The sequence below is a fragment of the Gemmiger formicilis genome (assembly GCF_018784445.1).
GTDB lineage: Bacteria > Bacillota > Clostridia > Oscillospirales > Ruminococcaceae > Gemmiger.
In genome coordinates this window covers 1-113,699 of the sequence record NZ_WQOH01000011.1, presented here as the reverse complement: position 1 = coordinate 113,699, position 113,699 = coordinate 1, and the positions used below count along the sequence as shown (strand labels likewise).

The 113,699-nt window shown below is 58.4% G+C and carries 118 protein-coding genes and 1 tRNA gene; 91 read left to right on the top strand and 28 right to left on the bottom strand.

The genetic code is table 11. The features are described from left to right. Positions 1-400: 400 nt before the first annotated feature. Positions 401-631, top strand: a complete 231-nt coding sequence (locus tag GPK89_RS04760; RefSeq protein WP_215691794.1) for a hypothetical protein — start codon at positions 401-403, stop codon at positions 629-631. A gap of 266 nt (positions 632-897) precedes the next feature. On the opposite strand, the gene GPK89_RS04755 is transcribed toward GPK89_RS04760, so the two are convergent. The 3 genes from GPK89_RS04755 to GPK89_RS04745 form a co-directional block, all read right to left on the bottom strand. Further along, positions 898-1,704: a hypothetical protein gene (locus tag GPK89_RS04755; protein WP_215691793.1), complete on the bottom strand. Its 807-nt coding sequence runs from the start codon at positions 1,702-1,704 to the stop codon at positions 898-900. A gap of 18 nt (positions 1,705-1,722) precedes the next feature. Further along, a complete protein-coding gene (locus GPK89_RS04750; protein WP_215691792.1) occupies positions 1,723-2,769 on the bottom strand; it encodes a DUF6077 domain-containing protein in 1,047 nt (348 codons plus the stop codon). A 272-nt stretch (positions 2,770-3,041) separates the two neighbouring features. After that, a complete protein-coding gene (locus GPK89_RS04745; protein WP_346344831.1) occupies positions 3,042-3,992 on the bottom strand; it encodes an acyltransferase family protein in 951 nt (316 codons plus the stop codon). 661 nt (positions 3,993-4,653) lie between these two features. On the opposite strand from GPK89_RS04745, the gene GPK89_RS04740 reads away from it, so the two are divergent. The 4 genes from GPK89_RS04740 to GPK89_RS04725 all read left to right on the top strand — a co-directional run bounded on the left by GPK89_RS04740 (position 4,654) and on the right by GPK89_RS04725 (position 8,870). After that, on the top strand, positions 4,654-6,384 hold the full coding sequence (locus GPK89_RS04740) for a plasmid pRiA4b ORF-3 family protein (protein ID WP_215691791.1): 1,731 nt from the start codon (positions 4,654-4,656) through the stop codon (positions 6,382-6,384). Positions 6,385-6,666: 282 nt separating this feature from the next. Continuing rightward, positions 6,667-6,969: a Dabb family protein gene (locus GPK89_RS04735; protein ID WP_215691790.1), complete on the top strand. Its 303-nt coding sequence runs from the start codon at positions 6,667-6,669 to the stop codon at positions 6,967-6,969. A gap of 2 nt (positions 6,970-6,971) precedes the next feature. Next, positions 6,972-7,742, top strand: a complete 771-nt coding sequence (locus GPK89_RS04730; RefSeq protein ID WP_215691789.1) for an EFR1 family ferrodoxin — start codon at positions 6,972-6,974, stop codon at positions 7,740-7,742. Between the two features lie 381 nt (positions 7,743-8,123). After that, complete coding sequence (locus GPK89_RS04725) at positions 8,124-8,870, top strand: alpha/beta fold hydrolase (RefSeq protein ID WP_252261471.1); 747 nt, start codon at positions 8,124-8,126, stop codon at positions 8,868-8,870. A gap of 64 nt (positions 8,871-8,934) precedes the next feature. Here the strand turns inward: GPK89_RS04725 and GPK89_RS04720 are convergent, their stop codons facing one another. After that, a complete protein-coding gene (locus GPK89_RS04720) occupies positions 8,935-13,407 on the bottom strand; it encodes an InlB B-repeat-containing protein (RefSeq protein WP_215691788.1) in 4,473 nt (1,490 codons plus the stop codon). Further along, the gene (locus GPK89_RS04715; protein ID WP_252261470.1) at positions 13,404-14,105 is read right to left on the bottom strand and encodes a TetR/AcrR family transcriptional regulator; all 702 of its coding nucleotides are present in this window, start codon (positions 14,103-14,105) and stop codon (positions 13,404-13,406) included. The genes GPK89_RS04720 and GPK89_RS04715 overlap by 4 nt, the downstream gene beginning before the upstream one ends. Before the next feature lie 159 nt (positions 14,106-14,264). On the opposite strand from GPK89_RS04715, the gene GPK89_RS04710 reads away from it, so the two are divergent. Together GPK89_RS04710 and GPK89_RS04705 are read left to right on the top strand one after the other, a co-directional pair. Continuing rightward, a complete protein-coding gene (locus GPK89_RS04710) occupies positions 14,265-14,603 on the top strand; it encodes a hypothetical protein (RefSeq protein WP_215691786.1) in 339 nt (112 codons plus the stop codon). Between the two features lie 280 nt (positions 14,604-14,883). Further along, entirely contained in the window at positions 14,884-15,159 is a 276-nt protein-coding gene (locus GPK89_RS04705) for a hypothetical protein (RefSeq protein ID WP_106612753.1), read from the top strand. A gap of 7 nt (positions 15,160-15,166) precedes the next feature. Here the strand turns inward: GPK89_RS04705 and GPK89_RS04700 are convergent, their stop codons facing one another. Both GPK89_RS04700 and GPK89_RS04695 read right to left on the bottom strand, forming a co-directional pair. Then, positions 15,167-16,318, bottom strand: coding sequence for a sensor histidine kinase (locus tag GPK89_RS04700; protein ID WP_215691785.1), 1,152 nt, complete (start codon positions 16,316-16,318; stop codon positions 15,167-15,169). Next, positions 16,315-16,992, bottom strand: coding sequence for a response regulator transcription factor (locus tag GPK89_RS04695; RefSeq protein WP_215691784.1), 678 nt, complete (start codon positions 16,990-16,992; stop codon positions 16,315-16,317). The genes GPK89_RS04700 and GPK89_RS04695 overlap by 4 nt, the downstream gene beginning before the upstream one ends. A 143-nt stretch (positions 16,993-17,135) precedes the next feature. On the opposite strand from GPK89_RS04695, the gene GPK89_RS04690 reads away from it, so the two are divergent. Genes GPK89_RS04690 through GPK89_RS04680 form a run of 3 tightly spaced genes read left to right on the top strand, consistent with a single transcriptional unit; the run spans position 17,136 to position 19,162 of the window. Continuing rightward, positions 17,136-17,282, top strand: a complete 147-nt coding sequence (locus tag GPK89_RS04690; protein ID WP_215691807.1) for a CD1871A family CXXC motif-containing protein — start codon at positions 17,136-17,138, stop codon at positions 17,280-17,282. A 25-nt stretch (positions 17,283-17,307) separates the two neighbouring features. After that, complete coding sequence (locus GPK89_RS04685; protein ID WP_430750596.1) at positions 17,308-18,201, top strand: 4Fe-4S binding protein; 894 nt, start codon at positions 17,308-17,310, stop codon at positions 18,199-18,201. Between the two features lie 10 nt (positions 18,202-18,211). Further along, positions 18,212-19,162 carry a TlpA disulfide reductase family protein gene (locus tag GPK89_RS04680; RefSeq protein ID WP_215691802.1) on the top strand — a complete coding sequence of 317 codons (951 nt, stop codon included), beginning with the start codon at positions 18,212-18,214 and terminating at the stop codon, positions 19,160-19,162. Positions 19,163-19,716: 554 nt separating this feature from the next. Here GPK89_RS04680 and GPK89_RS04675 read toward each other — a convergent pair. Together GPK89_RS04675 and GPK89_RS04670 are read right to left on the bottom strand one after the other, a co-directional pair. Further along, a complete protein-coding gene (locus GPK89_RS04675; RefSeq protein ID WP_215691782.1) occupies positions 19,717-21,051 on the bottom strand; it encodes an MFS transporter in 1,335 nt (444 codons plus the stop codon). Between the two features lie 356 nt (positions 21,052-21,407). Beyond that, complete coding sequence (locus GPK89_RS04670; RefSeq protein ID WP_215691781.1) at positions 21,408-21,638, bottom strand: DUF6514 family protein; 231 nt, start codon at positions 21,636-21,638, stop codon at positions 21,408-21,410. A gap of 232 nt (positions 21,639-21,870) precedes the next feature. Between GPK89_RS04670 and GPK89_RS04665 the strand changes: the two genes are divergently transcribed. From GPK89_RS04665 to GPK89_RS04635, 7 genes are all read left to right on the top strand, one after another. Then, positions 21,871-22,476, top strand: coding sequence for a helix-turn-helix domain-containing protein (locus GPK89_RS04665; protein WP_215691780.1), 606 nt, complete (start codon positions 21,871-21,873; stop codon positions 22,474-22,476). A gap of 50 nt (positions 22,477-22,526) precedes the next feature. Further along, positions 22,527-23,669 (top strand): FtsW/RodA/SpoVE family cell cycle protein, encoded by a 1,143-nt coding sequence (locus GPK89_RS04660; protein ID WP_215691779.1) that lies wholly within the window; start codon positions 22,527-22,529, stop codon positions 23,667-23,669. Positions 23,670-23,749: 80 nt separating this feature from the next. Next, positions 23,750-25,072, top strand: a complete 1,323-nt coding sequence (locus GPK89_RS04655) for a hypothetical protein (RefSeq protein WP_215691778.1) — start codon at positions 23,750-23,752, stop codon at positions 25,070-25,072. Positions 25,073-25,078: 6 nt separating this feature from the next. After that, positions 25,079-27,394 (top strand): LCP family protein, encoded by a 2,316-nt coding sequence (locus tag GPK89_RS04650; protein WP_215691777.1) that lies wholly within the window; start codon positions 25,079-25,081, stop codon positions 27,392-27,394. Between the two features lie 510 nt (positions 27,395-27,904). Continuing rightward, the gene (locus GPK89_RS04645; RefSeq protein WP_215691776.1) at positions 27,905-28,945 is read left to right on the top strand and encodes an ABC transporter substrate-binding protein; all 1,041 of its coding nucleotides are present in this window, start codon (positions 27,905-27,907) and stop codon (positions 28,943-28,945) included. Between the two features lie 148 nt (positions 28,946-29,093). Next, complete coding sequence (locus GPK89_RS04640; RefSeq protein WP_215691775.1) at positions 29,094-30,011, top strand: ABC transporter permease; 918 nt, start codon at positions 29,094-29,096, stop codon at positions 30,009-30,011. Then, positions 30,004-30,810: an ABC transporter ATP-binding protein gene (locus GPK89_RS04635; RefSeq protein WP_215691774.1), complete on the top strand. Its 807-nt coding sequence runs from the start codon at positions 30,004-30,006 to the stop codon at positions 30,808-30,810. The genes GPK89_RS04640 and GPK89_RS04635 overlap by 8 nt, the downstream gene beginning before the upstream one ends. 83 nt (positions 30,811-30,893) lie before the next feature. On the opposite strand, the gene GPK89_RS04630 is transcribed toward GPK89_RS04635, so the two are convergent. Both GPK89_RS04630 and GPK89_RS04625 read right to left on the bottom strand, forming a co-directional pair. Continuing rightward, positions 30,894-31,943, bottom strand: coding sequence for an aldose epimerase family protein (locus GPK89_RS04630; protein WP_215691773.1), 1,050 nt, complete (start codon positions 31,941-31,943; stop codon positions 30,894-30,896). A gap of 12 nt (positions 31,944-31,955) precedes the next feature. After that, positions 31,956-32,258 (bottom strand): YerC/YecD family TrpR-related protein, encoded by a 303-nt coding sequence (locus GPK89_RS04625; RefSeq protein ID WP_215691772.1) that lies wholly within the window; start codon positions 32,256-32,258, stop codon positions 31,956-31,958. Between the two features lie 204 nt (positions 32,259-32,462). Here GPK89_RS04625 and GPK89_RS04620 point away from each other — a divergent pair, with 204 nt between their 5' ends. The 3 genes from GPK89_RS04620 to GPK89_RS04610 all read left to right on the top strand — a co-directional run bounded on the left by GPK89_RS04620 (position 32,463) and on the right by GPK89_RS04610 (position 35,378). Beyond that, positions 32,463-32,849: a DUF3592 domain-containing protein gene (locus tag GPK89_RS04620; RefSeq protein WP_215691771.1), complete on the top strand. Its 387-nt coding sequence runs from the start codon at positions 32,463-32,465 to the stop codon at positions 32,847-32,849. Positions 32,850-32,858: 9 nt separating this feature from the next. After that, the gene (locus GPK89_RS04615; protein ID WP_215691770.1) at positions 32,859-34,220 is read left to right on the top strand and encodes a DNA recombination protein RmuC; all 1,362 of its coding nucleotides are present in this window, start codon (positions 32,859-32,861) and stop codon (positions 34,218-34,220) included. 312 nt (positions 34,221-34,532) lie between these two features. After that, positions 34,533-35,378, top strand: a complete 846-nt coding sequence (locus tag GPK89_RS04610) for a DegV family protein (RefSeq protein ID WP_215691769.1) — start codon at positions 34,533-34,535, stop codon at positions 35,376-35,378. Between the two features lie 69 nt (positions 35,379-35,447). On the opposite strand, the gene GPK89_RS04605 is transcribed toward GPK89_RS04610, so the two are convergent. The 4 genes from GPK89_RS04605 to GPK89_RS04590 form a co-directional block, all read right to left on the bottom strand. Further along, on the bottom strand, positions 35,448-35,573 hold the full coding sequence (locus GPK89_RS04605; protein WP_215691768.1) for an OadG-related small transporter subunit: 126 nt from the start codon (positions 35,571-35,573) through the stop codon (positions 35,448-35,450). A 13-nt stretch (positions 35,574-35,586) separates the two neighbouring features. Next, positions 35,587-36,726, bottom strand: a complete 1,140-nt coding sequence (locus GPK89_RS04600) for a sodium ion-translocating decarboxylase subunit beta (protein ID WP_215691767.1) — start codon at positions 36,724-36,726, stop codon at positions 35,587-35,589. A 212-nt stretch (positions 36,727-36,938) separates the two neighbouring features. Further along, positions 36,939-38,789: a glycoside hydrolase family 13 protein gene (locus GPK89_RS04595; RefSeq protein WP_215691766.1), complete on the bottom strand. Its 1,851-nt coding sequence runs from the start codon at positions 38,787-38,789 to the stop codon at positions 36,939-36,941. 222 nt (positions 38,790-39,011) lie between these two features. Beyond that, positions 39,012-41,414 carry a glycogen/starch/alpha-glucan phosphorylase gene (locus GPK89_RS04590; RefSeq protein ID WP_275951422.1) on the bottom strand — a complete coding sequence of 801 codons (2,403 nt, stop codon included), beginning with the start codon at positions 41,412-41,414 and terminating at the stop codon, positions 39,012-39,014. A gap of 270 nt (positions 41,415-41,684) precedes the next feature. Between GPK89_RS04590 and GPK89_RS04585 the strand changes: the two genes are divergently transcribed. From GPK89_RS04585 to rplQ, 46 genes are all read left to right on the top strand, one after another. Continuing rightward, positions 41,685-42,056 (top strand): cell division protein ZapA, encoded by a 372-nt coding sequence (locus GPK89_RS04585; RefSeq protein WP_252261468.1) that lies wholly within the window; start codon positions 41,685-41,687, stop codon positions 42,054-42,056. Then, entirely contained in the window at positions 42,053-44,128 is a 2,076-nt protein-coding gene (locus GPK89_RS04580; RefSeq protein ID WP_215691764.1) for a U32 family peptidase, read from the top strand. The genes GPK89_RS04585 and GPK89_RS04580 overlap by 4 nt, the downstream gene beginning before the upstream one ends. 149 nt (positions 44,129-44,277) lie before the next feature. Then, complete coding sequence (dut, locus tag GPK89_RS04575; RefSeq protein ID WP_215691763.1) at positions 44,278-44,721, top strand: dUTP diphosphatase; 444 nt, start codon at positions 44,278-44,280, stop codon at positions 44,719-44,721. Positions 44,722-44,794: 73 nt separating this feature from the next. After that, entirely contained in the window at positions 44,795-45,349 is a 555-nt protein-coding gene (locus GPK89_RS04570; protein WP_215691762.1) for a Maf family protein, read from the top strand. An 82-nt stretch (positions 45,350-45,431) separates the two neighbouring features. Continuing rightward, positions 45,432-46,451: a rod shape-determining protein gene (locus GPK89_RS04565; protein ID WP_215691761.1), complete on the top strand. Its 1,020-nt coding sequence runs from the start codon at positions 45,432-45,434 to the stop codon at positions 46,449-46,451. 127 nt (positions 46,452-46,578) lie between these two features. Then, on the top strand, positions 46,579-47,145 hold the full coding sequence (locus tag GPK89_RS04560; RefSeq protein ID WP_215691760.1) for a sigma-70 family RNA polymerase sigma factor: 567 nt from the start codon (positions 46,579-46,581) through the stop codon (positions 47,143-47,145). A 138-nt stretch (positions 47,146-47,283) separates the two neighbouring features. Beyond that, positions 47,284-47,562 carry a zinc-ribbon domain containing protein gene (locus GPK89_RS04555; protein ID WP_215691759.1) on the top strand — a complete coding sequence of 93 codons (279 nt, stop codon included), beginning with the start codon at positions 47,284-47,286 and terminating at the stop codon, positions 47,560-47,562. A gap of 87 nt (positions 47,563-47,649) precedes the next feature. Then, positions 47,650-49,068, top strand: coding sequence for a hypothetical protein (locus tag GPK89_RS04550; RefSeq protein ID WP_215691758.1), 1,419 nt, complete (start codon positions 47,650-47,652; stop codon positions 49,066-49,068). Between the two features lie 72 nt (positions 49,069-49,140). Then, positions 49,141-51,390 (top strand): DUF2142 domain-containing protein, encoded by a 2,250-nt coding sequence (locus tag GPK89_RS04545; RefSeq protein WP_215691757.1) that lies wholly within the window; start codon positions 49,141-49,143, stop codon positions 51,388-51,390. A 30-nt stretch (positions 51,391-51,420) separates the two neighbouring features. Further along, a complete protein-coding gene (locus GPK89_RS04540; RefSeq protein WP_215691756.1) occupies positions 51,421-51,627 on the top strand; it encodes a DUF1858 domain-containing protein in 207 nt (68 codons plus the stop codon). Next, the gene (locus GPK89_RS04535; RefSeq protein ID WP_215691755.1) at positions 51,614-52,288 is read left to right on the top strand and encodes a class I SAM-dependent methyltransferase; all 675 of its coding nucleotides are present in this window, start codon (positions 51,614-51,616) and stop codon (positions 52,286-52,288) included. The genes GPK89_RS04540 and GPK89_RS04535 overlap by 14 nt, the downstream gene beginning before the upstream one ends. A 111-nt stretch (positions 52,289-52,399) precedes the next feature. Beyond that, positions 52,400-53,155 carry a Nif3-like dinuclear metal center hexameric protein gene (locus tag GPK89_RS04530; RefSeq protein WP_215691754.1) on the top strand — a complete coding sequence of 252 codons (756 nt, stop codon included), beginning with the start codon at positions 52,400-52,402 and terminating at the stop codon, positions 53,153-53,155. 136 nt (positions 53,156-53,291) lie between these two features. Next, positions 53,292-55,046 (top strand): Rqc2 family fibronectin-binding protein, encoded by a 1,755-nt coding sequence (locus GPK89_RS04525; RefSeq protein WP_215691753.1) that lies wholly within the window; start codon positions 53,292-53,294, stop codon positions 55,044-55,046. A 129-nt stretch (positions 55,047-55,175) separates the two neighbouring features. Continuing rightward, positions 55,176-56,222 carry a hypothetical protein gene (locus tag GPK89_RS04520; RefSeq protein ID WP_215691752.1) on the top strand — a complete coding sequence of 349 codons (1,047 nt, stop codon included), beginning with the start codon at positions 55,176-55,178 and terminating at the stop codon, positions 56,220-56,222. Between the two features lie 749 nt (positions 56,223-56,971). Further along, positions 56,972-57,283, top strand: a complete 312-nt coding sequence (gene rpsJ / locus GPK89_RS04515; RefSeq protein ID WP_078783555.1) for a 30S ribosomal protein S10 — start codon at positions 56,972-56,974, stop codon at positions 57,281-57,283. A gap of 166 nt (positions 57,284-57,449) precedes the next feature. Continuing rightward, entirely contained in the window at positions 57,450-58,082 is a 633-nt protein-coding gene (gene rplC, locus GPK89_RS04510; RefSeq protein ID WP_215691751.1) for a 50S ribosomal protein L3, read from the top strand. 14 nt (positions 58,083-58,096) lie between these two features. Next, complete coding sequence (gene rplD / locus GPK89_RS04505) at positions 58,097-58,717, top strand: 50S ribosomal protein L4 (RefSeq protein ID WP_078783557.1); 621 nt, start codon at positions 58,097-58,099, stop codon at positions 58,715-58,717. Beyond that, positions 58,717-59,010, top strand: coding sequence for a 50S ribosomal protein L23 (gene rplW, locus GPK89_RS04500; RefSeq protein WP_078783558.1), 294 nt, complete (start codon positions 58,717-58,719; stop codon positions 59,008-59,010). Before rplD ends, rplW begins: the two co-directional genes overlap by 1 nt. A gap of 103 nt (positions 59,011-59,113) precedes the next feature. Further along, positions 59,114-59,944: a 50S ribosomal protein L2 gene (gene rplB / locus GPK89_RS04495; protein WP_078783559.1), complete on the top strand. Its 831-nt coding sequence runs from the start codon at positions 59,114-59,116 to the stop codon at positions 59,942-59,944. Between the two features lie 16 nt (positions 59,945-59,960). Continuing rightward, a complete protein-coding gene (gene rpsS, locus GPK89_RS04490; protein WP_078783560.1) occupies positions 59,961-60,236 on the top strand; it encodes a 30S ribosomal protein S19 in 276 nt (91 codons plus the stop codon). 17 nt (positions 60,237-60,253) lie between these two features. Then, entirely contained in the window at positions 60,254-60,589 is a 336-nt protein-coding gene (gene rplV, locus GPK89_RS04485) for a 50S ribosomal protein L22 (RefSeq protein WP_078783561.1), read from the top strand. 12 nt (positions 60,590-60,601) lie between these two features. Continuing rightward, entirely contained in the window at positions 60,602-61,306 is a 705-nt protein-coding gene (gene rpsC, locus GPK89_RS04480; RefSeq protein WP_078783562.1) for a 30S ribosomal protein S3, read from the top strand. Then, on the top strand, positions 61,306-61,746 hold the full coding sequence (gene rplP / locus GPK89_RS04475; protein ID WP_078783563.1) for a 50S ribosomal protein L16: 441 nt from the start codon (positions 61,306-61,308) through the stop codon (positions 61,744-61,746). The genes rpsC and rplP overlap by 1 nt, the downstream gene beginning before the upstream one ends. After that, on the top strand, positions 61,743-61,940 hold the full coding sequence (gene rpmC / locus GPK89_RS04470; RefSeq protein ID WP_078783564.1) for a 50S ribosomal protein L29: 198 nt from the start codon (positions 61,743-61,745) through the stop codon (positions 61,938-61,940). The genes rplP and rpmC overlap by 4 nt, the downstream gene beginning before the upstream one ends. A 15-nt stretch (positions 61,941-61,955) precedes the next feature. Next, complete coding sequence (gene rpsQ, locus GPK89_RS04465) at positions 61,956-62,210, top strand: 30S ribosomal protein S17 (protein WP_078783565.1); 255 nt, start codon at positions 61,956-61,958, stop codon at positions 62,208-62,210. Positions 62,211-62,243: 33 nt separating this feature from the next. After that, entirely contained in the window at positions 62,244-62,612 is a 369-nt protein-coding gene (gene rplN, locus GPK89_RS04460; protein WP_007047286.1) for a 50S ribosomal protein L14, read from the top strand. Positions 62,613-62,627: 15 nt separating this feature from the next. Continuing rightward, a complete protein-coding gene (gene rplX, locus GPK89_RS04455; RefSeq protein WP_215691750.1) occupies positions 62,628-62,942 on the top strand; it encodes a 50S ribosomal protein L24 in 315 nt (104 codons plus the stop codon). 14 nt (positions 62,943-62,956) lie between these two features. After that, entirely contained in the window at positions 62,957-63,496 is a 540-nt protein-coding gene (gene rplE / locus GPK89_RS04450) for a 50S ribosomal protein L5 (protein WP_078783567.1), read from the top strand. A gap of 15 nt (positions 63,497-63,511) precedes the next feature. Beyond that, the gene (locus tag GPK89_RS04445; protein ID WP_215691749.1) at positions 63,512-63,697 is read left to right on the top strand and encodes a type Z 30S ribosomal protein S14; all 186 of its coding nucleotides are present in this window, start codon (positions 63,512-63,514) and stop codon (positions 63,695-63,697) included. Positions 63,698-63,763: 66 nt separating this feature from the next. Then, positions 63,764-64,162, top strand: a complete 399-nt coding sequence (gene rpsH, locus GPK89_RS04440) for a 30S ribosomal protein S8 (protein WP_215691748.1) — start codon at positions 63,764-63,766, stop codon at positions 64,160-64,162. 16 nt (positions 64,163-64,178) lie between these two features. After that, positions 64,179-64,727, top strand: a complete 549-nt coding sequence (rplF, locus tag GPK89_RS04435; RefSeq protein ID WP_215691747.1) for a 50S ribosomal protein L6 — start codon at positions 64,179-64,181, stop codon at positions 64,725-64,727. Between the two features lie 18 nt (positions 64,728-64,745). Beyond that, complete coding sequence (gene rplR / locus GPK89_RS04430) at positions 64,746-65,105, top strand: 50S ribosomal protein L18 (protein ID WP_215691746.1); 360 nt, start codon at positions 64,746-64,748, stop codon at positions 65,103-65,105. A gap of 16 nt (positions 65,106-65,121) precedes the next feature. Then, positions 65,122-65,625: a 30S ribosomal protein S5 gene (gene rpsE, locus GPK89_RS04425; RefSeq protein ID WP_215691745.1), complete on the top strand. Its 504-nt coding sequence runs from the start codon at positions 65,122-65,124 to the stop codon at positions 65,623-65,625. 13 nt (positions 65,626-65,638) lie between these two features. Further along, the gene (gene rpmD, locus GPK89_RS04420) at positions 65,639-65,818 is read left to right on the top strand and encodes a 50S ribosomal protein L30 (RefSeq protein ID WP_078783571.1); all 180 of its coding nucleotides are present in this window, start codon (positions 65,639-65,641) and stop codon (positions 65,816-65,818) included. Positions 65,819-65,835: 17 nt separating this feature from the next. Further along, positions 65,836-66,273: a 50S ribosomal protein L15 gene (rplO, locus tag GPK89_RS04415; RefSeq protein ID WP_215691744.1), complete on the top strand. Its 438-nt coding sequence runs from the start codon at positions 65,836-65,838 to the stop codon at positions 66,271-66,273. Between the two features lies 1 nt (position 66,274). After that, the gene (secY, locus tag GPK89_RS04410) at positions 66,275-67,579 is read left to right on the top strand and encodes a preprotein translocase subunit SecY (protein ID WP_215691743.1); all 1,305 of its coding nucleotides are present in this window, start codon (positions 66,275-66,277) and stop codon (positions 67,577-67,579) included. A gap of 17 nt (positions 67,580-67,596) precedes the next feature. Further along, positions 67,597-68,229, top strand: coding sequence for an adenylate kinase (locus GPK89_RS04405; RefSeq protein ID WP_215691742.1), 633 nt, complete (start codon positions 67,597-67,599; stop codon positions 68,227-68,229). 6 nt (positions 68,230-68,235) lie between these two features. Beyond that, a complete protein-coding gene (map, locus tag GPK89_RS04400; protein WP_215691741.1) occupies positions 68,236-69,009 on the top strand; it encodes a type I methionyl aminopeptidase in 774 nt (257 codons plus the stop codon). Further along, positions 68,997-69,245: a KOW domain-containing RNA-binding protein gene (locus GPK89_RS04395; protein WP_215691740.1), complete on the top strand. Its 249-nt coding sequence runs from the start codon at positions 68,997-68,999 to the stop codon at positions 69,243-69,245. Before map ends, GPK89_RS04395 begins: the two co-directional genes overlap by 13 nt. A 26-nt stretch (positions 69,246-69,271) precedes the next feature. Beyond that, positions 69,272-69,508: a translation initiation factor IF-1 gene (gene infA / locus GPK89_RS04390; RefSeq protein ID WP_078783577.1), complete on the top strand. Its 237-nt coding sequence runs from the start codon at positions 69,272-69,274 to the stop codon at positions 69,506-69,508. A 33-nt stretch (positions 69,509-69,541) separates the two neighbouring features. Further along, positions 69,542-69,655, top strand: coding sequence for a 50S ribosomal protein L36 (gene rpmJ / locus GPK89_RS04385; RefSeq protein ID WP_078783578.1), 114 nt, complete (start codon positions 69,542-69,544; stop codon positions 69,653-69,655). Between the two features lie 113 nt (positions 69,656-69,768). After that, complete coding sequence (rpsM, locus tag GPK89_RS04380; protein WP_078783579.1) at positions 69,769-70,140, top strand: 30S ribosomal protein S13; 372 nt, start codon at positions 69,769-69,771, stop codon at positions 70,138-70,140. A gap of 14 nt (positions 70,141-70,154) precedes the next feature. After that, positions 70,155-70,559: a 30S ribosomal protein S11 gene (gene rpsK / locus GPK89_RS04375; protein ID WP_078783580.1), complete on the top strand. Its 405-nt coding sequence runs from the start codon at positions 70,155-70,157 to the stop codon at positions 70,557-70,559. Between the two features lie 20 nt (positions 70,560-70,579). After that, a complete protein-coding gene (gene rpsD / locus GPK89_RS04370; protein WP_147609817.1) occupies positions 70,580-71,182 on the top strand; it encodes a 30S ribosomal protein S4 in 603 nt (200 codons plus the stop codon). A gap of 75 nt (positions 71,183-71,257) precedes the next feature. Beyond that, entirely contained in the window at positions 71,258-72,217 is a 960-nt protein-coding gene (locus GPK89_RS04365) for a DNA-directed RNA polymerase subunit alpha (RefSeq protein ID WP_078783582.1), read from the top strand. 43 nt (positions 72,218-72,260) lie between these two features. After that, positions 72,261-72,602 carry a 50S ribosomal protein L17 gene (rplQ, locus tag GPK89_RS04360; protein WP_147609819.1) on the top strand — a complete coding sequence of 114 codons (342 nt, stop codon included), beginning with the start codon at positions 72,261-72,263 and terminating at the stop codon, positions 72,600-72,602. Positions 72,603-72,682: 80 nt separating this feature from the next. On the opposite strand, the gene GPK89_RS04355 is transcribed toward rplQ, so the two are convergent. Further along, the gene (locus tag GPK89_RS04355; RefSeq protein ID WP_215691739.1) at positions 72,683-73,675 is read right to left on the bottom strand and encodes a hypothetical protein; all 993 of its coding nucleotides are present in this window, start codon (positions 73,673-73,675) and stop codon (positions 72,683-72,685) included. A 21-nt stretch (positions 73,676-73,696) separates the two neighbouring features. Next, positions 73,697-74,020, bottom strand: coding sequence for a hypothetical protein (locus GPK89_RS04350; protein WP_215691738.1), 324 nt, complete (start codon positions 74,018-74,020; stop codon positions 73,697-73,699). A 153-nt stretch (positions 74,021-74,173) separates the two neighbouring features. On the opposite strand from GPK89_RS04350, the gene GPK89_RS04345 reads away from it, so the two are divergent. The 6 genes from GPK89_RS04345 (at position 74,174) to GPK89_RS04320 (ending at position 81,251) form a co-directional block, all read left to right on the top strand. Next, positions 74,174-74,497: a helix-turn-helix domain-containing protein gene (locus GPK89_RS04345; RefSeq protein WP_252261476.1), complete on the top strand. Its 324-nt coding sequence runs from the start codon at positions 74,174-74,176 to the stop codon at positions 74,495-74,497. Positions 74,498-74,753: 256 nt separating this feature from the next. After that, the gene (locus tag GPK89_RS04340) at positions 74,754-76,025 is read left to right on the top strand and encodes an HlyC/CorC family transporter (protein WP_215691736.1); all 1,272 of its coding nucleotides are present in this window, start codon (positions 74,754-74,756) and stop codon (positions 76,023-76,025) included. Positions 76,026-76,355: 330 nt separating this feature from the next. Beyond that, on the top strand, positions 76,356-77,528 hold the full coding sequence (locus tag GPK89_RS04335; RefSeq protein ID WP_215691735.1) for a ribose-phosphate pyrophosphokinase: 1,173 nt from the start codon (positions 76,356-76,358) through the stop codon (positions 77,526-77,528). A gap of 284 nt (positions 77,529-77,812) precedes the next feature. Continuing rightward, complete coding sequence (gene murD / locus GPK89_RS04330; protein WP_215691734.1) at positions 77,813-79,210, top strand: UDP-N-acetylmuramoyl-L-alanine--D-glutamate ligase; 1,398 nt, start codon at positions 77,813-77,815, stop codon at positions 79,208-79,210. Beyond that, positions 79,207-79,992 (top strand): GNAT family N-acetyltransferase, encoded by a 786-nt coding sequence (locus tag GPK89_RS04325; protein WP_215691733.1) that lies wholly within the window; start codon positions 79,207-79,209, stop codon positions 79,990-79,992. The genes murD and GPK89_RS04325 overlap by 4 nt, the downstream gene beginning before the upstream one ends. Beyond that, on the top strand, positions 79,989-81,251 hold the full coding sequence (locus GPK89_RS04320; protein WP_215691732.1) for a methionine gamma-lyase family protein: 1,263 nt from the start codon (positions 79,989-79,991) through the stop codon (positions 81,249-81,251). Before GPK89_RS04325 ends, GPK89_RS04320 begins: the two co-directional genes overlap by 4 nt. Positions 81,252-81,427: 176 nt before the next feature. On the opposite strand, the gene GPK89_RS04315 is transcribed toward GPK89_RS04320, so the two are convergent. After that, positions 81,428-81,679 (bottom strand): IreB family regulatory phosphoprotein, encoded by a 252-nt coding sequence (locus GPK89_RS04315; RefSeq protein ID WP_143402656.1) that lies wholly within the window; start codon positions 81,677-81,679, stop codon positions 81,428-81,430. 162 nt (positions 81,680-81,841) lie between these two features. After that, a tRNA-Lys gene (locus GPK89_RS04310) sits at positions 81,842-81,917 on the bottom strand. Positions 81,918-82,103: 186 nt separating this feature from the next. Here GPK89_RS04310 and aspS point away from each other — a divergent pair. Next, positions 82,104-83,885, top strand: a complete 1,782-nt coding sequence (aspS, locus tag GPK89_RS04305) for an aspartate--tRNA ligase (protein WP_215691731.1) — start codon at positions 82,104-82,106, stop codon at positions 83,883-83,885. 165 nt (positions 83,886-84,050) lie between these two features. Here aspS and GPK89_RS04300 read toward each other — a convergent pair whose 3' ends face one another. Both GPK89_RS04300 and hisS read right to left on the bottom strand, forming a co-directional pair. Beyond that, positions 84,051-85,007 (bottom strand): DUF4349 domain-containing protein, encoded by a 957-nt coding sequence (locus tag GPK89_RS04300; protein WP_215691730.1) that lies wholly within the window; start codon positions 85,005-85,007, stop codon positions 84,051-84,053. Positions 85,008-85,250: 243 nt separating this feature from the next. After that, positions 85,251-86,498, bottom strand: coding sequence for a histidine--tRNA ligase (hisS, locus tag GPK89_RS04295; RefSeq protein WP_215691729.1), 1,248 nt, complete (start codon positions 86,496-86,498; stop codon positions 85,251-85,253). Positions 86,499-86,742: 244 nt separating this feature from the next. Between hisS and GPK89_RS04290 the strand changes: the two genes are divergently transcribed. The 9 genes from GPK89_RS04290 (at position 86,743) to GPK89_RS04250 (ending at position 97,943) form a co-directional block, all read left to right on the top strand. After that, positions 86,743-87,906 carry an MFS transporter gene (locus tag GPK89_RS04290; RefSeq protein WP_430750595.1) on the top strand — a complete coding sequence of 388 codons (1,164 nt, stop codon included), beginning with the start codon at positions 86,743-86,745 and terminating at the stop codon, positions 87,904-87,906. Between the two features lie 175 nt (positions 87,907-88,081). Next, positions 88,082-89,761, top strand: coding sequence for an O-antigen ligase family protein (locus GPK89_RS04285; protein WP_215691727.1), 1,680 nt, complete (start codon positions 88,082-88,084; stop codon positions 89,759-89,761). Between the two features lie 320 nt (positions 89,762-90,081). After that, positions 90,082-90,783 (top strand): iron-sulfur cluster assembly scaffold protein, encoded by a 702-nt coding sequence (locus GPK89_RS04280; protein WP_078783638.1) that lies wholly within the window; start codon positions 90,082-90,084, stop codon positions 90,781-90,783. A gap of 20 nt (positions 90,784-90,803) precedes the next feature. Then, the gene (locus GPK89_RS04275; protein WP_078783606.1) at positions 90,804-91,802 is read left to right on the top strand and encodes a GGGtGRT protein; all 999 of its coding nucleotides are present in this window, start codon (positions 90,804-90,806) and stop codon (positions 91,800-91,802) included. Positions 91,803-91,942: 140 nt separating this feature from the next. Beyond that, positions 91,943-93,283, top strand: a complete 1,341-nt coding sequence (locus GPK89_RS04270) for a DivIVA domain-containing protein (RefSeq protein ID WP_215691726.1) — start codon at positions 91,943-91,945, stop codon at positions 93,281-93,283. Between the two features lie 29 nt (positions 93,284-93,312). After that, positions 93,313-95,034, top strand: coding sequence for an FHA domain-containing protein (locus GPK89_RS04265; protein WP_215691725.1), 1,722 nt, complete (start codon positions 93,313-93,315; stop codon positions 95,032-95,034). A 72-nt stretch (positions 95,035-95,106) separates the two neighbouring features. Further along, the gene (locus tag GPK89_RS04260; protein WP_215691724.1) at positions 95,107-95,592 is read left to right on the top strand and encodes a hypothetical protein; all 486 of its coding nucleotides are present in this window, start codon (positions 95,107-95,109) and stop codon (positions 95,590-95,592) included. Between the two features lie 12 nt (positions 95,593-95,604). Beyond that, positions 95,605-97,122, top strand: a complete 1,518-nt coding sequence (locus tag GPK89_RS04255; RefSeq protein WP_215691723.1) for an FHA domain-containing protein — start codon at positions 95,605-95,607, stop codon at positions 97,120-97,122. Next, positions 97,110-97,943 (top strand): ABC transporter permease, encoded by an 834-nt coding sequence (locus GPK89_RS04250; RefSeq protein ID WP_215691722.1) that lies wholly within the window; start codon positions 97,110-97,112, stop codon positions 97,941-97,943. Before GPK89_RS04255 ends, GPK89_RS04250 begins: the two co-directional genes overlap by 13 nt. Before the next feature lie 171 nt (positions 97,944-98,114). On the opposite strand, the gene GPK89_RS04245 is transcribed toward GPK89_RS04250, so the two are convergent. Genes GPK89_RS04245 through GPK89_RS04235 form a run of 3 tightly spaced genes read right to left on the bottom strand, consistent with a single transcriptional unit; the run spans position 98,115 to position 100,946 of the window. Then, the gene (locus GPK89_RS04245; RefSeq protein ID WP_215691721.1) at positions 98,115-99,059 is read right to left on the bottom strand and encodes a putative ABC transporter permease; all 945 of its coding nucleotides are present in this window, start codon (positions 99,057-99,059) and stop codon (positions 98,115-98,117) included. After that, on the bottom strand, positions 99,046-99,780 hold the full coding sequence (gene trmB / locus GPK89_RS04240) for a tRNA (guanosine(46)-N7)-methyltransferase TrmB (RefSeq protein ID WP_215691720.1): 735 nt from the start codon (positions 99,778-99,780) through the stop codon (positions 99,046-99,048). Before trmB ends, GPK89_RS04245 begins: the two co-directional genes overlap by 14 nt. 14 nt (positions 99,781-99,794) lie before the next feature. Next, positions 99,795-100,946, bottom strand: coding sequence for an alanyl-tRNA editing protein (locus GPK89_RS04235; protein ID WP_215691719.1), 1,152 nt, complete (start codon positions 100,944-100,946; stop codon positions 99,795-99,797). Positions 100,947-101,080: 134 nt separating this feature from the next. On the opposite strand from GPK89_RS04235, the gene GPK89_RS04230 reads away from it, so the two are divergent. The 4 genes from GPK89_RS04230 to GPK89_RS04215 all read left to right on the top strand — a co-directional run bounded on the left by GPK89_RS04230 (position 101,081) and on the right by GPK89_RS04215 (position 105,479). Beyond that, complete coding sequence (locus GPK89_RS04230) at positions 101,081-102,337, top strand: hypothetical protein (protein ID WP_215691718.1); 1,257 nt, start codon at positions 101,081-101,083, stop codon at positions 102,335-102,337. Positions 102,338-102,509: 172 nt separating this feature from the next. After that, on the top strand, positions 102,510-104,033 hold the full coding sequence (gene malQ, locus GPK89_RS04225; protein WP_346344830.1) for a 4-alpha-glucanotransferase: 1,524 nt from the start codon (positions 102,510-102,512) through the stop codon (positions 104,031-104,033). Positions 104,034-104,186: 153 nt separating this feature from the next. Next, on the top strand, positions 104,187-104,978 hold the full coding sequence (locus GPK89_RS04220; protein ID WP_215691716.1) for a GGDEF domain-containing protein: 792 nt from the start codon (positions 104,187-104,189) through the stop codon (positions 104,976-104,978). Positions 104,979-105,047: 69 nt separating this feature from the next. Then, on the top strand, positions 105,048-105,479 hold the full coding sequence (locus tag GPK89_RS04215; RefSeq protein WP_215691715.1) for a hypothetical protein: 432 nt from the start codon (positions 105,048-105,050) through the stop codon (positions 105,477-105,479). A 148-nt stretch (positions 105,480-105,627) separates the two neighbouring features. Here GPK89_RS04215 and GPK89_RS04210 read toward each other — a convergent pair whose 3' ends face one another. Then, entirely contained in the window at positions 105,628-106,668 is a 1,041-nt protein-coding gene (locus GPK89_RS04210) for a PTS transporter subunit IIC (protein ID WP_215691714.1), read from the bottom strand. 142 nt (positions 106,669-106,810) lie between these two features. Here GPK89_RS04210 and GPK89_RS04205 point away from each other — a divergent pair, with 142 nt between their 5' ends. Genes GPK89_RS04205 through GPK89_RS04195 form a run of 3 tightly spaced genes read left to right on the top strand, consistent with a single transcriptional unit; the run spans position 106,811 to position 108,536 of the window. After that, positions 106,811-107,566, top strand: coding sequence for an alpha/beta hydrolase (locus GPK89_RS04205; RefSeq protein WP_215691713.1), 756 nt, complete (start codon positions 106,811-106,813; stop codon positions 107,564-107,566). A 3-nt stretch (positions 107,567-107,569) separates the two neighbouring features. Continuing rightward, a complete protein-coding gene (locus GPK89_RS04200; RefSeq protein ID WP_215691712.1) occupies positions 107,570-107,965 on the top strand; it encodes a hypothetical protein in 396 nt (131 codons plus the stop codon). Between the two features lie 16 nt (positions 107,966-107,981). Then, positions 107,982-108,536, top strand: a complete 555-nt coding sequence (locus GPK89_RS04195; RefSeq protein WP_215691711.1) for a DJ-1 family glyoxalase III — start codon at positions 107,982-107,984, stop codon at positions 108,534-108,536. A 157-nt stretch (positions 108,537-108,693) separates the two neighbouring features. Here the strand turns inward: GPK89_RS04195 and GPK89_RS04190 are convergent, their stop codons facing one another. Continuing rightward, on the bottom strand, positions 108,694-109,581 hold the full coding sequence (locus tag GPK89_RS04190; RefSeq protein ID WP_215691710.1) for an Ig-like domain-containing protein: 888 nt from the start codon (positions 109,579-109,581) through the stop codon (positions 108,694-108,696). A 404-nt stretch (positions 109,582-109,985) separates the two neighbouring features. On the opposite strand from GPK89_RS04190, the gene GPK89_RS04185 reads away from it, so the two are divergent. Further along, positions 109,986-110,684 carry a LytR/AlgR family response regulator transcription factor gene (locus GPK89_RS04185; protein WP_215691709.1) on the top strand — a complete coding sequence of 233 codons (699 nt, stop codon included), beginning with the start codon at positions 109,986-109,988 and terminating at the stop codon, positions 110,682-110,684. 13 nt (positions 110,685-110,697) lie between these two features. After that, entirely contained in the window at positions 110,698-112,017 is a 1,320-nt protein-coding gene (locus GPK89_RS04180) for a sensor histidine kinase (RefSeq protein ID WP_215691708.1), read from the top strand. 147 nt (positions 112,018-112,164) lie between these two features. Here GPK89_RS04180 and GPK89_RS04175 read toward each other — a convergent pair whose 3' ends face one another. Then, complete coding sequence (locus tag GPK89_RS04175; RefSeq protein ID WP_215691707.1) at positions 112,165-113,205, bottom strand: hypothetical protein; 1,041 nt, start codon at positions 113,203-113,205, stop codon at positions 112,165-112,167. A 114-nt stretch (positions 113,206-113,319) separates the two neighbouring features. After that, positions 113,320-113,699: hypothetical protein (locus GPK89_RS04170; protein ID WP_215691706.1), on the bottom strand; the 380-nt coding region annotated here is incomplete at its 5' end.

Genomic DNA, 113,699 nt, shown 5'->3' with positions numbered 1-113,699 from the left:
TTTCCCAAATTTTGTGTAAAGTCCAGACAGCTATAAAACAAGAGCAATTTTAATATGAGGCGGCAGACGGCGAAACCGGCTATCGCCTTAATAACAACATAACGCCGGCAAGGGGGAATGTCAAGGGCGGCGAAGCCGTTCATATACCCTTGACATTCCTCCGCAGCAGGTGTTAATCCGGCATATGCTCAGCGAAGTAGATGGACAACTGTGCATGGATGCGGCTCCAGTCCTGCCGACGACCCGTCCACTTTTTCGTAATATCCATCATCGCCAGATAAGAAAGTTGAGTACAACAGACAGCATGAGTATCTGACGGAATCCAGAGAAAAAGAAGATGTGGCCTACCTTACTCAACTGAAAAAAGAGTACGGCTTGGATTGAGGGAGGTCAGATCAAAGTGAAAAGATACGCACTGCTGGATACTGACTTCATTTCCAAAACGCACTCTGTTCAAGATGATGGTGGCAATCATTTAATTGATCGGGTCATGGAATTGCCGGAGTATGAGTTCTTTTGTCATGCACAAATTGTAACGGAACTTAATCGGTACAATGCTGATGCACCAATCTGGTTGAGCGAGAAGGTTGGAGCGCAAAAGATAAAAAGCTACACGGATCAGGAAATCTGATATTGACAATATCAATAAGTGTATAGTGAACTTTACAGTAAAGTTACACTAATGACAATTTAAGGTCCCAAAAACAGTTCGTTGGTCTTCCTGCCATGAGCAAATTTATTGATTGGGGCTTGATTGGGGGGGGGGAAAAAAGATAATGTTGCTTTTTTAGGCTGTGATACTCACCCACTATTTTTCACCCTTCTTAAGATTCTTGGACTTCTCAGAATCTATTATCGCACTATACACTATAATAGATTTGGTTTATAGCTGGGGCTTTATTGATAGCTTGCGATTCTTTCGTATACGCTATAGGATATTTCTCCATCTGGGACAGATTTAATCTCTGTGTAGTTCTCCAAAGAACCACTGACTATTTTGCTCTGATCTAGTACAAAATAATCAAGCCCGTCCTCTAGAGCAACCTGCTCGACCTCATCCAAGTTAATCTGATCAGCGTTTATAGGCCCAAAACAAGGGGATTGTGAATTACTCCATTCACCATAAGACCCATAGGGCATCATGATTGTTGCATCATACTGCCGGACATACATGGCCAGATCATGAGGAAAAGCAGCACGACAGGCTTCACCGTTTTGCTCTGCTAGAATAATATCACAGGTTTTCTCAACAGATGCGGGTACCTTATACAGGTTCGCAGCTACTTCCCAAGGCCAGCCGATGTCTACCTTAGGGTAGGCGGTGTTATACTGACGAGTGGAGGTCATCACGCCCAAAGCTAATACCGCTATAAGCGCAGCCTTGGCTGCTGGACGTTTGGCCTTCCACAGACTGTCTGCAATGCAGTATGCAACGATTAGGTCGAACGGTAATGTCCAGTAAAAGCGGCATATCTGTATATAATCGCGTCCCTCGGCGTAGCTGCCTACGAATGGGGAAAGCAGGATAAGCATTCCCAATGCAGTCGGAGCCAAAAGAAATGTGATGGTTCGTTTGTGCTTTTCATCATCTGATAAAATGAGATAAGCGATAGCAAACAAAAAGGGAAGAAAATAAAACCCACGAGACGTAGCAAGATTAAATACATCAAGTGCAATTAAAAACAATTCATGTAAACGATTCATTTTTCCTGCCTCCACCAGTTAGCGAGTGATGTAGTAAAGAGCCAGGCAGGGAATGGTGCAGATGCCTAACTTGATGCAGAAAAGCAAATTCCGCTTTCGGACAAAATGACACAGGCCAAGTACGCCTAAGAGGAAGGGCACCATAAGGAAGGACGAAGCTGCTACCATACAGCCGGCCCAGGCCGTCAGGGCTAGCAGAACCCAGAGCTGCAGCTGATGCTTTTTGTTGGTTTCGTTTTCGAAAATAAGGAACAGGTACAGAATAAACGGGCAAATGAGCACGGCGGTCACAGTTTTACCGTACCAGCTGTACATAAGCAGCCACCATTGTCGGACACCGCCACCACAGCTACCAAGCTCATAAGCAATCTGTAGAAATAGTAGACCTGCCAAGGGCTTTTCTTCTTCGCCACCAAACATGTCCTTCAAAATCAGGTACATGATGATATAGGCGGCAGGTATAACAATAACAGGTAGGAGCGTCCGGCAGAGAATGGATGGATGAATGCCTGTAAGCTGGGTCATTGAGGCCCATATGATGCCCCAGAGAGCAATCTTGTGGTGTGGCTCATCCTGAGCGAGAATGTCTACTTGGCGGCCGGTTTGCGGCTCATACTGGTTGATGGTGTTGGTGTAGAGGGCGGTTGTTGATTGAGCTAAGTAATCTGAGTCATCGAAGGCGAGAAAATATCCAGTCACGGTGCGGGCTGTCTGTAACACAACCATTACAATAACCAGCGTCAATAAGATCTGAGCTTTCCGGGATAGTTGCAAGCCCTTTGCAGGGAATAGTGCCATTCGACCGTGGGTATACCGCACCAATACGCCGGCAACGGTCAACAGGATCATTACTGCACTCCACAACACAGTAAGGGTGGTAAGTGATGTTTTAAACAACAGCGCACAGGGCAAACCGATAATCTCATATGTGCCCCAAGCAGTGGCAAGTCCTGCTAGATATGACACAGGAGAAATTACGCTCCGCTCAGGGAAAAACAATCCGCCAATGGCTAGCGGAACGGCAAGCATAAGTAAGTAGAACCAGACCACTTGTAAAGCAAACATAGTAAGCCCCTAACAAATTCATGAAATATTATATATTATAACATATTACCTAGGTGGTTGCAATGTTTCAGCTCTCCTACAATATATTTGCGGGTAGCCCCACGACATCTTGTCACAGACAGCGCGTGAGGTCACAAACACTCAGAATCTATTTTCGTACTTAATGGATTTATAGCCGGGGGGATTGACCGGTTACGATACATCATAATATATAAAAATCACTAAAAGCAAAACGAGGCTCCGAAAGAAAGTACATTTAGCCTGTGTTACTATTATTGCGTATTCTCACGATGTACTTTTATAAAATTGCGGTCGAGAAAACGCTCTAACAGCCTTTCAATGATTAAAATTAGCTTGCTTATGCCAAGTACATTAAACACTGAAATTCTAATGCGTTCAACAACTATACAGACAACAAAAACCGCAGCCGCACTAATAAAAACTTCAAAAGGAATTTTCCAGGCTACCGAAGTTGCTATCCAAGCAAATTTTCCGTCAATAAACTTGTTCCAAATAATATGGTGTAGATGCAAAACATAAACGCCAAAAGCGGCGGGAGAAAAAATAGCTGTAAATGTTAATAGCTTTTCCGTGAGCGTTGCAGTAGAAAAAAATGCAACAAGACTGATGGCAACTATAACAATTGATGGACTTATATAAGAAACAAATAAAGAACTCACAAAAACATGGGTCAGCCACGTTATTAATATGCAAACGGCTGACAGAGCAATCCAAAAACCTCGCGCCATTATATGTGAAATATCACACTTTTTAATCCATGCTCCAAGAGTATATAGAATTGTCAACCAAGCAAAACTGTAGCCGGATTCTAGGCGAAAAACATCACTATAATGGCTAGATATCGTTGCATAGCAAGAAAAAACGAGGAAAATAAGCACCGCTAATATGCTCATTTCTCTTTTTGAGCAACTGCGGAACAACTTGTTTAACCACGGAATTATAAAAAAAAGACCCGTGTAAGCATTTGCGTACCAGTATGCCGATGTAGATATGGGCAATGCAGCTCTTATCAGTTCTCCAAACCCGTGAGCCTCGGGCTTTAGAATAAAGGCACAAAGAGTAATGCCAAAGCTATATGTGAAAATGGGAATCCAGAAGGATATGTATTTAGTATAGTGATACTTCGTTTCTGCTTCACGATAGCAAACGAAACCACTTATGATTGCATAGCAGTCTACAGCACAGTATGCGGCGATTTCAATGAGCCAACTAATAGATGATTGTGTACCTTGTGCAGCGCTTAATACGCCACCCCCCCCAATACATGAAGGGTCACAACCAAGAACATGGATACAATTCGTAGTAAATCTATACCATAGTTTCGATTCGAATTTCTTTCCACGGTCATTGCCATTTTAGAAAGACACCTTCCATTCTAAAAAAATTCTCAAACTTAAATCCTATTTATATAATGGTAACATAAGAACAGCCACAAATCAATAGAATTGAGATGTAGGCGCTTGGAGTTTTTTCGTGGATTCTATTCTTCAGTTATACTTATACGCATTTTCTAAAAAATCATCACATCATTTTTTTGATTAAAGTGTTTTTTGCCCGAGAAATATAAAACAGCAGCCCCAGAACGGAACTGCTGAAAAGATTTACAAAAAGCCGTAAAACTTATTTTTGAAATGCTAATCTTTTATTCCTTTTCGCAGTCTTTAACCACGAAAAATCTTCAAGTTTCAAATTGGTACTTGACATTTCAAAAGCAACATCAATAGCGGCAATCGCTTACTGGGAGGATTCTGCGAATTAATGCACATGATAGGTTAGGTTGACATATGCGCGCGATGTGTTATACTGGTGGCAAGGCAAAATCTAATACATCCTAACCGATACCTTACCACTGCGAGGTGACCCATGGCAAACCAGAACACCGATGTCGCTGATTCCCCAGAGCCTATGTATCACCAAATTATTAGCACTTATCTTGATAACAAGTCTGTCACTGATACTGCAGCAAAATGCAAAACCAGTGCAGTCAAGGTTCGCAAAGTGCTTATCACCGAGGAACTGTGGTCCAGCCGGACAAGCATCGAAGTACAGCATTATTTGAATCTTGGTAAGACGACGGCACAGATTGCGGCAATTCTTTGCACCACGGAGAAAGCTGTGCAGCAGTATCTTCCATATACGCGTGGACTGTATGGGGGAGAAAACCCCAGTGTGTCGGCGGTCAACAGTGCGCGCTATCGAGAGCGAATACGTATTGCCAAAGCCAATGTCCTGAAAAAGACGCGAAGTCTGGCCGAGGAAAATCATTGGCCGGATATTTTGGAATCGCTGAGCAAACAGGAGGGAAGTACCATGTTGGAAATTACCAATGATCAGTTTGATAATGAATACCTTCGCCTGCATCTTGAGTTGCTTGACAGCGACGGCAGTCCTGTGGATGCTGAAACAACTTCTGTGCTGCAGAAGTTTGGTGACGTTCAATACGGCAAGACCATTACGCGCGACATATTGGTTTCCAAAGATATGCCGCTGTGGGCGCTCAACTATGCAATTCAGCGCTGCTTTGGTTGGCAAAACAGCCATCTGCATAGGTTTTGCCTGCCGGATGCACAGTTTAGAGCACTGGCAGACAACAATACCAAGAACTATGCAAGACTTGTTGGCGTGGTATTTCGCTCGCCATGGATGGATGAAGAAGAGCAATTCTGGGCGGACGATTATGAGGATGGGAGCTTTAAGACTTGGTTAAAGCGTAAGTATACAGCTCCTTATAAGTCTCTTTGCTATGGGGAAAGCCTGTACCAATGTGAGCAGGATGTGGCTGAATTAGAACAAAGATATGCCTATTGCCGTGTCCAACGCACACGCTATGATAATGGTTCTGACTTCTTTGGCGACCCGGAGGCTATCAGCAGAGCTGAATATCTTCGATTGAAGGCAAAGGCACCGCTCAAAACCAAAAAAGCAACAAAGTATGGACATTTTGAGGTTAGTTATAAGGAAGTCCATAAATTTGCGGAAATCCCATTTGACAGTATACGGTGGTTCGGTGAGTCTGTTCAAGCTGAATCCTTGCTCGAGCGCCTCCCGGTTGGAGAAGTACTCCATCCACTGCGCGACTGCACCAAAATGCCTGTAAAGCCACCGATGCAGTTTAGTGAATTCATGACCGCTGAACAGTGCGATGAGGTCGCACGCTGCACAGGTTCGGATAGCCCTGTTGCGCAGCCGCATGTTCATCCGTTTACAGATACGCTCTATTACAACTACGATTTCGGTGATGATTGGCATGTGCAAATTACGGCTAGTCAAAATGCCGATGACCTAATTGAATCAAAGCGGCTGACTAGTGAAGAATTAGATGAGGCGGTTTTACAGCTTCGCAGCAAACGCCGACCGGTCTGCATTGCCCAAAATGGTCTGCCTGTATTCGATGATGTGGGCAACATTCATGGGTATGCGGCATTCCTGAAATGTATCAGCCGCGATATCCGCAAAAAGGTGTACGCAGTTGATGATATTGAAGAAGACGAGGATTCTTCGCCTTATCCTTATCAGGATAAGCAGGAAGTTCTCGAATGGGCGAAAAGCCTTGGATGGAGCAAGCGTAGAGTAAGCAACAAAAATCTGCTATAATGACATAACCCGCGGCAGCGTCAACGCAGAAAGTACGGCTGACTTCCTGCAAGACTTGGATGACTACCTGTTCAGGTGGTAAAATTATCAGCAAAAAGCATACGATTTTTGGGTACATTTTGAGGGTCAAAGCGGGGTACTTAAGAGCCATCAAAAATCCGCAGGGGTAAGCAGCATGACGAAGAAAACATCGCCTGCTTACAGAGCAAGCAAAGAGGAAACTATTCCAATAAATTGCATTCTTACAAAACGATATACTGCAGCCATAAAAGGGAGACTTCTATGATTCGTCACATTTTATTCTGGAAATACACTGACACGGTTAAAGCGGAACACAAAGAAGCGGAAGCACTGGCGTTCCTGCAAAAATCCGTTGCGACAATGGTCGGTCATATTGATGGCCTCCGCTGTGCAGAAATCAATGCGAACACTGCCGGCGGGGAGTATGACCTCGTGTTCTATTCTGAACTGCGGGATGCAGATGCTTTACAAGCATTTCAAAATCATCCGCTGCATATTGCCCACCGGGAACGCTGCAAGGCGCTTGTGACAGACCGTTTGTGCGGAGATATGGAGGCAGATTGAACATGGTCCTGTACTATTCCGGCACGGGCAACAGCAAATATATTGCAAAATGTATCGCGTCCGCGCTCGAAACAGATTGCCTCAATCTTAATGAGCGCATCAAGGCGGAAGACACCTCGTCTGTTCAGACAGAGGAAAATGTAATATTGGTCACGCCCACCTATGCTTGGCGTATTCCGCATATTGTTTCCGGCTGGTTTGGAAAAGCGGAATTGGTTGGCGCAAAGCGCATCTGGTTCGTGATGGATTGCGGCAGCGAGATTGGCAATGCAGCAAAGTACAACCGGGAGCTTGCCGCACGGAAAGCCCTTACCTACATGGGCACGGCCCAAATCGTTATGCCGGAGAATTATATTGCTTTGTTCTCAGCACCGGCCAAGCAGGAAGCAACCGCGATTGTCGAGAACGCAAAGCCCGCTATCCGAAGCATCATTGACTGTATCCGTAATGGGATGAAATTTCCCGCACCGCGGAATAATTTGTATGACCGCTTTATGAGCAGCGCGATAAATCCCATTTTCTACAAGGGAATCGTCAAGGCGGACGCTTTTACGGTAAATGATGCCTGTATCGGCTGCGGAAAATGTGTGCAGCTGTGCCCATTGAATAACATCCGTCTGGATAAGAATAAACCTGTTTGGGGGTCAAATTGTACGCATTGCATGGCCTGTATTTGCTATTGCCCGAAAGAGGCTATCGAGTATGGCAAAAGAAGCGTAGGCAAACCACGCTACCATTTTGAGGGTTTGGGCGTGGCTGAGAACGAGCGTTGAATGACGGCGTTTCAAATGACGCACGAACAATATAAAGATGCAGCGCAGTATTGGGGTAAAAAAGCGTCGGCATCTATGCCGGAAGCCGAACTGAAAAACGCCTGACGAGATCAACGCATTGTTCTCGGATTTCAAGGATAGGCACGGCAGCAGACAGACAATCGGTTTTTGATGATACAGAACTGATTAACAATACGGATGCTGCATCTCATTCAACAGAGTATTGCGGAGAAAGGCGGCGTACCTTGTGGGTACCTAATACTTCTCGTTAAATCAGCGCACTTTTATATCTGGGACAGAAATAAAGTGCTGGCAATATTGCACCAAGAGTGTTAAATACTGTTCAGTCAAAAAAAGTCTAAATACGGGAAAGGATAATTATTGAGTAACGAAACAGAAAAATCTATTCCACGCAAAATAGTTCTCTGTATACTGGCAATTTTGCTGGTTATGAGTGTCGTGTTTGGCGTTTATGTCAATAACTATTATCATGTGGATGCGTCAGCCGACGCTGCCTTACAGTCGGATGCCCTTGTAATGGTGACAGAGCAGGATGGGAACTGGATTTTTGCCCCGCATGAGCCTGTTGCCGGGCTGATTTTCTATCCGGGCGGCAAGGTCGAAAACACCGCCTATGCGCCGCTTCTGCAAGACCTTGCCGCTGACGGTGTTTTGTGCGTGTTGGTGAAAATGCCCTGCAATTTGGCGGTGCTGGACATGAACGCCGCAGACGGCATCGCTGAGAAGTTTCCACAGATAGATAGCTGGTATATTGGTGGGCACTCGTTGGGTGGTGCAATGGCGGCGAGCTATGCAGCAAAACACAGTGATGAATTGGATGGTCTTGTTCTGCTGGCTGCGTATTCCACGGCAGATTTGACTGACAGCGGTCTGCGGGTCTACACGACGTACGGAAGCGAAGATGGTGTGCTGAATCGGGAAAAGTATGCAGCCAACCGTGGGAATCTCCCGCAGGATACCGTTGAAACAGTGATAAGCGGTGGCTGCCATGCCGGTTTTGGCAGCTACGGTCCCCAACAAGGTGATGGCGTACCGACAATATCAGCCGAAGAACAGCAACAGCAAACCGCTGATGCGGTGGCTGCTTGGATAAAACAGAAACCATAAATTTAAGCGCTCTCTGCAAATCCTCAAGGTGAATTTGCAGAGAGCGCTTGCTTTATCAGCTGCTTTAGTTGCTGCGGCGCTTTTTGAGCGCGACTGCCGCCGCGCCTGCGAGCGCGAGGGAGGCGGTCATGACAGTGAGCCACAGGTCGAGATCGGACTCGTCGCCGGTCTGGGGGTTGCCGTTGGCATTCATAAAGATGACCTCGATGGTATGGGTTCTGCTGACATTTTCAAAGGTGTAGGACTTCACCGCACCAATGCTTTTGCCGTCGATCTTGACGTTGGAGACGGCATAGCCCTTATCCGGGGTAATGGTGAATGTCTGATCTCTGCCCTCGCAGACGTTGACATTGCCAGAGGGGGAGATAGAGCCACCAGTTCCGGCAGCTGCCGTGATGGTGTAGCAGCTGTAGCCGCTGCTGCCACCGCCGTCAGTGTAGGTCCAGTGGGCGTAGACGGTGGTATTTGCAGAGAATACGGTATCCGTTGTGATCTTTGTTCCGCCGCTCTTTTCGGTGTACCAGCCGTCGAAGCTGTAACTGCCGCTTCGTGAGGCGCTGGGCAGAGAGGCCAGTTTCTGATTGGTGGTGGTCATGCTGCCGACAGAGGGCGTACCGTCGTTGCCGTCAAAGGTGACAATGAACTCGGCGGGAGCAGGAGGCGTGACGGTGCGCTCGTAACCGCAGACGTTGCAGGTCGTATCCGCATCATCGTCGTAGACATGCGCCGCCGTATCCTTGACGCTGCCGGTTTTGCCCGGGCAGTCTGCGTCGGTGCATGCATGCCAGTGGTTCGTTTCGTCGTGGCTCCAAGCGCCGTAGCTGTGTTCGTGCGCGGGCGGCGTGATGGTGCGCACATAGCCGCAAACATTGCAGTCTGCATCCGCGGCATCATCGTAGACATGCGCCGCCGTATCCTTGACGCTGCCGGTTTTATTCGGGCAGTCTGCGTCGGTGCATGCATGCCAGTGGTTCGTTTCGTCGTGGCTCCAAGCACCGTAACTGTGTTCGTGCGCGGGTGGCGTGATGGTGCGCACATAGCCGCAAACATTGCAAATGGCGTCCTTATCATTGTCATAGACATGAGCTTCCTGATCCAGAATGCTGCCGGTAGGATCGGGGCAGACGGGATCGGTGCAGGCGCGCCAATGGTTCTCTGCGTCCGTACTCCAACCGTCATAGGTATGGTTATGGGGAATCACACGGTTGAAGCCGCAGACATTGCAGGTGGCGTCCTTCTCGTCATCGTAGATATGAGAGCCTTCGGCTACCACAACTGCGCCGCAGCAGGTGTACGCCTGCTTATGGGTTTCCTCTGTGGTGATCCACTCTGCGGTGCCGGTGTGATGTTCGGGATCCTTCTCACCATAGCCGGTGCCGCAGACCTCGCAGAGTGCGGGTTCCAGACAGGTGGCGGTACCGCCGGTACAGGGAGCCGTTTCGGTGTGCGCCGCATCATGGGAGCAGACTCGGCTGTGGGTGCCGTTCTGATTGGAGGTCCAGTTGCCATAATCATGGCCGAGCGGGTCGCCAGATTCAAAGGTCGCTTCATCGGCGGTTCCTGCAGAACTCAGGCCGCAGACGGTGCAGGATTTGTAATACACCGCCTTTTCGGTGCAGGTCGCGGCAGTTTTCAGATATTTGGCATCTGTCGTTTCGGCGGTGAAGTCGTGGGGCAGCAGGTCGCCGTAGGACTGGCCGCAGTAGGCGCACACGGCCTGCTCCGCACAGGTTGCCGTGCCGCCGGAGTGCTCGCGGAGGGTGATTGTCTTATCGACGCTGAACCGATAGCCCTCCGCCGTCGTGGCAGAGGCGATAAAGCGGAAGCTGCTTTTGCCTTCCTGATAGGAAGCTGCGGGGATGGTCCCCGTGCAGAGGCCGTCAACCGGGGTGACAGGCTCGCCGCCGCCGGTAGACGCAAATTCATAGCTGTAGCTGGGATTGATGCAGCCCTCCGGCAGCCGGAAGGAGAAGGCAAAGTCCTGTGTACGGCACACGGTATCCGGGCTGGTGATCGTGAGTTCGGGGATGGCCTTGCGCTCAGTTTGGCTATTGCAGAATTCGCATTCGCCCCAATACTGCCCGTTCTCTGTCTTCCACTGGTAGGAATGGGACGAATGGACGGTCACGGTAAGTGTCGTGGAATTGCCCGCCTTGTCCGTGGCAACGACGGTCTGCGGTGTTCTCGCGTCGCTAAGGGTGATCTGGCCCTGTTCGTTGGGGGTCACGGCTACGTCGTTGACGGTCACGGTGTCCAGATACAGGTCGGTCACGGTGAGGGTCTTATCGCCCTCGCCACAGAAAACGTCGCCATTCTTCGCGCCGGTGATCGTCGGGGCGGTCTTGTCGATGATGATCTTATCCGTATTGATCACAATTTCACTTTTGAACTCAGTGAATAGGAAGCCATAGATCACATAGGGCTTCCCCTCCTCCAGATTCAGCGAGGCGGTGCTGAACGTCCCTGTATAATCCACAAAGCTCAGCTTTCTTGCCGCAACACTGCCATTTTCAAAAAGCTGGTCGCTGACCGCGTACTGGAAATACAACAGTTCTTCCGGATGCGACACCGTGAGCGTCACCGTCTGGTCATCGCGGAAGAATCGCTCCGAAGCATCCGCACGATAGCCGGTCCACTGGGAATCGCCTACAGAAATGGTGCTGCGGTTCGCAAAGGTGCCATCCCAAACAGCAACGAAGGTAAGGCTGTCCTCGCCGCCCGTGGCAAATTTGCCGTAGGTATCTCCGCCGTAAACTATGCTTGTGCCGAGCAGCAGTCTTTTCAGGAGCTCACCATTTTCTCTTGTCGGTGTCGGCGTCAGGAGCTTCCAAATTTCATCCGTCCATTTGACGTTCTTCAATTCCGTGACCGTCGAGCCGTCCCGGTTGACGATATGGACGGTATAGTCGCTGCGCTCCTCCCAGACGGGGTAGAGCGTAAGCGCCTCGTTTTGCTCATAGATTGCATTCAGGGAATAGTCCATCTCGCCGCCGTCGACCTTCGACCAGCCGACCTGCGTATAGCCGAGGCGGGTAAAGAGCGCACCTTGCAGCTCCAGCGCTTTGCCGTGCTCCTTGTTCACCGTCTTGCTGTCGCCCGTGCCGTTTGCGCCGGGGGCGTAGGTCACGGGATAGGTCACGGTTTGCAGCTGGAGCTGCTGCGCGGCGTTATAGCCGATGCTGTAGCCCACGCTGTCCGGGGTAAAGCGGCTGGCGTAATCCGTGCCGTTGGCCGCGGCGAACACCACCGGAACCGCCGTGTCCCCCGTAGTAACGCCGATCTGCGCACCGCTGCCGAGCTTGTCGAGCGTGACGGTTTTTCCGCTGGCAAGATAGAGATTTGCGCCGGTGTTTCCGGTGATCTTCACGTCGCCGGTAAGGGTCAGGGAGCCTGCGCTCAGCGCGACCGCGCCCTTGCCGCCGGAGTTGCCGGTGATGGTGCCGGTTCCCAGCTTGGCGGTCGAGCCGTCACGAGTCAGCGAGATCGCGCCTCCCTTGTTGTTCTTAATTTCGACGGGAATGGCGTTGTTCTGCTGCGCCATCGTCACTCTGCCGTAGGCCGCGTCGATGCCCGCGCCGGTATTTTCCGAGATGGTGCCGCCGTAGAGGTTGACATTGGTATAATAGTCGCTTGTCGCGATGGAGGGCATGGGCCAGTGGGTGGCCGAAATGCCCGCGCCGGTGTTGCCGGTGATGGTGCCGCCGTAGAGGTTGATGGTATCATCTGAACGGGTGATGGTGGACATCACGCCGTTCCTCTCATTGCCGGAGATGATGCCGTCGTACATATTGAAGGTTCCCACGTTGACCACACCGGCGCCGTTTTGGGTGTTGCGGATGTTGCTGATAACCGGGCGATCCGTGGGATATTCGTCGCTCTTGAAGTAGGGGCAGCCGCCGTACATATTAAATGTGCCGGCGTTATAAACGCCGCAAACCGGGTCGTTGTAAACATCGCGGATGCCGTCCGTTTCCGAGCTGGTCATGCAGATGCTCACGCCGTAAAGCTCAAAGGTGGCAGTTTTTGCAACAGAAACAGCGGCGTAGCTGTCACCGGTGATGAGGCCGCGGTCGCCGGAGACCTGGCAATCCGTAAATACCAGACGCGCGTTATTCATCAGAAGGAAGGCACTTCCTGCATTCGGCACATTGCAGGTAAGGGTATGACCATGCAAACAGATCACAAACGTGCAGCCCTCCCAAACATAGATTTGTCTCGTTAGGGTGACATCATTGGCAAGGTAATAGTAGAACGTTTTTCCCTTGTTGTTCGCTGCCTTACTGTGAATCTCCCAAAGGTCCTCTTCCGATTTGATCACGTTCATCTTTGAAATGTCGCCGGAGGTGTTTTCCTTCCCGTCCTTGGTGAAGTAGACCACTTCTGCGGAGGTATGTCCGTTGATGTCCCGATGATTTCCTCCGCAGACGCAATGCGCAGACGGATGCGGCATAGGCGCGCGGACTGCGCTTGCCGTGATCGGGAATAGCTGCGTGAGCAGGCAGAGCGTCATCAGAATGGCGAACAGTCGTTTTTTCATGTAGGGGCCTCCTCTTTTATTCGACTGGTTTCAATTTCTTGAAGGGAAAACTCAAAGCGCATCGCCAGCGCCTTGAACAGCGCCTGCATCACCTGTTCGGAGATCGTGCGGATATCCAGCCCTTCCACGAACCGAATTGCCTGTTCCGTTTCCTCCTTCGGGACGTTGTACGCCCGCAGAGTCATGGTCAGGAATAACCGCAGCTTCTTTTCCAGCGTCAGCTCCTCGTCGCACAGGTGCGCCATGTAGCCGCGCATGATGCTGGCCGAGCCGATCTCCATGTCGTAAAAATCGCGGGTGGTCAGCTCCGGCTGATAGGAACCGAAAATCTGATACAGCTCCTTCGCGGTTTCCCGGAAGATAAATTCAGACGCTTCCTTCTGCGTGTAGGCCTCAATGTAGATTTCCCGCAGGTTTTCGTTCAGCTCCGTCAGCGTCATCTGGATCGCCGTTTCGACCGCGTAGACATAGACCGGCGGCAGCTTCTCGCCCGCCGCGCTTCGCGCCATGGCGAACTGGTTTTCAAACATGAACTCCACCAGCTCTGTCAATACGCCGTCCTTGGCGCGGAAGATGTTCTGAAATTGGCTGAAAGATACACCGGCCCTTTCGTTGATTTCCGCCAGCGTGGTCTGCTTGTAGCCCTTTTCTAAAAACAGCTTCACGCAAACGGTCAGTATCCGCTTCTTCGTGGGCAAACTTGCGCTTGTGATGGCTATGAGGATCACTTTCTTTCTATTGTGGTGTAAACACCAATAGTATAGCATATCGCAAAACTAAACACAACAGGAACAAGTGATATTGTCAATATCAATATTCTCGTAATGGGGCCGTCTGGCACAGGCAAAACAAGTGCTTTGCTGATTCCAACATTACGCAGTTGGCAGAGTAGGGGGCATCCGCATCACCTCCTTGCCCGCAGCCCAGTTTGCAAATTTACTTTTGAAAATAGAAAAACGCCCGACATCTCCCGAACTGTTCGCTTTCGGGGCAATTTTGGACGTTTTTATTTGATATGGCTTTACGGTGGTGGGGAAGCCCTCTATTTGCTGCTTTGTGGCAATAGAAAAGCGCCACATCGCTGCGGCGCTTTTGCTTTGCCCGGAAGATGGAGCGAGGGGGCTGTTCACTTCGATTCGGACGATCTTGATTCTGACGACTTTGGTTCGGATGATTTCGGCGGTGATGATTTCTGACGGAAAACGTCACTGGTAAAATATCGTATATGACAGAAAGGACTTTACCATGAAAAAGACTATTTGGAAAAGCATTCTTTGCGCAATGCTCGTTACGCTGACTGCCTGCATTTTGTGTATCGGCGCATTCGCTGCCAAGTATACCTGTATCAAGAGTGGCTGCACCAGAGAAGCGGCTAAGGGCTCTGCCTATTGCTGGATACATAAACCCACTAAGAGCAATTCCAGCGTCTCCGGTAGCGGCTCCAGACCGTCCAGCAGCCGTAGAAAGGATAAGCCTATGAGAACAGGACTTACCAAGCAGGAAAAGACCACCGAAATCTATTTTGACGAGAAAGACCCCACCATCTTCATCCGCACCCACAACACCGACCTCAAAAACAGGCTGACCGCATACAGCCGCAAACACCCTGCCGTCTGCAAGCTGACGGACGTAGACCCGGACACGGGCTGCAAGGAATTTGAGATTGAAAAGGGACGCTTCTCTTTCCGGCTGACCGCCCCATACAGAGAGGAACGCCGCAGGGCGGCAAGCGAAGCGGCGAAAAACGAATAAAAGGGTTTTAGGGCTTCGTTGATTGTTGCGTTGGCAGCTCCACCGCGATGGTCGTGCCCTTGTCCGAACTTTCCTCCACCCAAACGGAGCCACCGTGGAGATCGGCAATCTCCCACACCAGAGAAAGCCCCAGCCCCGCACCGCCGTACTCGCGGCTGCGGGACTTATCCACACGGAAAAAGGGCTGGAAGATGCTTTGCTGATACTTCTCCGGAATGCCGCAGCCGGTATCGGAAACGCGAATCAGGAGTTTTTCCGTTTCCTGTGTGACACAGACCCGCACCGAGCCGCCGGGGCGGTTGTACTTAACGGCGTTCTCTGTCAGGTTGAAGATCAAGCGGTAGATCAGCGCATCGCTGCCGGTCATAACGCCGTCGCCATCCGCCTCCAGCGTGATGCCGCGCTTTTCCACCAGTGGCGCAAGATCCGTAAAGATCTCCTCAATCATGGGAGCGAGCTGGATCTGCTCGTTCCGTGCCACTTGCCGCAGATTGCTCATCTCCAGCAGCGTCTTGGTCAGCCGGGTCAGACGTTCCGTCTGCTCCCGCAGGAGGGCGAGAAACTCCGCAATCTCCGGCGGCACGTCGGGGTGCTCTGAGGAAAACAGATCCAGCTGCGCCTGCATCAGCGTCAGCGGCGTGCGCAGTTCGTGGGCGGCATTGCCGGTGAACTGCCGCTGGGCGGCAAAGGCATTGTTCAGCCGCTCCAGCATCTGGTTGAACGAGCGGCTCAGCTGCCGGAATTCCGGAATAACGTCTTCATCGATCCTCATATCGGCAAGATTGTTCAGCTGCACCTGCTCCACCTGCGAGGCAAAACTGCGCAGGGGCTTGAGCGCGCGTCCGCTGACAAAGTAGGTCAGCACACCGCTGAGCAGCATTACCGCAGCCGTGATGTACCAGTTGGTAGTGCGGAAGCGCCCCTGCGCCCCATCGACGACGATGGTCAGCTCCTCGTCGGGCGCTATGTGCTGCGGGTCAAAGCTCACCGCGCCGCCCTCATTCAGGATTACCGTGCCGCCGCCCTGTAGGCTGTCCGCAATGGTGTCCATATAGTACACACCGGAGGAGCAGAGCAGCAGATTCATGATCACGCAGGTGACGCCGATGAGCAGGACGGTCATCAGGGTGATGCGCCACTGCAAGGAAAGACGCTTCATGCTTCCTCGCCTCCCATCAGATAGCCCTCGCCGATGCGGTTGCGGATGGGGTCATAGCCCAGCGCGGCGCGGAGCTTTTTGCGCAGGGCGGAGATGTGGACGCGAATGGAATTGCTGAAGCTGTCCACGCTGTTGTCCCAAACGTGATCCATCAGTTCCTCCTGACTCACGGGTCGCCCCTGATGCACCATCAGGTATTCGAGTATCCCTGTTTCCTTGCGGGTGAGCGTCAGCGTCTGCCCGTTGACGGCGGCGGTACGGGAGCGTGTGTCAAAGGTCAGGCCGCCGCAGGTCAGCAGCACATCCTGCTGGGTGAACTGCCGCAGGGTCAGGCTGCGAATGCGAGCCTCCAGCTCGGCAAGATGAAAGGGCTTTGCCAGATAGTCATTGGCTCCGGCATCTAACCCCTCCACCTTGTCCTCCACCTCACCCCGGGCAGAGAGGATCAGTACCTTTGTCTCCCGGTCGGTCTGCCGCAGGGTGCGCAGCACTGTCATGCCGTCCTTCCCCGGCAGGTTCAGATCCAGCAGCACCAGATCGTAGCGCTCCACGCCCAGAAGCTCCAACGCCTTTTCCCCGTCGTAGCAGCAGTCCACGCTGTACGCTTGGCGCCGCAGGCTGCGGACAATGGTTTCACACAGGGCGCGTTCGTCTTCAATTACTAAAAGGTGCATGAGAGCCCTCCTTTTTTATTCATTTTCATGTTATTATAATTATAGCAAAATCAGATAAGGTTTGCGTTAAATTTTCGTTCTTAACAGTGACTTTAACTCTCTTGTGCTATGATAGTGGCAGAAAAAGTGAAAGGGTGATGGAATTGAGCCATGTAAAAAAGGCGGCGGTGCAGGCCGTGCTGCTGGTTGTGGGCATCGCCATGCTGTGTTTCGGCGTATGGCGCGGCGAGACGGCGACGGTGCTGAGCAAAGCGATTAAATTATGTCTGGAGTGTGTGGGCATTGGGTAAGAAATTTTCGGGCGCGTCACAACTTCTGTCCCGCTTCCGGGGCTGGATACAGGCGGGGGCAGCCTTATTGACCAACCTGCACCTGCCGAACTTCCTCAAAGGCGGGCTGTATCAGGGCGCGGGGAAAAACGTCTGCGTGCCGGGGCTGAACTGCTACTCCTGCCCAGCGGCCTCCGGTGCCTGTCCCATCGGTGCGTTTCAGGCGGTGGTGGGGTCTTCCAAGTTCAGCTTTTCCTATTATATCACAGGTTTCCTTATTTTGCTGGGAGTCCTGCTGGGACGCTTTATCTGCGGTTTTCTGTGTCCCTTCGGCTGGTTTCAGGAACTGCTGCACAAAATCCCTACTAAGAAGCTTTCCACAAAGAGGCTGAAGCCGCTGACATACCTAAAATACGCTGTGCTGCTGGTGATGGTCTTCCTGCTGCCGGCGTTCCTTGTGAATGATGTAGGCATGGGTGACCCGTTCTTCTGTAAATACCTCTGCCCACAGGGCGTGCTGGAGGGGGCCATCCCGCTGTCCCTTGCCAATTCCGGCATCCGGGCGGCGCTGGGGAGCCTGTTTACATGGAAATTCTGCATCCTTCTGGCGGTGATCGTGCTGAGCGTGGTATTCTACCGCCCCTTCTGCAAGTGGTTGTGCCCGCTGGGTGCGTTTTACGCGCTGTTCAACAGGGTATCCCTGTTCCAGATGAAGGTAGACAGGAGCAAATGCGTCTCCTGCGGGAAATGCGCCAAGGCCTGCAAAATGGATGTGGACGTGACAAAGACGCCCAACCATGCCGAGTGCATCCGTTGCGGGATGTGCGTCCGCGCCTGTCCTACCAGCGCCGTCAGCTTCCGCTACGGCTTTGGAGACGGTAAAGATAAAACCAAGGCGGCTGCAATGCCGCAGAAAAACAATGATAACAAGGAGAAATAAAAAGATGAAGATGAATCGAACGAAACCTGCCGGCCGATTGCTGGCGCTGCTGCTTATCGCCCTGATTGCGCTGTCTTTGGCTGCCTGCGGAGCAAAAGGCGCAGACAAAACGGACGGAACGAGCAGCGAACCGAAGAATGCCGAGGAAGCGGCTGCCATGTACAACGATCTGATGGCGCAGGAAAATGACATTCTCTCGGAGAACACCGAACTTTGGGACAAGGTATTCATGGCAGCCGACAAGGGCATGACCATGCAGGAGGACGGCAAAAACTACGGTGATTTCCTGCTCAGTACAATTGAATCCGCCAAGGATCAGTTTACGGCAGATGAGCTGAAACTGCTTCAGGAAAAAGCGGAGACGATTCGCGACATCGAAGACAAGCTGACCATGATTGAGGAAAAGTACCCCGATGCGGTACAGCAATCTATAGATGACGCCATGAGCGTGCCTGCGGGCAGCGACATGACCGCGCCGCCTGATGACGGCAGTGTGCAGAAATTCCCTGCCTTTGAGGGCAAGGATCTGGATGGGAACCCGGTGAAGAGTGACGAGCTGTTCTCCGGCAACGCCGTCACCGTAGTGAATTTCTGGTTCACCACCTGCAATCCCTGCGTGGGCGAGCTTGCCGATCTGGACGCGCTGAACAAGAAGCTTGCGGAGAAGGGCGGCGCCCTCATCGGCGTCAACACCTTCACGCTGGACGGCGACGAGGCAGCGATCTCCGAGGCGAAGGACGTACTGGCCAAGAAGGGCGCCACCTATCAGAACGTGTATTTCGATTCCGACGGAGAAGCGGGAAAGTTCACTGGCAACATCTTTGCCTATCCCACCACCTATGTGGTTGACCGCAGCGGCAATATCGTGGGCGAGCCCATCGTAGGCGCTATCACGGAAAAGAAGCAGGCGGAGACGCTGCAAAAGCTCATCGACCAGGCTCTTGCCGCCGATATGGGCTGACATCGGCTAACGCTTCTTTTCTTGGACTTCTACGTCCGTTTGCGTTATGGTAAAGAAAAAGTGATTCAATTACTAGTGGGATCTCGTAGAGCAAAATAATATAACAGCCTTCCTGTTGCTTGACATATAGCAAAGGGAAGGCTGTTGCTGTATGTGCGCCCGGCAATGGGGAATAGGTGGTGCCCATGCCGGTAGCACATCTAATCGCCCCTGCTAACTATGTTCACGGGCAGGGGCGACCTATATAAACTATTGTTTATCTGCATTGGGAAAGAGAATGGCGGAAAAAGACAAGAAAATCGCTTGCCAAGCTTCAATTGTGAACTTTTTGTAAATTTAACGAATTCGAGGTGTGCTTTTGTCCGAAATTTTCATCTCTTATAGTATAGAAGGCCAAAAACCTTCTAACAAGAGAATAGCGTCCTCTGCAGTACCGCTTTGGGGAAGCAGCGCCAGGATCGGATAGGGAGCGTGCAAATGGTCTTACGCATTTTCATACAAAATAGGGGCTGTTAGTGCAACAGCCCCTAAAAGGTTAATAATGAAAAGGTCGTTTACGTATCCATATCCTCAAACGCATCCAGCCCCTTCTTTGCCTCGGCTTTGGTGTCGCCGTGCCTGACGAAGCACATGGTCACAAAGCTCAGGGCTACAAACAGGGCGGCGTAGGGGAACAGTACGCGGTAGTCGATGGCTCGCATCAGGGAGCCGGCCACGATGGGCGTGACGACCTGCGCGGCCATCGAGAAGGTGTAGTAATATCCGGTGAACTTGCCGATGTCGCTGCCGCGGCACATTTCCACCACCATGGGCAGCGAGTTCACGTTGATGGCGGCCCACGCCAGGCCCACCAGCGCAAACACCACGTACATGATGGGCTGGATCGAGGTGTACATCGTGGTCAGCAGGTAACCCAGAATAAAGCAGGTGGCCAGCAGCACGATACCGCACTGGATCGTGCGCTTGCGGCCAATTTTGGCGGCCAGCGTACCGATGGGAATGTACGAGACGATTGCGCCCGCCGTGGCGACCAGCAGGCAGGTGGACGCACCGCCCAGGCCCTCGCCCATGACAGCCTCTACATACTTGGTAAACCACGTTGTAACGCCGTTATAGCCGATAAACCACAGCGAGATTGAGACCAGCAAAAACGCCAGGCTGCGCTTGACCGGGGTCGGCAAAACCTCGTGACCTGCGCCGTCGTCGGTGGCAAGGTTCCACTCGGGGTGGGCGGCCTCCAGCTTCTGGTTTGCTTCCTCAAGCTTCGGCTCCTTGATGGTCAGGTACAAAACGACAACAGCCACGACCATGATCATCGAGACGATGAAGAACAACGGACGGTAGCTGACGTGTTCCACGCCCTTCGTTTTGGACGCCGGGTACAGCACGGCGGCCAGCCCCAGGTACAGGATGCCGCCGACCGCGCCCATCAGGTTGATGATGGCGTTTGCGCGGCTGCGCAGCGGCTTGGGGGTGACGTCGGGCATCAGGGCCACAGCAGGGGAGCGGTAGGTGCCCATGGCCACCAGCAACAGGCCCAGCACCACGATAAACAGCACTAACGTTCCGGTGCTGGGGTTGGCGGCATAGCGGTCGTCCAGCAGCGGGATGAGGTTCATCAAAATGGCCGCCGCCGCCGTGCCGCCCACGATAAAGGGCATGCGCCGCCCGATGCGGGTGTGTGTTCTATCGGACAGCGCCCCAAAGAACGGCAGCAAAAACAGCGCCAACACGTTATCTGCGGCCATGATGGCCCCGGCGAACGTCTCGTTCAATTTAAAGGTATCGGTCAAAATCAGGGTCATTACGCTGTCGTACATCTGCCAGAATGTGCAGATCGACAAAAATGCAAGACCCACCAGAATAGTGCGGCGGTTGTTCAGCTTCACGGCGATTCTCCTTACTTTTGGGGGACAATAAAACTCAGAATAGCTATATTGTAGCATTGCTTGTGCGCTTTGTCCACAATTATCTAATAAAGGCAATAAAATTTGCTAAAAATTGACGAATTTTAAACGCGGCTTTTGCTCTGCGGCATCATACTTTGGAACGATTTACATTTTTTGTGAAGTACGGGATAATACCTGCAACACGAAGGGCTTGCGGTGCGATGACAGGTGGCTTGACCTGAATCCGCATCTTCTATATAGAAAAATAACGACGCATCACCTGATCAGGGTGGTGCGCCGTTGGTGTATTCGGGCGATTTTAGTGCTATTTCAAAATTTGCACACTTTTCTCTAAATTATACAATTGCATCCTCTACCACATCCGCCAGCTGGCGGGGATCCAGCTGGCAGGTGGTGCAGGCGGCGGCCAGCGTCTCCACAAGCTGCTGGTTGAGCGATACATCTGCGATAAAGCGCACTTTTTGCCACTGCCCGGCCAAAAGCTGCAGCGCGGCAATGCCAAAGGTCGTATAGCAGCCTGTTCCCGGTATGGAAAGTTGTTGACGAACGACACGATAGATATACACGATTCTCACCCAATTTTATTATGTTACATCACAAAACGCATTGACAATAAATGGAAATTGCTGTAAAATACATATATGGTTTATGTGGCTTTTCTCGTGGTGCTGCTACCAATATATCACAGCCCCATGTGCAAAGTACACAACCAATGCCAGAAATTTTGGCGGCGTAAAATGTACGGCTGCTTTTACTTCTTCCGGCAAAAGTGGGGAATGATGGGAGAGATAGAAACTTATGTCCGAATATCGATTACGCGTGGCCGAAGCGATCGTTGCAGCACGAGAGAGCGTAGATGTCTCTCAGCGTGAATTGGCAGACCGCCTTGGCCGTGACAAGCGAACGATCCAAAAGTGGGAAAAGGGCGAAATGAAGATCGCCTTAGAGGATTTCCTCGAAATTTTCGAGGCACTAAAAGTCCAGGTGGAGCCGTACTCAAAATGGATACGCCACCCGGAGCTTTTCCCCAACGGATTGGCGGACATCCGTGGATTTGCCACGGACAAAAAGCGCGGCGCCCTGGCCGACTTTTACAAATGCCAGGCCTCGCCCCTGGAAGTCGAGCAGGAATATTACTTCCTGTTTGCGGATCACGGCAGTGATTACCACGGTATGTACCAGCAGTGGATGGCCAATCTGATGACCCCGCTGCGGGACCGCAGGCGCATCTGTGCCCAAGTCATTGACAACTATACCGAAGCGCAGGCTACCGGCACGATCGCCGACCCCGATGCACCTCAGCCAAACATGGAAGTGTTGAAAGCCTGCTACGAGGCCGTCTCCCAGAGCGTTCAGCAGGGCGAGAACGCCTACACAATGCTGAGCCTGGACCTGCATAAATAAGGAATAAACCCACCGTCCCCTGCGTACACTCTGCGCAGGGGGCGTTTTGTATGGCTGTGTTGGTGCAAAAATTCAAGGCCCGGGCGGCGGCGCTGCCCACGTTCGATGTGCCGTTCCTGATTATATTGCTGGCACTGCTCAGTTATGGGCTGATCATGCTGTTTTCGGCCGGATATGCGGTGGCGCTGTACCGCCGCGGCGACGCCTACACCTACATCCGGCCGCAGCTGTTGTTTGCGGCGCTGGGCGTGGCGGCCATGTACGCGGCCAGCCTGGTGGACTACCACATTTGGCACAAGCTGGCCTGGCCGATGCTGGGGCTGTCGCTGGTTTTGCTCACGGTAGTGCTGTTTATGCCGGAGTACAACGGCTGCAAGCGGTGGATCGTGCTGCCGGGGCTGGGTACCTTGCAGCCCAGCGAGATCGCAAAATTCTCGGTGGTGCTGGTGTTTTCCCACATCATATCGCTGAATCATGACAGGATGAGAACCTTCTCCACCGGCGTGCTGCCCTTCGCGCTGATTCTGGGCACGGTCACGGTGCTGATGCTGTTGGAGCCGCACCTGTCCGGCACGCTGCTGATTTTGTCCATCGGCGCGGTGCTTATGTTTGTGGGTGGGACCGGGCTGCAGTGGTTCGGCCTGGCAGGGGGCCTGGGCGTGGCGGCCATCGCGGCGGCGGTGGCGGCCCTGCCGGAGCTGGTCCCCTACGCCACCGACCGCCTGGCCAGCTGGCGGGATCCCTTCGCCGACCCACTGGGGGAGGGACACCAGACGATCCAGAGCCTGTACGCCATCGCGTCCGGTGGGCTGGCCGGGCTGGGGCTGGGCAACAGCCGCCAGAAATATTTGTACGTACCCGAGCCGCAGAACGATTTCATCTTCTCGATCCTGTGCGAGGAGCTGGGCTTTTTTGGCGCGGCACTGGCGGTAGCGCTGTTTTTGCTGCTGCTGCTGCGCGGTATGTCCATTGCGGTGCGGGCGCGGGATAAGTTTGGTGCGCTGCTGACGGTGGGCTTTGTGGTGCAGGTCATTTTGCAGGCCATTTTGAACATTGCGGTCGTAACGAACACGATACCGAATACGGGTATCAGCCTGCCGTTTTTTTCCTCCGGCGGTACCAGCTTGCTGATGCTGCTGGGAGAAATGGGCATTGTGCTGTCCGTATCCCGGCAGACGGATATGGTGTCATAGTTTTTTCACAGTCCCACGGTTGAAACCGGGGGACTTTTGTTTTATAATAAAATAGATTTTTTATCGGAAAGAGGTGCCCCATGGCGGACACGAAACAACAAAAACCACCCTTTCCCCTGCGGGCACTGGCGGCGTTTGCCGTTACGCTGGCGGCGCTGTTTGTGCTGTTGCTGGCGGCCTACGCCCTGCCTGGGGATCGGGTGCGGGACCACGTCTACGAATCCGCGCAGACCATCGCAGGTGAGGGGCTGTACCCTGAATATTTCGGCTTTAAGCTGTTCCAGATGGACAATTATACCGACACCATCATGCTGACCGAGGCCGCTGCCGCCGACGAGGCCCCGCCGCTGAGAGCTATGATGACGAACACGGCCTACAACGTCGATAACTTTGAGACGCTGGCCGACGACCTGCAATGGTACATAGAAAAGGATTGGGCCGCCGGGGCGCAGCGCACCGACGCACCAGAGCTGGAGCCCTTCTCCTACGCGCGGTACTGGCACGGGTATCTCATTTGGCTGCGACCGCTGCTGCTGGTCACGACTATTACCGGCGTGCGGGTCGTGCAGTATGTGGTGCTGGCGGCGCTGTTTGCGGCGGTGGTGTGGCTGCTGCGCCGCCGCTGCGGGCTGCGGGCGGCCTTCTGGTTCGTCGTCAGCCAGCTGCTGGTCACGGTGTTTTGGGTGCCGCATCAGGTGCAGTATTTCACCTGCTTTGCCGCCGCCTATGCTGGCTGCGTCTGGGTGCTGGCCAAGCCCCGCCGCAGTGACAGCGTCTGCCTGGCCTTGCTGGTTTTGGGCGTTGTGACGGCCTTCTGCGACCTGCTCGTCACGCCGATCCTAACGCTCGGCCTGCCGCTGGTCTGCTGGCTGCTGCAGCCCCAGCAGCGGCTGCGGGCAGGTGTGCCCCAGTGCGGCATTGTGGTGGGCGGAAGCCTTTCATGGGGCGTTGGGTATCTGCTGTGCTGGGCGTCCAAATGGGTGCTGGCCGGGCTTGTGACCGGGCAGAACGTCATTGCCGACGCGCTGCACCAGGTGTGCGTGCGCACCGCCGCCGACAGCTGGCACGGCATGGAATTGACATGGGGTAATATAATACGTTTTGTATACGAAACATTGGCGGAAAAGCACCTGTTCTGGCCGCTGGTCCTTGTGGCTGTGCTGCTGGCGGCGCTGTTTGTGGCAAGCATCCGGGATAAGCAGCAGCTTGTCCGGGCGCTGCCGCTGCTGCTCTGCACACTGATGACCCCGGCGTGGTTCATCGTGCTGCGCACCCACAGCATCCAGCACGGTTGGTTCACCTGGCGTGCGCTGGGGCTGACCATATTTGCCGGGACGGCATTTTTGTATTATTGTTGTGATATTCGTGCCGCAGGGCGGCGTATTTTGCATAGGGGAAAGTAAACAACCATGAACGAAGTAGAAACCAAAAAAGAAGAACAAACCACCGAACAGTCAAAGCCCAACTTCTGGCGCCGCTTGCCGAGGGCCGGGCGTATCGCCATAATTGCGGCAGCGGTCGTGGCGGTGCTGGCGGCCGTGGCCGGGCTGTACATCAACGGCAAGCTCGACCTGCTGCGCTACAACGACGGCAGCGTGGAAGAAATGGGCGATATTGACGCGGGCGAGGACCAGGACCTGGACGGCACCGGCCTGGCCCACACCGAAAAAGAGATGACGATGCCCGAGGGAAGCCCTTTCTCTGACGACAACGTGCTGAACATCCTGCTCATTGGTACCGACGAACGCACCGAGGCCGTCAACGATGCCGATGCCTTCACCCACCTGAACCAGCTGGACGGCACCGAGGATACGACCGAGTTCAGCGATGATGCCCGCGCCGACAGCATGATTTTGGTTTCGCTGGACATCAAGGATCATATCATCCGCCTTGTCTCCATCGAACGCGGCACCGGCGTACCGATTTTGCTGGATGGCTACGAGGACCAATACGACTGGATCACCCACACCTTCCGCTACGGTGGCCCCAAGCTGACGATGAAAACCGTCGAGGACTGCTTCAACGTCCAGGTCGACCACTATGTTCGCGTCAATTTCAACTCCTTTGTCCAGATCGTGAATGCCGTCGGCGGCGTCGATATCGACATCACCGAACAGGAGGCCAAGGCGCTGAACTGGGAGGTCCCCTCCAACTCGATGCTTATTGTCAACCACGTTGACCCGGGCCTCAACCACTTTGACGGCTACACGGCGCTGCAATACGCACGTCTGCGCAAGATCGACAACGACTGGAAGCGCGTCGAGCGTCAGCGCACCGTCATCCAGGCCGTGCTGGACCAGGTGAAAAACGCCAGCGTCGTGGAACTGGACAGCCTGCTGAACACCGTGCTGCCGCTGATCCAGACGAACTTTACCAAGTCCGAGATCGCCGCCCTGCTTGTGCAGCTGCCGGGCTTTTTGGGCTGCGATGTGCAGCAGATGTCGATGCCTTTGCAAGGTACCTACGGCATCCGCACCGGCATGGACAACCGCCTGATGTACGACCCTGACTGGGTCGTGAATATCAAGGCCTTGCAGGACTTTTTGTACAACGATAAGACCGCCGAGGAAGTCGCTGCCGCCACGCCGGAGACCGCTGCCGCCGAGGCTGCGGGCGAGCTGGTCATTGCCACCCGGGAGACTGCCAACGTGACCGACCCGGTAGAGGAGTACAATGCCAAAAACTTGCATCGCTTCGACATGACCTACCCGTTGGATGCGTCGGACTTCGGGAAGGACGACTACCGCGTCTACGTGGCCGACACCGACAACCTGCGCGGGAGCGAGCTGCGCGGCGCACTGATCGAGCGGCTGTACACTTCCGGTGTGCGGGTCGTGGCCGTGCCCGATGGCGCGGCTGCCGGCGTGCTGTTGGACAACTACCTGCAGACCGGCAATACAGAGAGCCTGGACAGCTACCTGGCTGTGCTGCCCGCCGACGACCGTGACAGTGCCCGCACCCTGTGGGAGGGCATCTACCGCAGCTACCCCGGCGTGTTCCACGCGGCGGGCCTGGGGGCTGACGCCCGCAGCGCCACCGTGGGCAAAGCGCTGTCTGTGCTGGCGAACGCAAGCTACAACTACCCCGAAACCGAGATCGCCGAGGCAGTAAAAGCTCTGCGCAGCGGCACGACCGCCGACGCCGTGTATTGGTTCAAGTCCGCCATGGCCAGCTACCCGCGCCAGATGGAACGGTTCTTCGGCGACCGTTACGCCGCCGCGGCCCGCCTGTACTACGCCATGCAGGGCACACTGAACGTGGCCGACGACAGCGAACTGCCGCTCTACGACGCCAAACAGCTGCTGAAAACCTATAAGAATGATGCGATTTTAATCTTCACCGACGAAGCCAGCGCTGTGCAGACCGAGGGCAGTCTGGCCGCTGAACTGCAGGCCCAGCTGGATAAGCAGAAGTATGACGAGGGCGAGGATCACGACAAGGTCTGCGCCATCGCCACAATCTACGGAACATGGAGCAACGCTGGGAATTTTACCCCTGACGACGCCGAGACTGCCTGGGACGCCGACAGCCTGACCGAATACCTGGGCAGCGATGCGCTGCGCGGCAAGGATATGGTGCTGGCGCTGGACGGCGAGGACAGCCCCTACCTGAACCGCCAATGCCTGTTAAAGGACGCCGGTGCCCCGGTGGGGGAGTTGGTACAGAAACTGTTTGTACTCGATAAAAACAACATGGCTTCGCCGGAAACAGCACAGGCAGAATAAGCACCGCAAGAAAATTTGCAAAAGGGTGTTGACAAACGCACCGGCTTGTGGTATAAATGCTTTAAACCAATGAAGCGAAAGTAAAGCTCACAGCGCAGTCACAGAGAGTCCCCGACGCTGGGAAGGGGATACAGAGCGGGTAAGCATAATGGTTCGCGGAGGGCATGGGGAAAGGGGCCTCGCTCCCAGTATCCAGCGCCGGGTGCTCCCGTTATAGAGCAGGGGAATGTTGGTTCCCTACGGAGTGGCCGTGTTTTTATACTATGCACGGCAAGCAAGGTGGCACCACAGATTTGTTTTATCTGCCCTTGCACAGGAGAAATTCTGTGCAAGGGCAGTTTTGTTTTTCAACTTTGAGGAGAGAGGGAAACATGAAGATAGACCTGATGAAAGAGCGATGGCAAGCCTGAATTTGTAAAATAAGTCCGCAGACCTATTCGCCCGCAGGCGGTCAATGACCGCCCCTGCAACTACAACATTACCTGTTTTACAAATAAAGGAGAGTTTACCATGAAAAAGTTCGTTGCTGTTCTGTCCGCTGCCGCTATGATGACCAGCCTGGCCGCCTGTGGTTCCACCGCTGATACCACCTCCACCGCCGCTTCCTCCTCCGCCGCCGTCTCCACCGAGAGCACCGCCGCTGAAGCCACTACCGACGCCAAGAGCTACAAGATCGCCGTGGTGCAGCAGCTCGACCACGCCAGCCTGGACGAGATCCGCACCGCCGTCGAGGCCGAGCTGGACGCCAAGGCCGCCGAGAAGGGCATCACCATTGAGTACAAGGACTTCAACGGCCAGAACGACGCCACGACGCTGAACCAGATCGGCACCCAGGTCGTCTCTGACGGCTACGACGCCATCATCCCCATTGCAACGCTGGCTGCCCAGTGCATGGCCACCGCTGCTGAGAGTACCAAGACCCCGGTCATCTACGCCGCCATCTCTGACCCCGCCGCCGCGGATCTGACCGATATCGACTACGTCACCGGCACTTCCGACGCGCTGAACACCCAGTCCATCATGGATATGATGTTTGCCGTCCAGCCTGACATCCAGACCGTCGGCCTGCTCTACTCCAACTCTGAAGCCAACTCCACGACCCCCATTGCCGAAGCCAAGGCTTACCTCGATGCCAAGGGCATTGCCTACGTCGAAAAGACAGGCAACACCAATGATGAGATCATGACCGCCGCGTCCAGCATGGTGGGCCAGGTCGACGCCGTCTTTACCCCGACCGATAACGTCGTCATGGCCGCTGCCGCCGCAGTCTCCGAGACACTGACCAAGGGCGGCATCCCATTCTATACCGGTGCGGACAGCTTCGTCACGGCCGGCGCGTTCGCCACCTGCGGCGTCAACTACACCGAGCTTGGCACCTACACCGCCGACATGGCCCTCGATATCCTCGAGACCGGCACCGTGCCTGAATACCACGTCATGGACGGCGGCATCATCACCGTCAACACCGAGACCGCCGACGCCCTGGGCATCGATTACAGCGCCTTCAACGATCTGGCCGGTCAGGTCGTTGAGGTCACCACGGCGGAATAAACCCTCCGGGAAGAGACCGTAGGGGCGCATTCTATATGCGCCCGGGATGCCTGCGCAGCCGCAGCGTCCCGCGGGCGGATATGGAATCCGCCCCTACATTGTTGTATAATAGACTGTACCATTACTTTTAGAGAGGAAGTTCCCTACCATGTTCACCCTTGCCACTGTGCTTAGCGCGTTGGAGCTGGGCTTTATCTACGCGCTGGTTGCCCTGGCGCTGTTCCTCAGCTTCCGCGTGCTGAACATCGCCGATATGACCACCGACGGCGCATTCACCCTGGGCTGCGCTGTTTCGGCTACCGCCGCGGTGGCGGGCCATCCGTTCCTGGGTCTGCCGCTGGCGCTGCTGGCCGGTGCGGCGGCCGGGTTCGTCACGGCGTTTCTGCAAACGCGGCTGGCGGTGCCGTCCATTCTGGCGGGCATCATCACCAACACAGGGCTGTACACCGTCAACCTGGCGGTCATGGGATTTTCTTCCAACGTACCTATGTTGAAAACAACCACGATCTTCACCGTGGCGCAGAGCATCCTCGGCGAGAATGCACCCTATAAGTTGCTGGTGGCGGCCCTTGTCACAGTTGTGGTCTGCGTGCTGCTCATCCTGTTCCTCGGCACTCGGATGGGCCTGTCCATCCGTGCCACCGGCGACAACCCGGACATGGTCCGCGCGTCCTCCATCAACACGGCGTTCACCATCACGGTAGGCCTCTGCATCTCCAACGCCATGACCGCCCTGTCTGGCGCGGTGCTGGCCCAGTACCAGCGCTCGGCGGATATCAACCTCGGTACCGGCATGGTCGTCATCGGCCTGGCGTCCCTCATCATCGGCGAGACGCTGTTTGGCCGCAGCGGTATGTGGGTCAAGGCTGTGGCCGCCGTTATCGGCAGCGTTATCTACCGTTTTATCATTGCGCTGGCCCTGCGTGCCAACGTCCCGTCAGAGTGTCTGAAACTGATTTCCGCCGTCATCGTGGCGCTGGCCATCGCTGCGCCCGCCATCCGGTCCAAGGCGGCTTTCCGCCGCCGCCGTGCCAACGCCGAGAAAGAAGGTGCCCGCCATGCTTGAACTGAAAAACATCGGCAAAACGTTCAACCCCGGCACCGTCAACGAGAAGATCGCGCTGGAAGGCGTGAACCTTCACCTCGACGACGGTGACTTTGCCACCATCGTCGGCTCCAACGGCGCGGGCAAATCCACGCTGTTCAACGCCATTGCGGGCGAGTTCATCGCCGACACCGGCACCATCACGCTGGCGGGCAAAGATATCACCTTTTTGCCAGACTACAAGCGCTCCAAGGCCATCGGTCGGATGTTCCAGGACCCGCTGCGCGGCACGGCCCCGCATATGACCATTGAGGAAAATCTTGCGCTGGCCTTCCTGCGGGCATCGGGGCACACGTCGCCCTTCTCCCGCATCACGAAGAAGGACCGCGACCTCTTTGCGGAAAAACTCTCCGAGCTGGGCCTTGGCCTGGAGGACCGGATGAAGCAGCCGGTGGGCCTGCTGTCCGGCGGCCAGCGCCAGGCATTGACCCTGCTGATGGCCACGCTGGTCACGCCGAAACTGCTGTTGCTGGACGAGCACACCGCCGCCCTGGATCCCGCCACGGCGGACAAGGTGCTGAAACTGACGAAAAAGATCGTGGCCGAAAACCACCTGACCTGCCTGATGATCACCCACAATATGCACGACGCGCTGACCCTGGGCAACCGTACATTGATGATGGACCATGGCCACATCGTGCTGGACATCGGCGGCGAGGAGCGCGCCCACACCACCGTGGACGGTCTGCTGGACCGCTTTGCCGAGAACGTCGGCCATGCGCTGGATAATGACAGAATTTTGTTGAGTAAAGAGGCATAAAAATACCGCCCTGCACGAAATTTTCGCGCAGGGCGGTATTTCTACGCAAAAGGCTTTCCCCGAGGGAAAAGCCTTTTGTGTTCTTACATCGGCGCAATATCAAACCGATAAATCGTCGTGGAGCTGTACGGCTGGTCCGGCAGCAGCGTCGTGTCCGGGAAGTTCGGGTGGTTCGGTGCGTCGGGAAAGTCCTCCGTCTCAAAGCAGACGGCGTCCCGGGCGGCGTAGTGTGCGCCGTCCTTGCCATCCGTGACCGGTGCTAGGAAGTTGGCCGAATACAAGTGCATACCGGGCAGGGTGGTCAATACCTCCATGCGGATGCCGGTCTCGGGGCCGACGGCCCAGGCCGCGTGGCGCAGGCCGCTGTCCCGGATGATGTAGCACTGGTCGTAGCCGCTGCATTCCTTCAGCGGGGCAAAGTCAGCGCCAATGTCCAGACCCAGGGTCTTTTCCTCGGTAAAATCCATCGGCGTGCCCTCCACCGGCAGCTTGCGCCCGGTGGGGATGCTGTACGGGTCGGCCTCAAGATAATAGTCGGCGTCAATGGTCAGGCGGTGGCCCAGGGCGCTGCCGCTGGCGTGGCCGTTCAGGTTAAAATAACTGTGATTCGTCATATTGCAGACGGTGGGCGCATCAGTGGTGGCCCCATAGCGGATGACCAGCCCGCTCTTTGCCAGGCTGTACTGGATGGTCAACGTTATGTTGCCGGGAAAGCCGTCGGTGCCCGCGGGGCTGACGGCGGTCATCGTCACGCTGTCGGTCTCGCCAGGGGTCAGCTCCACATCAAACATCGAGTGGCTGAACCCGTGCAGGCCGCTGTGCAGGCAGTTCCCGTGCTGATTTGCCGTCACATGGACGATCTCCTCATACAGGGGGAACTGCGCCCCCGCAATGCGGTTGGCAAAGCGGCCCACGGCGGCCCCCATGCTGTCGGTATTCAGCTCGTAGTCGGCGGCAGTGCCGTAGCCCAGCACCACATCCACCGGATTGCCCTTGCGGTCCGGCACGATGATACGATGAATAATGGCGGCATAACTCAGCAGCTGCACCTCGATAAAGTCATTTTTCAGCACGGCCAGCTTGACGGTCTCGCCGGTGGTGGACTTGCCGAAATCACGGATCGAAACAGACATACGGGAACCTCCTTACTTTTCGGTGGCAATACCCTGGGCGGCCAGGTCCTCGCGCACGCTCTCGGCCACGCTGCCGGTGCCGTAGTTCAGCATGCGGTTCACGCGGCTGACGGTGGCGCTGGATGCGCCGGTCTCGCGGCGGATTTCGCTGTACACCTTGCCCTGCAACAGGCAGCCGGCCACAGCGTAGCGCTGCTCCATCGTGCGCAGCTCGGTCACGGCGCACAGGTCGTCAAAAAAGCGGATGCACTCATCCAGCGTGTTCAGCCGCAGGATCGCCTCATACAGGGCAGTATTACGTTCATTTTGTTGCATAGCGTAGTGGCGCAGGGGATGCGCCGACCTCTTTCTTTGTAAAATTTGCATTCGTTTCGGGGTCTATCTCCCTACATTCTAGCAAATTTGACCAATCAAGTCAATACGCTAAAGCGTGAAAGCGTCATAAAATATAAAAAGAATAGCTTGCATTTAACACCAAAATGTTGTATCATAGAAATACCAAAACAGAGGGAGAAAACTATGCCGACAACATTGCTTATCATCTACCGCATCCTTGGTGCTGCGCTTTTTGCACTGGCGGCCGCCGCGATTGTGGAAAAATACCGCACCGTGCGCGGGGCGGCGCTGCTGCCTGCCCGCGTGCTGGAATGCCGCAAGGCAGCCTCCACCAGCCCCAACCGCAGCGCGGGCGGCTACCGCTACTTAGTGGAACTGCACGCCAACGGCCAGCGGTTGGAGCTGGAAACGAACGACTCCTTCTGGTTCAAGCATGACAAGACCGTGGGCAAGGCAATCCAGGTCTGGTACAACCCCAACGCCCGCTGTGTCGAGCGCAAAAGCTGGGAGACGGAGATCTTCTCGGCGGTGCTGGCCGTCATCGGTGCGGCGCTGCTGCTGATACGGTGAGGGCGGAGCATGGAATGGATACTGTATGTTCTGTTGGCGCTGGCTGTGGCGGGGGATATCCTGCTGGCGGTCATTCTGGCGGTACTGCAAAAAAACAACGAAACACAGCAGAAAATTGACACGGCGGACGACTTTGTCCGCGCCATGACCCCGGTGCTGCAAAGCGAGACGGACCTACTGGCCGAGCAGCTGCGCGCCATGCAGGGAGAGAGCGCCCGCACCACCAGCGCCACACTGCGGGATTTCTCCGCCGTGCTGGCCGAGAACCAGCGCCAGAGTGCGGCCACCAATACCGCACGGCTGGAGGCTATCGACCGCGCCGGGGCTGCCCGCCAGAAGGCTGCCAACGACGCCCTGCTGGCCCAGCTGACAATGATGGAAACGCGGTTGAAAAACCTGGAAGATTCCAACGCCGTGCGGATGGACAGCGTGCGCGGCGCGGTGGTGCAGGGCTTGAACACCATCCGCGCCGACAACAACAAAAAGCTGGACGAAATTCGCGGTACCGTCGAAGAAAAGCTGCAGGACACCTTGCAGCAGCGCATCAACGATTCGTTCAAGACGGTCAGCGCCCAGCTGGAACAGGTCTACAAGGGCCTGGGCGAGATGCAGAATTTGGCCGCCGATGTGGGCAGCCTGAAGCAGGTGCTCTCCGGCGTCAAGACCCGCGGCATCCTGGGCGAAGTGCAGCTCGGCGCGATTTTGGAGCAGATTCTGGCCCCCGGCCAGTATGCCTGCAATGTGGCGACCGTGCCGGGCAGTGCCAACCGCGTGGAGTATGCCGTCAAGCTGCCGGGCCAAAGCGGCACGGTCTGGCTGCCCATCGACGCGAAATTCCCCGGCGATACCTACGCCCATTTGCAGGCAGCGCAGGAGCGGGGCGATGCGGCCGCCGTGGCCGCTATGCGCAAGGCACTGAATAACGTCCTGCGTACCGAGGCAAAGGATATCCATGACAAGTACATCGAGGTACCCTACACCACCAGCTTCGGCATCCTGTTCCTGCCGTTTGAGGGGCTGTATGCCGAGGTCGTCTCCAGCGGTGTGACTGAACTGCTGCAGCGCGAGTATCAGATCACGGTTGCAGGCCCCTCCACCATGGCGGCGCTGCTTAACGCCCTGCAGATGGGCTTCCGCACGCTGGCGATCCAGAAGCGCTCCGGCGAGGTCTGGACGATTCTGGGTGCGGTCAAGTCCGAGTTTGAAAAGTTTGGCACCGGCTTGCAGCAGATGCAGCGCCACCTGAACCAGACTGGCTCCGATCTGGAGGAGCTGATCGGCCCCCGCAGCCGCGCCATCACCCGCAAGCTCGAATCGGTCCAGCAGCTTGACCCGGACGCCGCCGCAGAACTATTGGGCATCGAGGAGTAGGGGAGGAGTATCCCTATGGGACTGAGTGCCGTTATTGCTCGGTTCAAACAAACGGCGTCCGGTAGGGGCCGCATATATGCGGCCCGCAACTTTCCCGCAAACGACCGTCTGCCTTCAAGATGAGGGCCGGACATGTCCGGCCCCTACAAATCCATTCCACGCTGTCATTTTCGCCAGAATCCGCCCCCGCAAGGGGGCTTTTTCTATGCCGCTGCCCACTTTACACGGCGGGTGCGCTGTGGTATACTGAATAAGTTATTGAACAGTCAACAACATGCGGCGCTGCCGCACGCCCATAAAGGAGTTACTGCTATGATCCGTATTGTTACTGATTCCGCCGCCGATTTGACCGCGGCGGAGCTGTCCCTCCCCGGCATCTTTGTCGTGCCGCTGTCTGTCACCTTTGCAGACGGCACCACCCAGCTTGATGACGGCACGATGACGAAGGATGAATTTTTTGCCCGTCTGGCAGAGGACAGCAAGCTGCCCCGCACAAGCCAGCCCAGTCCGGCCAGCTTTATGCAGGTGTATGAGGACGCCGCCGCGGCGGGGGATGAGGTTCTTGTGATCACCATCGGCCAGAAGCTGTCCGGCACCTACCAGTGCGCGCATCTGGCCGCCGCCGATGTCGGCCTGCAGGCGCATATCGTAGACTCCGAAGCGGCTTCGCAGGCTGAGGCGCTGCTTGTCCGTGAGGCGGTGCGCCTGCGCGATGAGGAGGGCCTGACGGCGGAGGAGATCGCCGCTGTGCTGGAACAGTTCAAGAAGCGGGTGCGCATCGTTGCCGTGGTGGACAGCCTCAAGCATCTGCAGAAGGGCGGCCGGCTGCCGGCAGCGGTGGCGCTGGTGGGCGGTGCGCTGGGCATCAAGCCGGTGCTGGCCCTGCAGGACGGTGCCATCAAGTTGGTGGACAAGGGCCGCGGCCGCCCCGGTGCGCTGGTCGCCATGTTCAAGCAGCTGGACGCGCTCGGCGGTGTTGACCCACGCTACGGCTATACGCTGCTCTACAGCGATAACAAGCAGCTTATTGCACCGGTACACCACTACATGCACCAGAATCTCCAACTGACCGGCGGCCGTGTGGCCCAGCTTGGCCCCACCATCGGCACCCATGTCGGCCCCGGCGTGGTTGGCGTGGTGTTTGTGGCGAAGGAGTAATAAAATAAAATGCAGGGGCGAGCAATGCCCGCCCCTGTAAGTTGAGCTTCTCCATTCGGAGAAGCTTTTTTATTTTCCGCTGAAAAACTTATTCAGTGCATACACCCCCAGCACGAGGACACCGAGGACGAGGAAAATCCCCGCCATCCCGGCAAGCAGCATGGAAAGGGTAGTGGGCAGTAACGCGGTAGACATGGCAAAACCCTCCTTATACATAGCCGTTCATCAGGGTCAAAATCAGCCCGCCGGCAATGACCGACGCGATCTGGCCCGAGACGTTGACACTGATCGAGTACATCAGCAGGAAATTCTGGTTGTCCTCGGCGAGGCCCATCTGGTTGACGACACGGCCGCTCATCGGGAACGCAGAAATGCCCGCCGCGCCGATCATCGGGTTGATTTTTTTGCCCTCGGGCAGGAACAAATTCAACAGCTTGGCAAAGAAAACGCCGCCCGCTGTGTCAAAAATAAACGCCACAAGGCCCAATGCCAGAATCAGCAGCGTGTCGGGCTGCACAAACTTGTCTGCGGTCATCTGGCCCGCCACGGTCAGGCCCAGCACGATCGTGATAAGATTTGCCAGCACGTTTTGTGCCGTCTCAGACAGGGCGTTCAGCACGCCGCACTCGCGCAGCAGGTTGCCGAACATGAGGAAGCCGACCAGCGCTACGCTGGCGGGGGCTACCAACCCGGCTAGCATAGTGACCACAATCGGGAACAAAATTTTGGTGGTTTTGCTGACATTGCCCTTCTGGTACGGCATCCGAATCAGCCGCTCTTTTTTGGTCGTGCACAGGCGGATGACCGGCGGCTGCACGATGGGCACAAGCGCCATGTAGCTGTACGCCGCGACCATGATGGCACCCAGGTATTTGCTGCCCAGCGTGTTAGCAACGAAGATAGCCGTCGGACCGTCTGCCGCACCGATGACCGCGATGGACGCCGCGTCTGGCAGGTCAAAGAACAGCCCCGCCAGCACAAGTGTGACAAAAATGCCGAACTGCGCCGCCGCACCGAACAGCATGAGCCACGGCTTTTCCAGCAGCGGGCCGAAGTCGATCATTGCGCCGATGCCGATGAAAAGCAGCAGCGGGAACAGCTCGTTGGACATACCGGCGTCAAAAAGCGCGTTGATAGGGCCAACGGTTTCGCCCTGTGTGATGGCACCGGACAGCGGCAGGTTGACGAGGATGGCACCGAAGCCCATGGGCAGCAGCAGGCTCGGCTCCATCTTTTTGGCGATGGCAAGGTAGATCAGCAGGCCGCCGATGACCCACATGACCACCATCTGCCAGGTGAGGTTGCCGAGGTTTGCGAACAGCCCGGCAAAGGTTTGGAGAAATTGCATACAGGACCCTCCCGAATCTTGGGCGGCAGGGAGCAAAAAAAGAGACCCCTGCCGCAGAAAAAGTCTGCGGCAAAAGTCTCAGTGTTTCAGTATGCCCCGGGGCCAAAGCCCGTGGTGACGAAGCGATACAACGCGCGGCGGCGCGCCCCTTACTCCCTTTTACCTTGAGTGGATTATAGCATAGGGGCGCGAAAAATGCAAGGGGAATTTGCTCAATATACCGAAAAATACCCCACATGCTCGGGCTCGTTGTCCTCGACCAGCACCGTGAAGCCGCCGGGGTTGACCTCGGTGTTCTTGCCGAAGGCCTCCTCGGCGAGGAGGTGCGGCCCGCGGTTCAGGATGATCTCCGCCGTCTGGGTCTTGCCGACGCGGCGGTAGTGCAGCACATCCCCCTCGGCGCGGACAATTTCCAGCCGCCCGCCGTCGAAGGCGTCACAGCTGCGGCGCAGAGCGGCCAGCGTCTTGATGGGGCCGCGCAGCCGCTGCTCAGTGGAGTTCCAGTCAAAGAATGCACGGTTGAAGGGGTCGCGGTAGCCCTGCATGGCGATCTCGTCGCCGTAGTAGACGCAGGGTACGCCGGGCAGCGTGAAGATCATCGCATACCCTAACAGCAGTTTGCGCACAGCATCGTCCATTTTGTCGGCGGGGATGCAGCGCTTGCTCTGCCAGCAGCGGTTGCGGCCGTTGCAGGGCTCGCCCGCAATGGCGGTGATGGCGCGCTCGGTGTCGTGGGTGGACAGGAAATTCATGGCACAGTCCAGCGCCGGGGCAGGATAGTTCTCGCAAATTTGCATCAGGGCATCGGCCACAGCGGCCACGTCGCCGCCGTGCAGGTAGTCCAGCGCCGCATTGCGGAAGGGATAGTTCATCACGGCGTCCAGCCCGCGCCCGCGCAGGTAGGTACGGCGCTGCCCGAAGGCTTCCTTCGTGGTCGCGTCCTCCCACACTTCACCCAGAAGCAGCTTGTCGTCGCCGTGGGATTTGACGGCAGTGCGGATTTTTTCAATGAAATCATCGGGCAGCTCGTCGGCCACATCCAGCCGGAAGCCCGACGCGCCCAGGTTCAGCCAAGTGTCGATGACGCCGCCCTTGCCGCAGATAAAATCTACATAGGAGGGCGAATCCTCCTGCACCTCGGGCAGTGTCTCAAAGCCCCACCAGCTGCGGTAGCCGCAGGGATAGCCCGAGTCAAAGTCGTACCAGCTGCGGTAAGGCGAGTTGCGGTCGCGGTACGCGCCGCCCGGGCCGTAGCGGCCCTCGCGGTTGAAGTAGCGGGAGTCTGACCCCGTGTGGCTGAACACGCCGTCCAAAATAATGCGGATGCCCTCCCGGGCAGCAGCCAGGCAGAGGGCGCTGAACTCCTCGTTCGTGCCCAGCAGCGGGTCGGCTTTCAGGTAGTCGGCCGTGTTGTAGCGGTGGTTGGCGTGGGCCTCAAAAATCGGGTTCAAGTAGATGCAGGTGACGCCTAAATCACGCAGATACGGCAGCTTTTGCTGGATGCCCGCAAAGTCACCGCCGTAGTAGTCCATATTCAGGTAGCCCTCGTCCTGCTCGGTGGGCCAGAAATACGGCTCGCCGGTCTTGTCGGCGCGGTAGATGCGGTCGGCAAAGGGCATCTCCTTGTTGGGCTTTCCCTCACAGAAACGGTCTGGAAAAATTTGATACATCGTGCCGTTTTTCAGCCAGTCCGGTGTTTTGAAGTCCGGCTCATACACGGTCAGCTGCCATTCCTGCCCCTCGGTCCAGCTGAGCACCCCTTCGCCGCCCGGCGTGCGGTAGATACGGCGGAAATCAGTGTACAGGTCAAAATGGTAGAAGTACAGCCCCGATGTGGTGGGTGTGACGGTCAGCGTGAAGTGGTTGACCCGGGGCGTCTGACCGGTGAACTCCATGCGGTAGTGTACCGGGTTTTCACGATCCTTCGTCAGAACCAGATGCGGGTCCACATAGCCAAGATCCTCGGGCACTGTCAGGTTGAAAGTCACAGCCTGCCCGGCGGGAATTGCCCCGAACGGGGATTTGCAGGAGGAGTCGAGGCTGTTGTAGAATGTGTGGGACATAAAAGTCTCCCCTTTATGTTAGCGTAAAGCCTTTCCCAGAGGGGGAAGGTGGCCCGGAGGGCCGGATGAGGGGCGCGTTTGGCGTGGGAACCCGGTAGTGGGCAGCAGCGGCAAGGCCGCCCCTCATCAGTCTGCTTCGCAGACAGCTTCCCCCCAATGGGGGAAGCCTATGCAAAAGGCCGTGCCCCTTCACAGGGCACGGCCAAAAATCAAGTAACGAAATTATTTGACAGGAGTGGCGCCCCAGATGTCACGCGCATAGTCCATGATGGAACGGTCAGCGCTGAAGATGCCCGCGTTGGAAATATTCATCAGGCTCATGTGGTTCCACTTCTGCTTGTCGCGGTACAGTTCCTGCAGGTCGTGCTGGGCACGGCGGTAATCCTTGAAGTCCGCCATGACCATGTACGGGTCGGAGTTGCGCAGGTTGCTCGTGACCTCGCTGAAGTTCTCGCCGTTCCAGCCCTTCTCCAGGAAGTCCAGCACAGCCATCGCGGTGTTGTCGCCGTTGATAAAGGCGTTCGGGTGGTAGCCCATGCCCTTCAGCGCGTTGACTTCGGGGGTCAGCATACCGAAGATGATCTCGTTCTCGTGGCCGGCGGCATCGGCGATCTCGACGTTCGCGCCGTCCAGCGTGCCCAGCGTGATCGCGCCGTTCAGCATGAACTTCATGTTGCCGGTGCCGGAAGCCTCGGTGCCGGCCAGGGAAATCTGCTCGGACACTTCGGAGGCGGGCATCAGGCGCTCGGACAGGCTGACGCAGTAATCCTCGAGGTAGACGATGCGCAGCTTGCCGCGGACAGCGGGATCTTCGTCGATCATCTTGCCCAGCTTGCAGATCATGCGGATCATCTGCTTGGCCATGTAGTAACCGGGGGCAGCCTTCGCGCCGAAGATGTAGGTCTTGGGGGTGAACTCGGCGTTGGGATTATTCTTCAGGTACAGGTACTCAGCGGCGATGTTCAGCGCGTTCAGGTGCTGGCGCTTGTACTCGTGCATACGCTTGACCTGGCAGTCGAAGATGGAATCGGGGTCGATGACCTGGCCGGTAGCCTTCTGCAGGTAGTTCGCGAAGATGACCTTGTTCTCGCGCTTGACCTTGGCGGCGGCAGCCTGCACGGTCTTGTCGTCCACAAATTTCTCCAGCTTCTTCAGCTCGGAGGCATCGGTCTTGAAGCCGTCGCCGATGGTCTCCTCCAGCAGTTTGGTCAGGCCGGGGTTGGAGCAGAGCAGCCAGCGGCGGTAAGCAATGCCGTTGGTGACGTTCTTGAACGCCTGCGGCTTGTACAGGAAGTAATCATGGAACACGCTGTCCTTGATGATCTCGCTGTGCAGCTTGGAAACGCCGTTGATGGCGTGGCAGGTGTAGGCGCAGATGTTGGCGGTGCGGACCTGGTTGTCGCCGATGATCGCCATGTAGTCGATCTTGCCCTGATCGCCGGGGAAGGCCTTGGCCAGATCGGCGCGGCAGCGGCGGTCCATCTCGCAGACAATCTGCCAGATACGGGGCAGGGTGTTGCGGAAGATGTCGGCGTTCCACTTCTCGAGAGCCTCGCTCATGACGGTGTGGTTCGTGTAGGCAAACACCTTGCGGCAGATGTCAAAGGCGGCGTCCCACTCATAGCTGCACTCGTCCAGCAGAATGCGCATCATCTCGGGGATGGCAACGGTGGGGTGGGTATCGTTCAGCTGGATGCTGACCTTGTCGGCCAGGTTGTCCAGCGTGCCGTACTGGTTCAGGTGGTTCTGCAGGATATCCGCGATGGACGCAGCAGAGAAGAAATACTGCTGGCGCAGACGCAGGATCTTGCCCTCGGTGTGGTTGTCGTTGGGGTAGAGGATCTTGGAGATCAGCTCGGCAGAGGCAGACCGGCTGATGGCCGTGTTGTAGTTGCCGGCGTTGAAGCTGCTCATATCAAAGCTGGGGGCCTTTGCCTGCCACAGACGCAGCTTGGAAACGCCGTTGGAACCGTAACCGGCTACGTACATATCGTTGGGCACGGCGATGACGGAATTGTAGTTCTCGTACTTGACGTGATGGAAGCCGCCCTCCCAGGTCTCAATGGCCTGGCCGTCAAAGCGGATCTCCTGCGCCTGGTCGGGGTGGCTCTTGATCCAGACCTGGCCGCCGGGCAGCCAGTTGTCAGCGGTCTCCTGCTGCCAGCCATCGACGATCTTCTGCTTGAAGATGCCGTACTCGTACAGGATGGAGTAGCCGGTGCCGGGGATGCAGTCGGTAGCCATGCCGTCCAGATAGCAGGCGGCCAAGCGGCCCAGACCGCCGTTGCCCAGGCCTGCGTCCGGCTCCTGGTCGTAGATGGTGTCGATCTTGATGTCGGCGTCAGCCAGCACGCTCTCGGCAACCTCGTTCAGACCAAGGTTGAACAGGCTGGTGCGCAGGCTGCGGCCCATCAGGAACTCCATGCAGAGGTAGTAGACCTGCTTTTTGCCCTCGCCCAGGACCTTGGACTGGAACTGCTTCTGGCGGTCGGACATGATCTGGCGGGTGATCATAGCCAGGCAGCGATAAATCTGGTCAGCGGAGGCAGTGTCCAAAGTGACGTTGCACTCGCTCATCAGCTTATCTTTGAGCAGCTTCTCAAATTCACGCTTTGTGTATTTCAAAATCGTTCTCTCCTTCTTCTCTGTGATAAAATCACTGGGATAACAGATTCTTGCGACTGTTTTTGGGTGGAGTCAATAAACCACACTATTGATTATAACGATATTTGGCTCATTGCGCAAGGGAAAATTGCCCGTTTGCATCTTTTTTATACATTTTCCTCAAAAAGGGCTTTTGTAAACCGCCGATTTGTATTATAATAATTGTGGATTTATGCGCCCGGGCCGCCAAAGCCGGGCACAGGCAGGATCGGAAGGAGTATGATTATGGGTATGGCTACCTCAAAAGTGCGGCTGAACATCTGCGGGTCCAGCTATGTAGTCAACACGAGCGAGAGCGAGGACTATATGCAGAACCTCGCCGACAGGCTGAACCTGGACATGAACGAGCTGATGGCGTCCTCGAACTCTGTGTCTATCACTACGGCGGCGGTCATGACGGCGCTGAACTACCGCGACGAGCTGGAAAAGGCCAGCGGCAGCGCGGACAATATGCGCCGCCAGATCAAGGATTATCTCGAGGACGCGGCCAGCGCCAAGATGGCTGCCGAGGAAGCCCGCCGTGAGAATGCCTCGCTGAAGCGCCGCATTGATGAGCTGGAACGCCGCCTGCGCCGCAGCCAGTTCCCGGTGGAGGACGAATGAGCCGCCCGGAGATCCTGGCCCCGGCAGGCAACCGCGAAATGCTTGGCGCCGCTGTTTTCAGCGGCGCTGATGCTGTTTATCTGGGGCTGACGGGCTTTAACGCACGCCGCACGGCGGGCAACTTTACCCCCGATGAACTGCGGGAGGCTGTGGCCTTCTGCCATGCGCGCGGCGTCAAGGTCCATGTCACGCTGAACACGCTGGTCTATGACCGCGAACTGGCGGGCCTGGCCGACGCGGTGCGGGCTGTGGCCGAAGCGGGCGCAGATGCCGTGATTGCCGACGATCTTGCCACGGCGCAGCTGGTCAAGAGCATTGCACCGACGCTGCACCTGCACGGCTCGACCCAGATGAGCGTCCACACGCCGGAAGGGGCCAAAGAACTGGCCGCCCTGGGGTATGACCGCGTCATTCTCGCGCGTGAGCTGTCCCTCGATGAAATCCGCGCCGTCTGCGAAGCCAGCCCCATTGAGGTGGAGGTGTTCGTCCACGGCGCACTCTGCATGAGTGTGTCCGGCCAGTGCATGATGAGCGCCTTTTTGGGCGGCCGCAGCGGCAACCGGGGCGCCTGCGCCGGGCCCTGCCGCCTGCCCTTTGACGCCAGTGCAGGCCTGAAACCCGGCCAGCCCGGCAAGGCCTGCCATTTGAGCCTGAAAGATATGGACTACATCCCGCACTTGCGGGAGCTGATGGACGCGGGTGTCGCCAGTGTGAAAATTGAGGGCCGCCTGCGCACGCCCGAGTATGCGGCGGCGGTCGTCACGGCCTGCCGTGCGGTCTGCGCGGGCCAGCCTTACGATGAAAAGCTCGTGCGGGATATCTTCTCCCGCTCGGGTTTCACGGACGGCTACCTGACGAACCGCAACGATGGCAAAATGTTCGGCGTGCGCACCGAGGCGGACGCCGCGGCGACCCGCGCAGCGACGCCCAAGGCCCGCGAACTGTTCCGCCGTGAATTGCAGCGCGTCCCGGTACATTACGAGGTCAGCGGCGGCGTCGAGGACGGCGGCATCAAGCTGACGGCCTGGGACGACGACGGCCATAAGGCGGTCGTGTACAGCGCCGATGAGCCGCAGCCTGCCCAGAAGGACCCGCTGCCCGGCATTGAGCGTGCGCTGGGCAAGACCGGCGGCACGCCCTTTGTCATGGCAGACCTGCGCACCGAAGCAGGGGAGGGGGGCTTAGGCTTTCTGCCCGGTTCTGCCTGGAACGAGCTGCGCCGCGAAGCATTGGATAAGCTGCTGGAAAAGCGCAGCGAAGTCCGGCCCCACGCCACGCAGGATATCACGCTGCCCGCCTACCCGGCGCACACGGTCGGGCAGGCACCGGCACTGGCCGCGCGGTTTGCCAATGCGGCCCAGTGCCCGGCGGATGCTGTGGAAAAGCTGAAATACCTGATTTTCCCGATTGCCGAGGCCGAGAGCATCCCCGAGGCATGGCGGGAGAAAACGCTGCTGGAACTGCCCCGCGTCATGTTCGGCAAGCTGGAACAAAAAACCGCCGCCCGGCTGGACGCCTTGCAGGATGCAGGCTTTGCGGGCGCGGTGGTCAATAACCCCGCACAGCTGCGCTACACCGACGGCTGGACGCTGTACGGCGGCCTGGGTCTGAACGTGACGAACCCGATGAGCGCCGCGCGGTATAAGAGCCTGGGCATCGAGGGGATGCTTTTGCAGCCCGAGACCGCACTGACGGCCATGCAGGCTGTGGCTCCGGGCGTGCCCACGGCGGCGTTGTGCTACGGCCACCTGCCGCTGATGCTGACCCGGGCGTGTCCGCTGCGCAACGTGCGGGACTGCGGCAAATGCCAGGGCGGTGGCACGTTGCGCGACCGCAAGGGCCGCGACTTCACCGTGACCTGCTCGGCCCCCGGCGGGGCGGGTGTGCGCACGGTGTACAACCCCGTGCCGCTTTATATGGGCGAGCGCCTGTCCGAAATGCCGGTGGATGTGGCGGTTGCCGCCTTTACCATCGAGACCCCGGCCCGCGTTTCCCAGATTTTGGCGCTGCTTTTGGACGCCCGCCCGTTTGACAATGAGTTTACGAGAGGGCTATACTATACGAATAATTAAATAGATAAAAGATACTAGATACTAGATACTAAATGATGTGGAGTTTTTGCCTGCGGGGCAAAAATAAAATTTTGAGCGGCGCACAGTGCCGCGATCCACCTGCTTTTTTATCTCTTATCTTTTATCTATTATCTTTTTTGGAGGTTCCCATGACCCCTATTGTAAAATATAAAAAACTCGATCCCCGCGCGGTCGTGCCAACCTACGCCACCCCTGGTGCGGCGGCGGCCGATCTGTGCGCGGTGCTGGATGAACCGCTGACGCTGGCGCCCATGCAGCGTACCCTCGTGCCCACCGGCCTTGCCATCGAGCTGCCCGGCCCCGAGTGCGTCGCCCTCGTCTATGCCCGCAGCGGCCTGTCCATCAAGCACGGTCTGTGCATGGCAAACGGCGTCGGCGTCATTGACAGCGACTACCGCGGCGAACTCCGTGTGCCGATGGTGAATCTGTCCAATGAACCCTACACCATTCAGCCCGGCGAGCGCGTGGCCCAGCTCTGCATTGCCCCGGTCTGGCAGGCGGCCTTCACCTCTGCCGACGAGCTGACCGACACCCAGCGCGGTGCCGGCGGCTTTGGGTCGACCGGAAAATAATAATTTTCCACCCCCACTTTGCCACACTTCGACATCCAACTCCTACTATAATAAACCAGAAAGGAAGCACCCCATGGCTTTGATCCTTGCATCCGGCAGCCCGCGTCGGCGGGAACTGATGAGCCTTATCACGCCGGACTATACTGTTATCACCAGCGACGTCGACGAGACGAAAATTGCCGCAGACTCCCCGGCACACCTGGCCAAGGCCCTGGCTACCGCCAAGGCCCGCGCTGTGGCCGAGGAACACCCCGACGATATCGTCTGCGGTTTTGACACGGTGGTCGAGTGCGAGGGCGAAGTGTTCGGCAAACCGAAAGACGAGGCCGACGCCGTGCGGATGCTGCGCGCCCTGTCGGGTCGTGCGCACCGCGTACATACCGGCGTCTGCATCTGCCGGGGCCGCCGCGCTGCCGCTACGGTGGAGACAACATCCGTCCATTTTTCGTCCATCGAGGAGGACGACCTGCGGATTTATGTCCGCACGCCGGAACCCTACGATAAGGCCGGGGCCTATGCCATCCAGGGGCACGCGGCGCTGTGGTGCGCGGGCATCGAAGGGTGCTACTACAACATCATGGGGCTGCCGGTCCACCGCACGGCACAACTGCTGCGCGAATTTCAGTAAACCCGCACAGCCCCGGAATGGGGGAGACTGTATGGGTAAGTTCTGCAACATTTTTACACGCTTTTTCGGGAGAATACACGCTATGTTTACCAAGGATATCGGCATTGATCTGGGCACCGCCAACACGCTGGTCTACATGAAGGGCCGGGGCATCATCATGCGGGAGCCAAGCGTCGTCGCCGTCGACCCGCGCAGCGACGAACTGCGGGTGCGCAGCGTCGGGCATGAGGCAAAGGCCGTCATCGGCCGCGCACCCGGGTCCATCGTGGCCGTGCGTCCGCTGAAGGATGGCGTCATTGCCGATTTCGACATCACCGCAGCCATGCTGCAAAGCTTCATCCGCCAGGCCTGCGGCAACAGCATTTTTGCCCATCCCCGGGTGGTCATCTGCGTGCCGTCCGGCGTCACCGAGGTCGAGCGCCGCGCCGTGCGCCAGGCAGCTGCCAAGGCGGGCGCACGCCAGGTCACGGTCATTGAAGAACCCATGGCCGCCGCCATCGGCAGCGGGCTACCCACCACTGACGCTGTTGGCAGCATGATCGTGGATATCGGCGGCGGCACGGCGGAAGTGGCGGTCATCAGCCTGTCGGGCATCGTGGCAAGCCGCAGCGTGCGCTGCGCGGGCGATGCGCTGGATCAGAGCATCATTGCCTTCATCAAGCGCAAGTATAACCTCCTGGTGGGCGAGCGCACGGCCGAGCAGATCAAAATCGAGATCGGCTCTGCCTGCCCGCAGGATCCGGAAACCAGTATGGAGATCAAAGGCCGCAACCTCGTGGACGGCCTGCCGAAGGATATCCTGATCCGGTCCGAGGAAGTCCGCGACGCCATGAGTGAATGTCTGCTGCGCATCGTCGAGGCCATCAAGGACACGCTGGAATGCACGCCGCCGGAACTGTCCAGTGATATCATCGACCGGGGCATCATGCTCTCGGGCGGCGGTGCGCTGCTGCGCGGGCTGGATACGCTGATCCAGAACGAGACCGGCATCGATGTCCACATTGCCGAAAGCCCACTGGACTGTGTGGCCCTGGGCGCCGGTGCCGTGCTGGATAACCCCGACCTGGCCGGGCGACGGAAAGAAGAAATGAGCTATCTGTAAAATCTCCAGCCTTCTCCCCAGGGGAGAAGCCTTTCCTTTTTCCTGCCGAACCGACGAAAAAAACATTGACAAATGCGCAGTTTCCCGCTATTATTAAATTGTTCGCATCTTCCCGGAGGAAAAGTCCATGCCGCTGCCCAAGACCACGATCGAGCAAGACCTGCCTGTGCGCGCACAGCAGGGGGACGAAAATGCGCTTGCTGCGCTGATTGCCCGCATGATGCCGGCCATCCGCAGCGGCGCGGCGGCCTGCACCGCCCCGGGGCTTGACTTTGAGGATGCCGTACAGGAAGGGCTGATCGGCCTGTTCCACGCAGTGCGCGGGTTCGATGCTGCCAGCGGCGAGACTTTCACCGCCTATGCGGCAGCCAGCATCCGCCACGCCCAGCAGGACGCCCGCAAAGCCGCGCTGCGCAAAAAGCACGCGCCGCTGAATTACAGCGTGCCCCTGCCCGACGCCGAGGAAAGCACCGACACCCGCCCGGGTCCTGAAGAAATCGCGATTTCCGGCGAACAATATGCCGACACGATGCGCCGGATGCAGACGGAACTTTCCGTGCTGGAACGCCGCGTTATCATGGCCGGGCTGGAGGGCAAGACCCCCGCGCAGACCGCGCAGGAATTGGGCCTGCCCGCCAAAAATGTGGCCAATGCCCTGGCCCGCGCCCGCCGCAAGCTGCGCGGCGGCCCCTAACTTTGGATTCAGGTGATTTGCCTGCATCATATATCAATCTGCCCCCAGTAGCGCCTAAAATCAGTTCAGTTGGTCCATTCCATATGCGTTGTTTTAGATTCTTCCGCGGGCAAAATAAACACAGAGGAGATACCCACTATGTTCGAAGACAAGACTTTGGTATGCAAGGATTGCGGCAAGGAGTTCGTTTGGACCGCCGGCGAGCAGGAGTTCTACGCCAGCCGTGGTTTTGAGAACCAGCCCCAGCGCTGCAAGCCCTGCCGCGATGCCCGCAAGAACGCAACCCGCGGTGAGCGCCAGATGTTCGACGCAACCTGCGCCAGCTGTGGCAAGGCCTGCAAGGTTCCCTTCCAGCCTCGTGAGGACCGCCCGGTCTACTGCAGCGAGTGCTTCGCTAAGATGAAGGAGAACGGCTGATTTACGCGCTTGTGTAAATAGTTGAATTGTTCCATTCCGCGCCCCGGCCTTACCGCCGGGGCGTGGTTTGTTGTTAAGGGTCTGCCTATGCTTACAAAACAAAACGCACGGCGCACGGCGTGGCTGGTGGGTATCGCAGCCATTGCCCTGGTGCTGTGCAGCAAATCCTCGCCGCTCTACGTCCTCAACGACTGGATGGACGCGAACATCTTCTTCACGATGGGCAAGTCGATGTTCCGCGGCAAGGTGCTTTATCGGGATGTGTTCGACCACAAAGGCCCGGTGCTGTACTTCTTGTACGGTCTTGCATCGCTGATAGACTATACCGGCTTCACCGGGGTGCTGGTGGTGGAAATCATCGCTTTTGCGTTTTTTTTGCACTGCGGTCTGCGCACAGCGGAACTGCTGGCCGGGCGGGCACTGCACCCGGCTTGGGCCGTGCTGCCCGCAGCGGGCATTGCCGCCAGCCGGGCCTTTGCCCACGGCGGCAGCGCCGAGGAACTGCTGCTGCCGTTTCTGGCGTTTGCGCTGTACGGTGCGGTGAAAACGCTGCAGGACACCCACCCGATGCCGCTACGCACCGTGGCGCTGCACGGTTTTCTGGCCGGATGTGCCCTCTGGCTCAAGTATACGGTGCTGGGGTTCTACCTCGCCTGGGTGGTGGTGCTGGCCGTCGTCTACCTGTGGCGCGGGCGGGCGGCACAGCTGGGCAAAAGCGTGGCCGCCTACCTCGGCGGCATGGCGCTGGCGACCCTGCCGTGGGTCATCTACTTCGGCGTAAACAGTGCGCTGGGGGACTGGTTCACCTGCTACTTTTATGATAACCTCTTCCTTTATAAAGGAGAGGGCGGTGGGGCACTGGCTTTGGCCCAGCACCTTTGGTGGACTGTGCGGGACGCCCTGCCTGCGGCGGTGCTGCTGACAATGTTTTTGATCTGGGCCGCAGCGGCGCGCAAGCTCAGCGCGGCGGCGGCCGTGGCCGCACTGGCTGCGGGGCTGGCGCTTACAAGCCTGATGGGCGGCTACCTCGTCTACTACGGCCTTGTGCTGGCCGTGTTCGCGCCGTTGGGCATCGTGCCGCTGGCGGCGCTTTGGGGCGCGCGCAGAAATTGCGGCCTTCTGTGGCTGGCAGCGGGGGCGGCCTGGTGCTTTGCCTTCAGCCCCAACCGCGCCTTGCGGTTCCGTGATGCCGATACGATGCCCCAGACTCGCTTTGCTGCGAAAATCAACGGTGCATCGCTGCTCAACTACGGCACGCTGGACGGCGGCTTTTACACGACGGCGGGGGTGCTTCCGCCCTGCAAGTATTTCTGCGTGACGAATATGCCGCTGGACGACCAGTGGGTTGACCAGCAGGCCGTGCTGGTGAACAGCGCAGTTGGCTATGCCGCCGCGCTGACCGGTGATTTGGGCGGCGATTTCCCGCAGTACAAGGTCATCGACCAGTGCAGCTACAACGGCGGCGAGGGTGAAGTGACCTGGTATCTCTATCAGCTGCAGCGGTGATTTGCGTTTTTGGCCTATATGCTGTATAATAACACTGATTCCTGTACATCCTGCCAGAAAGGCATTGTGCTTATGAAAAAACAACTCTCCCTGCGCCGCGTCGTCGGCAGTATCGCGGCTGCAGTGCTGGCGGCGGCTGCGGTCTGGCTGCTCTGCCGCTGGGTCGGGTACGACCTGCAGCTGCGGGTCGGCAACCAGCCGGTCTATGAGATCGTCAACGATGACTACACCCAGGTCATCGACCTGCCCGAGGAAGGATTTGACCAGGCCATTCCCCTGCAAGCCGGGGAGCCGCTCTACGGCGTGCGGCTGCGGTTCAGCACCCACGGGCAGCTCTACCGCGCGGGCATGGTCATGGTCGATCTGTGCGATGCCGCCGGGAATGAGCTGCGCCAGGCTGCGGGCAATTATGCCAACGTGTTTGACGATAACTTTACCGGGTTTTCCTTCGGTGCCCCCTACACGGCGGAGCAGGCCGAGACGGTCTACCTGCACATTTATAACGCCGTGGAGTGGGAAGGCCCGCTGGGCCTCTGGGCCAGCGAGACGGCGGTGAAGGACCTGCCGCTGACCGCCGACGGCAAAAGCCAGAACGCCACGCTGGCGCTGCAATATATGACCGATTACTCCGGCAGCTGGCCGACGCGGTTGGCCAACGAGCTGGCCCCGCTGCTGGCGGGGGGCGCCTTTGCCGCCGTGCTGTTGGCGGGTTTGCAGCTGCCGCTGGCTGTCACGGTCGCGGTGGCGGGCCTGCTTTGCGGGCTGGCGTTTGTGCGGGTCACGCCCGCGCTGGTCGCCCCCGATGAATACACCCACCTGGCCGCCGCCTATGAGCTTGCCAGCCGCCTGGGTGGTGAACAGCCCGCCGATGCCGACGGCAATCTGCTGGTCCGCGAGTGTGACGCGCCCTACTTTGGCACCCGCACCGGCGAGATCGGCATTCTCGCCTACAAGGCCGAGGCGCTGGCCATCGAACAGGAGCCGGGCGGCCCCGATGAACTGACCGCCGCCAGCACGGCCAAGGCCGGGCAAGGGAGTGGTAACTACCTGCCCCAGGCGCTGGGCCTGCGGCTGGCCCGCAGCAGCGGGGCGAGCTTCTACGTCATGCTGCGCCAGGCCCGTATCTTCAACCTTGTTTTCTATCTGACGCTGGCTGTACTGGCCGTGGCGCTGGCCCCGGCGGGGGTGCGCGGGCTGCTGGCCTGCGTGACGCTGCTGCCGATGCCGCTGCAATTAGCGGCCAGCCTTTCGCCCGATGCGTCGGTGCTGGGCATGGTGTTCTGCTACATGGCGCTCTGCCTGCGGCTGCGCCGGAAGCGGGCTGTGTGGTGGGAAAAAATCCTGCTCATTGCGCTCGGCGGGGCGGTCGGCCCGGCCAAGGCAATTTATCTGCCGGTCGTGCTGCTCTGCTTCCTTATCCCGGTGGAAAATCTCGTGGGTTCGACGGAATTTGTCAAAGGGCCGTTCGGGGCGAGGGTGCGCTCCGGGCGGCTGATCCAGGAGGCCGCCCTCATACTGGCGGGTTGCCTGTGGATCTCCGCCAACTTGGGCGAACTGGTCTACGCTGCCCGCGATATAAGCCTTGCGATGCTCGTCGTCGGCGTCGCGGCGCTGGCCGCTGCGGTCGGGCTGGTGCTTTGGCTGTATGACAAAGTACACACCGACCCGAAAAAGCTGTGCCTCTTCCGCTGCGGCCTGGGCTGCGCGGTGGTGCTGGCTGTCGTCGGTGGGGTGCTTGCCCTTTCCCGCATGGGCGGCGGGCTGGAACCTGACCAGCTGCTGATGACCAACCCCAACGGCGATTCCATCTGGACCTTCTCGCTGGGCTATATCTGCCGCAACCTGCCCGCCACGACGAAGCTCTTGCTGCGCACGATCCCTGAGCAGGGGGCACTCTGGCTGCAGGGTATCCTGGGCACGACGCTGGGTGAGCCGATCGTCTACCGCATCGATGTCAGCTGGCTGCTGGGCGTCGGCCTGGTGCTGGCGCTGCTGGCAGCGGCGCTGCCGGTGCAGGGGACGGACGCCCCCTTGGGCCGCCGCACCAAGATCGGCGTGGTGGGCATCATCCTCTGCGTCGTGGCGTCGTCGCTCGTCGTGGCGCTGAACTGGACGCCCATCAACTACCAAACGCTTTTTGGCTTGCAGGGCCGCTACTGGCTGCCCATCCTGCCGTTGGTGCTGGTGCTCTGCAAATGCGGCCGCAACATTACGCTGCGGCACGATACTTCCCGCGGGGCGGCGCTGGCCGTTACCGCCTGCACTCTGTTGACCCTGCTGCAAGGCTTTGGCCTGTACGCCAGCTGGCAGCCGGTTTCATAAATCAAACCATTCTAAAAGGAGAACACTCTCATGACCATTACCAAGAATACCATCATCGCCGAGATCCTGAACAACGACCCCACCCAGGGCTGCGTGCCCATCTTCCTGGCCACCGGTATGCACTGCCTGGGCTGCATGGCCTCCCACGGTGAGACCGTTGAGGAAGCCTGCGCTGTCCACGGTGTTGATCCCGACGAGCTCGTCGCCGAGCTGAACGACTACTTTGCACACCTGTAAGGTACCCCAGCTGGATGCCCGCTTGGCCGCCGCCTATGCCTTTGTACGGGCGGGGCGCGTGGCAGCGGATATCGGCTGTGACCACGGCAAATTAAGCGCCGCACTGGCGGGCAGCGGTCGCTGCCCGCTTGTTTTGGCTTGTGACCTGCGCCCCGGCCCGCTGGAAAAAGCCCGCGTGACCTGTGCCCCCTATGGGGACAAGGTGCAGTTCCGCCTGGGCAGCGGGCTGGCAGTGCTGGCCCCCGGCGAGGCCGAGGACATCATCATCGCAGGCATGGGCGCGGAGACGATCATAGAAATATTGGAGGCCGCTCCCTGGGTGTTTGATGCACGGTACAATCTGGTGCTGGTGCCAGCCACCAAGCACAGCATCTTGCGGCGGTGGCTGGCCCGGCGCGGTTTTGCCCTGCGGGGCGAAACGCTCTGTCAGGCGGCGGGGCGGTGGTACGCCGTGATGAACGCGCAGTACACGGGCGATGCCCGCGAACCGGATGGGCTGTACTGCCTGACCGGTCTGACACAGGGGCAGCCCGGCTGCGCGGACTATTACGCCGTGCAGAACGCGAAGCTGAAAAAGTACCGCCTCGGCCTGCCGGACGGCGCAGAAAAGGACGCGGTGGGGGCGCTTATCGCGGAATTGGACAGGCTGGCGGCAGGGTGAACATTCACGGGCGGATATGGAATCCGCCCCTACGGGCTCCACTTGTAGGGGCGCATTCCATATGCGCCCGCAGGGTGTTGCCCCGCATACAAACTTTTTGGAGGAATTATCATGTCAGTAACGGTACAGCAGATTTTGGGCCTGCTGCAGGCGGTCGCGCCGCCCGCACTGGCGCTGGATTGGGATAACGTCGGACTGCTCGTCGATGCAGGCACGCCGGTGGACGGGGTGCTGACCACGCTGGACATTACCCCCGCCGTCGTGCGGGAGGCTGTGGAAAACGACTGCCAGCTCATCGTCAGCCATCACCCGGTCATCTTCCACCCCATCAAAAGTCTGCACGCCGACGATGTACCCGCGCTGCTGATGAAAAATGGCATCTCTGCCATCTGTATGCACACGAATCTGGATGCCGCACCGGGCGGCGTCAACGATACCCTTTGTGATATCCTCGGCATTGCCGCCGAAGGGCGTGAAAGCTTTGCCGAGGGCTGCGGCCGCATCGGGACCACGATGCCAACCACTGTGGAAGCGCTGGCAAAGTTCTGCGCCGACACGCTGCACAGCGGCGTCAAGTATGTGAACGGCCAGAAGCCCGTTACCTGCCTGGCTGAGGTCAGCGGCGGGGGCGGCAGCTACTTGCAGGAGGCCATCGACCTGGGTGCGGACTGCCTTGTCACCGGCGAGGCTGCGCACCATATCGCCCTGCTGGCAAAGGAAAAGGGCGTCGGCCTGGTCGTGGCGGGCCACTGGGGCACCGAGCACGCCGTCGCCGACGTGCTGGCCGCCCACATTGCCAAGCAGTTCCCCCAGCTGGCCGTCGCCCACGCCGAGGCCGACAAAGACCCGTATTCTTACTTATTATAGTAGAAAAAAGAGAAGAAAGAAGAGGGAGGAAGACGGGACGAGGCAAAAGCCCGGCATACAGCTTTTCCATCGCGTCAGGATCTCTTCTCTTTTCACTCTTCTCGCTTACCTTATAGTATCTCGGAGGATTCTCCCTATGTCACTAGATGCCGCAACGCTGGCGCTGGTCGCCGGTGAACTGAAAACGACCCTGCTCGACGCGAAGATCGACAAAATTTTTGAGCCGACCCGCGACGAGGTGCTGATGACGCTGCGCACCCGCACCGAGACTCACCGCCTGCTGCTGTCGGCCCGCAGCGGTTCGGCCCGCGTTTGCCTGACGAAGGAAAGCTTCGAAAATCCACTCACGCCGCCGGGTTTCTGTATGCTGCTGCGCAAGCACCTGACCGGCGGGCGGCTCATCGAGCTGCGCCGCGAGCCGGGCGACCGCATCGTGTATTTTGACTTCCGCTGCACCAACGAGATGGGCGACCTAGTCACCAACACGCTGGCCGTGGAGCTGATGGGCCGTTACTCCAACCTCGTGCTCGTACAGGATGGCCGTATCATCGATGCGCTGAAGCGTGTGGACTTTGACGACAGCGAGGTCCGCCAGCTGCTGCCCGGCCTGGCCTACACGCTGCCGCCCAAGCCCGCGCGGCCGGACTTCCTCGAGGCAAGTGCTGCGTCTATTGTGGCGGCCGCCTGCGAGAAGGATCTGCCGGTGGCCCAGGCGTTGGGCAAAACGGTGGCGGGCGTTGGCCCGGTCGTCGTGCGGGAGGCTGTCTGCCGCGCACTGGGCGAAACACCGGCGCTGGCCTGTGATTTGACCGCCGAGGAAAAAGCAAAGCTGGCGGCGGCCATCGATGCACTGAAGGACGAGCACGCCCACGGCGGCACGCCGACGGCGGTGCGGCTGCCCCAGGCGGACGGTGCGCCCAAACCGGTGGAGTTCAGCTTCTTTGTCCCGCAGCAGTACGGCAGCGAGGCGATTCTGACCCAGTACCCGAGTTACAGCGAAATGCTCGAGGATTACTACGCCACCAAGGACCGCGCCGAGCGCCTGCGCCAGAAGAGCCGCGAGCTGTACAAGGCCGTCCATAATATGTACGATCGTTCCGTCCGCAAACAGGCGGCCCGCAAAGAGGAACTGAGCCAATCCGCTAAGGCCGACACGCTGCGGCTGTATGGTGAGCTTTTGCAGGCCAACCTCTGGGCCATCCACAAGGGCGACCGCCAGGTCACGGTGCAGAACTACTACACCGGCGAGGATGTGACCATCAAACTCGATCCGCGTCTGGGCGGCAACGAGAACGCGCAGAAGTATTTCCGCGATTACAAAAAGAAGCAGACCGCCCACGCCATGCTGCAAAAGCTGCTGGTGGAGGGCGAGGCCGAGATCGAGTACCTGCGCACGGTCCTGTACGAGGTGGAGAGCGCCCCGGGTGAGATGGCACTGAATGAGATCCGGGCCGAGCTCAAGAGCCAGGGCTACCTGAAATACTACAAGCAGCGCGACCGCAAGCAGAAGCCCGCGGATTTCCTGCGGTATACTTCCAGCGACGGGTTTGAAATTCTGGTGGGCCGGAACAACTTGCAGAACGACAAGCTGACCCTGCACACCGCCCGCGGTAAAGATTTGTGGTTCCATGTGCAGAAAGCCCCCGGCAGCCACTGCGTTGTCATGAGCAGGGGAGAAGATATCCCCGACACGACCAGGCAGGAGGCCGCCGAGTTGGCGGTACTCCATTCCAGCCAGAATGGCGGCGCGAAGGTGGCAGTGGATACCACCGAGGTCAAGAACATCTGGAAAGCCAACGGCGCCAAGCCCGGCATGGTCCTGTACGAGGTCTACACCACCGTCTACATCACCCCGCGTGCCGGGCTGGAGGAGCAGCTGAAACGGAAGTGAATATTCCATCAGCGCACGGTAGGGGCCGGGCAGGCCCGGCCTTCGGCTTTCCCGTAAGCAGTCGTCTGCCATACAGCTGCGGGCCGCACATGTGCGGCCCCTACAGGGCATCTTTCGATGAGGTACGTTATGAAAAAATGCGCTGCAATTCTTGCATCTCTTATTTTTCTTACTGCGTGCGCTTCTGCCCCGGCGGGCAGCATCACCCCAACGCCTGACCCGACCGCAACACCTGTCATAACCCCGGCGCCTACCGAGGCGCCGACAGCCACTCCGTCCCCGACGATGGCGGTGTACGAGGAAGTCTCCTTCGATGACTGGCGGGGCGATGCGGGCTGCCGGATGCCGGACTACACATTCAGCGCACCGCATAAACCACTGCTGCAGCAGGGCGAAAAAGTTGTCTGGCCCACCGAGGGCGTGACGCTCCGTTACTCGGCGGATTCGCTGGAAGAAGTGGCGGAGATTTTCCACACGACGGTGGAAAACATAAAAGAGCTGAACCCGGACTGGCAGGATAACTATAGCCGCAACGGCGGACGCTACTGGGACCTGAAAGTGCAAGCTGAGCCCTACACAGTGCCTGAGAACAATGTCGTCACCGTCACAGTCAATGCGCCATGGGTAGAAGGCTACTACGACCGCACAGAAGTCAGCGATGTTCCTGCTTCGCTGGACAAGCAGGCCCGGGCTGCGCTGGCCTCGGCGTATTACTTCCAGTACCATTGGTTTGGGATGCATGCGGGCTTTATGCCCTTCGAGTCTGTGGAGGGTTTGCCGGGATGGCTTCAGGGCTATGCGACGGACGGTGCGTTCTACACAAAGTTCTCGGAGTTCAGCAGCTTTCTGCACACAGTCTATTCCGATGCTTGGATCGATGATATGCTGAACATGGATCCCGCGCCTTTTGCGGAAGGGGAGAGTGACACAATCCTGACGATCGATGGTGACCGCGGCAGTAATATTGCTTACTGCGGGCATGTCTTTACCGAGCCGGAATTACAGCCTGACGGAAGCCTTACGTTTTATCAAGTCGTGCTGACTTGTGAGAACGAGGACTTCGCGGGCTGGGCGGGGGAGGAGACGATTGTGCCCGATACCGCCACTGTAACGACGGTGCGCCTGGTGCCGACGGAGAATGGCTGGCGGGTGGACGCGCTGGAGCTGCCCAACTGAGTTGTAGGGGCCGGGCATTGCGGGGTTGTGAGCGTAGGACCACGGTTGAGTGGAACGAAACCGGGGCGCGAACAATGTTTGCCCCTGCGGGGCAAACAACCGCGCGAGCGTGTTTGCTTGCAAACTGTCGGCGCTCGTTGTGCGCCGACAAGCGCCCGGCCCGCGGCCTTCCCGCAAATGACCGTTTACCTTACAGCTGCGGGCCGCACATGTGCGGCCCCTACAGAGCAATAACTTTTCACGCTGCAATTTGCCTGAAAAACAGGACTTCTTTCCCCAAAAACCATGCACTCTGTTGAAAACCCTCTCAACAAACGCCACTTTCGGCATAACGTAAAAATTTCTCAAAAAAATTTTATAAAAATGCCAAAAAACACTTGCAACGCCGGGAAACGTGTGCTATAATCTTTCTTGGCTGCGGAAGGCTTGTGCAGATAAAACAAGCTGCGCAAGCCGCGATATGCGTTGATGCGGGAGGTTGCCGCCATATAGCCGAGAGGCTGGCGGGTTTTTCCGCGGAGTATGTCCGATCTTAGAACCGGGCGAAAGAATTACGGAAACAAAGGGATATGTACGCCACTGCATTCTGCGGTGCGGACCAATGTTCACCTTACTTTGTAATGATTCTTTCCGGGAGAACTGTGTAAAACGGTTCACCGGATTTTGTCATGCGAAAAGGTTGAACACCCGGAAACGTGTGTAATTTATCGGCTCGCCTAAGGCGCAAAATTTTATAGGAGGCGAATGCAATGGCAGTCAAAGAAAAAATCAGAATCCGTCTGAAGAGCTACGATGCATCCCTGATCGATGCTGCGGCACAGAAGATCGTGGAGACCGCTAAGCGCACTGGCGCTCGCGTTTCCGGCCCGATCCCTCTGCCCACCGACAAGGAGGTCGTCACGATCCTGCGCGCTGTCCACAAGTACAAGGACAGCCGTGAGCAGTTCGAGACCCGCACGCACAAGCGTCTGATCGACATTCTGAAGCCGTCCAACAAGACGGTCGAGGCTCTCATGAGCCTGCAGCTCCCCGCCGGCGTTGACATCGAGATCAAGCTGTAATCGAGTTTCTACATTATAATGGCCGATACGCGCGGCCGTGATCCGTGAACGGTCGGCGTGTAATGGAAAGACACGGTAAAGCACCATCTCGCTGCAATGCAAACAGCGGAGAGGTCATGTTGATGGGAAACCACCAACCAATAACCTTTACAGGAGGACAAACACAATGCAAAAAGGTATCATCGGCAAGAAGCTGGGCATGACCCAGCTGTTCGACGCCAACGGCAAGGTCGTTCCGGTCACCATCATCGAGGCCGGCCCCTGCACCGTCGTGCAGAAGAAGACTGTTGAGTCTGACGGCTACCAGGCTGTTCAGATGGGCTACGGCGAAGTGAGCGCCAAGAAGGTCAACAAGGCCGCCAAGGGTCACTTCGACAAGGCTGACGTCGCTCCCAAGCGCACCCTGCGTGAGTTCCGTTTTGATGACATCGCTGCCGTCAACGTCGGCGACATCCTCAAGGCTGATGTCTTCGCAGAGGGCGACAAGGTTGACGTTGTCGGCACCAGCAAGGGCAAGGGCTATCAGGGCGTTATCAAGCGCTTTGGCCAGCACCGCCTGCGTGAGAGCCACGGCACCGGCCCTGTTGCACGTCATGCCGGTTCTAACGGTTCCACTTCCAGCCCGTCCCGCGTGTTCAAGGGCAAGCGTCTGCCCGGCCACATGGGTGCGGTCCGCGTGACCGTCCAGAACCTGAGCGTCGTCAAGGTCGACGCTGAGAACAATCTGATCGCGATCAAGGGTGCGATCCCCGGCCCGAAGGGCTCGGTCGTGACCATCCACGACAGCGTGAAAGCGTAAAGGAGGAAAACACAATGGCACAGTTTGATGTCGTCGATATGAACGGCAAGAAGGTTTCCACCGTTGAGCTTTCCGACGCCGTGTTCGGGATCACCCCGAACGAGAAGGCTGTCCACGAGGCAGTCGTCAACTTCCTGGCCAACCAGCGCCAGGGCACCCAGAACACCAAGATCCGCAAGGAAGTCCGCGGCGGCGGCAAGAAGCCTTGGCGCCAGAAGGGCACCGGCCACGCTCGTCAGGGCTCTATCCGTGCTCCGCAGTGGACCCACGGCGGTGTTGCTCTGGGCCCCAAGCCCCGCAGCTACTACTACACCATCAACAAGAAGGTCAAGCGTCTGGCTCTGCTCAGCGCCCTGTCTGACAAGGCTGCCAACGGCAACATGATCCTGGTCGACAAGATCGCCGCTGACGAGTACAAGACCAAGACCGTCGTTGCTTTCCTGGCCGCTGTCGGCGCAGGCAAGAAGAACCTGATCGTCAATGACACTCTGGACGCCAAGTTCGTCAAGAGCGCCGCCAACATCCCCGGTGTCCAGACCGCCGCTACCGGCATCAACACCTACGATGTTGTCAACGCCGACAAGCTCATCCTGAGCGTTGACGCTGCCAAGAAACTTGAGGAGGTATATGCGTGATGAAATTCGCACAGGACATCGTTCTCGCCCCCGTCATCACCGAGAACTCCATGGCTGGCATCGCTGACAAGAAGTACACCTTCAAGGTCGCTACCGACGCCACCAAGATCGACATCGCCAACGCTGTTGAAGAGCTGTTCGGCGTGAAGGTCGCCAAGGTCAACACCATCTCCGTCCGTGGTCGCTATCGCCGCCAGGGCATGCACGCCGGCTACACTGCCAAGAGCAAGAAGGCCATCGTCACCCTGACTGCCGACTCCAAGGAGATCGAGTTCTTCAACTCCATGGTTTGATGACCGGATGGCCGCAAGGCCGTCTTGAGGGCCCCGCCGAGGGGCCCGGTTATGGGGATATGACCCCGATAAAAATTCATAAGATAACAACAAGGAGATCAACATGGCTATCAAGAAGTACAAGCCGACTACCCCCGGTCGCCGTGGCATGACTGTTACTGACTACAGCGTGCTGTCCAAGGTCGATCCGGAGCGCAGCCTGCTCGAGTCCAAGAAGAAGCATGCCGGCCGCAACAACACCGGCAAGATCACCGTCCGCCATCACGGCGGCGGCAACCGCGTCAAGTACCGTGTCATCGACTTCAAGCGCAACAAGTTTGATGTCCCCGCCACCGTCAAGACGCTGGAGTATGACCCGAACCGTTCCGCCTTCATCGCACTCGTTGAGTACGAGGACGGCGCCAAGAGCTACATCCTGGCTCCCGATGGTCTGAAGGTTGGCGACACCATCATGGCTGGCCCCAACGCTGACATCAAGCCCGGCAACGCTCTGCCCTTCGAGAACATCCCCGTTGGTACCATGATCCACAACATCGAGCTGTATCCCGGCAAGGGCGGCCAGCTGGTCCGTTCCGCTGGCGTTATGGCTCAGCTGATGGCTAAGGAGAATGGCTACGCTCTGGTCCGTCTGCCCTCCGGTGAGATGCGCAACGTTCGTCTGAACTGCATCGCCACCATCGGCGTTGTTTCCAACCTCGACCACGAGAACGTCAACCTCGGCAAGGCCGGCCGCAAGCGCCACATGGGCGTCCGCCCCGGCAGCCGTGGTTCCGTCATGAACCCCTGCGACCATCCTCATGGTGGTGGCGAGGGCCGCGCTCCGGTTGGTCATTCCAGCCCGCGTACTCCGTGGGGCAAGCCCGCTCTGGGCCTGAAGACCCGCAAACACAAGGCTCGCAGCGACAAGTTCATTGTCAAGCGCGCCAACGGCTAAGGGAGGTTTTTGAACAATGTCTAGAAGCACTAAGAAGGGCCCTTACGTTCTGCCTTCCCTGTACAAGAAGGTTGAGGCTCTGAACGAGGCTGGCAAGAAGAGCGTCGTGAAGACCTGGAGCCGCTCCTCCACCATCTTCCCCGAGTTCGTCGGTCACACCTTCGCCGTCCATGACGGCCGCAAGCATGTGCCCGTGTACGTTACCGAGGACATGGTTGGCCACAAGCTGGGCGAGTTTGCACCTACCCGCAAGTTCACCGGCCACGTCGGCGCTAAGACCGCTGGCAAATAAGAGAGGAGGAACATCGAATGGAAGCACGGGCTATTCTCCGTTACGCCCGCATTAGTCCCCGCAAGGTTTCGATCGTGATGGACCTCATCCGTAACAAACCCCTGGACGAAGCGCTGGCTATCCTGCAGTACACCCCGAAGGCCGCCTGCGAGCCCCTTCTCAAGCTGGTGAATTCTGCTGCCGCTAATGCGGAAAACAACTTCAACATGGATCGCAACAATCTCTACGTCGCAGAATGCTACGTCTGCCCCGGCCCCACGCTCAAGCGCATCATGCCTCGCGCACAGGGCCGTGCATACCGCATCCTGAAGCGCACCAGCCACATGACTGTTGTGCTGAAAGAGAAACAGTAAGGAGGTAAACAAATGGGCCAGAAAGTCAATCCCCACGGCATGCGCGTGGGTGTTATCAAAGATTGGGACAGCCGCTGGTTTACCTCTAAGCAGGCATTCGGCGACACCCTGGTCGAGGATTACAAGATCCGTAAGACCCTGAAGAAGCAGCTGTACGCTGCCGGCGTTCCCAAGATCGAGATCGAGCGTACCGTCGACTCCCAGACCGGTGCCCCCCGCGTGAAGGTCAATGTCTTCTGCGCAAAGCCGGGCATCGTTATCGGCAAGGGCGGTGCTGAGAGCGCCAAGATCGAGAAGCAGCTGGCAAAGCTGACCGGCAAGGCCGTCAACCTCAACATCATTGAGGTCAAGGGCACCACCACCAATGCACAGCTCGTTGCTGAGGACGTTGCTTCCCAGCTGGAGCGCCGCATCGCTTTCCGCCGCGCTATGAAGCAGGCCATCCGCAATGCCATGCAGCCCCGTGACCGCAGCGCCACGCCTGCCAAGGGTATCAAGGTCACCTGCTCCGGCCGTCTGGCCGGCGCGGACATCGCCCGCGTTGAGAGCTACCATGAGGGCACCATCCCCCTGCAGACTCTGCGCGCTGACATCGACTACGGCTTCGCTGAGGCCAACACCACCTACGGTAAGGTCGGCGTCAAGGTTTGGATCTACAAAGGCGAGATCCTGAAGGGCGCCAAAGCCCCCGCCAAGAAGGAAGGAGGCAAACAGTAATGTTACTGCCGAAGCGTGTTAAGTATCGCCGCGTCCAGCGCGGCCGCATGACCGGTAAGGCCATGCGCGGCAACAAGGTCAACCAGGGCGATTACGGCCTGGTCGCTCTCGAGCCGGCTTGGATCACCTCCAACCAGATCGAGGCAGCCCGTGTTGCCATGACCCGTTATATCAAGCGTGGCGGCAAGGTCTGGATCAAGATCTTCCCCGACAAGCCCGTTACCGAGAAGCCGGCCGGCACCCGAATGGGTTCCGGTAAGGGCAGCCCCGAGTACTGGGTCGCCGTCGTCAAGCCGGGCCGCGTGCTCTTCGAGCTGGCTGATGTCAACGAGGAGACCGCTCGCGAGGCCCTGCGTCTGGCCAGCCACAAGCTGCCGATTCGCTGCAAATTCGTCAAGCGCGAGGAGCTTGACACTGTAAAGGAGGGTGACGCTGAATGAAAGCCACTGAACTGCGCGAAATGACCGATGTCGAGCTGAACAAGCAGCTCAAGGACCTGAAGGCCGAACTCTTCAACCTGCGCTTTCAGCACGCCATCAACCAGTTGGACAACCCCATTCGCATCGAGGCCGTTAAGAAGGACATCGCCCGCGTGATGACCGTCCTGGCTGAGAAGAATGCCAAGAACGCTTAAGAGGGAGGGTAAAGCATGGAACGTAATCTGAGAAAGACCCGTGTGGGCGTCGTTGTCTCCGACAAGATGGACAAGACCATCGTTGTCGCTGTTAAGGACAGCGTCCAGCACCCTCTGTACAAGAAGATCTTGAAGCGCACCAAGAAGTTCAAGGCCCATGACGAGAACAACGAAGCCGGCATCGGCGACCGCGTCGAGATCATGGAGACCCGCAAGATCTCCAAGGACGTCAACTGGCGTCTCGTGAAGATCATCGAGAAGGCAAAATAATCAGCCTGGTACTTTGAAAGGAGGACCTGAAAGATGGTTCAGATGCAAACTTATCTCAAAGTGGCCGACAATACCGGTGCTAAGGAGTTAATGTGCTTCCGTGTACTGGGCGGTACCCGCAAGAGATACGCAAACATCGGTGACATCGTGGTTTGCAGCGTCAAGAAGGCTGCTCCCGGTGGTACCGTGAAGAAGGGCGACGTGGTCAAGGCCGTCATCGTCCGTAGCAAGCACGGCCTGCGCCGTGACGACGGCTCCTACATCCGCTTTGATGAGAACGCCGCCGTTATCGTCATGGCCGACAAGAGCCCCAAGGGCACTCGTATCTTTGGACCCGTCGCTCGCGAGCTGCGCGACGCCGGCTTCACCAAGATCCTGAGCCTGGCTCCGGAATCGCTGTAAGGAGGTTTTAATTAAATGAACAATCTTCATGTTAAAACCGGCGACAACGTCATGGTCATCTCCGGCAAGTACAAGGGCAAGACCGGCAAGGTCCTGCAGACCTCCCCGAAAGAGGGCAAGGTCATTGTCGAGGGCCTGAACATGGTCACGAAGCACGTCAAGCCTCGCCGTCAGGGTGAGCAGGGCGGCATCGTCAAGGCCGAGGGCGCTATCTACGCCTGCAAGGTCATGCCCGTCTGCCCCAAGTGTGGCAAGGCCACCCGCGTGGGCCATTCTGTCAAGGACGGCAAGACCGTCCGCGTTTGCCGCAAGTGCGGCGCTGAACTGTAAGGGAGGAGTACACAATGGCACGTTTGAAAGAACAGTATGTCAACGAGATCGCTCCGGCCCTGAACAAAAAGTTCGGCTACAAGAGCGTTATGCAGATCCCCAAGCTGGATAAGGTCATCATCAACGTTGCAGCTGGTGAGGCTAAGGAGAACGCCAAGGTCATCGACGCCATCGTCGCCGACCTGGGCCAGATCACCGGCCAGAAGGCTATCGTCTGCAAGGCCCGCAAGAGCGTTGCAAACTTTAAGCTGCGCGAGGGTATGCCCATCGGCGCTAAGGTCACCCTGCGTGGTGAGCGTATGTACGAGTTCGTCGACCGCCTCTTCAATGTGGCGCTGCCCCGTGTCCGCGACTTCCGCGGCATCAACGGCAACAGCTTCGACGGCCGCGGCAACTACGCTTTCGGCCTGAAAGAGCAGATCATCTTCCCTGAGATCGACTTCGACAAGGTCGACGCGATCCGCGGCATGGACATCTGCTTTGTCACCACCGCAAAGACCGACGAGGAAGCCAAGGAGCTGCTGAAGGCTCTGGGCGCTCCGTTCGCAAACTAAGGGAGGGAACTGTAAATGGCTAAACTTTCTATGAAGCTCAAGCAGCAGCAGCCCGCCAAGTTCTCGACCCGCGCTTACAACCGCTGCAAGATCTGCGGTCGTCCCCACGCTTACCTGCGCAAGTACGGTGTCTGCCGTATCTGCTTCCGTGAGCTGGCTTACAAGGGCGAGATCCCCGGCGTCAAGAAGGCTTCCTGGTAAGCCCTTGATTGCTTCTGTCTGAACGAATAACAACACTCTTAAACACAACCTAAGGAGGTTAGTGGCATGCAAATCACCGATCCTATCGCGGACCTGCTGACCCGCATCCGCAATGCTAGCACTGCCAAACACCCTTCCGTGGACATCCCCGCATCTAACCTGAAGAAGGCGATCTGCCAGATCCTGGTTGACGAGGGCTACATCAAGGGTATGAAAGTGACCGAGGACAACAAGCAGGGGACCATCACCCTGAACCTGAAGTACCAGGAGAATGGTACTCCGGTCATCGCCGGCCTGAAGCGCGTTTCTAAGCCTGGCCTGCGTATTTACACCAACTGCGAGGATATGCCCAAGGTCATGAAGGGCCTGGGCACCGCAATCATCTCCACCTCTAAAGGCGTCATGACCGACAAGGCAGCCCGCGCTGCTCATGTCGGCGGTGAAGTTCTCGCCTTTGTGTGGTAAGAAAGGGGTATAGACAATGTCGAGAATTGGAAGAAAACCCATCGTCATTCCCGCCGGTGTGGAAGTGAAGGTCGATGCGGCCGAGCATACCATCACCGTTAAGGGCCCCAAGGGTACCCTGCATTCCAAATTTCATCCTCTGATGAATGTTGCTGTCGAGGGCAATGAGATTTTGGTTACCCGCCCCAATGACGAGAAGGAGGCACGCAGCCTCCATGGCCTGACCCGCACCCTGATCCATAACATGGTCGTCGGTGTTACCGAAGGCTTCCGCAAGGATCTGGAAATTCAGGGCGTCGGTTATCGTGCCGCCAAGCAGGGCAGCAAGCTGACCCTGACCCTGGGCTTCTCTCATCCCGTTGAGTTCGAGGACACCGATACCATCAAGATCGAGCTGAAAGATGCGCTGCACTTCAGCATCACCGGTATCGACAAGCAGGAAGTCGGCCAGTTCGCTGCCGAGGTCCGCGGTGTCCGCCCGCCCGAGCCGTACAAAGGCAAGGGTATCCGCTATGTTGGCGAGTATGTCATCCGTAAGGAAGGCAAAGCCGGCAAGGGTAAATAATAGGAGAGGAGAAACATTATGGTCAACAAGGCTGATAAGAACGTTGCTCGTCTGCGCCGCCACCGTCGTGTCCGCGGCAAGATCAGCGGCACTGCTGCTCGTCCCCGTCTGGATGTTTTCCGCTCTGCCAAGCACATCTACGCTCAGGTCATCGATGATGAGCAGGGCGTGACCCTGGCCAGCGCGTCCAGCATGGACAAAGATTTCAATGCTTACGGCGGCAATATTGACGCTGCTAAGAAGGTTGGCGAGGCCATCGCCAAGAAGTGCCTGGAGAAGGGCATTACTGAGGTCGTCTACGATCGTGGCGGCTTCGTTTACCACGGCCGTGTGCAGGCTCTCGCTGAGGGTGCCCGCGAGGCCGGTCTGAAGCTGTAAGGAGGGAGAAGATACAATGGCCATGCAGAGAAGACAAGAAGATGACGGCATGATCACTAAGGTCGTCTCCATCAACCGCGTTTCCAAGACTGTCAAGGGCGGCCGCGTTATGAAGTTCGCTGCTCTGATCGTCGTGGGCGACGGCAAGGGCAACATCGGCTACGGTGTCGGCAAGTCCGGCGAAGTTCCCGAGGCTATCCGCAAGGGTGAGGGCGCTGCCAAGAAGAATATGCGCAAGGTCTGCCTGAAGGGCACCACCATTCCTCACGAGATCGTCGGCGAGTTCGGCGCAGGCCGCGTCCTGATGCGTCCCGCTGCCCCCGGTACCGGCGTTCTGGCCGGCGGTCCTGTCCGTGCCGTGCTCGAGTGCGCCGGCATCAAGGACATCCGCGCCAAGAGCCTGCGTTCCAACAACCCCATCAACGTCACTGCTGCTACCTTCGCAGGCCTGTGCGGCCTGACCGACGCCGAGAGCGTCGCTGCTAAGCGCGGCAAGACCGTTGCCGAGATCCTGGGCTAAGGAGGGTACTACAATGGAGAAAGTTACCATTCGTCTCGCCAAGAGCCTGATCGGCCGCGGCAAAGAGCAGATCGCCGTTGCGCACTCCCTGGGCCTGAACCGCCCCGGTGAGGTTACCGAGCAGCCCGACAACGCGGCTACCCAGGGCAAGATCGCCAAGATCGCCCACCTGGTCGTCGTGACCAAGGGCTAATGCAAGGAGGTGCAAGCATGAAACTTCACGAACTGAAAGCTTCCGCTGGTGCCCGCAAGGCCGTGACCCGCAAGGGCCGCGGTGCTGGTTCCGGCAACGGCAAAACCGCTGGCTTCGGCCACAAGGGCCAGAAGGCCCGCAGCGGCGTCAAGAAGGCTGGCTTCGAAGGTGGCCAGATGCCTCTGCAGCGTCGTCTGCCGAAGCGCGGTTTCAACAACATTTTCGCAACCAAGTATGTTACCATCAAGGTGTCTGACCTCGAGAAGTTCGAGGCCGGTTCTACCGTTGATACCGAGGCCCTGCTGAAGGCCGGCATCATCTCCAAGACGCTGGACGGCGTCAAGGTGCTGGGCAACGGCGAGCTGACCAAGGCTGTCAATGTCAAGGTCGCTGCTTATACAGCCTCCGCCAAGGAAAAAATCGAGAAAGCGGGCGGGAAGGCTGAGGTGATGTAAGGTGCTGGAAACCTTCCGTAACGCATGGAAGATTGAAGATCTGCGCAAGCGTCTTCTGTTCACCCTTCTGATCCTCGTCCTGTTCCGTCTTGGCTGTGCGATTCCTGTGCCGTACATCAGTGCAGGCGCACTGACCTCGATGTTTGCCGGCGGCACCGGCGATATGCTGGAGTATCTGAATATGATGAGCGGCGGCGCTCTGAGCGAATGCACGTTGTTCGCCCTGGGTGTGCAGCCCGCCATCAACGCCTCCATCATTATGCAGCTGCTGGCGGTAGCCATTCCGTATCTGGAAAACCTCACCAAGGAAGGCGAGGAAGGTCAGCGCAAGATGCGCCGCATCACCAACTATGTTGGCGCGGGCATTGGTCTGATGCTGTCCATCGGCTACTACTTCATCATCCGCAATATGGGCGCTCTGTCTTACACCGAGGGCTTTGCGGGCATCTTCAGCGCGGTCGTCATCGTGTTGGCCTTCACGGCAGGCTCTCAGCTCTGCGCCTGGATGGGCAACCAGATCGACAGCAAGGGTATCGGCAACGGTATCTCGCTGATGATTTTCGCAGGCATCGTGGCCCGCTGGTCCAGCATTTACACTGCTACGACCAACATTCTGGCCCGCGCCCAGAACGGTGAGCCGTTCTTCTACATCATGCTGCCTCTGCTGGTTGTCCTGGCTCTGGTCGCTGTGGTCTTCGTCGTCATCCTGACGAACGCAGAGCGCCGCATCCCGGTCCAGTACGCCAAGCGCGTTATGGGCCGCAAGATGTATGGTGGTCAGTCCAGCTACATCCCCATCAAAGTGAACATGACCGGCGTTATGCCCATCATCTTTGCTTCGACGCTGTGCAGCCTGCCCGGTCTGATCTTCCGGTTCATCAATCTGGATGCAGCTTCGCATCCGGCGCTGTACGCTTTCTTCAGCGTGTTTAACTACAACAGCGTTCTTTACCTCATCGTTTACGTGCTGCTGATCGTCGCGTTCAACTACTTCTACGTTGCGATCCAGTACAACCCCGTGGACATTGCCAACCAGCTTCGCAAAAACAACGGTACCATTCCCGGCATCCGTCCGGGCAAGCCCACCAGCGATTTCATCACGAAGACCCTGTCCAAGATCACTCTGATCGGCGCGATCTTCCTGGCCATCGTTGCTGGCTTCCCCATCATCCTCGGCAACATCACCGGCACTTCCATCCAGCTGGGTGGTACTACGCTGCTGATCGTCGTGGGTGTGGCGCTTGAGACCGGCCGTTCTCTGGAAGGCTATATGACCGCCCGTTACCACAAAGGGTTCTTGGAATAAGAGAAAGGGAATGTGCGATGAAACTGATCCTTTTGGGCGCTCCCGGCGCTGGCAAGGGTACCCAGGCAGAGATCCTCTGCGATAAGCTGGGCATCCCGACCATTTCCACCGGCAACATTCTGCGCGCCGCCGTCAAGGAAGGCACGCCGATGGGCAAAAAGGCAAAAAGTTTTATGGATGCCGGTGCTCTGGTGCCTGACGATGTTATCGTCGGCATCGTGAAAGAGCGCCTGGCAGAGCCTGACTGCGAGAAGGGCTTTATCCTCGACGGTATGCCGCGCACCATCGCTCAGGGCGAGGCCCTGGAGCAGATGGGCGTGGACATCGATAAGGTCGTGAACCTGATCGTGCCCGACGAGGCCATCACCCGCCGTATGTCCGGCCGCCGCGTCTGCGCAAAGTGCGGCGCCAGCTACCACATCGTAAACAAACCCAGCGCCAAAGAGGGCGTTTGTGACCGCTGCGGCGGTGAGCTGGCCATCCGCAAGGATGACGAGCCCGCCACCGTACTGGATCGCTTGAAGGCTTACCATGAGCAGACTGAACCGCTGGTCGAGTTCTATCGCCAGCGCGGCAAGCTCGTGGAGGTGCCCGACCAGGGCTCCATTGAGGCCACTACGGCGTTCCTTCTCAAGCTTTTGGAGGCTTAATCATCCATGATCCAAATCAAAAATGCTGCCGAGCTGCAAAAAATGCGCAAGGCTTGCGCTATCAGCGCAGCTGCCTTGAAAGCAGGTGGCGAAGCGATCGAACCCGGTATCACTACCGCTGAGATCGACAAAATCATCTACGACTTTATCGTGCGCCACGGTGCAAGACCCAACTTCCTGCACCTGTATGGCTTTCCGGCCACGGCGTGCATCAGCGTGAATGACACCGTCATTCACGGTATCCCCTCAAAACAGCAGCAGATCCGCCCCGGTGACATCGTTTCGATCGATACCGGCTGCAAGATCGACGGCTTCAACGGCGATAATGCCTGCACCTACGGGTGCGGCAAGCTCGACCTGGAAGCCCAGCGGCTGTTGGATGTTACCAAAGAGAGCCTGCATCGCGGCATTGAGATGGCGCGCGGCGGCAACCGGGTAGGGGATATCGGCCACGCAGTACAGACCTATGTTGAGGAGAACGGCTTCTCGGTCGTCCGCACCTTTGTCGGCCATGGCGTCGGCAAGGAGCTGCACGAGGATCCTGAAGTCCCGAACTTCGGCAACGCCGGGCGCGGTCCGCGCTTGGTGCCGGGTATGTGCATTGCCATTGAGCCGATGGTCTGCCAGTACAAGTACGCGGTAAAGACGCTGAAGGACGGCTGGACGGTCAAGACGTGTGACGGCGGCCTGGCGGCTCATTTTGAGCACACCATGGCTATCACCACGGCCGGTGCCGAGGTCCTGACCCACGGCTGGGAGGAACCCGGATGGACTTTGTAAAAGGCCAATTGGTCCGCTCAAAGGCCGGGCGGGATAAGACCCGCACGCTGGCTGTTCTGGCTGTGGATGGATCGATGCTTCTGGTTGCGGATGGGGACCTGCGCAAGCTGGACAACCCCAAACGCAAAAAGATACAGCACGTTGCACCTACGACCACCGTTCTTGAGAACGAGCTTCTGAAAAGCGATCAACAACTCAGGGATGCCATCCGCGCCTATGACGCGGCGCAGAACTGACGGAACCCTTCAAGGAGGCAATCAGCTTGTCTAAAGAAGATGTCATCGAAGTAGAAGGTATCGTTCGGGAGGCCATGCCCAACACTGTGTTCAAGGTTGAACTCCTCAACAAAGAGGGTAAGCCCAACGGCCATGTGGTTATGGCTCACATTTCCGGCAAGCTGCGGACCAACTTCATCCGCATCCTGCCCGGCGACAAGGTCACGATGGAAATGTCTCCCTACGACCTGACCAAAGCCCGGATCACCTGGCGTTCCAAGTAAGAAGCGCCTTGTGTTATAAAGGAGGTTAACATCATGAAGGTAAAACCTTCCGTGAAACCCATTTGCGAGAAGTGCAAGGTCATCAAGCGCAAAGGCCGCGTGATGATCATCTGCGCCAATCCGAAGCATAAGCAGCGTCAGGGCTAAAGGTCCGCGGAGCATTCCGCGGAAACCGTACCCAAAACGCTTGGGGGCCAAGTGCGTAGATTCCCGGCGCAGGCCCCGACCAGGACATGGGATGTTACTAATGGAGGTGCTTTATGGCACGTATTGCTGGTGTTGATCTGCCTCGCGAGAAGCGGATCGAGGTTGGTCTGACTTATGTTTACGGCATTGGCCAGTCCACTGCCGACGAGATTCTCGCCGGTACCGGAATTAACCCTGATACCCGCGTCAAGGACCTGACCGCTGATGAAGAGGCCAAGATCCGTGACTACATCGACAAAAACAACATCATGGTGGAAGGCGACCTGCGCCGTAACGTCGCGCTTGACATCAAGCGTCTGACCGAGATCCAGTGCTACCGTGGTGTGCGCCATCGCAAGGGTCTTCCCTGCCGCGGCCAGCGCACTAAGACCAATGCGCGTACCTGCAAAGGTCCCAAGCGCACTGTCGCTAACAAAAAGAAGTAAGGAGGAACTGAGACATGGCTGCTAACAAAGCTACTGCGGCAAAAACCCGCACTAAGAAAAAAGAGCGCAAGAATATCAGCGCCGGTGCTGCTCACATCCAGAGCACCTTTAACAATACCATCGTGACCATCACCGACACCCAGGGCAACACCGTTTCCTGGTGCAGCACTGGTGCGCTGAACTTCCGTGGCTCCCGTAAGAGCACTCCTTACGCTGCGCAGAGCGCTGCTGAGGTCGCTGCCAAGGCCGCCATCGAGCATGGCATGAAGACCGTTGAGGTCTACGTTAAGGGCCCCGGTTCCGGCCGTGAGAGCGCTATCCGCGCCCTGCAGGCAACCGGCCTGGAGGTCACCATGATCCGTGACGTGACCCCCATCCCCCACAATGGCTGCCGCCCGCCCAAACGCCGCCGCGTTTGATTGAAAGGAGAACATGAGATATGGCTAAGAATACCCAACCTATCGCTAAGCGCTGCCGTGCTCTCGGCATTTCTCCTGCTGTTATGGGTTATGGCAAAAAGACCACCAATCGTAACCCCGGCGGCCAGATGAGAAAGAAGAAGAGCGAGTACGCCACCCAGCTGAACGAGAAGCAGAAGGTCAAGTTCGTCTATGGTATCCTGGAGAACCAGTTCCATACCTACTACGAGAAGGCCTCCCGCATGCCCGGTCAGACCGGTGTCAACCTGCTGGTTCTGGTCGAGCGCCGTCTCGACAACGTCGTCTACCGTCTGGGCTTTGCCAAGACCCGCCGCGACGCCCGCCAGCTGGTTTCCCACAACCACTTCACTGTCAATGGCAAGCGTGTCAACATCCCCTCTTACCAGGTCAAGGCGGGCGATGTGATCGAAGTCATCGAGTCCAGCCGTTCCTCCGTCAAGTTCAGCAAGCTGCTGGGCGAGGAGGCTCCTGTCGTGCTGCTGCCCTCCTGGCTGGAGCGTGACAAGAACGCCCTGAAGGGCACTGTCACCAAGCTGCCCGTTCGTGAGGACATCGATGTGCCCATCGCAGAGCACCTCATCGTCGAGTTGTACTCCAAGTAATCCTCTTAACTGTTTTCTACGATTTTTCCAACCGAACTGGTGCCTTCGGGCACCGGCTTAACAAGGAGGGTTTTTATGATGGAGATCGAACGCCCCAAGATCGAAACGGCTGCCCTTTCCCCGGATGGCCGCTACGGTAAGTTCGTCGTCGAGCCCCTCGAGCGCGGCTTCGGCACGACCTTGGGCAACAGCTTGCGTCGTGTGCTTCTGTCCTCTCTGCCCGGTGTGGCTGTCACCAGCGTCAAGATCGACGGTGTGGTGCATGAGTTCACCACCATCGAGGGCGTGCGTGAGGATGTCACCGAAATCGTCCTGAACCTCAAAGGCATCGCTGCCAAGATCTACGGCGAAGCCCCCAAGACCGTCCGCGTGGAGGCCGTCGGCCCCTGCGAGGTCACTGCCGGCACCATCAAGGGCGGCGACGACCTCGAGATCCTGAACCCTGAGTGGCACATCGCCACCCTGGGCGAGGGCGCTAAGCTGGTCATGGAGCTGACCTTTGACAAGGGCCGCGGTTATGTTCCTGCTGAGAAGAACAAGCAGGCGCTGATTGAGAAGAACGACATCAGCACCCTGCCTGTGGACAGCATCTACACCCCCGTCCTCAAGGTCAACTACACGGTGGATCGTACCCGTGTGGGCCAGATCACCGACTTCGATAAGCTGATTATGGAAGTCTGGACCGACGGCACCTGCAATGCGCAGGAGGCCCTGAGCCTGGCGGCCCGTGTGCTGACCGAGCACCTGAACCTGTTCGTGAACCTCTGCGATGAGACCGGCGAGACCGAGATCATGGTGGACAACGACGACCAGGGCCGTGAGAAGGCACTGGAGATGACGATTGAGGAGCTGGACCTGAGCGTCCGTTCCTTCAACTGCCTCAAGCGTGCCGGCATCAACACGGTTGGTGACCTCATCGGCAAGAGCGAGGACGAGATGATGAAGGTCCGCAACCTGGGCCGCAAGTCTCTCGAAGAGGTCATGGCAAAGCTGGACAGCCTTGGTTTCTCTCTGACCAAGGAAGACGAAAACTAACCCCCCGCGACACGCGGATTCTATTGATAAGGAGTGAATCGAAATGCCCGGTACCCGTAAACTCGGTCGTGCCACCGACAGCCGCAACGCTATGCTGCGCGCTATGGTGACCTACCTGTTTGAGAACGGCAAGATCGAGACCACCGTTACCCGCGCCAAGGAAGTTCGTTCCATGGCCGAGAAGATGGTCACCCTCGGTAAGCAGGACGATCTGCACGCAAAGCGTCAGGTCTTCTCCTACATCACCAAGGAGGACGTTGCCAAGAAGGTCATTGATGAGATCGGCCCCAAGTACGCTGACCGCAATGGCGGCTACACCCGCATCTACAAGACCGGCCCTCGTCGCGGCGACGCCGCCGAGATGGCTATCATCGAGCTGGTCTGATTAGTCAGATAACTTGATAAAAAGACACCGCTTGCCGTAAGGTAAGCGGTGTTTTTTGTTGCGAGTTGTAATGTGACAATTTACTGCTTTATCAAATATCCAAGCGGGCCGGAACCGTTCATACGCGGCATCGGATACTCATCATTCTCGGGATAAATGACAAAGAATCCCAATAATTCACCGGAGTCATTATGACATTCAAAATAAGGGGTAAATTCTCTTCCGTTGCGGGTATTATATAAGAAGTTGAAGAGAGGATTCGTTGTAAACTTGAATTCGGAAATCTCATCGATATTTATTTCATAACTATTACTTTTTATATACGGATCATGGTGACCTGCATACAAAGTTGCATAAAATGAATCTCCGGAAGTATGGTCAATATTTAAATATGTAAAGTTACTTTTTGATGTTTCATCAAGCGCCCAGTTTCCAACCAGTCCGGATTCATTCAGTTGAATCGTATAATCGCCCGAGGAAATATCAGAAAGGTTCCACCCATCAAGAGTATAATTAAATATTGCTAAACAATCACGATATACGTTGAAACACTGAGTATTTGCAACGAGAGTTATATTCGCATTTGCAGTATCTGAGGAAGGCTCACTGCTAATATTGCACTCATCAATATGCATAGTACAAGTGTCTGTGAATTTACCAGCCTGCTTGGTACCCTGCACAGACTCGACAATTTTATCAGATAGAAGTGAAATATCTTCATAAGATAATACGGCCTTGGGCTTGATTTCCTCAGAAGTTGGCGTGACACTGGTTATATTCCATGTTTTATCAATTAATTCACCCCATATATCATAGGTGGCGGTATAAGTGCTATCTGCATTCTCTGCATTCACTGTGACGGTTACGCTTTCAGTCTTTTCTTTTTTATCGTAATTTCGGGATGGAAAGGAAAGTTCCTGAATCGCAAGATTATAGTCAGAGTAGATATTTGTAGAATCTTGTATAGCAGTTTTGATAGTGGCATCAGGAATTTTATTTGATGCACCACACCCGCTTAATAAAGCAGAAACAGTAATGCTACATAGTATTACAATAGAAGTTCGATTTCTCATTTCCGACCTCTTTTCATTGAATCAGTCCTTGGTGTACGTTACACTTTCGCCATCCTTTGACAATGTGATTTTATTTCCGTTTTTAGAAAAGTCATAGGCTTCCGAGATAGCACCCAAATAGAAACGGAGCTTTCCGTCCTCAATTTTATATGTGATGCCAAGGGTATCGTTATAATCGCAATCTCCGTCGCTTTCAAAGTTCAGCGTTTTGGGAAAATTGTATGTCGATACATCGGCTGTATAGTGTCCGTTCAACGTTTTGGTTCCACTGCAACCCACAAGACCGACAAGCAAAAGAGCCGCAAGTGACGAGGAAATTGCCGCTTTTACATTTTTGCAAATCATGATAACCTCCACAAATAAATACTAAAAGTGCGAATAACGCGCTTATAACAACTAAAGTATATATTTACGCGACGATAAAGTCAATAGTCTGTTCAAAGGCGGAAAGAATATTTATAGACTATATCTATAAATAGGGGTGATACTTTGAACAATATGACGAAAGAACTGGGAAAACGGATTCGCACAGAACGCATAGACAAAAAAATGACACAGGAAGAATTGGCAGAGCGTGCGGGCTTGCACCCAACTTACATCGGGCAGGTAGAACGCGGAGAGAAGAGCCTGACGATTACCAGCCTTGAAAAAATTGTGGAGGGGCTGGGAATCTCTTTTTCTGATTTGTTTGAGAATATTCAGCCACCGACAAAGCCGACCAGCTTTGCGATGCGATGCTATGATAAAATCAACAGTTACCCGCAGGAAAAGCAAAAGCAGTTTTACGAATTACTTTGCGCAGTTGAAAAATTGATGCAGTAATGACCGGCAGCGGTGGGGCACAGAGGGAGCAGCCGCATTTTATAGGGGACATCCTGCGGAAAAATGCGCCGTTTAGCCAATGCTTTGTTCCTTCTTTGCAAAGAAGGAACCGAAGAAATTCCAAAATTAGATAAAAACACGTTTTTACACAAATTTGACGGCGTACCCTTTGCGTTGCGTGCATATCTATGCTATAATAAGTAAAATGTGTCGTTCTACACATAAATAACATACAGAAAGAGTTGATAGTTCCCCAATGGACGATGGCAGTATATTTATGATCGTCGCACTGATAATCCTGATCGGTTTGTCTGCATTTTTCTCGGCGGCAGAAACAGCGTATAACTCGCTGAATGAGATCCGCCTGCGGAGCAAGGCGGAGGACGGTGACGCCAAAGCAGCGCACACGCTGGCGCTGGTTGAGCGCTACGACAGCCTGCTCAGCACCATTCTGATCGGCAATAACATTGTCAATATCGGTGCGTCCTCTCTTGCCACCGTGCTGTTTACCCGCCTTGTCGGCGGCGTTTACGGCCCTACCGTCTCGACGGTTGTCATGACCCTGCTGGTCTTGGCCTTTGGCGAAATCACCCCCAAGAGCATGGCCAAGGAAATGCCCGAAACAATGGCCATGGCCTTTGCCCCCGTGCTCAGTGCGCTGGTCACGATTTTTACACCGCTGAACGCCCTGTTCGGTGCGTGGAAAAAGTTCCTAGCCAAACGGTTTGATACCGGAGAAAAGGACACCATCACCGAGGGTGAGCTGGTGACCATGGTCAGTGAGGCCGAGAAGGACGGCGAATTGACGAACCGCGAGAGTGAGCTGATCCGCAGCGCCATCGAGTTTGACGACGTCGAGGCCCAGGATGTGCTGACCCCCCGCGTGGATGTTGTGGCCGTGGCCGACGACACCCCGATGGACGAGGTCACCGAGCGCTTTGCCGAGAGCGGCTATTCCCGTCTGCCGGTTTACCACGATACGATTGACAATATCATCGGTGTCGTACATGAGAAGGACTGTTTTGCGGCCCTGCAGAAGCATGACAAAAATGTCAAGCTGGAGGACCTGATCGGCCCGACACTCTACACGACGAGCGTGACCCAGATTTCCGCGCTGCTGCGCACCCTGCGCGAGAGCAAGCACCACATGGCTGTTGTCGTCGACGAGTACGGCGGCACGGCGGGCATCATCACGCTGGAGGATATTCTCGAGGAGCTGGTCGGTGAGATTTGGGACGAACACGACGACGTGGTCGAGGACGTCCGCCAGCAGTCCGACGGCAGCTGGCTGATTTCCGGCAGCGCCAGTGTTGACGACACCGCCGACGAGCTGGGCATCAAGGAGGACGACGACATTGACGCCGTCGCCATCGGCGGTCTGGTCCAGGAGAAGCTGAGCCGTCTGCCCAAGGTAGGCGACAAATTCATCTGGGGCGACTTTGACGGCACCGTCACCCGCGCCACCAACCGCCGCGTCCAGGAAGTCCGCCTGACCCCCCGCAAAGTCCAGGACGAGAACGAGAAGTAAATAGAATGAAATCTCCTGCTGGATTCCAGCAGGAGCCTTTTTGTAGAAGCAGAGCCCCGCTCCTACGGCGCCAGCTGACCGATAAAATGTTACTGTAAATGTTTGTGAAAATTCCCTTTGCAAATTTTTTGTAAAATCCGACAGAATTTTTTGTTGGCCGCGGCCAACACAATGTCTAAAGTGCGGAAAATGTAGAAATTGCTGAAATTCTTGCCTTGCAGGGCTGATTTTATCCCGCCGCTGTGCTACAATACTAGTAAATGGGGCATTGCGGCACGCCGCGCCGCCCCGCCGCAAATGAATACAAGATGGAAGTAAGGAGTACCTGTAATGGCTGAACAGAATCTTGGCCCGCGTGATTTCTTTGCCAAGGAGGATGCGATCGCTGATCTCGGTCTGATCGCCTGCCCCGGTGCAGAGGAACTTTGCAAACTCGTTGATAGTCACCTTGTCCGCTGGGCGCGTGAAGTCGGCAACACCGATGTTGACACCTTCATCATCCCGTCCGACTGCCCGCGTTTCCAGTCCGGCGACGCCAAGGGCCTGGTCAAGGCCTCGACCCGCGGCGACGACCTGTATATCTTCGTCGATCCGGGCAATTACAGCGTTACCTACCAGCTGTTCGGCTATGAGAACCACCTCTCCCCGGACGACCACTTCCAGAACCTGATGCGCCTGATCCAGGCTGTTGCAGGCCGCGCCCACCGCATCAGCGTTATCATGCCCAGCCTGTACGGCGGCCGCCAGCATCGCCGCGTCAGCCGCGAAAGCCTGGACTGCGCTTTTGCGCTGCAGCAGCTGCGCGACGTCGGCGTCAAGAACATCATCACCTTTGACGCCCATGACCCCCGCGTCATGAACGCCGTGCCCACCATGAGCTTCGACAACGTCATGCCCACCTACCAGGTGCTCAAGTGCCTGCTGCATCACGTGCCGGACGTCTCCTTCCACAAGGACAACTTCATGATCGTCTCCCCGGACGAGGGCGCGATGAACCGCAATATGTATTATTCCAGCGTGCTGGGCTGCAACCTGGGCATGTTCTACAAGCGCCGCGATTATAGCCGCATCGTCAATGGCCGCAACCCCATTGTTGCCCATGAGTACCTGGGCGAGAGCGTGCAGGGTAAGGACGTGTTCATCGCCGATGACATCATCGCCTCCGGTGAGTCCATGCTGGATATCGCTTATGAGCTGAAGATGCGCGGTGCCCGCAACATCTTCACCTGCTGCACCTTCCCGCTGTTCACCGCCGGTCTTGAGAAGTTCGACAAGGCCTACAACGACGGCATCATCAAGGCTGTGCTGGGCACGAACCTGACCTACCGCAAGCCGGAGCTGCTGGAGCGCGAGTGGTACTATGACGTGGACGTCTCCAAGTACACCGCTTACTTCATCGCCGCCATCAACCATGACAAGAGCGTTTCTTCCATCATCGACCCGATGACGAAGATCCGCGCCCTGCTGGACAAGCACGGCATCCCCATGGGCGGCGAGCAGTAAGCGCAAAATAAATCCCACCTCGGCTCGCTTCGGCGGGCCGAATTTTGTTGCAGGAATACGGCATTTCGTATATAATGTGGTTAGGGCAACACCGCATAATTCCCGCCTTACGGCTTAAGCACCGCTCCGGCGGCTGCGGCACGGCATCTGCGTTGCCAAAATGCTCGATAATACACAAAGTATTATCTGCGCTTTTGGCTTAGCAGCTGCCGCACCTCGCTCGCCGTATCGGCACTTAGAATTATGCGGTATTGCCTTAGATTATAAGCAGGGGAGAGATTATTATGCTGCCGATCGAACAGCTGCAAGAACTTATCAAGGGCAAAAAAGTTGCCTTTATCGGTGCGGGCGTCAGCCACAAGCGCTGCATTGCGCAGTTTGTGGAACTGGGCGCGCAGGTCACGCTCTGCGACCAGAAAAAGAGCCTGGACGACTTCGGCGACTACGCCGACACGCTGCGCCGCCTGAATGTGAATTTGAGCCTGGGCGAGCATTACACCGACGGTTTTGCCGGACAGGATATCATCATGCGCACGCCGGGCTACGAGTACTACAAGCCCGAGCTGCAGGCCGCCAAGGCTGCCGGTGCACTGGTCACCAGCGAGGTGGAGCTTTTCTTTGCGTTTTGCCCCTGCGAGATCGTGGCTGTGACCGGCTCTGACGGCAAGACCACCACCACGACGCTGATCTCCAAGATGTTTGAAGCCGCAGGCCGCAAAGTGTTCCTGGGCGGCAACATCGGTGCGGCACTGCTGCCCCAGCTGGCCGACGTCACCCCCGACGCGGTGGCGGTCGTCGAGCTGTCCAGCTTCCAGCTCATCAGTATGCGCCGCAGCCCGAAGGTGGCGGTCGTGACCAACGTTACCCCCAACCACCTGGACCACCACAAGGATATGCAGGAGTATATCGACGCCAAGCGGAACATTCTGCTGTGGCAGACCCCGCCCTGCCGCGCCGTGCTGGGCTATGAGAACGACGTTTCCCGCAGTATGCAGAGCGACTGCAAGGGCGAGCAGGTCTGGTTCACCCGCCTGCACGAGACGGACAACGGTGCGTTCCTGCGGGAAAGCGACGACACGCTCTGCTATGCCGAGAACGGCGTGGTAACGCCGATTCTGCCCCGCAAGGATATTAAACTGCGCGGCCTGCACAATGTGGAAAACCTGCTGGCCGCCTGTGCCGCCGTCTGGGGCCGTGTGCCCATCGAGGCCATGCGTCAGGTCGGCTCGACCTTCACCGGCGTCGAACACCGCATTGAGCCGGTGCGCACGCTGGACGGCGTGACCTACTACAATGACTCCATCGCGTCCAGCCCGACGCGCACGATCGCGGGTCTGCGCAGCTTTGACCAGAAAATTATTCTGATCGCGGGCGGCTATGACAAGAAGATCCCCTATGAGCCGCTGGCCCCGGAGATTCTGGCCCACGTCAAGACGCTGGTGCTGATGGGCGCGACCGGCCCCCGCATCGAGAAGGCTGTCCGCGAGTGCCCGGGCTTTGCCGAGAGCAGCCTGACGATCCTGCACGCCGACAATATGCAACACGCTGTTGAGCTGGCGCGTTCCGCGGCGAAGTCCGGCGACGTGGTCAGCCTGTCGCCCGCCTCCGCGTCCTTTGATTTGTACCCTAACTTTGAGGTGCGCGGGAAGGATTACAAGAATATCGTGAATGCACTGAAATGATTCAATCCGCCTCTACCTCCGCCCTCCGCGCAGAATACCTCCGCCGTCTTGCCGATAAGCCCTACTTTGCGGCCAACCTCGGCACGCATCTGAATTTATTTGGCCGGCACCCGGCCAGCGGGTGGGCGTTCTACCTGCTGCCCGGCTCGGCTGTGCTGGAACTGCGGGGCGGCTCGGCTGTGCTCTGCGGCGAATTGCCCGGCGGAGACGCGGGTGGTGACGCCCGGGAGGAACTGCGGGGTTTCTTGCAATTCCTCCACGCCGATACGCTGCGCAGCGAGCATCCGTTGGCCCTTGACGGCTGGCGACCCGCCGCGCCGCTGGCCCTGTGGGAACTGCCCCGGGGGCGCACGCTGCCCCTGCCGCCAGCGCCCCCGGCAGAACTGATGCTGGACAAAGCGCCGTCGATGCTGCCCATCAGCCGCCTGGTGTTTCCTGACAGTGATGCCGAGGCCGACGAGTTCTACTCCACCGTCTGCACGGCGCTGGCCCATGGTGTGGGTAACTGCCGTGCCCTGCTGCACGGCCGCAAGCCTGTCTGCACCGTGGGCTGCTATGAGGCATCCCCTGCCGAATGCTACATGGCCGCGGGTGTTACCGACCCCGCCTGGCGGGGCAGGGGACTGGCCCGATGGCTCATCGTGAGCCTTGCCAACGAGCTGGCCGCCGACCGCACTGTGCGGTTCGCCTGTTTCCCAGAACTGTGCGATTTTTATGCCCAGTTAGGATTTTTACAAATCGGCAAAATTCAACATTATAGTACAGATTGGAATACTCAATGATCGAACAATTTTATGACCTGCGCCCCGAAGTGCTGGCGCTGGACCGCAAAGCCCTTGACCTCTGCCGTGCGCAGTTTGCCCATGTGGAGGAGATTCGCGACTACAACCAGCTGAAAATGCTGCGCGCCTTCACTGACTGCGGCGTCGAGGCGCGGCATTTCTGGGGGTCCAGCGGCTACGGCGTGTGGGACGACAGCCGCAACAAGCTGGAAGAGGTCTTTGCCCGCTGCATGGGGGCCGAGGCCGCCCTCGTGCGCCCGCAGTTTATGAGCGGCACCCACACGCTGACCGTGGCGCTGTTTGGCCTGCTGCGCACCGGCGACACCCTGCTGGCCGCCACAGGCCGCCCCTATGACACGCTGGAAGGCGTCATCGGCATCGGTAATGCGGGCAAGGGCTGCGGTACGCTGCGGGAGTTCGGTGTAAACTACGACGAGTGCCCGCTGCTGCCGGACTTTACGCCCGACTATGACCTGATTGCCGAGAAGGCCAAGACCGCGACAGTGGTGCACATTCAGCGCAGCCGCGGCTACACCCAGCGCAACGCCTTTGACCTGGCGACGATTCAAAAAGTGGCCGACACCGCCCGCAGGGCCAACCCCAACGCTGTGATCTTTGTGGACAACTGCTACGGCGAGTTCACCCAGACTGCCGAGCCGGTATCCTTCGGCGCGGACATCATGGCAGGCAGCTTCATCAAGAACCCCGGCGGCGGCATCACCCCCACCGGCGGCTACATTGCGGGCCGCCGCGACCTGGTGGAAAAGTGCAGCCACCGCTTCACGGCTCCCGGCATCGGCGGCGACCTGGGCTGCACCCAGGACAGCCTGCGGGATACCTTCCTGGGCTTCTACTACGCGCCCGGTGTTGTCTGCGAGGCGCTGAAAACCGCGATTTATGCCCAGTGCCTGCTGGAACTGGCGGGTGTCAACCCGGTACCGCGCTATACGGCTGACCACAACGATATTGTGACCTGCTTTGACTCGGGCAGTGCCGCCGCGTTGACTGGCTTCTGCGCGGGCATCCAGCACAACAGCCCGGTGGACAGCTTCGCCAGCCCCGAACCCGCCGACGAGCCGGGCTACACGGACAAGGTCGTCATGGCCAGCGGCAGCTTTACCGAGGGCAGTACGATCGAAATCAGCTGCGACGGCCCGCTGCGCGCCCCCTACACCTGCTACCTGCAGGGCGGCGTCAACTTTACCGCCGGCCGTGCCGCCGTCCTGAACGCCGTGCAGAACGCGTTTTTTGCGGAATAAGAAAAAAGGCTTCCCACTTGGGGGAAGCTGTCCGCGAAGCGGACTGATGAGGGGCAGCCTGCCCGTGATTCCCCCTCATCCGGCCCTGCGGGCCACCTTCTCCCGAGGGAGAAGGCTTTAGCTACAAAAATTCCCGCATATCCAAATCGGATATGCGGGAATTTTTTGCCAAACCTTTAATGCTTCACAAAATCGCGAACCAGCGCCTGCAGCAGGTCGTCGCGGTCAATGCGGCGGATGATGGCGCGGGCGTTCTTGTAGGTCGTGATGTAGGTCGGATCCTCCGACAGGATGTAGCCGACGAGCTGATTGATGGGGTTGTAGCCCTTCTCCTCCAGCGCGCGGTACACTTGCAGCACCGCCTGCTTGATCTCCATATCACGGTCATCACGGATGGAAAATACGGCGGTTGGTTCAGAGATCGGCATTTCAATTCTCCCCTTTACAAGATATCATTAGCCTTATTATACTCAACACGCGCCAAATTTGCAAGACGAAAACCATAAAATTTTATACAGAAATGCAAATTTCGTCCTTGCTGTTGTATAATGCAAAAAACCGCTTGAAACCTTGCGGCTTCAAGCGGTTTTTGGTGCGCCCGCAGGAACTCGAATCCTGGACCCTCTGATTAAAAGTCAGATGCTCTACCAACTGAGCTACGGGCACATCTATTGCACTGTGGGTCTCACAGCCCTACTATTATAGCAAGTCCGGTCCCGCTTGTCAATACACTTTTGAAAACATTTTACGCGGATTTTCTCCGCCTTTCGCCCCGCGCCCCTTGCCAAACGCAGGACGGCGCGGTATAATAGGTTTTTAGAGTAGAAAAAACCGTAAAGGGGATTTGGAAATATGGAAACTTTGGGCAGCCTGCGCCGTACCAATTACTGCGGGGAAGTCAGCCTTGCCATGGCGGGTCAGGAAATGACCGTCTGCGGCTCCATCGCCCGCGCCCGCGATAAGGGCGGCATCATCTTTGCCGACCTGCGCGATACCACCGGCATTTTGCAGCTGGTGTTCGATGAGGATACCCCCAAGGACGTTTTCGCCAAGGCCGAGAGCCTGAAAAGCGAGTACGTCATCATCTGCCGCGGCAAGCTGCGCGAGCGCGCCGCCAAGACCGACAAGATTTCAACCGGTGACGTGGAGCTCTACGTTACCGAGCTGCGCATCCTGAGCGAGGCCCAGACCACGCCGTTTGAGCTGCGCGACGAGATCAACGTCAACGACGACCTGCGCCTGCGCTACCGTTACCTTGACCTGCGCCGCCCATCCATGCACGAGCCGATCGTGCTGCGCAGCAAGATCATGCAGATCATCCGCAACTATTTCTGCGAGAACCACTTCACCGAGATCGAAACGCCTACCCTCATCAAGTCCACGCCCGAGGGTGCGCGTGACTATCTGGTGCCCAGCCGTGTGCAGCCGGGCCACTTCTACGCCCTGCCCCAGAGCCCGCAGCTCTATAAGCAGATTCTGATGCTGTCCGGCTTTGACCGCTATTTCCAGCTGGCTCACTGCTACCGCGACGAGGATCTGCGCGCCGACCGCCAGCCTGAGTTCACCCAGGTGGACGAGGAGATGAGCTTTGTCTCCGAGGACGATATCATGACCCTGAACGAGGGCCTGATCAAGCGCCTGTGGAAGGAAATGCTCAATGTCGATGTGCAGACGCCGTTCTACCGTATGCCCTGGGATGAGGCTATGGGCCGCTTCGGCTCCGATAAGCCCGACACCCGCTTTGGTCTGGAAATCCAGGACGTGACTGAGGTGTTCAAGGGCACCGAGTTCAAGCCCTTCGCCGCCGTGCTGGAAGCAGGCGGCACCATCCGCGCCATCAACGCCAAAGGTCTGGCCGATAAGCTGTCCCGCAAGAACATCGATAAGCTGGGCGAGGTCGCCAAGACCTACGGCGCCAAGGGCCTGGCGTACAGCCGCCTGACTGCCGACGGTACTTCCTCCAGCTTTGAAAAATTCCTGACCGACGCCGAGAAAGCTGCGCTGTATGCCGCACTGAACGCCGAGACCGGCGACGTGCTGCTGCTGGTCAGCGATACCGATTGGGTCAAGGCATGCACCGCGCTGGGCCAGGTCCGCCTGGACATTGCCCGCAAGCACGGCCTGATCGACCCCGACAAATTCAACTTCCTGTGGGTCGTTGACTTCCCGCTGTTCGAGTACTCCGAGCAGGAGGGCCGCTGGATGGCCATGCACCATCCGTTCACCCTGCCCAAGGCCGAAGACCTGGACAAGGTCGAGAGCGACCCCGGTGCCTGCCACGCTGTGGCCTACGATATCGTGCTGAACGGTGTCGAGATGGGCGGCGGCTCCATGCGTATCAACGACCCCGCTTTGCAGGATCGTATGTTCCATGCCCTGGGCTTCACCGAGGAGAAGGCCCGCGAGAGCTTTGGCTTCCTGATGGACGCCTACAAGTTCGGCGCACCCCCGCACGGCGGTATGGCCTACGGCCTGGACCGTATGGTCATGTTGATGCTGAAGAAGGATTCCATCCGCGACGTCATCGCCTTCCCGAAGGTGCAGAATGCCGGCGAACCGATGAGCGGTGCACCGGACGTGGTGGACGAGCAGCAGCTCAAGGATTTGAGCATCGCGCTGACGCTGAAGGACTAAGTCAGAAGTAATTGCGCTGTAGGGGCCGGGCATGCCCGGCCCGCGGCCTGCCCGCAGGATTCCCTTTTGCGGGTAGGTGCAGGGCGAGGCATGCCTCGCCCCTACAGGACAGAAAAAATATACGCCCGACCGTATTTTATGCGGTCGGGCGTTTTTTGTGTTATCTCAATATTTCGGCTTCGGTTCCTCGTCCTGCTTTACCGGGTACTCCGCAGCTGACGGCGGGGTCTGGATGGGCTTGGGCGCTTTGGGGGCTTTCGGATGGCGCTTGCGCCAGAATCGCAGAGCCGCAATGACTGCAATGACGATCAACACCGCCGGCCACAGGTAGACCAGCGCAATGACCAGCCCCTGCACAAACCCAACGAAGGCGTCCCAGCCGCCACCGAACGCATCGGCAATGCGCTCGGTGAAGGTCACGCCGGTCGGGGTCAGGGTTGCGACCTCTTCCAGATAGATGTCTACGGTCGAGTAGCTGACCTGCTGGTCCATATTGCGCAGCTGGCGGGTGTAGTTCTCCAACTGGTACTGCACATCGGAAAGCTGGCTCTCGATTTCCAGCAGGTCGGCGGTCGTCTCGGCCTGGTCTGCCAGCTCATTCAGGCGGGTGCGCTGGGCTTCCAGTGCCGCCAGCCGGGATTCCACATCAATGTAGCTGCTGGTGATGTTCTGGGCATTCTCGCTGATATTGCGCACGCTGCCTGCCTCGCCCACGGCAGCCAAAAACGCGCGGTAATTGTCCACCGGCACCCGCACGGTGTAGTCGGCGCTGCGGTCGTGATCCTTTTCAGTGCCGTAAACGCTGGTGGACTCCATCCATGCATTGCTGGCCTCGACCGCAGCCAGCAGGGTTTCGCGGGCGGCGTCAAAGTCGGTGGATTCCATCGACAGGCTGGCGTTGTAGATGATTTTCTGCGCGGTCTCATCGGCAGCGGCTTCGGCGGCGTTGGCGGGCATCAGGCTGCTGTCTACCGCGCCTGCGGCGCTGTCATAATTGCAGCTTTCCTGCGCGGCGGCCTCGGTGGCGTAGTAGCCGCCGTCGTTGCTGCTGATGCTGCCGCAGCCCGCCAGCAGTGCAGCAGCGGCCAGCGCAGCGGTGATACGGGTGATGCGCTTTTTCATGGTGGAACTCCTTTCTACGTAAAGGCTTCCCCTGATGGGGGGCAAGTTTGTCTTGCCGCCTTTTTACGGCTCGGTGTCGGGAACGCCGCCCCTCATACGGCCTTCGGCCACCTTCCCCCTTGGGGAGAAGGCATTTCCCTTTTCACCAATATAACACGGAAAATGCCAGCTGTGTGTTACAAACCAAATACAAAAAAGTGGGATGTGCCGCAATTTTGGCACATCCCACAAATTTTTGGTTGCTTATTCGGCTTTCTGCCCAAGCAGCTTGACGTCGTCGTTGTCGGCAAAGGCAACGGCGTTGTACCCGGCGGCTTCCAGCGTGCCGAACTGCTTGCCCAGCTTTTTGGCCTGGGGCAGCACGGTCACATCATAGTCGGCGCGCAGCTGCTCAGCCTTGGCCAGCACGGCGGCAAAGTCGGCGTCCTTCAAATACAGCAGCGCCATCTTCGGCTTTGCGCCGGGGATCTGATAGCCCTGCTCCAGCAAAATGCCGCAGACGCGCTCAAACCCGATGGAGAAGCCCACAGCCGGGACCTGCTGGCCGATGAACTTGCCGACCATGTTGTCATAGCGGCCGCCGCCGGCCACGGCACCGCTGAACTGCGGGCAGGTGACCTCAAACACCATACCGGTGTAGTAGCCCTGGCCGCGCACCAGGCTGGGGGCGTAGGCAATGCCGTAGCGGCCGTTTGCGACTTTCTCGCTGGCGGCAATGACATAGCGCAGGTCGGCGGTCAGTGCCTCGTCGTCCACCTTGGCGGCGACGGTGTCCAGGCTGAAATCCCCTGCACGCAGGAAGTCGTCCAGCGCCTGCACGGCCTCGGGGGCAAAGCCCTTCTCGGTCAGCTCGGCCTTGACGCCGTCCGCGCCAATTTTGTCCATCTTGTCAAAACTGATGCAGACGGAATCCAGCTGGTCCTCGGCAAAGCCCATCTTTTCCAGCATGGCGCGCAGGATGCGGCGATCGTTGATGTTGACGGTGAACCCGGTAAAGCCGATCTTCAGCAGGGCGCGGGCCGTCACGTCGATCAGCTCGACCTCGGCGTTGGGGGAAGAATCGCCCAGAATGTCAATGTCGCACTGGACGAATTCGCGCAGGCGGCCCTTCTGCGGGCGCTCGGCGCGGTAGACGCGGTCAGTCTGGATGACCTTGAAGGGGTTGGGCAGCTCGTTGCGGTTGGCCGCGTAGTAGCGGGACAGCGGAAGCGTCAGGTCATAGCGCAGGCCCATGTCGGACAGCTGCTTCTCGTTGCCGCTTGCCAGCGCGTGCTCCAGCTTGTCGCCGCGCTTGAGAACCTTGAAAATCAGGTTCAGATTATCGCCGCCGTCGCTCTTGTCCAGGTTCTCCATATCCTCCAAAATCGGGGTGGAGATGCGCTGGAAGCCTGCGGCGCGGTAGGTGGCCAGGATCTGGCCCTGGATATAATCACGCAGCGCCTGTTCCCGCGGGAGCAGATCGCGCATACCTTTTAAAGGTTGTGTCTTCATGGTGGTTCTCCTTATTGCAAATTGACTTCCCCCCTTGGGGGGAAAGCTGTCACCGAAGGTGACTGATGAGGGACGTGTTTGCCATAGTAACCTACAAATGGGCAATAGAGGCAAGCCTGCCCCCATCCGGCCTTCGGCCACCTTCCCCCACAGGGGAAGGCTTTTTATATATAATCATATCGCCCAAACCGCATTTTGTCAATCCAAACCGGGCATACTATCCCGAAAAGGGGAGGGGATGCGTGTGCCAAAACAAAATCGCGGGCCGTATATTTTAGCGGCGGGGGCGGCGGCACAGCTGCTCACCGGCATCCCTGCGGCGTGGGGCGTGTTCCAGCAGCCGGTCATGCAGGGGTACGGCTTTTCCCGCGGGCAGGCTATGCTGGGGTTTGCGGTACTGGTCGCGGCCTATGGTGTGGGCTGCGCGGTGGGCGGTTTGCTGCAGGATGCCCGCGGTCCGCGTTTCGCCGGGTTGTGGGGCACGGCCCTATTGGCGGGCGGGTTCTTCGCGGCGGCGTTCGTGCCGCCCGCCAACGCCGCATTGTTTCTTGTCGTGTACAGTCTGCCCGCCGGGCTGGGCAGTGCGTTTCTGGCCCCGGCGGTGCTGGCCTGCGCCCAAAAATGGTATCAGGACAAAAAAGGCTGGGCCACCGGCGTGGCGGGGGTAGCCATGGGGCTGTCCGGTGCGTTTTTTACGGTGTTTGTCAAGGGCGTCGGCGGGGCGTGGGGCATCCGCGTTTGCTTTGCGGCGCTGGGGGTGGTCATGCTCGTCGTCTGCGGTGTGGGGGCGCTGATTTTGCAAGACCCGCCGCCTAAACCCCAGCGTGGAAAGCCCCAGCCGGGGCCGGATTTTGACTACAAGCAGATGCTCCGCACGCCGCAGTACAAGCTGTGTGTGGCGGCGGTAGCGCTGTCCGCCCCGGCGGTGCTGCTGTTCAGCCCGGAAATTTTTAAAATTGCCACCGAGCGCGGCCTGCCCGAGAGTGCCGCGCCGTACAGTATCGTGCTGGGGTCGGCGGCCAGTGCGGCGGGACGGATGCTGCTGCCCGCCCTCAGTGACAAGCTGGGCCGCAAGCCGGTTTTGTACGCCGTGTACCTGGGTCTTGCGGCGGGCAGCGTATGGTTTGCCTTTGCGGGGCAGTGGTGGGTGTTGGCGGCCTATGCGGTGCTTACGTTTTTCTACTCCGGCGGCGCGGCCGTGCAGCCGTCCTTCAACACGGATCTGTTTGGTTTGCCCCACGCCGGGGTAAACTATGGATTCATCGCCTTGGGTATGAGCGGCGGCAGTATTTTGAGCTATATCGGGGCGCAGGCCCTGCCCCTGGCCGCCCGTCATTGGCTGGCCGGGGGATGTGCTGCGGCGGGGCTGGTTTGTGTCAGTCTTGTAAAACCTGTGGAGAATGGTTGAATTTTTATGCGCGGCAGGGTACAATATGGATTTGCCGGGAACTTGTAGGGGCCGGGCATGCCCGGCCCGCGGCCTTCCCGCAGACGGTCGATTTCCGTTGCGTTGCGGGCCGCATATGTGCGGCCCCTACATAGCAGCTCCGGCAATAAATTACGTGCTTTAAGAGGTTTTCACTATGACCCAAACCCAACAGCTTCGCCGCCTGGCTGCACAGTCGGCCACGGCATTTTTGGTGGCGGCGCTCTGTGCGTTCCCACTGTATATCGATAAATTCTCCAACCTCGGCGTTGTCAAATTCACCGGCATCTGCACGGTCTGCTGGGCGTTTGCGCTTTGGCTCGGTGCGCTGGCCGTCGTCGGGGCCAAGCCGATGCCGGGTCGTCTGCCCTGGAAAACCGACCCCGGCCTCTGGGCACTGGGAGCGGTCACGGCATCGGGCGTGCTGTCCACGGTGCTGTCGCTGTCGCCTGCGGCGTCCTTCTGGGGGTTGGGCGGCTACTACGGCGGCTGTATGATGGTGCTGTTCACGGCGGCGGGCTATCTGGCCGTCCGCGCCTTTGCGCCGCAGAAAATTTTAAACGGCCTAACCTTCTGCGTCGGCGTTGCCACCGCCATCGTCACGGTGCTGTACGTCCTCAACATATTTAATATCGACCTCATCGGTACCTATGCGGACACGGCGGTCGTGGAGCGCGCGCAGTTTTTCTCGACATTGGGGCAGAAAAACTTCTGCTCCGGGTTCATGGCGTTCGCGCTGCCGCTGGTGTTCTATGCGTTCTTAGTTGCGCGGGGCGTGCGGCACACACTGTTTTACGGCGTGCCTGCGTTCTTTGGCGGGTTAGCGCTGGCTGTGGTGGATGCCGAGGGCCTGACTTTGGGCATCGGCGCGGCGGTGCTGGTGCTCATCTGCCAGAAAAACTTCACCACCCGCACGCTGCGGCGGCTGGCGGTCATCGGGGCGTTTTTCTTCTTCCACGCCGGGTGGATGCAGTATATGCGCACCCATGTCTACACCCAGGGCGGTAAGCCAATGCTGGCGGCGCTGGGTCATGTGGCGCAGCTCGGGTTTGCGGTCTGTCTGGCAGTCTGGGCCGTGCTGCGGTTTGCCCTGCGCGGGCGGGAACTGCCGCTGTACAGGCTGGGCCGGGCACTGGCGGCGGTCATTGTGCTCGGTGCGACAGTGCTGACGCTGCTTGCCAATTTTATGCCGGGCTTCCCCAGCCTGGGCCGCCTGGATGACCTGCTGGTTTTTAACGATGACTGGGGCACCTACCGCGGCACGGCCTGGCGCATCACCGCCGAAAGCTGGCTGGCGCAGCCTGTGTGGCGCAAGCTGTTCGGCGTCGGCCCCGGCATGATGCACACGGCTGTGGCCCAGTGGGCGGGCGCGGACATCACCGAGCGGATGCGCACCTTTTACGCCGCCCACAACGAGTACCTGGAACTGCTGCTGACCACCGGCGTGGCGGGGCTGGCCGCGTGGCTGTGGTTTGTGATCGCCCATCTGCGCAAGGCCGCCCATAACTGGCTGCGCCCCGGCGTGGCCCCGGTCACACTGGCGCTGGTCAGCTACCTGGCCCATGCGGTCATCTCGATACGCGTGTCGATGATTTTCCCCGAGATCATGCTGCTGTTTGCGCTTTTGCAGGTGTTTTGTCTGCCGCCGGAGCAGGAGGAAAACTCCGCCACGGCGGAGAAACCTGTACGTTACGGCAAAGGCAAAAAGACGAAATCTGCCGAGCCGGTGCAGCAGCCAGGCCTGCTGCGGCAATGGCTGCCGCCGATTGTGGCAGGCATTGCGATGATGGCGGCCTGCGGTGCGGTATCGCGGGTGATCTTTGGGTTTTTGTTTTAAGGAAAAGCCTCCCTTGTCAAAGGGAGGTGCCGAGCATAGCGAGGCGGAGGGATTCCGACGCGCCTTGCCTTGTACGCTGTTACATCCGCACGCGGGCAGGAATCCCTCCGGCCGCCTGCGGCGTCCACCTCCCTTTGACAAGGGAGGCTTTTTTATTTGCTCCACCATGCCTATCCGCCGCCTGCTGTGCCGCCCGGCCATAGAAAATGCCAAAAAACCAAAGGTTAGCTTAAACTAACATCTTGAAAAACAGGATTCGACCCTTTATAATAAAGATAGCTGTGAAAAGCCTAACAATATGCAAAGGAGAGAAAATTATGATCGAATACTCCGCACAGGTCAACGCAATGTGCCCGATCACAAAAGGACCCAAGCACGGTCCCGCGCCCATCCCCGAAGAGGGCCAGTGGGTCAAGGCGTATAAAATTGAGGATATCAGCGGCTACACCCATGGTGTGGGCTGGTGTGCTCCCCAGCAGGGCACCTGCAAGCTGAGCCTGAACATCAAGAACGGCATCATCGAGGAAGCCCTCGTTGAGACCATCGGCTGCTCCGGCATGACCCACTCCGCCGCTATGGCCGGTGAGATCCTGCCCGGCAAGACCATCCTGGAGGCTCTGAACACCGACCTCGTCTGCGACGCTATCAACGTTGCTATGCGTGAGCTGTTCCTGCAGATCGTCTACGGCCGCAGCCAGACCGCTTTCTCTGAGAACGGCCTGCCTGTCGGCGCTGGCCTGGACGACCTGGGCAAGGGCCTGCGTTCCATGACCGGTACCATTTTCTCCACCAAGGCCAAGGGTGTCCGTTATCTGGAGCTGACCGAGGGCTACATCCTCAAGACCGCTCTGGACAAGGACAACCAGGTCATCGGCTATCAGTTCGTCCGTCTGGGCAAGATGATGGAGGACATCCGTCACGGCAAGGACCCGAAGGAAGCCTACGAGAAGAACATCGGCACCTACGGCCGCTTCTCTGCCGAGCAGGGCGCTGTCAAGTACATCGACCCGCGTGAAGAATAAGAGAGGGAGGAACATAGATTATGGCAACTTTTGAATCCCAGAATCGCCGTATGCCCAAGATCGAGGCTTGCCTCAAGGCCAACGGCCTGGAGAGCCTTGACGCCTGCAACGAAATGCTGCTGGCCAAGGGCATCGACTGCGATAAGATCATCCGCGGCATCCAGCCCATCTGCTTCGACAACGCCGTCTGGGCTTACACCCTGGGCACCGCTATCGCCGTCAAGCGCGGCCTGAAGAGCGCTGCTGACTGCGCCGCCGCCATCGGCGAGGGCCTCGAGGCTTTCACCATCCCCGGCTCTGTCGCTGAGCAGCGCAAGGTCGGTCTGGGCCACGGCAACCTGGGTGCCATGCTGCTGCATGAGGACACCCACTGCTTCGCCTTCCTGGCTGGCCACGAGTCCTTCGCCGCCGCTGAGGGCGCTATCGGCATTGCCCGTACCGCCAACAAGGTCCGCAAAGAGCCCCTGCGCGTCATCCTGAACGGCCTGGGCAAGGACGCTGCCCAGATCATCAGCCGTATCAACGGCTTCACCTACGTCAAGACTGACTACGACTTCGCCACCGGCGAACTGAAGGTCGTCGAGACCATCCCTTACTCTGACGGCGAGCGCGCTGCTGTCAAGTGCTACGGCGCCAACGACGTTCTGGAAGGCGTTGCCATCATGAAGGCTGAGGGCGTTGAGGTTTCCATCACCGGTAACTCCACCAACCCCACCCGCTTCCAGCATCTGGTCGCCGGCACCTACAAGAAGTGGGCCATCGAGAACGGCAAGAAGTACTTCTCCGTCGCTTCCGGCGGCGGCACGGGCCGTACCCTGCACCCGGATAACGTCGCTGCAGGCCCCGCTTCCTACGGTCTGACCGACTCCATGGGCCGTATGCACGGTGATGCCCAGTTCGCTGGTTCTTCCTCCGTCCCGGCTCACGTCGAGATGATGGGTCTGATCGGCGCCGGCAACAACCCGATGGTCGGCATGACCGTCGCCTGCGCTGTTGCTGCTTCTCAGGCCAACGCTTGATTTGAACTGAACCATTAGGCTTTTCGCCGCCCTTTCCGCAAGGAAAGGGCGGCTTTTTTGTGGGTTTTACTTGCTTTACAGCATATCATGTTCTATAATAAAATCGAGTATGTGTAAATTTACCTTGGGAGAAACTACCAATGCCCAAAATTGACATCGACAACTACATAGAACAGAGCGGTATGCGCAAGGCGCGGTTCGGCGGCTATGAGCCGGAGGATGTGCGCCAGGCCATGCTGGACCTCTGCGCCGACTATGAGCAGCACCTGGCGGCAGCTGCCGCCGAGGCCCGCGCCGCCCGGCAGGAGAACGACGCCCTGCGCCGCCACGCCCAAAACCTGATGATGCAGAACCAGACGCTTTCTGGCCAGAACGCAACGCTGGCCGGGCAGGTAGACAAGCTGCAAAGTTACCGCGCCAACCTGGAAACCCAGTTTTCCACTGTCAAAGAGCGCAACCACTCGCTGACAAATCAGGTGGATATGCTGCGGCTGAAAAACAGCGACCTTGTGCGGGAAAATAAGGAACTGACCGAGCAGTGCGAGGAAGCAAACTCCGCCCTGCGGGTCAAGGGCCGCGCCCATGACCAGGCCCGCCAGCAGGTGTTGGCCGACCGCGACAAGGTCATCTCCGATGCCGAGACCGAGGCTGCCCGCATCCGTCAGCAGGCCAAGGATGACGCTGACAAGATCATCAAGGATACGAACCTGAAAGCCGAGGCCATCGACCAGCTGGCCCGGGAACAGGCCATTGCCCAGGCGCGCCAGATGGTGCAGTCTGCCACCGATGAAACGCGGGAGATACAGAACGCCCACCGCCTGCGGCTGCAAGACCTGAAGAGCCGCATCACCGAGATGGAGAAAGCCCGCGGTGAGATGATGGACTACCTGGCCAAAGTCATTGGGGATCTGCAGAAGGCCCAGGACTACGCCAGCCGCACCGCGCCGCTGATCGTCCACAAAGAGGATTTGGAGGAGGCCGACGCCGAGCCGCAGCTCGATTTGTCGGCCCTCAAGGTGGATGCGGCGGCCTCGGCCCTGCGGGACAGCGAGCCGGAACCCGATGCCCCGGCCCAGCCCGCCGCTGGCGAGACGACGAACCGCGTGGTGGCCCCCGGCATGGACGACGATGAGCCGCGCACGAACACCGTTGTGACGCCGTCGCCCGACTATTTTGACACCGAGCCGAAAGCCCAGCCCGGCGACCCCAACGAGGAAGTTGAGATACCCGGCGCAATTTTCTCCTATCCGATTTTGCGCCAGCAGGGCGAGCCGATTCTGGACGAGGGTGCGCCCCCCGCACCAGTGCCCCACAAGCCGGTCATGCCCAGCTTTACGCTGGCAGACGACGATGAGGACGGGGGGGACGCCGTGCCCGCCTCGGCCCCGGCCCCCATGCCCGCCCCCGCCAGCCCCCAGACCAAACGCCGCCGCAAGGCTATCATGGCGCTGCGTGCCTTACATAAAAAACTTGGCGTGTAGGCGCTGTCGATCAGAAAAGAGGGATGCCCGTGAGACTGCATAAACTCTGGTGCTGCCTGCTGGCTGTGCTGGCCCTGGCGGCCCTGTGCGCCTTTGGCGCGGCGGCGGATACCACCGTTGGCGTGACCGGCGCGGGCACCTTTAAAATGGAACAGGCCTACGTCAACGTGCCGGAGCTGGATGTGTATTTCTACGCACTGAACGGCGACGGCGACCCCTATTCCTCCATCCAGGTGCAGGCCGCCGGGCCGGAACTGACGCTGGGCGACCGCAAGCTCGAGGTACGGTCAGTAGGCATTGCCAATGACCCAATTTGCTATATCGTCGCGCTGGATAACAGCAGCGGCATCAGCGCAGCAGACTTTTACACAATGCTGGGCGGCGTGCGCAAGCTCATCGCGGTGATGGGCGAGAATGACCAGCTGATGCTGTACACGACGGCGGGGGCGACCGAATGCGTGCTGCCCGCCACATCGGACAAAGACCTGATGTACAAGGCACTGGCACATATCCAGCAGGCTGAGGGCAGTATGGATACAGCGCAGCTTGTCTCGGCCGTATACAGTGAGATACAGAGCGACTACCAGGCGCTGGCCCCCCGTAAAGCGGCCATGATCGTGACCGATGCCGGGCAGGTGCTGTCCAATATGGCGCTGTTCGGCACGCTGGCCAGCGATGTCGGCGACCAGATCGGCATGGCGGCCTACGTCTACCTGATGACCGAAGAACCGAAGTTTTTTGAAACATTGGCACAGGCGGCAGACGGTAAGCTGGTGCTGTGTGAAGCATCGACGCTGGGGGATGAACTGAAGAAAAAGCAGGCCTATTTTGCCACAGCACTGGAAATCCGCACCGAGGTCCCCGAGAGTATGTACGGCGAGCGATTGGAAACGCTGACGCTGGCCATGCCCCAGTTGGGCAGTGCCATCAAGAACAGCCAGACCGTTTACATGGGCTACAAACTCACAAAACCCCAGGTCACGAACGTGGAGACGCTGCGGCGCGACAAGCTGCGCCTGACCTTCAACCAGCCCATCCACGAGAATGCCGACAAGATACAACTCTACGAGATACGCTCCAAGGATATCTGGAACTGGCGCGTACAGGTCAAATCGGTAGAAATTGCCGAGGACGGCCGCACCGCAACACTGGAGATCGAGCCGCTGTACAAGGGCGAATACACCGTGGCGCTGAACCGGGTCTCCAGCAAAATGAGCGCAGCCAACGTCAGCAGCAACCGGCAGACGGCGACGTTTAAAGTGGTCGTCTGGCCGCGGGATAAGGAATTTTATTTTGCGCGGTTCCGGGTGCCGCTATTGCTGGCCACCGTGCTGCTGCTGACGCTGTTCGGCAGTTGGTACGGCGTGCGCCGCCGTGACCGCGCTGCCGAAAAAGAGGCCGAGGCCGAACACCTGCTGGCCGGGGCGGGGGAGCCGGACGCCCTGCCGCGCCGCTGGGTCACGCTGTTCTGGAGCCAGCGGCCCTCCATCGCCGAGAGCCGCTGGGCCGGCATGGTGGAGAGCAGCCTTATCATCGGCAGCGATGCAGCTCAGTGCGATTTGTGCATCCCGGATCGCAAGCTCTCGCCGCAGCATTGCGCACTGGCGGCCCAGGGGGACTCGCTGCTGGTGCAGACGCTGACCGACCGGGCCAAGGTGTATGTGAACGGCGAACGCATTGAGGGCGAACACCGCCTGCAAAATAACGATACCCTGCGCATCGGCAAGACGACGATACGGTTAGTTTTGTAGGGAGGCTTGCTCCCTCCGCGGGGCGTCGAGCGCGCCCCCCTGCATCGAAAAACCACACAAAGGAGCCTTCTTATGAAGCTATCCAAATGCGAAAGCGGCCATTTTTACGACAGCGACAAATACCCCGAATGCCCCTATTGCAACACCGAATTACTGAAAGACCATTCCATCGTCCATGAGGGCGAGGCCGAGCAGCCCGCCGCCGTGGACAAGGCGGCCCCGGCGGGGCCGGTGGCCGGCTGGCTGGTGGTGCTGGACGGCGTGGCCAAGGGCCGTGACCTGCGGCTGGGCATCGGCCGCAGCTTTCTGGGGTTGGACACCGACGGCACGCCGGTTACCTTAAGCGCCGACGCGCCCTTGAGCGCCCGCCAGGCCGCCGTGGTCTACGACGCCGAGAAGAACGCCTTCACGCTGCTGCCCGGTTCCTCCCAGGAACTCTGCTACCTGGGCGAGGATGCCCTGCTGGAACCCCAGCCGCTGACCGGCGGAGAAGTGCTGCGCCTGGGCGGTGCCGCGCTGCAATTTGTGCCGTTTTGCGGTGCAGACTTCCATTGGTAAGGGGGCTGCGCCATGACAAGTGAGATCGTCATTTTAATTACGGAACTGCGCAACAAACAGCGTATCACACTGCCTGCGGGCAGCTACCGCTTTGGCCGCAGCGCCCAGTGCGAGTACGTGCTGCGCCGCAACAGTGTGGGCGATAACCAGTTCACCGTCTCCTTCGAGAACGGCCGGTGGGTCGTCACCGACGACGGCAGCGACTACCGCACCTGGTTCAACAATCGCTATTTGGACTCCGGCGAGACGAGCGTCCTGCAGAGCGGCGATGTCATCGGTTTGAACACCGACGGCGACGCCGACACGCAGGAAATCACCTTCCGCGTGGAAGAAATCACCAACGTGCAGGGCGACGGCGCGGCCCCGATAAAAGAACAGACCTCCGACGCCGTCCTGCGGGAGGTGGACGTCCGCCGCAAGAAGCGGGTGCTCATCGGCCGCGGTGATGACTGCGACATCAAGCTCGTCAGCGACCGCGTCTCCCGCCACCACTGCGAGATTTTGTACAAAGACGGCCACTACGAACTGCACGACCTCGGCTCGACCAACGGCACCTATGTGGACGGCATGCGTGTGACCCGCACGGTGCTGCGCAACGGCGCGGTCATCAACGTTCCTGCGCAGGTTTTCGCCTTTACCGGCGGGATGCTGCACTACCACGCGCACCAGAGCGGCATTAGTATCCAACTTGTAAATGTGTACAAAACGGTAAAAAATGCCAACACAGGCCGCCCGCTGAACATCGTGGACGGAACGAGCTTTCAGGTGGAGCCGAACAGCTTTGTGGTGCTGGTGGGCGGGTCCGGCACGGGCAAATCCAGCCTGCTGACCTGCATCACCGGCACAGCCCCCTGCACGGCGGGCAGCGTGCGGTTTGATGGGCTGGACACCCGCTCCAACCGCAACGCCTTTGAGGCCGCGCTGGGCTATGTGCCGCAAAAGGACATCATGCATGACAACCTGACCGTGGAGCAAAGCCTGACCTACACGGCCAAGCTGCGCATTGCCCACGACGCGACCCGCGCCGAAATCGCCGCCGCTGTGGCCCACGCCATCGAGGCGGTCGATTTGCAGGGCCGCGAGAAAACGTTTATCTCCCGCCTGTCCGGCGGCCAGAAAAAGCGTGTCTCGATTGCGATGGAGCTGCTGGCCAACCCGCGGCTGCTGATTCTGGACGAGCCGACGAGCGGCCTTTCCCCTGATTTGGACCGCAGCATGATGGAGCTGTGCCGCCGTTTGAGCCACCAGAACTGCACAGTGCTGATGGTCACACACAATATGTCTAACATCAACCTATGTGACAAAATCGCATTTCTGGGCGTGGGCGGCGTGCTGTGCTACTACGGTGCACCCGAGAAGCTGAACGACTATTTTGATGTGGAAATGACCAGCGATATCTTTGAAAAGCTGCGCGATCCGGAGCAAATTGAACTGTACCGCGAAAAATATTACACGACCCCCGAGTTCAACCGCCTGCTGGCGGCCTGCCCGGAGGCAGCGCAGGAGGCGGATAAACGATGCAGCCAGTAAAATTTTTGAAGTTCCTGCGCCAGCTTGGGGTGCTGATCCAGCGCAATCTGCAGCTGATTTGGAACGACAAGCTGCTGCTGGCAAGCCTGGCGCTGCAATCGCCGTTTATGGTGCTGGTCGTCAAGCTGACGGCGGACCCCAACTGCTTTACCTCGAACCTTGTCAACATCGGCAGCCGCACGGCGCTGTTCATTCTGGCCGCCATGGCGACGTTTATGGGCACGCTGAACTCCTACCGCGAAATTTGTAAGGAGCGGGAGATCATCCTGCGCGAAGCCTCGGTCGGCGTCAGCCTGCAGGCCGTTGTTTTGAGCAAGGCGGCGGTGCTGCTACTGGTGGAAATTGCCCAGGCGGCCATTCTGGCGCTGGGGTTTGTGTCCATCGTCCATGTGCCGCAGAACCACCTGCTGCTGGAAACCGACATGGAGATTTTTGTCACGCTGCTGCTGACGATGTTCTCGTCCAGCTGCGTTGGCCTGCTGATTTCGGCGCTGTTCACCAACGGTGAAAGCGCGATCCTGGCTGTGCTGGTGCTGATGATTGGGCAGGTCGTGTTCAGCAATGTTATGTTCACTGTGACCGGTGCGGCGGCGACGATTTCCAACATCATCGTCTGCCGCTGGGGCATGGGTGCGTTGGGCGCATCCACCGACCTGAACAGCCGCATGGCCTGGCTGCAAGCCGGGCTGGACGGCCCGATGTACGACGCGACTGTTGAAAACCTGACCCACTCCTGGCAGATGCTGGGGTTGATTTCGGTAGTCTGCCTTGTAGCGGCCTGGCTGGTATTGCAGATCGCGTTCGACAGGAAGAAGGCATAAGAGGCGGTGCGGGCGGAATCTCTCCGACCTCGCTTTAACAAGGGAGGCTTTAATGCCCCCCTGTCAAAGGGGCTGTCCGCGAAGCGGACTGGGGGATTCCGGCCGCTTGCTTTAGTACAACATAAACCAACGCCCCGAGCTTTTAACAGCTCGGGGCGTATTTGTTGAAAATTATGCCTTTTTGATTTTTTCCGCAGCATTCGCGGCGGTCTCTTTGGCGGCGGCCTTTGCAGCGGCGGCCAGCTCACGCAGGCGCTGGGTGGCGGCGCGGGTCGCGGCCAGCGTGTCGGCGTAGTTCAGGCTCTTCATATCCGGGAAAGCCCGCAGCAGACGGTGCGCACCGATAAAGTCGTGGTCGGCGGCGGTCAGCTTCTCCCGCAGTTCGCCCACGCGGGCGGTGACTTCGGCCCGCAGCTCGGCAGCGTTCTCGCGGCCCTCCAGCTTGGCAAGGGCCAGCTGCAATTTCTGCTCGTCCAGAATCGTGTCTGCGGTCATGGCACTGGTGCCCAGCACGGTGGTCAGTTTGTCGCTGGTCACACGCAGGCGGGCACGCAGCTCATCGATTTCCCGCAGGTACTTGTTCAGGCCGATGGCGGCGGCGGTGGAAACAATGACGTCCACCACAAAGAAAATGAACAGCACAATGTCTAAAATCAGCATGACCTTGAACGGCATCGGGTTGGAGCCGCGGGCCAGCAGCGGGTGTACGACTTTGATCATCAGCACGCTGCCCAGCCCCCACAAAAGCGAGAATTGCGGGCAGATGTAGCCGCCCAGGTTGAACTTCATGTTAGAGTAGTCCCACCAGCGGATGCGGTAGACTTTGAACAGTGCCCAGCCGCCCACCAGCTCAATGGCGGTGGTCAGAATCATGCCGATAAAGAAGATGGCAACGGCGCTCATGCTGCCGCTGCTTGGCATCGGGATCAGGCTGACGCTGTACACCAGCCCTACCATGCCGAAGCCGTAAATCGGGCAGATCGGCCCGCAGAGGAACCCGCGGTTGACGAGCTTGTGCTCCTTGATGGCGGCGTAAACGACCTCGACGCCCCAGCCGATGCAGCCGTACAGGAAAAACCAGTAGACGGTCTTAACGACAAATTCACTCGGCGGCATCTTCGCCCTCCTGCTGTTTGGCAAGAGCTTTCGGCTCCACCCAGGTCACGGCGCTGTCGGGGCCTTTACGGGCAATCAGTGCCTTGATGGGGATGCCCTGCTCGCTGAACATGCCCTCGTGCTCGGTGCGCAGATTCCAGTCCGGCTCGTTTTTGTGCAGGTCAAAGGTCTGCCAGGTAATTTCAAACCCGGCGGCGGGGAAGTAAGAGAGACTGTCCCGGAACAGGTCGTCGTCGTCGGTCTTGAACCAAATCTCCGCGCCCTCATCCATCAGGTTGCGGTACTGCAAAAGCTGGCGCGGGTGGGTCAGGCGGTGCTTATTGCTGCCGGCGTTCTTGCTCCACGGGTTGCAGAAATTGATGTAGATGCGCGAAACACGGTCGTCTGGCGTGAAGGCATTGCCCAGGCGCTCAATGTCCAGGCTGGCGATTTTCACGTTGTCGGCGGGAATACCGCGCTCTGCATAGGCGGCCTCGACCTTGCGCTTGGCGAGGATCAGCACCTTGTCGGTAATGTCGATGCCGAGGTAATTGATATCCGGGTGGGCCGGGGCGATCTGGGCCAAAAATCCGCCCTTGCCGCAGCCCAGCTCCAGGTGCCAGGGCTGGTCGGGCCGGGCGTACAGCTCGTGCCAGTGGCCGCCGTGGGTCAGCGGCTCGTGAACGTGGAAATCGCAGGCCAGCAGCTCCGGCCGGGCATAGGGTTTAAAACGCATTCGCATGGTGGGGTGTCTCCTTACAATGTATTCAACAAAAAATCTTTCACTTGTTCAAAACTGCCGCTCGCCAGGCTGCCTTGGCAAAAGCCAGGTTTGCCGCCGCCGCGGCCCTGGTAGGCCGCGTTCAGCGCTTTGCAGGTCTCGCGCAGATCGCCGCCCGGGGCAGAGGCTAGCGCATAGGCAAGGCCCTGCCCGCCGGGGGCTAAAGTGCAACAGGCCGCGCCGGTCTTGGCTGTGATGGACATTGCCACACGGCGCAGGCCGTCGCCGTCGGCACCGTCCACCCACAGCACGGAGGGCTGGCCCGGTTCCGCTGCGGCGGCGTAAGCATCTGCCAGCGTGTTTTGCAGCGCGGCCAGGCGGGCTTTCAGTGCCGTCTCGCCGTTTTGCAGCCGTTCAAGTGCCGGAGCCAGGGAGCCAACAGGCGAACTTAGCAGCCGCCCGGCGGCCTCGGTGTCGGCCCAGATGCCTGCAACGGCGTCATAGGCGCGCTGCCCACAGGCCACGGCCAGCCGCATACCGGATTTGTAGTGGGCATACGAGATAATCTTGATCAGCCCGACCTCGCCGGTGTGGGCCAGGTGCGTGCCGCAGCAGGCGCAGCAGTCGCCGCCGGCCTCCACCAGCCGCACGTCGCCGTCCAGTGCTTTTTTGCTGCGGTACTCGGTGTGGGCCAGCGTTTCCGGGTCGGGTACCCAGCAGCGCACCGGGGTGTCGGCACGCACAGCGGCGTTGGCTTCAGCCTCGGCCTGGGCCAGCTGCGCGGCGGAGAGCGGAATGCTCGTGTCCATCCGCACATAGGGCGTGCCGATGTGGAACCCGACGTTCTCGGCCCCGAACAATCGGTGCAGCGTACCGCTTAAAATATGCTCACCGGTGTGCTGCTGCATCGCGTCCAGCCGTGCGGGCCAGTCGATGCAGCCCTCCACGGTGCCGCCCACAGTCAGCGGGGCATCGGTGGTGTGGGTGATGGTGGCACCGTCAGTATGCACGGCCAGCACACACGCTGCGCCCAATGTACCGGTGTCGCAGGGCTGGCCGCCGCCCTCGGGGAAGAAGGCCGTGCGGTCCAGCACGACCGCAAAGCCGCCCTGTACCGGGGTACAGGCCAGCACCTGCGCGGTGAACGTTTGCACATAGGAATCTGTTTCGTATAATTTTTGCGTCACGATAGGCAGAACCTTTCAAAATTTTGCGATTTTTTTTATTATAACATAAAACAGGTGTGGAAAAAAGTTATCTTATCCTATATAATAAAGGATAGCCTGAAATTTTACAACCATTTATGAGGGAAAACTGCGTAATGCAAACTAGGAAAACTGCTGCGGCGCTGGCATTGCCCGCGCTGCTGCTGGCGGGGTGCTCGCTGGCCGACGTACAGGCCGCCGTGCTGCCCGCCGAAAATACCGCGACCATTGAGACGGCTCCCACCGCCGCGCCGCAATCGCTGACTGTCTATGCGTCGGCGTCGCTGGCCCCGGCGGCCAGGGCCTACGCCGATGCCCAGGGGGTAGCGCTGACCGAGACGGACGACGCCGGCGCGGCCGACCTGCTGCTGGTAGATCACGCCTCCGGCGACAGCCTGCTGGATGTGACCAGCGACACGCTGTTGGCCGCAGCTGCCGCCCGGGCTGACATCACCGACAACGCCAACACCCTGCCGCTGGGCCGCAGCCTGTACGGCTACTGGGCCAGCAAAGACGCGCTGACCGCCCTGCTGGGCGATGGCGCCGTGACGGCGCTGCAGGGGGCGACCTGGGACGAGTGGAGCGACTTCGTCGAGACACTCTCCGCCTGGCTGGCTGCGCCGAAAGCTGCTGTGGTAACGCTCTCCGGCCAGGACTACACCCTGCCCGAGACAAAGCCCGACGCCGTGAAAGCCACCGGCGTGTTTGCCCAGCCTGCCGACCGCGCCGCCGGGTACAGCGCCGCCATCCTGGCTGCCGACGGCACCTACACTGCCGACGCCCTGACAGGCCCGCTGAACGGTGTGTACAGCGCCGTGGCGCTGGAATGGGACAACATGGCCGACAGCGAGACCAATGCGGTGTTCCGCCGCGCCAAACTGACCGACCTGCTGGCCGAGTACGGCAGCGACGCCTGCCAGGGCATGGTGCTGGTGCCGTTCAAGTGCAATTTTGACGAAAGCGATCTGACCACCGAGGAGTACAACCTGGACGGTCTGCTGGATTACCCGGTGCTGGCCGACGTGGGCTGCATTGCCATCAACGCAGGTACCAGCGCCGACGGCCTGAAAGCCGCCAAGGGCGCCGCGCTGTGGCTCTACTCCAACGGCGAGGGCGAGGACGCCCTGACCGAGACGCTGGGGGTCATCACCCCCTGGAACACGGCGTCGGATGCAACGGCGCTGGGGGCCATGCAGGTGGAGCAGGCGGGCAGCGGCATTTTGCCCGGCACCGCGCTGGACGCCGCAACTGCCGACGCCCTGACCGCCAATGAACTGGCCCTGCAAGGCAGCGAGAGCCGCACCAAAGCCGAGCGCACAGCGTTTGTAAAGGCGGCGCTGGCAGCGCTGGGGGCAGGGGAGACGGCGGAGTAATAAACCCCATGCCTTCCCCCCAAGGGGGAAGGTGGCCCCGCAGGGCCGGATGGGGGGCAAGCGTATGCCCGCAACCCATTGGTGGGCAATAGCAACAAGGCTGCCCCTCATCAGTCCGCTTCGCGGACAGCTTCCCCCAAGGGGGAAGCCTTTATCGAAGGAAAAGAGGAACATCATGGAATTTAAACGTTGCAGTGGTATTTTGATGCCGATTTCCAGCCTGCCCGGCGGGTATGGCATTGGCAGCATGGGCAAACCGGCCCGTGATTTTGTGGACTTTCTCACTAAGGCGGGGCAAACGATCTGGCAGATTCTGCCGGTCGGCCCCACGGGCTACGCCGACAGCCCCTACCAGAGCTGCTCGGCCTTTGCGGGCAACCCCTATTTTATCGATCTGGATCTGCTGGCCGCCGACGGCCTGCTGACCAAAAAAGACTACGCGAACATCAACTGGGGCGGCGATGCCGCCAAGGTCGATTACGGCACCCTGTATGAAAAGCGCTTTACCGTGCTGCGCAAGGCCTACCACAACTTTATGCGGCAGCGCCCAGTCCCCGGCTATGACACCCCTTACTCGGACGATTGGTACCGTTTCCAGTTTTTGAGCAGCGATTGGCTGCCCGATTACTGCCTGTACATGGCGATCAAAGAGGACAACGGCATGGTGGACTGGCAACAGTGGCCCCGCGCCCTGCGCGTCCGTGAGCCGGAAGCCCTGGCCCGGTTCAGGGCCGAGCACGCCGAGGAGATCGAGTTCTGGGCATTTTTGCAGTACGAGTTCGACCGCCAGTGGCGCAGCCTGCACGCCTATGCAAAATCCAAGGGCATTGCCATCATGGGCGATATCCCCATCTACGTCGCAGCGGATTCCGCCGATGCCTGGGCAGGCCGCGAGCTGTTCGAGACTGACGCCGAGGGCAAGCCCCGCCGCGTGGCAGGCTGCCCGCCGGACTACTTTGCCGCCGACGGCCAGCTGTGGGGCAACCCGCTCTACGACTGGAACTACCACCGCAGCACCGGCTATGCCTGGTGGATCCGCCGCATCCGCCATGCGCTGTCCATCTATGACATCCTGCGCATCGACCACTTCCGCGGGTTCGACACCTACTGGGCCATCCCGGCAGGGGAGACGACCGCCCGCAACGGCCGCTGGGAGCAGGGTCCTCGCATGGATCTGTTCCGCGCGCTGCACAACGCCCTGGGCAGCCTGCCCATCGTGGCCGAGGACCTGGGCGAGATGTTCGACTCGGTCCGCCAGCTGTTGGCGGAGAGTGGCTTCCCCGGCATGAAAGTATTGCAGTTCGCCTTTACCGGCGAGGACAGCGTGGATCTGCCCCACAACTACCCGCGCAACTGCGTGGCCTACCCCGGCACCCACGACAACAACACCCTCTCCGGCTGGTTCGGCGAGGAACTGACCCCTGCCCAGCGCAAGCAGGTGGAGGAATACTTCGTCCTGACCAAGCAGGAGGGCATTGTGCGCGGTATGCTGCGCGGCGTGCAGGCCAGCACGGCGGCGTTGGCGATTATCCCGATGGCCGACTGGCTGGAGGAACCCGCTGCCAGCCGCATGAACACCCCGGGCATGGCCCAGGGCAACTGGCAGTGGCGCGCCGACGCCAAAAAGCTGACCCCCGCGCTGGCAAAGGAAATGCGCACCATGGCGGTGCGGTACTTCCGTCATACCGATAAATAATTTGTGTAGTTCGCATGGTATTTTTCGCCTGGCCGAAAAATCTTTGTGCAATGCAAGGCTAGGAAAATTGCCGGCATTGTGGTAAACTATATGAGTTACGAGAGAGAAGCTGTATAGGCCACAATGCCGGAACACACGGCAGAAGGAAACAAAATGAAACAGGACTACACCATTGCCGAATTGCAGGCAGAAATGACCGCCCTGCAGCAGGTTTTTGACAATGTTACGCTGGCAGACCCGCGCATGGGCCTGTTGGACCCCGCCACCCTGCAGCCGCTGAACAAGGTGGCCGCCATGCCTGCGCTGGACAGCACCGGCCGCGGTATGCAGGTCGTGAAGGGTAATGACGGCCTGGAAACCGTGCTGGCCCAGGGCATCAACGTGGAGGGCACCCCCTGTATGCTGCTGATGCAGATGCCGCTGCCCCGCAGCCTGCAGGCCGAAGGGGCGGAGGATTCCTTCATCCGCACCTTGAGCCAGATGCAGGACGACCTGCGCCGCGACTACGTGACCGGCGCGTACAACGCAGTCTACCTGAACGAACAGTACCGCCCCATTGCCGAGCGCGCTGCCATGAGCGGCACGCCGGTCGGCGTCGTGATGGTCCGCGTCAACGAGTATTGGCAACTGCGCGAGCATGAAAACGACTCCGCCGCCAACTGCTGCCTGAACATGGCGGCGGGTATCTTACAGCTGGCTGTCGGCCCTGACCACGACAAGGCCGTGCTGGCGCGCCTGAACGACGGTTTCTTCGCTATCGTCACCATTGGCACGCCCGCCGCCAGGATGGCCCAGACCGTGCGCGAGGCGATGAACGATTCCCGCCGGGAGTTCAACATTTCGCTGTCCCGCCGCGGCAGCTTCACGGTGGAGATCGCCTCCGCCGAGTGGGGCGAGACGGCGTCCTGGGACATGACCCTTTCGCTGGCACAGCAGCGCCTGTAACTGAATAAACGACCCCCCTTGTGTACATACTGGCATTGACCGCCAAACGTACACAAGGGGGATTTTGTTATGCAGACCGATAATGAAAAAATGCTGCAGGAAATTGTCCAGAACACCGAGATGGGCAAGAACACGCTGGATGAGCTGATGGGCCTGACCCACGACCAGAAATTGAAGGATGAGATGATGCGCCAGAAGCGGGAGTACCGGCGTTTCAACCAGGCGGCGCACACGGCGCTGGATGCCATCGGGGCCGAGGCCCACGGCCAGAGCGCTGCTGCCAGGATGAGCGTGAGCATGGGCATCCGCACCCGGACGATGATGGACAAATCGACCCGCAACCTGGCCACAATGCTGGCCGAGGGCAGCGGCCAGGGCGTGCTGGACTGCAAGCGCGCCGAGAAAGACTACCCTACGGCCAGCCCCGGGGCCATGCAGCTCTGCCATGAACTGGGCTGCTTCCAAAGCGAGGCCGAGCAGACCTGGCGCGGTTTCGTGTAAAAAGCCTTCCCCCTCTTGGGGGAAGGTGGCCGTAGGCCGGATGAGGGGCGGGCCTGCCGTTACAACCCGTTTATGGGCAATAATGGAAAACCCGCCCCTCATCAGTCTGCTTCGCAGACAGCTTCCCCTTCGGGGGAAGCCTCTTTACTTACAATTTCAGATCGCCCTCTTTGATCCAGCCCTTCTTCCGCAGCACCTCGCAGAAGATGACGCTGAGCACAGCGGGCAGAATGAAGCAGACCAGCACCATGCCGGCCCAGTCAAAGGCGGTGATGACCTTGCCGCTCTCGACCCAGCCGGTGTACACGCCGATCTGACCGACCAGGCCGCAGGTGCCCATGCCGCTGGACACGGCCGGGCCGTTCATTTCCAGATGGAACAGGCAGGTAGCAATGGGGCCGGTGATGGCCGCTGCCAGCGTCGGCGGGATCCAGGTGCGGGGGTTGCGCAGGATGTTGGGCATCTGCAGCATGCTGGTGCCCAGGCCCTGGCTGACCAGGCCGCCGATGCCGTTTTCTTTATAGCTCATCACGGCAAAGCCCACCATCTGGGCGCAGCAGCCGGCTACGGCCGCACCGCCCGCAAGGCCGGTCAGGCCCAGCGCCGCGCAGATGGCCGCGCTGGAAATCGGCAGCGTCAGCGCCATGCCGACGAGGACCGAGACGAGAATGCCCATCAGCAGCGGCTGCAATTCGGTCGCCCACATGATGACGCTGCCCACGGCGGACGCCGCCGCGCCGATGGCCGGGGCACACAGTGCGCTCAGACCTACGCCGACCAAAATCGTCACAGCCGGGGTGACGAGGATATCGACCTTCGTCTCCTTGCTGACCAGCTTGCCGATCTCCGCCGCCGCAATGGCGATCAGGTAGACGGCCAGCGGGCCGCCTGCGCCGCCCAGCTCATTGGCGGCGCCGCCGACGGCAATCAGGCTGAACAAAACCAGCTGCGGCGCGTGCAGCGCGTAGCCGATGGATGCGGCCATGGCTGGGCCTGCGACCGCCGCCGCATAGCCGCCCGCCGTGACCAAGAATGCAATGCCGGTCTGCTGGCCCAGCGTCTTGATGATGGTGCCGATCAGCAGACTGGCGAACAGTCCCTGCGCCATCGCGCCCATGGCGTCGATGCCATAGCGGTGCGCCGAGATAATAACGTCCTTGCGCTTTAAAAATGCGCGGATATTTTCCATTTTACACACTCCTCTTCTTTTGTTAAAAGTAGAGTAACATTTTGCCGCGCAGAATACAACCCACCCCGCACAATTTTTGTTGAAAAAGCCGGGCAAATGCGCTACAATAATAGAAAATTTGTGTAAAAGGGGGAGATACCCTATGGTCGAAACCTTCACCGCCCATATCACACCCTTCGGGCTGGATCGCAACACCTTCGTCTACCTGCCCGACGGCTGGCAGACCTCCGGCAAGCGCTACCCGGTCGTCTATATGTTTGATGGGCATAACCTGTTTTTTGATTCCACGGCCACCTACGGCACCTGTTGGGGGCTGAAAGAATACATGGACGCCCACGGCGAGGCCATCATCGTCGCGCCCGAGTGCAACCACGAGGGCAACGCCCGGCTGGAAGAGTACAGCCCCTACGACTTCACCTGGCAGGAAAACGCCATCCACGGTCGGGGCAAGGCGTATCTGGACTGGATGGTCAACGAGCTGAAACCCCTCATCGACGCGAAATACCCCACGCTGCCCGACCGCGGCAACACGGCTATCGGCGGGTCGAGTATGGGCGGGCTGATGAGCCTGTACGGCGTCACGGCCCACAACGCGACGTTCAGCCGCGCGGCCTGCCTGTCACCGTCGGTGCGGTTCAGCTTTACCGAAGTCAAGGCCGACATCAAAAAGGCAAAGCTGGCCCCCGGCACGCGGGTCTACATCAGCTGGGGCGAGCGCGAGGGCAAGGGCCGCCACGCGCTGGCCCAGTACACGTCCAAAGCGCTGGAAGTCACCAACCTGCTGACTGCGCAGGGCGCGGCGGTCTACCCCTACTGCCAGCTGGACGGCAAACACTGCGAGGCCGACTGGCGGCGGCAGCTGGGCCGCTGCTTCAAATTCCTGTTTGGATGGAGGTAACCCGTGGCAAAATCACACAAAAAGAAAAAGCGCCCTGCGCCCCCTGCGCCCGCCGCCCCGGCGGCCAGGCCCGCCCCCGCGCCGGACACCCCGCCGCGCAAGACCCGGCTGCTGGCGGCGCTGTGCTATTTAAATGTATTGATCCTGATACCTGCCTGTTGCAAACAGCGGCACGATGCCTTTGTAAAGTTCCACCTGAACCAGGGCCTTGTGGTGCTGGCGCTGGCCACAGTCTGCGCCTGCGTTGGCTTTCTGCCCCATTGCAGCGAGCTGGGTCTGACGCTGACGCTGCTGGTAGATGCCCTGTCCCTCGTCGGGCTGGTGCAGACCCTGCGCGGCCTGCAAACCCCGCTGCCGCTGATCTGGCGCATCACAAAGTCGTTTCACCCGTTTACTTAAACAAGGAGTGTGTATTATGTCTAAAGCTGTCATCTTTTTTGCCCCGGGGCTGGAGGAGTGCGAGGGGCTGCTCTGCGTTGATATCCTGCGCCGCGCGGGGGTCGAAGTGACCATCGCGGCGGTGGGCGGGGAGCGCATCGTCAAGAGTGCCCGGCAGGTCAACGTTGTGGCGGACGCCCTGGCCGAGGAACTGGACTACGCGGCGTTTGACGCCTGCATCCTGCCCGGCGGCATCCCCGGCGTGCCGAACCTGAAAGCCGACGCCACGGTGCGCAAGGTCTGCACCGACTTTGCCGCGCAGGGCAAAATCGTGGCGGCCATCTGCGCCGCGCCTACGGCGCTGGCGGCGTTTGGCGTGCTGGGAGGCAAAAAGGCCACGGTCTACCCGGGCATGGACGCCGACCTGACCGCCGCCGGGGCCAGCTACACCGGCCTGCCCATCACCATCGACGGCAACATCATCACCGGTGAAGCCCTGGGCGCGGCGATCCCCTTTGCCCTGGCCCTGGCCCGGACGCTGGCCGGGGCCGATGCGGCGAATAAGGTAAAGACCGCGATCGTGTACCAATAAGAAAATGGCTTCTCCCTCGGGAGAAGCTGTCCGCGAAGCGGACTGATGAGGGGCGGCTTTGCCATGATTGCCCATGACTGGGTTGATGTGGCAAGTCCGCCCCTCATCCGGCCTTCGGCCACCTTCCCCCCCAGGGGGAAGGCTTATAAAAAACGCATTACTTCTCCCAATCTTCGATCAAGAACGCGTCCGGGTTTTCCTGGGCGTCCAGAATGGGGCAGTGGTAGACGTCGTGGTCGTCGTCGCCGCAGAACACGCACAGGCCGGTCCATGCTGGCATATTGGGGTCGGGGTCGCCTTCCTCGTAGCCAAAGATCACGTTGCGGGGGCCTTTCACATAGAACGAGCCGTCGGGGCGCTGCACCACGCCACCCTCGGGAATGTCGGGACTGCCCTCGGGATAGATGCGGTCGCCCTTGGCGGTCACGGCGTAGTCCTGGGCGGGGACTGCTGCAGCGGGCTGTTCGGCGGCCTGGGCGGCGGCTTGCTGTTGCTGCTGCACAATGGCGGCCTGCCTGGCGGCGGTGCAGTTGTCGGCGGTGTGGCCGGTCAGGCCGCAGTAGCTGCACTTGACGACCTCCTGCACGACGAGGTTGTAGGTGGTGGACGCCTCGCCCGCCGTGCTGGCGGCGGTGATGGTCGTCTGGCCCGGGGCCAGCGCCGTGATAATGCCGTTGTCGTCGATGGTGGCAACGCCCTCATCGCTGGACGTCCAGTGCAGGGTCTTGTCGGCGGCGTCCTCGGGCAGGACGGTGGCGTGCAGCGTCCAGGTCATGCCTTTGTTCAAAATGCCGCCCTCCTGTTCCAGCGTTACGCTGGTGGGCACGATGGGCGCTTCCGTCGGGGCCGGGGTGGCCGCCGCAGTGGGGGCAGGCGTGGCAGTGGGGGCGTTTTCTGGCGTGGCGGCTTCACTGGCGGTAACGCGCTGCGGGGCCGCCCGCTTGGTGGTGGTGCTGCAGCCGGTCAGCCCGGCACCCAGCATACAGGCAAGGATGACCGCCGCAGCGGCCAGCTTGTGGGGATGAACCGATTTCGTGTTTTTCATAGCTGCATTCTCCTTTGTGGTTCGGTGGGGTGTAGCCCCCTGTGTTGGTTTCAGTGTACCGCAAAGGGGGAGATTTTGCAGGCAAAGCAGGATGAAACGACGGTGAATCGGGATGAAATGCAGGTCCGCCGTGTTTATCTCCCTCTGCGGGGGAGAGAGCCTGGTAATTACCCGAAACGGCGGTGGGTGGCAAACGCGCGGGGCGTCGAGGACGCCGCCCCCTACAACTATGGGGCGTGGGGGCTATTGCCCGATTATACCCCCATTTCCACCCATTCCAACAATTTCGTGCGTAAAATTCAACGTTTCGTGCGGAGTCGCTTGCAGGGTGCGGCGGGATATTGTACTATAATAAGGGTTAATGTGCAAAATGTACCCGGCAAAATGACAAAAAAGAGGCCGTTATGAATCTATTAGTCGTGGAAGATAACCCGCGCGATATGCAGGAACTGTTAAACCTGCTGCACGGGTGGGAAGAACAAAACCAACCCCTGGGCATCCGCGCGGAAAGCTGCATCACTGCCGATACCATGCAGGCGTTCCAGGGGTACGACGCCGTGCTGCTGGATATCGAGACCCCCGGCATCGACGGCATGGCCTTTGCCCGCCGCCTGCGCGCCTGCAACAGCCGCATCGATATCATCTTTGTCACCTGCCACACGGATCTGGTCATGGACGGCTTCTCGGTCCACGCGGCGGGCTTTCTGCCCAAGCCGGTGGAGCAAAAGCAGCTGTGGGAGACACTGGACTTCCTGGCAAAGCGCTCCATCAGCCGCCGGGCGGACGCCTGCGTGACCTTCAAGCGCGGCACAGCCTGCGACCGCTATTACTACGACGATATCCTTTATATCGAGGCCCGGCTCCACAACATTGTGGTGGTCACGCCCCAGACCCGGCAAAAATACAATCTCTCGCTGACACAGGCGCTGGAAAACCTGCCCCAGCCGCCGTTTGTGCGCTGCCACCGCAGCTATATCGTAAACACCACCAAGGTCACGGCCGTGGAAAAAGACGCATTATTGCTGGCGGGGGGTGGTAAAACGCCCACGACCCCCACATACAGCACCGCCATACAACGCGCCCTGCTGGCGCTGAAAGCATAAGGGGGGTTGCAAAATGGAGATTTTAGAGACTCTGTTGGATATTGGCATCGATATGTTGGACGGTTTTGCACTGCTCTATCTCTGCCGCAGCATGCTAAAAGAATGCCGCATCAAGCGCGCTGCAGTGTACTACCTGTTTGTGCTGCCTATTGCGGCGGTCATTTTTGCGTTTAACCACTATTTCCCTACGGTGGGGGGCATGGTGGTCACACTACTTTTTATGCTGGCCACCGTGCTGGCACTCTTCCGGGATAAAATGCGGTATCGCATATTGTGGTTCTGCGTGGCGCAGGTGCTGCCGTTTGCCATCGACATTACGGTGAGTAAGGCAATTTTGGAAGCCTGCCTTCACCGTTCTACGTATGAGCTGATGACACAGGGAGGGTCGCTGGTTTTTTACCTGTATGCGCTCATGACACGCTTTATCATTCTGGCGGTCGATGTGTTCATCGCCCACCGCAGGCTGTCCGCCACGCTGACGGAAAAAGATTGGCTTAATTTTGCAATCATCCCGGCCCTCAGCATTGTGGCAAATATGCTTGTGCTGGTGGAGAGCGTGTGGGGCGGTCTGGGGCCGGTGCCCGCCGTGGTCATCGGCGTGCTGATTTTGGTCATCAACGTTTTTGCCTACCGCCAGCTGCTGCACGTCTCGGAAAATGCCTACGCCCTGGCGCAGGAGAAAGCCCAGGCCCGCATCGAAGCCTATAAGGTCGAGCAGTACCACCGGCTGATCCAGCAGCACGACGCCACCCGCGGCTGGAAACACGATATGAAAAACCACCTGCTGACCGCAAGCTCCATGCTGGAAAGCGGGCACATCGACGATGCGAAAGCCTACCTGGAGGGTGCCGCCGACCGCCTGGAGCGCGACACCTTCGTGATACAAAGCGGCAACACCGCGCTGGACGGCATCCTGAACGCCAAAATCGAGGAAGCCACCGCCGCCGGCTGCAAGGTCAGCCTGCGGCTGGAGCTGCCCGCCCGCCTGATGGACGAGATCGACTGCTGCACGGTCGTGGGCAATTTGTGGGATAACGCCATCCGCGCCAACAGCGTTTTGCCCCAGAATGTGCGCGGCATTAAGTTTACGATCGGCCCGGCGGCGAACTTCTGCCGCATCCGCTGCGAAAACCCGCTGCCCCCGGCGGGTGCTCTGCCGCCCAAAAACGACGGCCAGGAACACGGCATTGGCCTGCGCCAGGTGGAAGCCGTGGCCCACCGCTACAACGGCGTGTATGAGGCCACCCAGGACAACAACATCTGGCAGGCCGACGTCCTCATCCCCCAGACCGCCGTGGAAGGCTGGAGCCGGATGTATGCGTATGACCTATAATAAGTAGGGGAGAAATTTATCCCTCCCGTGCCCGGCCCCTACCGTTTTGCCTTAATTACCCCAAAAACACCCCACCCCCGCACACATTGTCCGAAGCCTAGTACAATGCGGTGCGGGGGTGGGGTGTTTTATATGGGAAGGGTCAAATTACTTGCCCAGCGCGGCCAGGTAGGCGGCATTCTGCGCGTCGATCTGCTTCTGGAACGCGGCCACAGCGGCAGCGTAAGCGGCCTCGCGCTTGTCAGCGGCGGCCTGTGCCTCGGCGGCGGTGGCGTAGCGGGTCTCGGGGGCGGAAGCCTTGGGCGCAACAGCGGCGATCGCACCGCTGCCGACATAGCCCTTCACACCCTTGGGGCCGACGACCGTGGTCGTCGTGTTGCCGCAGGTGTCGCAGACATAAACGTTGCCCTGGCGGGTCCAGTTGTGATAACCGCACTTCTGGCAGGTGGTGTACTCGATGCCCCAGGTGCCATTGGCGATGGCCTCGTCGATTTCCTTCTGCTGGGCCGTGCGGGTGTCAACGACCGGGGTGTTGTCCTCGGGGGCAGCGGCAGGGGCAGCGGGCTGGGTGGGGTCAGTGTAAGTGGCGTCATCCTCGAAGATGGCGTACAGGTTCAGGTTGTAGTCGCTCTCGTCAACATTGCAGTGCCAGAACATATCATCGTAAGAGACGGTGTTGGGTACGGCAATGCGGATGGTCTTATCTGCGTTGGCCCACTCTACGACTTTTTTGCCGTCGGCGGTGGCGGGAACTTCGGTCGAGCCGCCCACACTGACAGCGTCGATCTTGACGGCGGTGGTGTCGGTGTAGTAGTGGACAAAAACGGTCTCGCCGGTCATGGGCATAAAGTAGGAGCTGATGTAGCGGCCATGGCCGAGGTCATCGTCCAGGTCAACGCCCGGGCACATCCAATCGTCCAGGGAGTCATAGGTCAGCTGCTGGCCGGGGGTGAAGTGCCGGCCGTTGCACATCCAGTAGGCATAGCCATCAGGCAGGGCGGGCACGGTCAGGTAGCCGGTGTCATCCGGGGAGATGGACATCGTATCATAGCCATCGAAATTCAGGCGGTAGGTGTACAGGTAGCTCAGCGGCTTGCTGGATTTTGCAAACGCAGAAACAGGCACGCAGACTGCCAGTGCGGCGACCGTCAGTAGCGTAGCCAAGAGTTTGGATGCGGACTTTCTCATTTTTCAGTTCTCCTTTTTTACAATCTAAGCGGCTTCGCAGTTCAGAAAAGTGAACCATACCCCTATTGTAAAAAATCCCCGCCCCATTGCAACCCATTCCGCACGAAACGCCATTTATGACGCACGAAAACCGTAAATGGCGGCCCACGGCGTTCCCCATTTACGCCTATCCCTAAATTCGTGCTTTAAAAACGGCGTTTCGTGCGGAATCGGTTGAGATTTGCCGGGGTATGGCATACAGTTAGCGCCCCTTTCTGGGGCTGGATTTTGTACGACCAAAAAGGAAAATATCTTTGCCCCATAGGGCACAGAAAATTTCCTGTTTTTTGAAAAATCGAACGAAAATGCAGATTTCCCGTGAAAAATGGAAAATGAGTGTGCCTTTTGGCAAAATAGGAAAACGGCCTTGCCCCCACAACACAGTGATGCAACGTGCAAATCTGTGTTGTGGGGCAAAGCCGTTTTCTCATTTCTTCCAAAATCGATAAAATATA

Excerpts from the sequence above, each read along its gene's own strand:
- GPK89_RS04755 (WP_215691793.1), bottom strand. The coding sequence starts at position 1,704 with ATGAATCGTTTACATGAATTGTTTTTAATTGCACTTGATGTATTTAAT.
- GPK89_RS04750 (WP_215691792.1), bottom strand. The coding sequence starts at position 2,769 with ATGTTTGCTTTACAAGTGGTCTGGTTCTACTTACTTATGCTTGCCGTT.
- GPK89_RS04740 (WP_215691791.1), top strand. The coding sequence starts at position 4,654 with ATGGCAAACCAGAACACCGATGTCGCTGATTCCCCAGAGCCTATGTAT.
- GPK89_RS04735 (WP_215691790.1), top strand. The coding sequence starts at position 6,667 with ATGATTCGTCACATTTTATTCTGGAAATACACTGACACGGTTAAAGCG.
- GPK89_RS04730 (WP_215691789.1), top strand. The coding sequence starts at position 6,972 with ATGGTCCTGTACTATTCCGGCACGGGCAACAGCAAATATATTGCAAAA.
- GPK89_RS04720 (WP_215691788.1), bottom strand. The coding sequence starts at position 13,407 with ATGAAAAAACGACTGTTCGCCATTCTGATGACGCTCTGCCTGCTCACG.
- GPK89_RS04705 (WP_106612753.1), top strand. The coding sequence starts at position 14,884 with ATGAGAACAGGACTTACCAAGCAGGAAAAGACCACCGAAATCTATTTT.
- GPK89_RS04700 (WP_215691785.1), bottom strand. The coding sequence starts at position 16,318 with ATGAAGCGTCTTTCCTTGCAGTGGCGCATCACCCTGATGACCGTCCTG.
- GPK89_RS04695 (WP_215691784.1), bottom strand. The coding sequence starts at position 16,992 with ATGCACCTTTTAGTAATTGAAGACGAACGCGCCCTGTGTGAAACCATT.
- GPK89_RS04680 (WP_215691802.1), top strand. The coding sequence starts at position 18,212 with ATGAATCGAACGAAACCTGCCGGCCGATTGCTGGCGCTGCTGCTTATC.
- GPK89_RS04665 (WP_215691780.1), top strand. The coding sequence starts at position 21,871 with ATGTCCGAATATCGATTACGCGTGGCCGAAGCGATCGTTGCAGCACGA.
- GPK89_RS04660 (WP_215691779.1), top strand. The coding sequence starts at position 22,527 with ATGGCTGTGTTGGTGCAAAAATTCAAGGCCCGGGCGGCGGCGCTGCCC.
- GPK89_RS04655 (WP_215691778.1), top strand. The coding sequence starts at position 23,750 with ATGGCGGACACGAAACAACAAAAACCACCCTTTCCCCTGCGGGCACTG.
- GPK89_RS04650 (WP_215691777.1), top strand. The coding sequence starts at position 25,079 with ATGAACGAAGTAGAAACCAAAAAAGAAGAACAAACCACCGAACAGTCA.
- GPK89_RS04645 (WP_215691776.1), top strand. The coding sequence starts at position 27,905 with ATGAAAAAGTTCGTTGCTGTTCTGTCCGCTGCCGCTATGATGACCAGC.
- GPK89_RS04640 (WP_215691775.1), top strand. The coding sequence starts at position 29,094 with ATGTTCACCCTTGCCACTGTGCTTAGCGCGTTGGAGCTGGGCTTTATC.
- GPK89_RS04635 (WP_215691774.1), top strand. The coding sequence starts at position 30,004 with ATGCTTGAACTGAAAAACATCGGCAAAACGTTCAACCCCGGCACCGTC.
- GPK89_RS04630 (WP_215691773.1), bottom strand. The coding sequence starts at position 31,943 with ATGTCTGTTTCGATCCGTGATTTCGGCAAGTCCACCACCGGCGAGACC.
- GPK89_RS04625 (WP_215691772.1), bottom strand. The coding sequence starts at position 32,258 with ATGCAACAAAATGAACGTAATACTGCCCTGTATGAGGCGATCCTGCGG.
- GPK89_RS04620 (WP_215691771.1), top strand. The coding sequence starts at position 32,463 with ATGCCGACAACATTGCTTATCATCTACCGCATCCTTGGTGCTGCGCTT.
- GPK89_RS04615 (WP_215691770.1), top strand. The coding sequence starts at position 32,859 with ATGGAATGGATACTGTATGTTCTGTTGGCGCTGGCTGTGGCGGGGGAT.
- GPK89_RS04610 (WP_215691769.1), top strand. The coding sequence starts at position 34,533 with ATGATCCGTATTGTTACTGATTCCGCCGCCGATTTGACCGCGGCGGAG.
- GPK89_RS04605 (WP_215691768.1), bottom strand. The coding sequence starts at position 35,573 with ATGTCTACCGCGTTACTGCCCACTACCCTTTCCATGCTGCTTGCCGGG.
- GPK89_RS04600 (WP_215691767.1), bottom strand. The coding sequence starts at position 36,726 with ATGCAATTTCTCCAAACCTTTGCCGGGCTGTTCGCAAACCTCGGCAAC.
- GPK89_RS04595 (WP_215691766.1), bottom strand. The coding sequence starts at position 38,789 with ATGTCCCACACATTCTACAACAGCCTCGACTCCTCCTGCAAATCCCCG.
- GPK89_RS04585 (WP_252261468.1), top strand. The coding sequence starts at position 41,685 with ATGGCTACCTCAAAAGTGCGGCTGAACATCTGCGGGTCCAGCTATGTA.
- GPK89_RS04580 (WP_215691764.1), top strand. The coding sequence starts at position 42,053 with ATGAGCCGCCCGGAGATCCTGGCCCCGGCAGGCAACCGCGAAATGCTT.
- dut (WP_215691763.1), top strand. The coding sequence starts at position 44,278 with ATGACCCCTATTGTAAAATATAAAAAACTCGATCCCCGCGCGGTCGTG.
- GPK89_RS04570 (WP_215691762.1), top strand. The coding sequence starts at position 44,795 with ATGGCTTTGATCCTTGCATCCGGCAGCCCGCGTCGGCGGGAACTGATG.
- GPK89_RS04565 (WP_215691761.1), top strand. The coding sequence starts at position 45,432 with ATGTTTACCAAGGATATCGGCATTGATCTGGGCACCGCCAACACGCTG.
- GPK89_RS04560 (WP_215691760.1), top strand. The coding sequence starts at position 46,579 with ATGCCGCTGCCCAAGACCACGATCGAGCAAGACCTGCCTGTGCGCGCA.
- GPK89_RS04555 (WP_215691759.1), top strand. The coding sequence starts at position 47,284 with ATGTTCGAAGACAAGACTTTGGTATGCAAGGATTGCGGCAAGGAGTTC.
- GPK89_RS04550 (WP_215691758.1), top strand. The coding sequence starts at position 47,650 with ATGCTTACAAAACAAAACGCACGGCGCACGGCGTGGCTGGTGGGTATC.
- GPK89_RS04545 (WP_215691757.1), top strand. The coding sequence starts at position 49,141 with ATGAAAAAACAACTCTCCCTGCGCCGCGTCGTCGGCAGTATCGCGGCT.
- GPK89_RS04540 (WP_215691756.1), top strand. The coding sequence starts at position 51,421 with ATGACCATTACCAAGAATACCATCATCGCCGAGATCCTGAACAACGAC.
- GPK89_RS04530 (WP_215691754.1), top strand. The coding sequence starts at position 52,400 with ATGTCAGTAACGGTACAGCAGATTTTGGGCCTGCTGCAGGCGGTCGCG.
- GPK89_RS04525 (WP_215691753.1), top strand. The coding sequence starts at position 53,292 with ATGTCACTAGATGCCGCAACGCTGGCGCTGGTCGCCGGTGAACTGAAA.
- GPK89_RS04520 (WP_215691752.1), top strand. The coding sequence starts at position 55,176 with ATGAAAAAATGCGCTGCAATTCTTGCATCTCTTATTTTTCTTACTGCG.
- rpsJ (WP_078783555.1), top strand. The coding sequence starts at position 56,972 with ATGGCAGTCAAAGAAAAAATCAGAATCCGTCTGAAGAGCTACGATGCA.
- rplC (WP_215691751.1), top strand. The coding sequence starts at position 57,450 with ATGCAAAAAGGTATCATCGGCAAGAAGCTGGGCATGACCCAGCTGTTC.
- rplD (WP_078783557.1), top strand. The coding sequence starts at position 58,097 with ATGGCACAGTTTGATGTCGTCGATATGAACGGCAAGAAGGTTTCCACC.
- rplW (WP_078783558.1), top strand. The coding sequence starts at position 58,717 with ATGAAATTCGCACAGGACATCGTTCTCGCCCCCGTCATCACCGAGAAC.
- rplB (WP_078783559.1), top strand. The coding sequence starts at position 59,114 with ATGGCTATCAAGAAGTACAAGCCGACTACCCCCGGTCGCCGTGGCATG.
- rpsS (WP_078783560.1), top strand. The coding sequence starts at position 59,961 with ATGTCTAGAAGCACTAAGAAGGGCCCTTACGTTCTGCCTTCCCTGTAC.
- rplV (WP_078783561.1), top strand. The coding sequence starts at position 60,254 with ATGGAAGCACGGGCTATTCTCCGTTACGCCCGCATTAGTCCCCGCAAG.
- rpsC (WP_078783562.1), top strand. The coding sequence starts at position 60,602 with ATGGGCCAGAAAGTCAATCCCCACGGCATGCGCGTGGGTGTTATCAAA.
- rplP (WP_078783563.1), top strand. The coding sequence starts at position 61,306 with ATGTTACTGCCGAAGCGTGTTAAGTATCGCCGCGTCCAGCGCGGCCGC.
- rpmC (WP_078783564.1), top strand. The coding sequence starts at position 61,743 with ATGAAAGCCACTGAACTGCGCGAAATGACCGATGTCGAGCTGAACAAG.
- rpsQ (WP_078783565.1), top strand. The coding sequence starts at position 61,956 with ATGGAACGTAATCTGAGAAAGACCCGTGTGGGCGTCGTTGTCTCCGAC.
- rplN (WP_007047286.1), top strand. The coding sequence starts at position 62,244 with ATGGTTCAGATGCAAACTTATCTCAAAGTGGCCGACAATACCGGTGCT.
- rplX (WP_215691750.1), top strand. The coding sequence starts at position 62,628 with ATGAACAATCTTCATGTTAAAACCGGCGACAACGTCATGGTCATCTCC.
- rplE (WP_078783567.1), top strand. The coding sequence starts at position 62,957 with ATGGCACGTTTGAAAGAACAGTATGTCAACGAGATCGCTCCGGCCCTG.
- GPK89_RS04445 (WP_215691749.1), top strand. The coding sequence starts at position 63,512 with ATGGCTAAACTTTCTATGAAGCTCAAGCAGCAGCAGCCCGCCAAGTTC.
- rpsH (WP_215691748.1), top strand. The coding sequence starts at position 63,764 with ATGCAAATCACCGATCCTATCGCGGACCTGCTGACCCGCATCCGCAAT.
- rplF (WP_215691747.1), top strand. The coding sequence starts at position 64,179 with ATGTCGAGAATTGGAAGAAAACCCATCGTCATTCCCGCCGGTGTGGAA.
- rplR (WP_215691746.1), top strand. The coding sequence starts at position 64,746 with ATGGTCAACAAGGCTGATAAGAACGTTGCTCGTCTGCGCCGCCACCGT.
- rpsE (WP_215691745.1), top strand. The coding sequence starts at position 65,122 with ATGGCCATGCAGAGAAGACAAGAAGATGACGGCATGATCACTAAGGTC.
- rpmD (WP_078783571.1), top strand. The coding sequence starts at position 65,639 with ATGGAGAAAGTTACCATTCGTCTCGCCAAGAGCCTGATCGGCCGCGGC.
- rplO (WP_215691744.1), top strand. The coding sequence starts at position 65,836 with ATGAAACTTCACGAACTGAAAGCTTCCGCTGGTGCCCGCAAGGCCGTG.
- GPK89_RS04405 (WP_215691742.1), top strand. The coding sequence starts at position 67,597 with ATGAAACTGATCCTTTTGGGCGCTCCCGGCGCTGGCAAGGGTACCCAG.
- map (WP_215691741.1), top strand. The coding sequence starts at position 68,236 with ATGATCCAAATCAAAAATGCTGCCGAGCTGCAAAAAATGCGCAAGGCT.
- GPK89_RS04395 (WP_215691740.1), top strand. The coding sequence starts at position 68,997 with ATGGACTTTGTAAAAGGCCAATTGGTCCGCTCAAAGGCCGGGCGGGAT.
- rpmJ (WP_078783578.1), top strand. The coding sequence starts at position 69,542 with ATGAAGGTAAAACCTTCCGTGAAACCCATTTGCGAGAAGTGCAAGGTC.
- rpsM (WP_078783579.1), top strand. The coding sequence starts at position 69,769 with ATGGCACGTATTGCTGGTGTTGATCTGCCTCGCGAGAAGCGGATCGAG.
- rpsK (WP_078783580.1), top strand. The coding sequence starts at position 70,155 with ATGGCTGCTAACAAAGCTACTGCGGCAAAAACCCGCACTAAGAAAAAA.
- rpsD (WP_147609817.1), top strand. The coding sequence starts at position 70,580 with ATGGCTAAGAATACCCAACCTATCGCTAAGCGCTGCCGTGCTCTCGGC.
- GPK89_RS04365 (WP_078783582.1), top strand. The coding sequence starts at position 71,258 with ATGATGGAGATCGAACGCCCCAAGATCGAAACGGCTGCCCTTTCCCCG.
- rplQ (WP_147609819.1), top strand. The coding sequence starts at position 72,261 with ATGCCCGGTACCCGTAAACTCGGTCGTGCCACCGACAGCCGCAACGCT.
- GPK89_RS04355 (WP_215691739.1), bottom strand. The coding sequence starts at position 73,675 with ATGAGAAATCGAACTTCTATTGTAATACTATGTAGCATTACTGTTTCT.
- GPK89_RS04350 (WP_215691738.1), bottom strand. The coding sequence starts at position 74,020 with ATGATTTGCAAAAATGTAAAAGCGGCAATTTCCTCGTCACTTGCGGCT.
- GPK89_RS04345 (WP_252261476.1), top strand. The coding sequence starts at position 74,174 with ATGACGAAAGAACTGGGAAAACGGATTCGCACAGAACGCATAGACAAA.
- GPK89_RS04340 (WP_215691736.1), top strand. The coding sequence starts at position 74,754 with ATGGACGATGGCAGTATATTTATGATCGTCGCACTGATAATCCTGATC.
- GPK89_RS04335 (WP_215691735.1), top strand. The coding sequence starts at position 76,356 with ATGGCTGAACAGAATCTTGGCCCGCGTGATTTCTTTGCCAAGGAGGAT.
- murD (WP_215691734.1), top strand. The coding sequence starts at position 77,813 with ATGCTGCCGATCGAACAGCTGCAAGAACTTATCAAGGGCAAAAAAGTT.
- GPK89_RS04325 (WP_215691733.1), top strand. The coding sequence starts at position 79,207 with ATGATTCAATCCGCCTCTACCTCCGCCCTCCGCGCAGAATACCTCCGC.
- GPK89_RS04320 (WP_215691732.1), top strand. The coding sequence starts at position 79,989 with ATGATCGAACAATTTTATGACCTGCGCCCCGAAGTGCTGGCGCTGGAC.
- GPK89_RS04315 (WP_143402656.1), bottom strand. The coding sequence starts at position 81,679 with ATGCCGATCTCTGAACCAACCGCCGTATTTTCCATCCGTGATGACCGT.
- aspS (WP_215691731.1), top strand. The coding sequence starts at position 82,104 with ATGGAAACTTTGGGCAGCCTGCGCCGTACCAATTACTGCGGGGAAGTC.
- GPK89_RS04300 (WP_215691730.1), bottom strand. The coding sequence starts at position 85,007 with ATGAAAAAGCGCATCACCCGTATCACCGCTGCGCTGGCCGCTGCTGCA.
- hisS (WP_215691729.1), bottom strand. The coding sequence starts at position 86,498 with ATGAAGACACAACCTTTAAAAGGTATGCGCGATCTGCTCCCGCGGGAA.
- GPK89_RS04285 (WP_215691727.1), top strand. The coding sequence starts at position 88,082 with ATGACCCAAACCCAACAGCTTCGCCGCCTGGCTGCACAGTCGGCCACG.
- GPK89_RS04275 (WP_078783606.1), top strand. The coding sequence starts at position 90,804 with ATGGCAACTTTTGAATCCCAGAATCGCCGTATGCCCAAGATCGAGGCT.
- GPK89_RS04270 (WP_215691726.1), top strand. The coding sequence starts at position 91,943 with ATGCCCAAAATTGACATCGACAACTACATAGAACAGAGCGGTATGCGC.
- GPK89_RS04260 (WP_215691724.1), top strand. The coding sequence starts at position 95,107 with ATGAAGCTATCCAAATGCGAAAGCGGCCATTTTTACGACAGCGACAAA.
- GPK89_RS04255 (WP_215691723.1), top strand. The coding sequence starts at position 95,605 with ATGACAAGTGAGATCGTCATTTTAATTACGGAACTGCGCAACAAACAG.
- GPK89_RS04250 (WP_215691722.1), top strand. The coding sequence starts at position 97,110 with ATGCAGCCAGTAAAATTTTTGAAGTTCCTGCGCCAGCTTGGGGTGCTG.
- GPK89_RS04245 (WP_215691721.1), bottom strand. The coding sequence starts at position 99,059 with ATGCCGCCGAGTGAATTTGTCGTTAAGACCGTCTACTGGTTTTTCCTG.
- trmB (WP_215691720.1), bottom strand. The coding sequence starts at position 99,780 with ATGCGAATGCGTTTTAAACCCTATGCCCGGCCGGAGCTGCTGGCCTGC.
- GPK89_RS04230 (WP_215691718.1), top strand. The coding sequence starts at position 101,081 with ATGCAAACTAGGAAAACTGCTGCGGCGCTGGCATTGCCCGCGCTGCTG.
- GPK89_RS04220 (WP_215691716.1), top strand. The coding sequence starts at position 104,187 with ATGAAACAGGACTACACCATTGCCGAATTGCAGGCAGAAATGACCGCC.
- GPK89_RS04215 (WP_215691715.1), top strand. The coding sequence starts at position 105,048 with ATGCAGACCGATAATGAAAAAATGCTGCAGGAAATTGTCCAGAACACC.
- GPK89_RS04210 (WP_215691714.1), bottom strand. The coding sequence starts at position 106,668 with ATGGAAAATATCCGCGCATTTTTAAAGCGCAAGGACGTTATTATCTCG.
- GPK89_RS04205 (WP_215691713.1), top strand. The coding sequence starts at position 106,811 with ATGGTCGAAACCTTCACCGCCCATATCACACCCTTCGGGCTGGATCGC.
- GPK89_RS04195 (WP_215691711.1), top strand. The coding sequence starts at position 107,982 with ATGTCTAAAGCTGTCATCTTTTTTGCCCCGGGGCTGGAGGAGTGCGAG.
- GPK89_RS04190 (WP_215691710.1), bottom strand. The coding sequence starts at position 109,581 with ATGAAAAACACGAAATCGGTTCATCCCCACAAGCTGGCCGCTGCGGCG.
- GPK89_RS04185 (WP_215691709.1), top strand. The coding sequence starts at position 109,986 with ATGAATCTATTAGTCGTGGAAGATAACCCGCGCGATATGCAGGAACTG.
- GPK89_RS04180 (WP_215691708.1), top strand. The coding sequence starts at position 110,698 with ATGGAGATTTTAGAGACTCTGTTGGATATTGGCATCGATATGTTGGAC.
- GPK89_RS04175 (WP_215691707.1), bottom strand. The coding sequence starts at position 113,205 with ATGAGAAAGTCCGCATCCAAACTCTTGGCTACGCTACTGACGGTCGCC.